This is a genomic window from Rhizorhabdus sp. GW822-FHT03C02, assembly GCF_058801765.1.
Genome location: NZ_JBXANN010000006.1, coordinates 56764 through 172106 on the forward strand (window position 1 = coordinate 56764; position 115343 = coordinate 172106).

The 115343-nt window shown below is 66.8% G+C and carries 88 protein-coding genes, 1 tRNA gene and 1 riboswitch (2 of these 90 only partly in view); of the genes, 53 read left to right on the top strand and 36 right to left on the bottom strand.

The window, feature by feature from the left end; genetic code table 11:
• From AC1RM6_RS16355 to galE, 7 genes are all read left to right on the top strand, one after another.
• On the top strand, nucleotides 1–274 hold the end of the coding sequence (locus AC1RM6_RS16355; protein WP_493103053.1) for a TonB-dependent receptor. 1709 nt of this gene lie to the left of the window's left edge; the window shows 274 of its 1983 coding nt (coding positions 1710–1983); the start codon falls outside the window, past its left edge; it ends in the stop codon at nucleotides 272–274.
• A gap of 84 nt (nucleotides 275–358) precedes the next feature.
• A complete protein-coding gene (locus tag AC1RM6_RS16360) occupies nucleotides 359–1639 on the top strand; it encodes a dicarboxylate/amino acid:cation symporter (protein ID WP_493103055.1) in 1281 nt (426 codons plus the stop codon).
• A 171-nt stretch (nucleotides 1640–1810) separates the two neighbouring features.
• Nucleotides 1811–2920 carry a sensor histidine kinase gene (locus tag AC1RM6_RS16365; RefSeq protein ID WP_493103057.1) on the top strand — a complete coding sequence of 370 codons (1110 nt, stop codon included), beginning with the start codon at nucleotides 1811–1813 and terminating at the stop codon, nucleotides 2918–2920.
• Nucleotides 2917–3717 carry a LytR/AlgR family response regulator transcription factor gene (locus AC1RM6_RS16370; protein WP_493103059.1) on the top strand — a complete coding sequence of 267 codons (801 nt, stop codon included), beginning with the start codon at nucleotides 2917–2919 and terminating at the stop codon, nucleotides 3715–3717. The genes AC1RM6_RS16365 and AC1RM6_RS16370 overlap by 4 nt, the downstream gene beginning before the upstream one ends.
• 179 nt (nucleotides 3718–3896) lie before the next feature.
• Nucleotides 3897–6965, top strand: a complete 3069-nt coding sequence (locus AC1RM6_RS16375) for a PAS domain-containing sensor histidine kinase (RefSeq protein ID WP_493103061.1) — start codon at nucleotides 3897–3899, stop codon at nucleotides 6963–6965.
• On the top strand, nucleotides 6962–7585 hold the full coding sequence (locus AC1RM6_RS16380; protein WP_493103063.1) for a response regulator transcription factor: 624 nt from the start codon (nucleotides 6962–6964) through the stop codon (nucleotides 7583–7585). Before AC1RM6_RS16375 ends, AC1RM6_RS16380 begins: the two co-directional genes overlap by 4 nt.
• Nucleotides 7586–7659: 74 nt before the next feature.
• Complete coding sequence (gene galE / locus AC1RM6_RS16385; RefSeq protein WP_493103065.1) at nucleotides 7660–8679, top strand: UDP-glucose 4-epimerase GalE; 1020 nt, start codon at nucleotides 7660–7662, stop codon at nucleotides 8677–8679.
• A 5-nt stretch (nucleotides 8680–8684) separates the two neighbouring features.
• Here galE and AC1RM6_RS16390 read toward each other — a convergent pair whose 3' ends face one another.
• A complete protein-coding gene (locus tag AC1RM6_RS16390) occupies nucleotides 8685–9341 on the bottom strand; it encodes a glutathione S-transferase (RefSeq protein ID WP_493103067.1) in 657 nt (218 codons plus the stop codon).
• A 251-nt stretch (nucleotides 9342–9592) separates the two neighbouring features.
• Here AC1RM6_RS16390 and AC1RM6_RS16395 point away from each other — a divergent pair, with 251 nt between their 5' ends.
• The 3 genes from AC1RM6_RS16395 (at nucleotide 9593) to modC (ending at nucleotide 13086) form a co-directional block, all read left to right on the top strand.
• Nucleotides 9593–10810: a polyhydroxyalkanoate depolymerase gene (locus tag AC1RM6_RS16395; protein ID WP_493103069.1), complete on the top strand. Its 1218-nt coding sequence runs from the start codon at nucleotides 9593–9595 to the stop codon at nucleotides 10808–10810.
• Nucleotides 10811–11308: 498 nt separating this feature from the next.
• Nucleotides 11309–11998 (top strand): molybdate ABC transporter permease subunit, encoded by a 690-nt coding sequence (modB, locus tag AC1RM6_RS16400; RefSeq protein ID WP_493103561.1) that lies wholly within the window; start codon nucleotides 11309–11311, stop codon nucleotides 11996–11998.
• Complete coding sequence (modC, locus tag AC1RM6_RS16405) at nucleotides 11995–13086, top strand: molybdenum ABC transporter ATP-binding protein (protein WP_493103070.1); 1092 nt, start codon at nucleotides 11995–11997, stop codon at nucleotides 13084–13086. The genes modB and modC overlap by 4 nt, the downstream gene beginning before the upstream one ends.
• 8 nt (nucleotides 13087–13094) lie before the next feature.
• Here the strand turns inward: modC and AC1RM6_RS16410 are convergent, their stop codons facing one another.
• Nucleotides 13095–13547, bottom strand: coding sequence for a helix-hairpin-helix domain-containing protein (locus AC1RM6_RS16410; protein WP_493103072.1), 453 nt, complete (start codon nucleotides 13545–13547; stop codon nucleotides 13095–13097).
• Nucleotides 13548–13593: 46 nt separating this feature from the next.
• The gene (purD, locus tag AC1RM6_RS16415) at nucleotides 13594–14874 is read right to left on the bottom strand and encodes a phosphoribosylamine--glycine ligase (protein ID WP_493103074.1); all 1281 of its coding nucleotides are present in this window, start codon (nucleotides 14872–14874) and stop codon (nucleotides 13594–13596) included.
• Between purD and xseA the strand changes: the two genes are divergently transcribed.
• Genes xseA through AC1RM6_RS16430 form a run of 3 tightly spaced genes read left to right on the top strand, consistent with a single transcriptional unit; the run spans nucleotide 14873 to nucleotide 17480 of the window.
• Nucleotides 14873–16336: an exodeoxyribonuclease VII large subunit gene (gene xseA, locus AC1RM6_RS16420; protein WP_493103076.1), complete on the top strand. Its 1464-nt coding sequence runs from the start codon at nucleotides 14873–14875 to the stop codon at nucleotides 16334–16336. The two genes, purD and xseA, sit on opposite strands and share 2 nt — an antisense overlap.
• Nucleotides 16337–16380: 44 nt before the next feature.
• Nucleotides 16381–16578, top strand: coding sequence for a DUF2093 domain-containing protein (locus AC1RM6_RS16425; RefSeq protein WP_493103078.1), 198 nt, complete (start codon nucleotides 16381–16383; stop codon nucleotides 16576–16578).
• Nucleotides 16575–17480, top strand: a complete 906-nt coding sequence (locus tag AC1RM6_RS16430) for a M23 family metallopeptidase (RefSeq protein ID WP_493103080.1) — start codon at nucleotides 16575–16577, stop codon at nucleotides 17478–17480. Before AC1RM6_RS16425 ends, AC1RM6_RS16430 begins: the two co-directional genes overlap by 4 nt.
• Nucleotides 17481–17486: 6 nt before the next feature.
• On the opposite strand, the gene AC1RM6_RS16435 is transcribed toward AC1RM6_RS16430, so the two are convergent.
• Nucleotides 17487–17987: a hypothetical protein gene (locus AC1RM6_RS16435; protein ID WP_493103081.1), complete on the bottom strand. Its 501-nt coding sequence runs from the start codon at nucleotides 17985–17987 to the stop codon at nucleotides 17487–17489.
• 289 nt (nucleotides 17988–18276) lie between these two features.
• On the opposite strand from AC1RM6_RS16435, the gene AC1RM6_RS16440 reads away from it, so the two are divergent.
• A complete protein-coding gene (locus AC1RM6_RS16440; protein WP_493103082.1) occupies nucleotides 18277–21285 on the top strand; it encodes a TonB-dependent receptor plug domain-containing protein in 3009 nt (1002 codons plus the stop codon).
• Nucleotides 21286–21422: 137 nt separating this feature from the next.
• On the opposite strand, the gene AC1RM6_RS16445 is transcribed toward AC1RM6_RS16440, so the two are convergent.
• The gene (locus tag AC1RM6_RS16445; protein ID WP_493103084.1) at nucleotides 21423–21956 is read right to left on the bottom strand and encodes a hypothetical protein; all 534 of its coding nucleotides are present in this window, start codon (nucleotides 21954–21956) and stop codon (nucleotides 21423–21425) included.
• A 261-nt stretch (nucleotides 21957–22217) separates the two neighbouring features.
• Here AC1RM6_RS16445 and AC1RM6_RS16450 point away from each other — a divergent pair, with 261 nt between their 5' ends.
• From AC1RM6_RS16450 to AC1RM6_RS16465, 4 genes are all read left to right on the top strand, one after another.
• The gene (locus AC1RM6_RS16450; RefSeq protein WP_493103086.1) at nucleotides 22218–25229 is read left to right on the top strand and encodes a TonB-dependent receptor domain-containing protein; all 3012 of its coding nucleotides are present in this window, start codon (nucleotides 22218–22220) and stop codon (nucleotides 25227–25229) included.
• Between the two features lie 83 nt (nucleotides 25230–25312).
• Complete coding sequence (locus tag AC1RM6_RS16455; protein ID WP_493103088.1) at nucleotides 25313–26485, top strand: aspartyl/asparaginyl beta-hydroxylase domain-containing protein; 1173 nt, start codon at nucleotides 25313–25315, stop codon at nucleotides 26483–26485.
• Entirely contained in the window at nucleotides 26482–27966 is a 1485-nt protein-coding gene (locus tag AC1RM6_RS16460; RefSeq protein WP_493103090.1) for a putative 2OG-Fe(II) oxygenase, read from the top strand. Before AC1RM6_RS16455 ends, AC1RM6_RS16460 begins: the two co-directional genes overlap by 4 nt.
• 88 nt (nucleotides 27967–28054) lie before the next feature.
• The gene (locus tag AC1RM6_RS16465) at nucleotides 28055–28294 is read left to right on the top strand and encodes a hypothetical protein (RefSeq protein WP_493103092.1); all 240 of its coding nucleotides are present in this window, start codon (nucleotides 28055–28057) and stop codon (nucleotides 28292–28294) included.
• 102 nt (nucleotides 28295–28396) lie between these two features.
• Here the strand turns inward: AC1RM6_RS16465 and AC1RM6_RS16470 are convergent, their stop codons facing one another.
• The gene (locus tag AC1RM6_RS16470) at nucleotides 28397–30400 is read right to left on the bottom strand and encodes a tetratricopeptide repeat-containing sulfotransferase family protein (protein WP_493103094.1); all 2004 of its coding nucleotides are present in this window, start codon (nucleotides 30398–30400) and stop codon (nucleotides 28397–28399) included.
• A gap of 203 nt (nucleotides 30401–30603) precedes the next feature.
• Between AC1RM6_RS16470 and AC1RM6_RS16475 the strand changes: the two genes are divergently transcribed.
• A complete protein-coding gene (locus AC1RM6_RS16475) occupies nucleotides 30604–31539 on the top strand; it encodes an aspartyl/asparaginyl beta-hydroxylase domain-containing protein (RefSeq protein WP_493103096.1) in 936 nt (311 codons plus the stop codon).
• A 28-nt stretch (nucleotides 31540–31567) separates the two neighbouring features.
• On the top strand, nucleotides 31568–32440 hold the full coding sequence (locus AC1RM6_RS16480; RefSeq protein ID WP_493103098.1) for a sulfotransferase family protein: 873 nt from the start codon (nucleotides 31568–31570) through the stop codon (nucleotides 32438–32440).
• Nucleotides 32441–32450: 10 nt separating this feature from the next.
• Here AC1RM6_RS16480 and clpB read toward each other — a convergent pair whose 3' ends face one another.
• Nucleotides 32451–35030, bottom strand: coding sequence for an ATP-dependent chaperone ClpB (clpB, locus tag AC1RM6_RS16485; protein WP_493103100.1), 2580 nt, complete (start codon nucleotides 35028–35030; stop codon nucleotides 32451–32453).
• A gap of 215 nt (nucleotides 35031–35245) precedes the next feature.
• Here clpB and AC1RM6_RS16490 point away from each other — a divergent pair, with 215 nt between their 5' ends.
• From AC1RM6_RS16490 to AC1RM6_RS16505, 4 genes are all read left to right on the top strand, one after another.
• Entirely contained in the window at nucleotides 35246–36715 is a 1470-nt protein-coding gene (locus AC1RM6_RS16490) for a tetratricopeptide repeat-containing sulfotransferase family protein (RefSeq protein WP_493103102.1), read from the top strand.
• Between the two features lie 79 nt (nucleotides 36716–36794).
• Nucleotides 36795–37112, top strand: coding sequence for a hypothetical protein (locus AC1RM6_RS16495; RefSeq protein ID WP_493103103.1), 318 nt, complete (start codon nucleotides 36795–36797; stop codon nucleotides 37110–37112).
• A 177-nt stretch (nucleotides 37113–37289) separates the two neighbouring features.
• The gene (locus AC1RM6_RS16500) at nucleotides 37290–40121 is read left to right on the top strand and encodes a M16 family metallopeptidase (RefSeq protein ID WP_493103105.1); all 2832 of its coding nucleotides are present in this window, start codon (nucleotides 37290–37292) and stop codon (nucleotides 40119–40121) included.
• A complete protein-coding gene (locus tag AC1RM6_RS16505) occupies nucleotides 40118–40444 on the top strand; it encodes a hypothetical protein (RefSeq protein WP_493103107.1) in 327 nt (108 codons plus the stop codon). Before AC1RM6_RS16500 ends, AC1RM6_RS16505 begins: the two co-directional genes overlap by 4 nt.
• A 123-nt stretch (nucleotides 40445–40567) precedes the next feature.
• Here the strand turns inward: AC1RM6_RS16505 and AC1RM6_RS16510 are convergent, their stop codons facing one another.
• The 3 genes from AC1RM6_RS16510 to gpmA are packed head-to-tail and all read right to left on the bottom strand — an operon-like array spanning nucleotide 40568 to nucleotide 42837.
• On the bottom strand, nucleotides 40568–41623 hold the full coding sequence (locus tag AC1RM6_RS16510; RefSeq protein WP_493103109.1) for a 5-(carboxyamino)imidazole ribonucleotide synthase: 1056 nt from the start codon (nucleotides 41621–41623) through the stop codon (nucleotides 40568–40570).
• Between the two features lie 10 nt (nucleotides 41624–41633).
• Complete coding sequence (gene purE / locus AC1RM6_RS16515; RefSeq protein ID WP_493103563.1) at nucleotides 41634–42092, bottom strand: 5-(carboxyamino)imidazole ribonucleotide mutase; 459 nt, start codon at nucleotides 42090–42092, stop codon at nucleotides 41634–41636.
• 58 nt (nucleotides 42093–42150) lie between these two features.
• A complete protein-coding gene (gene gpmA / locus AC1RM6_RS16520; protein ID WP_493103111.1) occupies nucleotides 42151–42837 on the bottom strand; it encodes a 2,3-diphosphoglycerate-dependent phosphoglycerate mutase in 687 nt (228 codons plus the stop codon).
• 125 nt (nucleotides 42838–42962) lie between these two features.
• Between gpmA and AC1RM6_RS16525 the strand changes: the two genes are divergently transcribed.
• The 4 genes from AC1RM6_RS16525 to trxA all read left to right on the top strand — a co-directional run bounded on the left by AC1RM6_RS16525 (nucleotide 42963) and on the right by trxA (nucleotide 50600).
• Nucleotides 42963–43667 carry a dienelactone hydrolase family protein gene (locus AC1RM6_RS16525; protein ID WP_493103113.1) on the top strand — a complete coding sequence of 235 codons (705 nt, stop codon included), beginning with the start codon at nucleotides 42963–42965 and terminating at the stop codon, nucleotides 43665–43667.
• Nucleotides 43668–43806: 139 nt separating this feature from the next.
• On the top strand, nucleotides 43807–46776 hold the full coding sequence (gene addB, locus AC1RM6_RS16530; RefSeq protein ID WP_493103115.1) for a double-strand break repair protein AddB: 2970 nt from the start codon (nucleotides 43807–43809) through the stop codon (nucleotides 46774–46776).
• 8 nt (nucleotides 46777–46784) lie between these two features.
• Nucleotides 46785–50231, top strand: a complete 3447-nt coding sequence (addA, locus tag AC1RM6_RS16535) for a double-strand break repair helicase AddA (protein ID WP_493103117.1) — start codon at nucleotides 46785–46787, stop codon at nucleotides 50229–50231.
• A gap of 48 nt (nucleotides 50232–50279) precedes the next feature.
• Complete coding sequence (gene trxA, locus AC1RM6_RS16540) at nucleotides 50280–50600, top strand: thioredoxin TrxA (RefSeq protein WP_493103119.1); 321 nt, start codon at nucleotides 50280–50282, stop codon at nucleotides 50598–50600.
• A gap of 56 nt (nucleotides 50601–50656) precedes the next feature.
• On the opposite strand, the gene AC1RM6_RS16545 is transcribed toward trxA, so the two are convergent.
• From AC1RM6_RS16545 to argJ, 3 genes are read right to left on the bottom strand one after another with little or no spacing between them, the layout of a single operon-like run.
• Nucleotides 50657–51451 (bottom strand): inositol monophosphatase family protein, encoded by a 795-nt coding sequence (locus AC1RM6_RS16545; protein WP_493103121.1) that lies wholly within the window; start codon nucleotides 51449–51451, stop codon nucleotides 50657–50659.
• Nucleotides 51451–52062, bottom strand: a complete 612-nt coding sequence (locus tag AC1RM6_RS16550) for a glutathione S-transferase family protein (RefSeq protein WP_493103123.1) — start codon at nucleotides 52060–52062, stop codon at nucleotides 51451–51453. Before AC1RM6_RS16550 ends, AC1RM6_RS16545 begins: the two co-directional genes overlap by 1 nt.
• 6 nt (nucleotides 52063–52068) lie before the next feature.
• Entirely contained in the window at nucleotides 52069–53292 is a 1224-nt protein-coding gene (gene argJ / locus AC1RM6_RS16555) for a bifunctional glutamate N-acetyltransferase/amino-acid acetyltransferase ArgJ (protein WP_493103125.1), read from the bottom strand.
• Between the two features lie 279 nt (nucleotides 53293–53571).
• Between argJ and secA the strand changes: the two genes are divergently transcribed.
• The 3 genes from secA (at nucleotide 53572) to AC1RM6_RS16570 (ending at nucleotide 58830) form a co-directional block, all read left to right on the top strand.
• Nucleotides 53572–56307: a preprotein translocase subunit SecA gene (gene secA / locus AC1RM6_RS16560; protein ID WP_493103127.1), complete on the top strand. Its 2736-nt coding sequence runs from the start codon at nucleotides 53572–53574 to the stop codon at nucleotides 56305–56307.
• Nucleotides 56308–56326: 19 nt separating this feature from the next.
• Entirely contained in the window at nucleotides 56327–56701 is a 375-nt protein-coding gene (locus tag AC1RM6_RS16565; protein ID WP_493103128.1) for a YbaN family protein, read from the top strand.
• Between the two features lie 158 nt (nucleotides 56702–56859).
• On the top strand, nucleotides 56860–58830 hold the full coding sequence (locus AC1RM6_RS16570) for a PAS domain-containing hybrid sensor histidine kinase/response regulator (RefSeq protein WP_493103130.1): 1971 nt from the start codon (nucleotides 56860–56862) through the stop codon (nucleotides 58828–58830).
• A 208-nt stretch (nucleotides 58831–59038) separates the two neighbouring features.
• On the opposite strand, the gene rnhA is transcribed toward AC1RM6_RS16570, so the two are convergent.
• Genes rnhA through ispH form a run of 3 tightly spaced genes read right to left on the bottom strand, consistent with a single transcriptional unit; the run spans nucleotide 59039 to nucleotide 61475 of the window.
• A complete protein-coding gene (gene rnhA, locus AC1RM6_RS16575) occupies nucleotides 59039–59509 on the bottom strand; it encodes a ribonuclease HI (protein ID WP_493103132.1) in 471 nt (156 codons plus the stop codon).
• 8 nt (nucleotides 59510–59517) lie between these two features.
• Entirely contained in the window at nucleotides 59518–60480 is a 963-nt protein-coding gene (thrB, locus tag AC1RM6_RS16580; RefSeq protein WP_493103134.1) for a homoserine kinase, read from the bottom strand.
• Complete coding sequence (ispH, locus tag AC1RM6_RS16585; protein WP_493103136.1) at nucleotides 60480–61475, bottom strand: 4-hydroxy-3-methylbut-2-enyl diphosphate reductase; 996 nt, start codon at nucleotides 61473–61475, stop codon at nucleotides 60480–60482. Before ispH ends, thrB begins: the two co-directional genes overlap by 1 nt.
• A gap of 98 nt (nucleotides 61476–61573) precedes the next feature.
• On the opposite strand from ispH, the gene AC1RM6_RS16590 reads away from it, so the two are divergent.
• From AC1RM6_RS16590 to gcvPB, 5 genes are all read left to right on the top strand, one after another.
• A complete protein-coding gene (locus tag AC1RM6_RS16590; protein ID WP_493103138.1) occupies nucleotides 61574–62224 on the top strand; it encodes a hypothetical protein in 651 nt (216 codons plus the stop codon).
• A gap of 379 nt (nucleotides 62225–62603) precedes the next feature.
• Nucleotides 62604–62701: riboswitch (glycine riboswitch) on the top strand.
• 174 nt (nucleotides 62702–62875) lie between these two features.
• Nucleotides 62876–64015: a glycine cleavage system aminomethyltransferase GcvT gene (gene gcvT, locus AC1RM6_RS16595; RefSeq protein WP_493103140.1), complete on the top strand. Its 1140-nt coding sequence runs from the start codon at nucleotides 62876–62878 to the stop codon at nucleotides 64013–64015.
• A gap of 4 nt (nucleotides 64016–64019) precedes the next feature.
• Nucleotides 64020–64391, top strand: coding sequence for a glycine cleavage system protein GcvH (gcvH, locus tag AC1RM6_RS16600; protein ID WP_493103142.1), 372 nt, complete (start codon nucleotides 64020–64022; stop codon nucleotides 64389–64391).
• Between the two features lie 158 nt (nucleotides 64392–64549).
• Nucleotides 64550–65920, top strand: coding sequence for an aminomethyl-transferring glycine dehydrogenase subunit GcvPA (gene gcvPA / locus AC1RM6_RS16605; RefSeq protein ID WP_493103143.1), 1371 nt, complete (start codon nucleotides 64550–64552; stop codon nucleotides 65918–65920).
• The gene (gene gcvPB, locus AC1RM6_RS16610; RefSeq protein WP_493103145.1) at nucleotides 65917–67488 is read left to right on the top strand and encodes an aminomethyl-transferring glycine dehydrogenase subunit GcvPB; all 1572 of its coding nucleotides are present in this window, start codon (nucleotides 65917–65919) and stop codon (nucleotides 67486–67488) included. Before gcvPA ends, gcvPB begins: the two co-directional genes overlap by 4 nt.
• A 104-nt stretch (nucleotides 67489–67592) precedes the next feature.
• On the opposite strand, the gene AC1RM6_RS16615 is transcribed toward gcvPB, so the two are convergent.
• From AC1RM6_RS16615 to AC1RM6_RS16630, 4 genes are all read right to left on the bottom strand, one after another.
• Entirely contained in the window at nucleotides 67593–69062 is a 1470-nt protein-coding gene (locus AC1RM6_RS16615; RefSeq protein WP_493103147.1) for a diguanylate cyclase domain-containing protein, read from the bottom strand.
• Nucleotides 69063–69162: 100 nt separating this feature from the next.
• Entirely contained in the window at nucleotides 69163–69684 is a 522-nt protein-coding gene (gene rsmD, locus AC1RM6_RS16620) for a 16S rRNA (guanine(966)-N(2))-methyltransferase RsmD (RefSeq protein WP_493103149.1), read from the bottom strand.
• A 4-nt stretch (nucleotides 69685–69688) separates the two neighbouring features.
• Nucleotides 69689–70594, bottom strand: coding sequence for a pseudouridine synthase (locus tag AC1RM6_RS16625; RefSeq protein WP_493103151.1), 906 nt, complete (start codon nucleotides 70592–70594; stop codon nucleotides 69689–69691).
• Nucleotides 70595–70648: 54 nt separating this feature from the next.
• On the bottom strand, nucleotides 70649–71674 hold the full coding sequence (locus tag AC1RM6_RS16630; protein WP_493103153.1) for a cache domain-containing protein: 1026 nt from the start codon (nucleotides 71672–71674) through the stop codon (nucleotides 70649–70651).
• Between the two features lie 171 nt (nucleotides 71675–71845).
• Here AC1RM6_RS16630 and pgi point away from each other — a divergent pair, with 171 nt between their 5' ends.
• Together pgi and gorA are read left to right on the top strand one after the other, a co-directional pair.
• Nucleotides 71846–73348, top strand: coding sequence for a glucose-6-phosphate isomerase (gene pgi / locus AC1RM6_RS16635; RefSeq protein WP_493103155.1), 1503 nt, complete (start codon nucleotides 71846–71848; stop codon nucleotides 73346–73348).
• Nucleotides 73349–73786: 438 nt separating this feature from the next.
• Nucleotides 73787–75136 carry a glutathione-disulfide reductase gene (gene gorA, locus AC1RM6_RS16640; RefSeq protein ID WP_493103156.1) on the top strand — a complete coding sequence of 450 codons (1350 nt, stop codon included), beginning with the start codon at nucleotides 73787–73789 and terminating at the stop codon, nucleotides 75134–75136.
• 335 nt (nucleotides 75137–75471) lie between these two features.
• On the opposite strand, the gene AC1RM6_RS16645 is transcribed toward gorA, so the two are convergent.
• On the bottom strand, nucleotides 75472–76722 hold the full coding sequence (locus tag AC1RM6_RS16645; RefSeq protein ID WP_493103158.1) for a phospholipase D-like domain-containing protein: 1251 nt from the start codon (nucleotides 76720–76722) through the stop codon (nucleotides 75472–75474).
• Nucleotides 76723–76758: 36 nt separating this feature from the next.
• Nucleotides 76759–77619 carry a hypothetical protein gene (locus AC1RM6_RS16650; RefSeq protein ID WP_493103160.1) on the bottom strand — a complete coding sequence of 287 codons (861 nt, stop codon included), beginning with the start codon at nucleotides 77617–77619 and terminating at the stop codon, nucleotides 76759–76761.
• A gap of 281 nt (nucleotides 77620–77900) precedes the next feature.
• Here AC1RM6_RS16650 and AC1RM6_RS16655 point away from each other — a divergent pair, with 281 nt between their 5' ends.
• Together AC1RM6_RS16655 and AC1RM6_RS16660 are read left to right on the top strand one after the other, a co-directional pair.
• Complete coding sequence (locus AC1RM6_RS16655) at nucleotides 77901–79184, top strand: hypothetical protein (RefSeq protein WP_493103162.1); 1284 nt, start codon at nucleotides 77901–77903, stop codon at nucleotides 79182–79184.
• Entirely contained in the window at nucleotides 79169–79984 is an 816-nt protein-coding gene (locus tag AC1RM6_RS16660; RefSeq protein ID WP_493103164.1) for a C1 family peptidase, read from the top strand. Before AC1RM6_RS16655 ends, AC1RM6_RS16660 begins: the two co-directional genes overlap by 16 nt.
• Before the next feature lie 35 nt (nucleotides 79985–80019).
• On the opposite strand, the gene AC1RM6_RS16665 is transcribed toward AC1RM6_RS16660, so the two are convergent.
• The 5 genes from AC1RM6_RS16665 to acs form a co-directional block, all read right to left on the bottom strand.
• Nucleotides 80020–81852, bottom strand: a complete 1833-nt coding sequence (locus AC1RM6_RS16665; protein WP_493103166.1) for a hypothetical protein — start codon at nucleotides 81850–81852, stop codon at nucleotides 80020–80022.
• 28 nt (nucleotides 81853–81880) lie between these two features.
• The gene (locus AC1RM6_RS16670; protein ID WP_493103168.1) at nucleotides 81881–82375 is read right to left on the bottom strand and encodes an ABC-three component system middle component 2; all 495 of its coding nucleotides are present in this window, start codon (nucleotides 82373–82375) and stop codon (nucleotides 81881–81883) included.
• Entirely contained in the window at nucleotides 82366–83379 is a 1014-nt protein-coding gene (locus tag AC1RM6_RS16675) for an ABC-three component system protein (RefSeq protein WP_493103170.1), read from the bottom strand. Before AC1RM6_RS16675 ends, AC1RM6_RS16670 begins: the two co-directional genes overlap by 10 nt.
• A gap of 284 nt (nucleotides 83380–83663) precedes the next feature.
• Nucleotides 83664–84197 (bottom strand): cytochrome b, encoded by a 534-nt coding sequence (locus AC1RM6_RS16680; protein ID WP_493103172.1) that lies wholly within the window; start codon nucleotides 84195–84197, stop codon nucleotides 83664–83666.
• Nucleotides 84198–84271: 74 nt separating this feature from the next.
• Complete coding sequence (gene acs / locus AC1RM6_RS16685) at nucleotides 84272–86212, bottom strand: acetate--CoA ligase (protein WP_493103174.1); 1941 nt, start codon at nucleotides 86210–86212, stop codon at nucleotides 84272–84274.
• 137 nt (nucleotides 86213–86349) lie between these two features.
• On the opposite strand from acs, the gene AC1RM6_RS16690 reads away from it, so the two are divergent.
• A complete protein-coding gene (locus AC1RM6_RS16690; protein ID WP_493103176.1) occupies nucleotides 86350–88215 on the top strand; it encodes an ABC-F family ATP-binding cassette domain-containing protein in 1866 nt (621 codons plus the stop codon).
• Nucleotides 88216–88387: 172 nt separating this feature from the next.
• Here AC1RM6_RS16690 and AC1RM6_RS16695 read toward each other — a convergent pair whose 3' ends face one another.
• Together AC1RM6_RS16695 and AC1RM6_RS16700 are read right to left on the bottom strand one after the other, a co-directional pair.
• Nucleotides 88388–88846 carry a YaiI/YqxD family protein gene (locus tag AC1RM6_RS16695; protein ID WP_493103178.1) on the bottom strand — a complete coding sequence of 153 codons (459 nt, stop codon included), beginning with the start codon at nucleotides 88844–88846 and terminating at the stop codon, nucleotides 88388–88390.
• A gap of 10 nt (nucleotides 88847–88856) precedes the next feature.
• Nucleotides 88857–90665: a DEAD/DEAH box helicase gene (locus AC1RM6_RS16700; RefSeq protein ID WP_493103180.1), complete on the bottom strand. Its 1809-nt coding sequence runs from the start codon at nucleotides 90663–90665 to the stop codon at nucleotides 88857–88859.
• Nucleotides 90666–90844: 179 nt separating this feature from the next.
• On the opposite strand from AC1RM6_RS16700, the gene AC1RM6_RS16705 reads away from it, so the two are divergent.
• Nucleotides 90845–92011: an acyltransferase family protein gene (locus AC1RM6_RS16705; protein WP_493103182.1), complete on the top strand. Its 1167-nt coding sequence runs from the start codon at nucleotides 90845–90847 to the stop codon at nucleotides 92009–92011.
• Here the strand turns inward: AC1RM6_RS16705 and AC1RM6_RS16710 are convergent.
• Nucleotides 91966–93144 (bottom strand): BaiN/RdsA family NAD(P)/FAD-dependent oxidoreductase, encoded by a 1179-nt coding sequence (locus AC1RM6_RS16710; protein WP_493103183.1) that lies wholly within the window; start codon nucleotides 93142–93144, stop codon nucleotides 91966–91968. The genes AC1RM6_RS16705 and AC1RM6_RS16710 overlap by 46 nt on opposite strands.
• A gap of 195 nt (nucleotides 93145–93339) precedes the next feature.
• On the opposite strand from AC1RM6_RS16710, the gene AC1RM6_RS16715 reads away from it, so the two are divergent.
• From AC1RM6_RS16715 to AC1RM6_RS16750, 8 genes are all read left to right on the top strand, one after another.
• Nucleotides 93340–94920 carry a peptide chain release factor 3 gene (locus tag AC1RM6_RS16715; RefSeq protein WP_493103184.1) on the top strand — a complete coding sequence of 527 codons (1581 nt, stop codon included), beginning with the start codon at nucleotides 93340–93342 and terminating at the stop codon, nucleotides 94918–94920.
• 123 nt (nucleotides 94921–95043) lie between these two features.
• A complete protein-coding gene (locus AC1RM6_RS16720; protein WP_493103565.1) occupies nucleotides 95044–95985 on the top strand; it encodes a L,D-transpeptidase family protein in 942 nt (313 codons plus the stop codon).
• Nucleotides 95986–95994: 9 nt separating this feature from the next.
• The gene (locus AC1RM6_RS16725) at nucleotides 95995–96615 is read left to right on the top strand and encodes a M23 family metallopeptidase (protein ID WP_493103186.1); all 621 of its coding nucleotides are present in this window, start codon (nucleotides 95995–95997) and stop codon (nucleotides 96613–96615) included.
• A gap of 48 nt (nucleotides 96616–96663) precedes the next feature.
• Nucleotides 96664–97296 (top strand): arylesterase, encoded by a 633-nt coding sequence (locus tag AC1RM6_RS16730; RefSeq protein ID WP_493103188.1) that lies wholly within the window; start codon nucleotides 96664–96666, stop codon nucleotides 97294–97296.
• Nucleotides 97297–97464: 168 nt separating this feature from the next.
• Nucleotides 97465–98640, top strand: a complete 1176-nt coding sequence (locus tag AC1RM6_RS16735; RefSeq protein ID WP_493103190.1) for an SGNH/GDSL hydrolase family protein — start codon at nucleotides 97465–97467, stop codon at nucleotides 98638–98640.
• A complete protein-coding gene (locus AC1RM6_RS16740; RefSeq protein ID WP_493103192.1) occupies nucleotides 98637–100079 on the top strand; it encodes an SGNH/GDSL hydrolase family protein in 1443 nt (480 codons plus the stop codon). Before AC1RM6_RS16735 ends, AC1RM6_RS16740 begins: the two co-directional genes overlap by 4 nt.
• A 35-nt stretch (nucleotides 100080–100114) precedes the next feature.
• Nucleotides 100115–101512, top strand: a complete 1398-nt coding sequence (locus AC1RM6_RS16745; RefSeq protein ID WP_493103194.1) for an MBOAT family O-acyltransferase — start codon at nucleotides 100115–100117, stop codon at nucleotides 101510–101512.
• A gap of 10 nt (nucleotides 101513–101522) precedes the next feature.
• The gene (locus AC1RM6_RS16750) at nucleotides 101523–101852 is read left to right on the top strand and encodes a hypothetical protein (protein ID WP_493103196.1); all 330 of its coding nucleotides are present in this window, start codon (nucleotides 101523–101525) and stop codon (nucleotides 101850–101852) included.
• Nucleotides 101853–101856: 4 nt separating this feature from the next.
• Here AC1RM6_RS16750 and ybaK read toward each other — a convergent pair whose 3' ends face one another.
• Together ybaK and AC1RM6_RS16760 are read right to left on the bottom strand one after the other, a co-directional pair.
• Nucleotides 101857–102330: a Cys-tRNA(Pro) deacylase gene (gene ybaK / locus AC1RM6_RS16755; protein WP_493103198.1), complete on the bottom strand. Its 474-nt coding sequence runs from the start codon at nucleotides 102328–102330 to the stop codon at nucleotides 101857–101859.
• A gap of 86 nt (nucleotides 102331–102416) precedes the next feature.
• Nucleotides 102417–103001, bottom strand: coding sequence for a cell wall hydrolase (locus tag AC1RM6_RS16760; RefSeq protein WP_493103200.1), 585 nt, complete (start codon nucleotides 102999–103001; stop codon nucleotides 102417–102419).
• A 402-nt stretch (nucleotides 103002–103403) separates the two neighbouring features.
• Here AC1RM6_RS16760 and AC1RM6_RS16765 point away from each other — a divergent pair, with 402 nt between their 5' ends.
• The 3 genes from AC1RM6_RS16765 to AC1RM6_RS16775 all read left to right on the top strand — a co-directional run bounded on the left by AC1RM6_RS16765 (nucleotide 103404) and on the right by AC1RM6_RS16775 (nucleotide 107010).
• Nucleotides 103404–104663, top strand: coding sequence for an AI-2E family transporter (locus AC1RM6_RS16765; RefSeq protein ID WP_493103202.1), 1260 nt, complete (start codon nucleotides 103404–103406; stop codon nucleotides 104661–104663).
• A gap of 216 nt (nucleotides 104664–104879) precedes the next feature.
• Nucleotides 104880–104956, top strand: a tRNA-Asp gene (locus AC1RM6_RS16770).
• Between the two features lie 332 nt (nucleotides 104957–105288).
• Nucleotides 105289–107010 carry a putative bifunctional diguanylate cyclase/phosphodiesterase gene (locus tag AC1RM6_RS16775; protein ID WP_493103204.1) on the top strand — a complete coding sequence of 574 codons (1722 nt, stop codon included), beginning with the start codon at nucleotides 105289–105291 and terminating at the stop codon, nucleotides 107008–107010.
• 9 nt (nucleotides 107011–107019) lie between these two features.
• On the opposite strand, the gene AC1RM6_RS16780 is transcribed toward AC1RM6_RS16775, so the two are convergent.
• The 4 genes from AC1RM6_RS16780 to rpoC all read right to left on the bottom strand — a co-directional run.
• Nucleotides 107020–108300, bottom strand: a complete 1281-nt coding sequence (locus tag AC1RM6_RS16780) for a glycoside hydrolase family 130 protein (RefSeq protein ID WP_493103206.1) — start codon at nucleotides 108298–108300, stop codon at nucleotides 107020–107022.
• 28 nt (nucleotides 108301–108328) lie between these two features.
• Nucleotides 108329–110602: a glycosyltransferase family 4 protein gene (locus AC1RM6_RS16785; RefSeq protein WP_493103208.1), complete on the bottom strand. Its 2274-nt coding sequence runs from the start codon at nucleotides 110600–110602 to the stop codon at nucleotides 108329–108331.
• 147 nt (nucleotides 110603–110749) lie between these two features.
• Entirely contained in the window at nucleotides 110750–113416 is a 2667-nt protein-coding gene (locus tag AC1RM6_RS16790) for a hybrid sensor histidine kinase/response regulator (RefSeq protein ID WP_493103210.1), read from the bottom strand.
• A 211-nt stretch (nucleotides 113417–113627) separates the two neighbouring features.
• Nucleotides 113628–115343, bottom strand: the final stretch of a protein-coding gene (gene rpoC / locus AC1RM6_RS16795) for a DNA-directed RNA polymerase subunit beta' (RefSeq protein WP_493103212.1). It continues 2562 nt past the right edge of the window; only the last 1716 of its 4278 coding nucleotides appear in the window; its start codon lies beyond the right edge, outside the window; it ends in the stop codon at nucleotides 113628–113630.

The window sequence follows — 115343 nt, forward strand, 5'->3', positions numbered from 1 at the left end:
GGTCGAGTGGGGCCGCCCGGGCCGGCTGCGGCTGGGAACGACATTGCGCTATGTCGGCCGCCAATATGAGGACGACCTCAACAGCCGTTCGCTCGACGATGCGCTGACCGTCGATGCGGTCGCGACGCTGCCGGTCGGCCATGGCGTGACCCTCGAACTGCGCGGCGAGAATATCGCCGATGCCGAGGTCCAGGCGACGGTCGGCGCCGACGGCGTGGTCGAACGCGCGACCCCGCGCACGGTCTGGATCGGTTTTCGCTATGCGCTGCATTGAGCCGCCATATCTACCGGGCAACCGGCGGCGCTTGCACGGCGCGACCCGCCGTCGCATCGTCGCGCGCATGTTCAAGGGGGTGTCATGATCGTCGAGCCAGCAACCGAGACCCAGGGCGCCCGTCCACCCTTCTGGCGTTCGCTCTACGCCCAGGTGCTGCTGGCGATCGCGCTCGGCATCCTGCTCGGCTGGGCCGCGCCCGACATCGGCGCCAGCCTCAAGCCGCTCGGCGATGCCTTCATCAAGCTGGTCAAGATGGTGATCGCGCCGGTGATCTTCCTGACGGTGGTGACCGGCATCGCCGGGCTCAGCCATCTCGGCGATCTCGGCCGGGTCGCGCTCAAGACCTTCGGCTATTTCCTGTTCTTCTCGACGCTGGCGCTGATCGTCGGGCTGATCGTCGCCAATGTTGTCCAGCCGGGCGCCGGGCTCCACATCGCGGTCGCGTCGCTCGATGCCAGCCATGTCGCCGAATATACCCAGAAGGCGCACGACCAGTCGCTGGTCGGCTTCCTGACCGCGATCATCCCGACCACCTTTCTGTCGGCGCTTGCCGATGGCGAGATATTGCAGGTGCTGTTCGTCGCGATCCTGTTCGGCATCGCGCTGTCGCTGACCGGCGAGCGCGCCGCGCCGGTGCTCGACCTGCTCGAGCGGGTGACCGCGATCGTCTTCCGTCTTGTCGCGATCCTGATGAAGGCGGCGCCGATCGGCGCGTTCGGGGCGATGGCGTTCACGATCGGCAAGTTCGGGGTGGGGACGCTCGCCAATCTCATCGGACTGGTCGCCTGTTTCTACCTGACCTCGATCCTGTTCGTGCTGGTGATCCTCGGCGCGGTCGCCTGGATGGCGGGGTTCTCGATCTTCCGGCTGATCGCCTATCTCAAGGACGAACTGCTGCTGGTGCTCGGCACCTCATCGTCCGAAAGCGCGCTGCCGCTGCTGATCGCCAAGATGGAGCGTGCGGGCGCCGACAAGCCGATCGTCGGGCTGGTGGTGCCGACCGGCTATTCGTTCAACCTCGACGGCACCAACATCTACATGACGCTGGCAGCTTTGTTCATCGCCCAGGCCTGCGACGTGCATCTGTCGCTCGGCGAACAGATCAGCCTGCTGCTGGTGGCGATGATCTCGTCGAAGGGCGCGGCGGGGGTGACCGGTGCGGGCTTCATCACCTTGGCGGCGACATTGTCGATCGTGCCGTCGGTGCCGGTCGCGGGCATGGCGCTGATCCTCGGCGTCGACCGCTTCATGTCCGAATGCCGCAGCCTGACCAATTTCGTCGGCAATGCGGTCGCGACGATCGTGATCGCGCGCTGGGAAGGCGCGCTCGACCGCGACAAGCTGAAAGCCGCGCTTGGTTGATGAGCCCTTAAACGCCGGGCGGCGGGCATCCGCCCGCCTTGGCTTCCTCGCAATAAGCTCGGGCGGCCGTTCGGCCTTGCGGACCCTATGGGGCCGTTGCCATTTGCTTGCGGAGCGCGTGAATGGCGTCGGGCTTTCCCCTTCGGGAATGAGCCTCTAGAGTCCGCGCCCATGGCATTGCTCAAGCTCGGCTCGCAGCCCTTTTTCGACGACAAGAACCGTGCGTTCTGGATCCTCCAGTCGGCCGGCTGGACCGGCTATTTCGTGCTGCGCTCGCTCGGCGGGCTCGCCAACAATATGGGCCTGCTGTTCGTGGTGCCGACCGCGCTCACCACCGCGACCGGCTATTCGCTGACCCTGCTGATGGCCTCGGCCTATCGCCGGCTGATCAAGCAGAAGCCGATCATCACCTGGACCGTGTCGATCATGATCCTCGCGGTCGCCGCCGCGAGCTTCTCGTCGATCGAAACCTGGGCGCACGCGACTTTCTACCGGCCGCGCGAAATGCCGGCGGGCATCCAGTATTTCGGGGCGATCCTGCTCGATTTCTCGCTGCTGTCGGCCTGGTCGGCGCTCTATTACGGCATCAATTTCTACCTGCTGCTCGAGGAGCAGAGCGACCGGGTGGTCCGCCTCGAAAGCCAGGCGTCGACCGCACAGCTGGCGATGCTGCGCTATCAGCTCAACCCGCATTTCCTGTTCAACACGCTCAATTCGATCTCGACGCTGGTGCTGCTCAAGGAAACCCAGCGCGCCAATGCGATGTTGTCGCGGCTGGCCTCGTTCCTGCGCTATACGCTGGCCAACGAACCCGAAGGCTCGGTCAGCCTCGCGCAGGAGGTCGAGACGCTCAAACTCTATCTCGATATCGAGAAGATGCGCTTCGAGGATCGGCTGCGCGCCAATTTCGAGGTCGATCCGGCGGCGTCGCAGGCGCGCCTGCCGTCGCTGCTGCTGCAGCCGCTGGTCGAGAATTCGATCAAATATGCGGTGACCCCGCTCGAAGAAGGCGCGGATATTACCGTCGAGGCGCGCGTTACGGGCCATGGCGATGACCGCCGTGTTCAGATTACAGTCAGCGATACGGGGCCAGGGTTGAACGAGGTCAATCCGCGACCCACCTATTCGACGGGCGTCGGCCTGGCGAATATTCGCGACAGACTGGCGCAGGCCTATGGCGCGGACCATCGATTTGAGGTCCAGACCGGGCGGGACGAAGGTTTCGGTGTCGTCATCGATATCCCGTTCCAGACGGAGAAACAGATCAAGGACGTTGCATGACGATCAGAACCATTCTCGTTGATGATGAGCCTTTGGCCATCCAGGGTCTCCAACTGAGGCTTGCCGCGCACGAGGATGTGGAAATCATCGAAACCTGCCTGAACGGACGCGAGGCGATCCGTGCGATCAAGACCCACAAGCCCGATCTCGTCTTCCTCGACATCCAGATGCCGGGTTTCGACGGCTTCTCGGTGATCCAGGGACTGATGGAGGTCGAACCCCCGCTGTTCGTGTTCGTCACCGCCTATCAGGACCATGCGATCCGCGCCTTCGAGGCGCAGGCGATGGACTATCTGATGAAGCCGGTCGACGAGCAGCGGCTCGCCGATACGCTCGACCGCGTTCGCCAGCGCCTCGCCGAGAAGCGCGGGCATGAGGAAGCGGGCCGGCTCAAGGAGGTGCTCGCCGAGGTCGCGCCCGAAGCCGCCGACCAGATGTCGGATGGCGACGATGCCCCCGCATCGAACCGTTTCGAGAAATTGATCAATATCAAGGATCGCGGCCAGATCTTCCGCGTCGACGTCGACAGCATCGAACGGATCGACGCTGCCGGCGACTATATGTGCATCTACACCGGCGACAACACGCTGATCCTGCGCGAAACGATGAAGGATCTCGAGAAACGCCTCGATCCGCGGCGTTTCCAGCGGGTGCATCGCTCGACGATCGTCAATCTCGACCTGGTCAAGCAGGTCAAGCCGCACACCAACGGCGAATGTTTCCTCGTTCTCGAATCGGGCGCGCAGGTGAAGGTCAGCCGTTCCTATCGCGAGGTCGTCGCGCGCTTCGTCCACTGAGCGCGGTCGGTACTATGGGGTAGCCGGATCGGCGCCCCATGGACTGAAATGGTTAACGACAACTCCTGCTTTCCCCTCGCTTTTCATCCTGTTACGCTGGCTTGCTGAGACGGCATCGGGTCGAAATCCGAGGGGGGAGCATCAACCAGCACGGACCCAGTCCGACCCTCGACAGGAGGGTGCTGCGGGTCGCCGCGGCGGGCAGCGGGACATGCCTCGCGCTGGCCAGCTTCGCGCTCGCGGGCTGGCTGGCGGGCATTCCGGCCTTCACCACGCTCGGCATCGGCACGCTGGCGAGCCAGCCGACCACGACCTTGTGCTTCCTGTCGGTCTCGGCCTCGCTGCTTGCCCGGCTGCTCGGTTTCGGCGTCACGGCGCGGGTCCTGCTGGGCATCGGTGCGCTCTTCACGCTGCTCGCGCCGATGCAATGGCTGATCGGCCACCCGCTGGGCTTCGAGCGCTGGCTGGCATCGGGACCGCTGCGCGCCTCGGCCGGGCTGCATATGCAGCCGACCCGGCCGGCGACCGTCTTGCAGCTCGTGCTGCTGTTCTGCGCGATGCTGCCCGCAACAGCCACCGGCCGCCCCGCCGCCAAGATCGGACTCGCGCTGGCGACCGCCGCCCTGCTGTATGCGACCTTCCTGCTGCTGCTCCATGTCAGCGGGATACCGCCGTCGGCTGCCGCCAATCCGCTGTTCATCATATCGGTGCCGGGTACGGCGATGTCGCTGACGCTGGCGATCGCGGTCGTCGCCTGGCGCTATCGCGATGGCTGGCCGTTTCAGATCGCGGTCGGCGCCGGCGAGAATGTCGCCGGCAGCCTCGGGCTGTCGGGGCTTCTGGCCGCGATCGTCATGTTGCAGCTGCTGATCAATACGTTGACGTCGGCGGCGCAGCTCGATCCGCGCGCCGGCGATGCGGTCGCGCTGCTGGTCGATCTCATGCTGATCGCGGTACTGGTCGGCCATGCCAGCTATCGTCTGGCCCAGAGTCGGGTCGAACGCGACGAACTCGCCGGCGCGGTGGAGCATGCGGCGGTGATCGTCGTCGATCGCGACAGCCGGATCCGCCACTGGTCGAAGGGGGCCGAGGAACTGTTCGGCTGGACCGCGGCGGAGGCGGTCGGGCAGTTGCGGACCGAGTTGCTCCAGAGCGAACTGCGTCGCGGACTTCCGGTCGACGAAGACGATTGCCAGCCGGACTGGCAGGGGGAACTGGTCGAACGGCATCGCGACGGGCATCTGGTCCATATCGACAATCGCGCCAAGCTGTTGCGGCATGGCGATGGCGACCTTAGCGGCGTCAACATTCTCACCGACATCTCCGCGCGCCGCCTCGCCGAAGGCGAAAGACTGCGCAACGAAGCCCGCCTGCGGGCGGTCATCGATCTTCACCGGCTCGTCGTGATGGAATGGAACATCGTCACCGGCGCGATCGAGTGGGCGATCAACACCGAATTGCTGTTCGGCGACATGATCGCGCAGGACGAAACCGCCATCCGGCATCATATCGGCGAAGTCGTCGATCCCGCGGTCGTGCAGACGATCAGGAAGGATGCGGCATCGGCGATCGCCTCCGGTAGCGATCGCTTCGTCCGCACGATCCGCATGACCCGGCCCGACGGTCGGGAGGCGATCGTCGAGACCGCAGGCCTCATCCTGCGCGATGGCCAAGGCACCCCGGTCAGCCTGATCGCGGCGAACAACGACGTCACCGACCATTATCGCCGCGAAGAAGCGATCCGGCTGAGCGAGGCGCGTCTCGCCGCCGCGGTCGCGGTCCAGGGCATCTTCGTCTACGAATATGACATCGTCGCGCGGCAGACGGTCTGGACGACCCCGGGTGAGATATTCTTCGGCGTCGACGACAGCGCGTCCGATCCGAACTGGCTGCTCGAGCGCTTTCCCGAACTGGCGAATCGGATCAGGACCGCGCTCGACGCCGCCGTCGCGCGCCACGACGACCGGCTTCAGTTCGCATTCGAATTCTGGCGTGCCGACGGGACGCGACGCCAGGCCGAAAGCTGGGCGCGGATCGTCTATGACGACAGCGGCAACGCCGTCCGTGCGGTCGGCACCCATCTCGACGTGACCGAACGGACCCGGCGCGAGACCGCGTTGCGCGCCAGCGTGGCCGAGATGCGCGCGGTGCTGGCGACGGTGCCCGACGCGATGATCGTCTGCGGCGCCGACGGAATCATCAGGTCGTGCAGTACGACCGCGGAAACCCTGTTCGGGTGCGAAAAGGGCGGGCTGATCGGCAGCCATATCCTCGACCTCACCAATGAGGACGGGGTCAGCCGCACCGCGCTGCGCCGGCGGCTGTCGCAGCTCTTCATCGGCAAGAGCCCGACCGCGCTGTCGGAGACGATCATCGTCCACAGCCGGCACGGCGAGTCGGTGCCGGTGTCGTTCATCGTCGGCGGCGCCACCGTCGAGGGGCAGCGGATGTTCGTCGTCTTCGCGCGCGACATGCGCGCCGACATCGATGCCGAGGAGAATTTCCACAAGCTTCAGGCCGACCTGGCCCAGGTCTCGCGGATCGGCATGATGGGCGAGATGGCCGGCGCGCTGGCGCACGAGCTCAGCCAGCCGTTGGCGGCGATCGTCAATTTCCTCGGCGCGGTCGAACTGATGATCGAGGCCGGCGCCGCGCCCGAGCGGATCGGCAGCGCTATCCATCGCGCCGGCGAACAGGCATCGCGTGCGGGCGAGATCGTCCGCCGGTTGCGCGCCTTCATCGAACGCGGCGAGGCCGATATGCGCGCCGAACCGATCACCGACGTCATCCGCGAGGCCGCGGCGCTGGCGCTGTTCAACATGTCGTCGCTCAATGTGAGGTTGAATTATGATTTCGAAAGTGAAACGAGAATGATATTGGCTGATCGTATCCAGATCCAGCAGGTGCTCGTCAATCTCATCCGCAATGGAGTCGATGCCATGACTGGTGGTGGCTGTTTACGGCGCGAGATGATAATCAGCACTGCCATGGGGCAGGACAATGATCTGATTGTCTCGGTGAAAGACAGCGGCCCCGGCATCGGGGCCGAAATACTTGACAGGCTCTTCAAGCCTTTCACGACGACGAAAAGCGAGGGATTGGGATTTGGTCTTTCGATCTCGCGGCGCATCGTCGAAGCGCATGGCGGTACGTTGACCGCGCAGACCGCCGAGGATGGCGGGGCGATCTTCAGCTTCAACCTGCCGTTGATGGACGTGCCGGCCGACGCCATGGCGGGACGGGCATGAGCGGTCGCGCAATCTATATCGTCGACGATGACGATGCCCTGCGTCAGTCGCTCGAACTGCTGCTCGACGTGGCCGGCGACTTCGACACGCGCTGTTTCGAATCGGGTGACGCGCTGCTGAGCGCGATCGCCGAATTGCCCCGCGGCTGCCTGCTGCTCGACCTGCACATGCCCGGGACCGGCGGTCTCGACGTGCTGCGGCAGGTGCGTTCGCACGATGGCCGGTTCGAGACGATCCTGCTCACCGGTCAGGGCGATGTCGGCCAGGCGGTCGAGGCGATGAAGGCGGGCGCCAGCGATTTCATCGAGAAGCCCTATGACAATCGCACGTTGCTCAAGGCGATCGAGATGGCGTTCGCGCGGATCGAGGATCGCGAAAAGGAGCAGGCGGCGATCCATTCGGCGCGCGAGCATATCGAGCGGCTGACCCCGCGCGAGCGCGACGTTCTGCTCGGGCTGATCGACGGCAAGGCAAACAAGATCATCGCCTATGAACTCGACATCAGCCCGCGCACGGTCGAGATCTATCGCGCCAATCTGATGGACAAGCTCGAGGTGCGCAGCGTCGCCGAGGCGGTGCGAATCGCCTTCGCCGCCGGGCTCGTGCCGATCCTGCCCTGATCGCGGTTTGACCGGCTTCGGGGCGGCCGCTAGCGTCCGACCGACTGGCCCACCTGTTCAGGGATGATGTGCGCGTGACCCAAGCCCCAGCCGAAAAACCCTTCGCCGTGCTCGTGACCGGGGGCGCCGGCTATATCGGTAGCCATGCGGTGCTGGCGCTGCTCGACGCCGGCTGGCGGGTCGCGGTGATCGACAATCTGGTGACCGGCTTCCGCTGGGCGGTGCCCGACCGGGTCGCCTTCTACCAGGGCGACATCGCCGACGAGGCGCTGGTCGCGAAGATCATCGCCGAGATGGGGATTGGCGCGATCATGCATTTCGCCGGATCGGTGGTGGTGCCCGAGTCGGTGAGCGATCCGCTCAAATATTATCGCAACAACACCGCCAACAGCCGCACCCTGATCGAATCGGCGGTGAAGGGTGGGGTGCGCCATTTCATCTTCTCCTCGACCGCCGCGACCTATGGCATCCCCGACGAGAGCCCGGTCAACGAGGCGACTCCGACCCGGCCGATCAATCCCTATGGCATGTCGAAGCTGATGACCGAGGCGATGCTCAAGGACGTCGCCGCCGCGCATCCGATGAACTATTGCGCGCTGCGCTATTTCAACGTCGCCGGTGCCGATCCCGAGGCACGCACCGGCCAGTCGACCGCCGGGGCCACCCATCTGATCAAGGTCGCGGTCGAGGCGGCGCTGGGGCGCCGGGCCGAGGTCGCGGTGTTCGGGACCGACTATGACACCCCCGACGGCACCGGGGTACGCGACTATATCCATGTCAGCGATCTCGCCGACGCGCATCTCCATGCGCTCGACACGCTGATCGCCGACCGGGCGGCCAGCCACATCATGAATTGCGGCTATGGGCGGGGTTTCTCGGTGCTCGAGGTGCTCGACGCGGTCGACCGGGTCACCAACAACAGCATCGTCCGGCGGATGGAGCCGCGCCGCGCCGGCGATCCCGACGCGCTGATCGCCGACAATCGCCGGATTCTCGAAACCACCCCCTGGCGCCCGCAACGCGCCGATCTCGACCTGATCGTCGCCCATGCCGTGGCGTGGGAGCGCAAGCTTGCCGAGCGCGATCAGGCCTGACGCGGTCAGAACTCGGCGTCGAGCTCTTCCATTTCCTCGGGCTCGGCGACGGCGTCGTGAGTCCATTCGACCATCGGCGCCCAGCTGGTGATCGTCGTGCAATAGCCGCGGCACGCGGCGTCGAGCGGGATGGCATAGGTGATGAAGCGGGTCGCGACCGGCGCGAACATCGCGTCGGCGACGGTCGGCGCGGCGCCGAACAGCCACGGCCCGCCATAGCGCGACAGGCAGTCGTTCCAGATCGCCTGCACCCGTTCGATATCGGGCTTGGCGCCAGCGAACAGTCGGAAGCTGTCGTTGCGCGCCTTGAGGTTCATCGGCAGCGCGGAGCGCAGATTGTGAAAGCCCGAATGGATTTCCCCCGACACGCTGCGGCAATGTGCGCGCTCGAGCGGATCGGACGGATACAGCCCGGCATCGGGGAATTTCTCGTTGAGATATTCGGCGATCGCCAGCGTGTCCCAGACGCTCGCCCCCTCATGGGTCAGTCGGGGGACCAGCACCGACGGCGACAGCAGCAGCAGCTCGGCGCGCTGGCCGGGATCGTCGATGCCGACGCGCTGCTCGACGATGTCGAGCTTCGCCATCCGGCACAGCAGCCAGCCGCGCAGCGACCAGGACGAGTAATTCTTGCTCGAGATCGACAGGACCGCTTCCGGCATTAGCCCACTCCCCACTCGTACACGCCCGTTTCGAGACAAGCATCCCGGGGCAACCGGTGTCAGCCCGTACCCCGTCCGGCCAGCCGCCTCGGCGGCTTTCCCGACGGGTTGGGCTTACGATAGCTGCCATGTACCGCAAGTGCAAAAATTTGTGGCGCACTGCAGCATGAAATGCACTAGACCCTTTTTGGGCCAACCCTTTTTGGGTGAAGTGCATGTCGCGTTGATTATGGGGGTCGGGGACGGTCTGAATGCTATATCAGCTTTTTCAGGGAATGAGCGACATCATGGAGCCGGTGCGCATGCTCGCCGCCGCGGGGCTCAAGATGAAGCCCCTGTGGGGCGAATATGCCGATGAGCCGCTGGCGAAGAGCTATTTCGCCGCGCTCGACATGACCGCCAACACCCGGATGACCCATGACCGGCCATCCTATCAGATCGATTCGGTGATGTCGGGCAACCAGCTCGTGTCGGTGACCGAGCAGATCGTGCACGAGAGCCCGTTCGGCAATCTGGTGCATTTCGTCAAAAGCGATCCGGGGCTCGACAAGCCCAAGGTGTTGATCGTCGCCGCGCTGTCGGGCCACTTCGCCACGCTGCTGCGCAACACCGTTCAGACGATGCTGCGCGATCATGACGTCTACATCACCGACTGGAAGAACGCCCGCGACGTGCCGCTGTCGGAGGGGGCCTTCGGCTTCGACGAATATGTCGACCATCTGATCATGTTCCTCGAACAGATCGGCCCGGGCGCGCATATGGTCGCGGTGTGCCAGCCCTGTGTGCAGGCGCTGGTCGCGACCGCGATCATGAACGAGGACAAGCATCCCGCGACCCCGCTCAGCATGACGCTGATGGGTGGGCCGGTCGATGTCCGGATCAATCCGACCGGCGTCAACGAACTCGCGACCAGCAAGCCCTACGAGTGGTTCGAGGATAATCTGATCACCACGGTGCCCTGGCGCTATCCGGGCGCGGGGCGGCGGGTCTATCCCGGCTTTCTGCAGCTTTCGGCGTTCATGTCGATGAACATGCAGCGGCACGGCGACCAGCACCGCGCGCTCTACCAATATCTGGCGGACGGCGACGAAGAGAATGCGCAGACGATCCGCGACTTCTACGACGAATATTTCGCGGTGCTCGACATGGACGCCAAATTCTATCTCGAGACGATCGACCGGGTGTTCCAGCGGGCGCTGCTCGCGACCGGCGAGCTCGACTATCGCGGGCGCCGGGTCGATCTCGGCAATATCCGCCGGACCGCGCTGCTGACCGTCGAAGGCGAGCGCGACGATATCTGCGCGGTCGGTCAGACCGCCGCCGCACATGATCTGTGCACCGGCCTGCGGCCGCACATGAAGCGCCATTATCTCCAGGCCGGGGTTGGCCATTACGGGGTCTTCTCGGGCAAGAAATGGGACACCCAGATCTACGCCCAGGTCCGCAGCTTCATCCTCGGCGCAGCCTAGAGCCATCGGCCGGCGCGGTCGTCCGGCTGAGCCACCCGCGAATATCGGCATATTCAGACATCGGGCAATCGCGTGTAGGGCAATCGTTTGCGGTTGACGCGCCGCGAAGCCGTCGCCGGTCGGCCGATGCTGCCGGGAAAAAGAACCAAAAAAAGGGGCCGATCCGCGAGGACCGACCCTTGAAAGTTTTAGGAGAGGATGCCTGAAAGGCCCATTCTTTGTGCACCTGCGAAGAGGAAAATTCAAGGTAAAAATGGCAATATGGTGAAAAGCATCTTATCTTATTGAAATAGCTTGTATTTGATACCTACACGACCGTCAGCAATGCCTCTCAAGTCCCCTCAGAACCCGACGCACCTGCGATAAATTTCGCGTGTTGACGATTGTTTACGATATTTGCGCTACGCGCGCCGCTATCGGCGGGCGGTTCCGGTCGATGGTGACAGGGCAAGGACCCCGCCGCATGATGCGGCGCATTGACGATCGAGGAAGACGGCGCTGCCCGACTGGCTTGGCTTTACCGACGAAGGCGTCACCGCGATCCTGCTGACCCTGAAGGTCGCGGTGGTCGGGGTGCTGGCCAGCGTGCCCATCGGGATCGGCCTTGCCTATCTGCTCGCGCGCGGTCGGTTTCGAGGCAAGGCGCTGCTCGACGGCATCGTCCATCTGCCGCTGGTGCTGCCGCCGGTGGTGACCGGCTATCTGCTGCTCGAGGCATTCATGCCGCACGGCCCGCTCGGATCGATCCTGATGGACTGGTTCGGGGTGAGCGTGCTGTTCCGCTGGACCGGTGCGGCGATCGCCGCGGCGATCATGGGGTTGCCGCTGATGGTCCGCACGATTCGCCTGTCGATCGAATCGCTCGACCCGCGACTCGAGATCGCGGCGCGCTCGCTCGGTGGATCGCGCTGGCATGTCTTCCGGACGATCACCCTGCCGCTGGTCTTCTCGGGAATCAGCGCCGGCACCGTGCTCGCCTTCGCGCGCTGCCTCGGCGAGTTCGGCGCGACGATCACCTTCGTGTCGAACATCCCCGGCGAGACCCAGACCCTGCCGATCGCGATCTACAGCCTGCTGCAGATCCCCGGCGCCGAGGATAGGGTGATGCACCTGTCGATCTTCGCGATCCTGTTGTCGCTGGGCGCGCTCTATCTGTCCGAATGGTTTGCCGGGCGTCGGGCGCTATGAGCTTCGACGTCGCGATCCGGCGCCGCATCGGCGGGCGCGATTTCGCCTTCGATTTCCGTACCGGCGACGGGCTGACCGCGGTGTTCGGCGCGTCGGGATCGGGCAAGACCAGCCTGATGTACATGATCGCCGGGGTCACCCGGCCCGATTCGGGCCGGATCGCGGTCGCCGGACGCACGCTCTACGACGGCGCCGCCGACATCAGCCTGCCGATCGAGGGGCGCCACAGCGGCTATATCTTCCAGGACGGGCGGCTGTTCCCGCATCTGACGGTCAAAGCGAACCTGCTCTACGGCGCGCGCCTCGGCCGCGACCGGCCGGCACTGATGGGCTTCGACGAGACGGTCGAGTTTCTCGGCATCGGCGCGCTGCTCGACCGGCGTCCGCGCACCTTGTCGGGCGGCGAGGCGCAGCGGGTCGCGATCGGCCGGGCGCTGCTCGCGGCACCTGCCTTCCTGCTGATGGACGAGCCGCTCTACGGGCTCGACATGGCGCGCAAGCTCGAAATCATCGCGGTGATCCGCCGGCTGCGCGACGCGGTCGGCCTGCCGATCATGTTCGTCAGCCATGATCTCGACGAGGTCGAGCGACTCGCCGACCATCTGGTGTTGCTCGACGGCGGCCAGGTGCGCGCGTCCGGCCCGGCGGTGCGGGTGATGACCGATCTCGCGCATCCGATCGCCCGCGCCAACGACGCCGCGGTCATCCTGCCGGCCGATACGGTCGACTATGATCCGGCCTATGACCTCACCCGCTGCCGGATCGGCGATGCGACCGTGCAGATCCCGGGGCGCTGGCGCGAAGGGCCGCTTTCGGTGCGTATCCGCGCGCTCGACGTCAGCCTGTCGCTCGATCCCAACCCGCGCACCAGCGTGCTCAACAGCCTGCCGGCGACGATCGTCGACGCGCAGCCGAACGACGCGCATGCGATGGGGGTGTCGCTCCGACTCACCGAAGGCGGCCCGGATGCGCTGATCCTGTCCACCCTCACCCGCAAGTCGTGGGACCGGCTGGGATTGGCGATCGGCGACAGCGTCACCGCCAACATCAAGGCGATGGCGCTGCTCGAGAAGCGGTCAGGGGTGTAATCCGAAGATCAGCCGATCTTGCCATATTTGGCTTCGAAACCGGCGATGTCGTCCTGTTCGAGCAGGCGTGCCTGTTCGATCCACTGGTCGCGCTGGATGCGGCCCTTGAAACTGCCCATCCGCGCATCGACTTCGGCCGCCTGCGCCGGATCGAGATCGGCAAGCTGGGCGTAGCGGTGGATGCCGACCGCGTTGAGCGCGGCGGACGCGCGCGGACCGAGGCCCTTGATGCGGGTGAGATCGTCCGACGGCAGGTCGGGATGGGCGTCGATGCCGATCACCGGCCCCGAGATGTCGAGGATCGCGGCGGCGGCGCTGTCGGCAACGCCATGGCCTTCGCTCGGGGCGGGCCTGGCCGGGGCGATCGGCTTCGGTGCGGCGGGCTTGCGCATCAGCAGCAGCGCGACCGCGATGACGATCAGCGCGACGACGCCGAGGATGATCAGGGTGGTGTTCGACATGCCTAGTCCTTCGTCTTTCTGTTTTCAGGGCTAATGCCGTAGCGGCTCAATCGTTCCGCTGGCGTGCCATTTCGCGCCAGCCGATATCGCGCCGGCAGAATCCGCTGGGGAAGTCGAGCGCGTCGACCGCGGCATAGGCGGTGTCGCGGGCGTGGCCGATATCGGCCTCGATCGCGGTGACGTTGAGCACCCGGCCGCCGCTGGCGACCAGACCGGCCGCGCCCTGGTAGGTCCCGGCATGGAAGACCTTGGCGCCTTTCGCCTCCGCCGCCGCGATATCGCGGATATGGCCGCCTTTCTCGGGCGTGCCGGGATAGCCTTTCGCCGCCATCACCACCGTCAGCGCGGTGTTCGGCGACAGGCTGGGCCGGGCGATCGCGCCGAGCCGGCCCTCGGCGCACGCCAGCAGCAGGCCGAGCAGATCGTCCTCGAGCCGCAGCATCAGCACCTGGCATTCGGGGTCGCCGAACCGGGCATTATATTCGATCAGCTTGGGGCCGTCGGCGGTGAGCATCAGCCCGGCATAGAGCACCCCCGAATAGGGCATGCCCGCCGCCGCCATCGCCCGCACCGTCGGTTCGACGATCTCGCGCATCGCTTGCGCCTCGAGTTCGGGGGTCAGGATCGGCGCGGGGCTGTAGGCGCCCATGCCGCCGGTATTGGGGCCGGTGTCGCCATCGCCGACCCGCTTGTGATCCTGGGCCGATCCGAACGGGACGACGGTTTCGCCGTCGGTGAGCGCGAAGAAGCTCGCTTCCTCGCCGGTGAGGAATTCCTCGATCACGACCTCGGCGCCGGCGCTGCCGAAGCCGCCATCGAACATGTCGGCGATCGCCGCCTCGGCCTCGGCGCGGGTTTCGGCGATCACCACCCCCTTGCCCGCGGCCAGCCCGTCGGCCTTGATCACCACCGGCACGCCGAACCGGTCGAGGGCCGCGGTCGCGGCGCCGGCATCGGTGAAACGGCCATAGTCGGCGGTCGGGATATTCTCCCGCGCACACAGATCCTTGGTAAAGCCCTTCGACCCTTCGAGCTGGGCCGCGGCCTGGCTGGGACCGAAGGTGAGGATGCCGTTGGCGCGCAGCAGATCGGCGAGGCCGGCGACCAGGGGCGCCTCGGGGCCGATCACCACCAGCCCGACATTCTCGTCGCGCGCGAAGGCCAGGACGGATTCTATATGGGTCGGGTCGAGGTCGACCAGCTCGGCGACCTGGGCTATTCCCGGATTGCCCGGCGCGGCATAGAGCTTGGTCAGCCGGTCCGATTGCGCGAGCTTCCACGCGAGCGCATGTTCACGCCCCCCCGATCCCAGCAGCAGGACGATCATGGACGATTTTCTCCCGGGTGCCCCATCAAACAGGCCCCGGCTGTTAGCCGAGGAGGTTCCCGGCGACAATGCGCCCGCGCAGACGGTGTCCGAATTGTCGGGGGCGCTCAAGCGCCGGGTCGAGGAATCCTTCGCGCATGTGCGGGTGCGCGGCGAGGTGTCGGGGTTCAAGCGGGTCAGCTCGGGCCACTGCTATCTGACCCTCAAGGACGAGAGTGCCTGTATCGACGCGGTGATCTGGAAGGGGCAGGCGGCGGCGATGCGCTTCCGGCCCGAGGACGGGATCGAGGTGATCGCGACCGGCCGGCTCACCACCTATCCGGGCCGTTCCAAATATCAGATCATCATCGACCGGCTCGAACTGGCGGGGCAGGGCGCGCTGATGGCGCTGCTCGACCAGCGCCGCCGCCAACTCGCCGCCGAGGGGCTGTTCGACCAGGAGCGCAAACGGCCGCTGCCGTTCATGCCGAAGGTGATCGGGGTGGTGACCTCGCCGACCGGCGCGGTGATCCGCGACATCCTCCACCGGCTCGAGGATCGCTGCCCGACCCATGTGATATTGTGGCCGGTGATCGTCCAGGGCGACGGGGCCGCCGCGCAGATCGCGCGGGCGATCCGCGGCTTCGGCGCGCTGGTGCATGGCGGCCCGGTCGCGCGGCCCGACCTGCTGATCGTCGGGCGCGGCGGCGGGTCGGTCGAGGATCTGTGGGCGTTCAACGAGGAAGAGGTGGTCCGCGCAGTCGCCGAATCGCCGATCCCGGTGATCTCGGCGGTCGGGCACGAGACCGACACCACCCTGTGCGACTTCGCCGCCGATCTGCGCGCGCCGACTCCGACCGCCGCCGCCGAGATCGCGGTGCCGGTGCGCGCCGATCTGATGGCGCATGTCCGCGAACTCGGGTTGCGTGCCGAGCGGCTGGCGCGGCGCTATCATGAGCGCGGCGACGAACGCTTCACCGCGATCGCCGATCGCTTCCCGCCGGCCGACCAGCTGTTCCAGCCCCAGCAGCAGCGGCTCGACGACAATGGCGACCGGTTGCCGCGGGCCCTCGCCAAGCGCCTAGCGATCGCGCGCGGCGATCTGGCGCATGCCTCGGGGGCGCTCCGGCCGGCGTTGCTGCGGCAGAAGCTCGTGCGCGCCGAGGAGCGTCTCGCATCGGTGCGGTTGCGGCCCGAACCGGTCAAGGCGCGGATCGCCGAGGGGCATGCGACGCTCGACCGGCTGTGGCGGATCGCGGCGCAGCTCCATCCCGACCGGCCGCTCGAGCGCGGCTATGTCCGGGTCGAGGCGCGGTCCGGCGGCGTGGTGACCCGGGCCGATGATGCCCGCACGGAGGGGTTGCTCACCCTCCATTTCGCCGACGGTATGGTCGATGTGACGACAGAAAAAACTGGCCAGCCCGCTCCGGCGAAGCCAAGGAAGCCGGGCACGTCAGGGGCCGGACAGGCCGAGCTCTTCTAAGCCGTGCCGCATTGCCCTATATGGAAGGCCAAGGAGCTGATCGCATGCTGATGTCGCAAGGCCGTTCGGCCAAACTCCATTATATGGCCAATGGCTTCCGCGTGCTCGTTCCCGGCGACCATGTGACCTGCGCGCGCAGCGGCGTGCAGATCCCGCTCGACAATCTGCGTTACTGGAGCGTCGCCCGGCAGGAGGCCTATGCCTCGGCGCAAGAGGCGACCGCCGCGGAACAAAAGGCTTGAGCGATCGCGGGCGCGGCGCGCTGCGCGCCGTCTGGTTCATTCTGCCGCTCGCGGGCTGCGTTCCCGCGCCCCGCGCCGTCCCGCCACTGCCGGCGTCGACACCCGCTCCGGCCGTCGGGGCCGTCATCGCGCCGGCGCCGGTGGCGAGCGATTTCGGACTGAGCGGGCGTTTTGAACAGGGCGGGATCGCCTTCGGTCAGATTCCGGCCGGCGCGACCGCGCTCAGCTTCGACGGCCAGGCGATCGGCTTCGACAGCGATGGCCGCTTCCTGATCGCCTTCGATCGCGACCATGGTCCGCAGGCGGTGCTGGTCGCCACGCGCCCGGACGGAACCCGTTTCACGCGCACGATCGCCGTGACCCCGCATGGCTGGCAGATCGAATCGCTGCCGACCCTGCCGCGCGGGACCACGCCGACCCCCGAATTCCTCGCACGGCGCAAGCTCGAGCTCGCACAGATCGCCGCCGCCCGGGCCGGCGACTCGCACAGCCAGGGCTGGCGCCAGCGCTTCGCCTGGCCGGTGACCGGCCGGATCAGCGGGGTGTTCGGTTCGCAGCGAATCTATGCGGGCGAACCCGGCGCCTATCATTCGGGGGTCGATGTCGCCCGGCCGACCGGCACGCCGGTGGCGGCGCCCGCCGATGGCGTGGTGATCCTCGCGGCGGCGTCGCCGTTCACGCTCGAGGGCAATCTGCTGATGATCGACCATGGGCAGGGGCTGAACAGCGCTTTCCTCCATCTGTCGCGCATCGACGTGAAGGTCGGCGATGTCGTCCGCAGGGGGCAGCCGGTCGGCCTGATCGGCATGACCGGCCGTGCGACCGGGCCGCATCTCCACTGGGCGATCAAATGGCGCGACGCCCGGATCGACCCCGCGCCGCTCGCGGGGCCGATGCCCTGACCGGGGTCAGCCGATCCGGCGCAGTCTGACGCCCCGGTTGTTGCCGATGCTCGCCAGATAGCTGCCCATCGAAGCCCGCTTGATCCGCGCCTTGACCCCGGCCTTGGGCTGGTCGCGCGTCAGTTCGTCGCTGGTCTGCCATGTGCCATTGTCGTCTGCCATGATCAGGATCCAGTCGTGACCGCTCTTGCGGGCGGATTGGATGCTCGTTTCGATCTCCGCGATTTCATCGGCCTCCTCGACCTTGTGACCGCCGAGCGTGAAACGGGGCAGGGTGAAACCGAACAGGGATCGCCGCGTCTCGCGAACCTGCTGGCGGTCCATCACCACCAGATCCTGTTTCTTTTCAGCGACATCCAGCGCGCCGACCTGGGCGTCGTAGCAGGCCAGCCGCTTGCCGGAATCGGTGATCGCCCGGCATTCGATCATCTTGCTGAACAGTTCGGGACGTGCGTTTTTCTCCTGTGCCGCCGCCGGTGCGGCGACCGTCGCGATCGTCGCCAGCAAGAGCCCTTTCCTCAACACGCGCATGCTCGTCTCCACCAAGGTTGAAACATTATGACCGAGCAATCGCTCGTTGAGCAAGGAGATGTCGTCACTGTGGTAAAAAGGTGACAACGCTTGTGTAACAATGGCTTAATATTAACCCCAGCTTTACAAACTGACAGGATGTCCGGCACACCCTGCGCATGCCTGATGGGGGTCGGGCATATGTCTTCGCACTTTTTCCGATTCCCATAGGCCTAAGCAAAGAAGGCCGGACCTCGTCCGCCTTCTCCAGAATGGGGACTGGAAAGTGGCTAATATCAATAAGTTCAGCCGTTATGGCTTGGGCACCAGCGCAGCCGCGCTCGTGCTCGGCATGGCATTCGCCGTCGCACCCGCGGCTGCGCAGACGACTCCGGCCGAGGCGACCGACGCCGCACCCGACGAAGCCATCGTCGTGACCGGATCGCGCATCGCCCGTCCCGACCTCGAGGTGGCCAGCCCGGTCAGCGTCATCGGCGCGCAGGAAATCCAGCTTCGTCAGGTCAACACCGCCGAGGAACTGATTCGCGACCTCCCGTCGGTGCGTCCGAATCTCGGGCCGGCGGTCAACAATGGCGGCGACGGTTCGTCGTCGGTCGATCTGCGCGGCATCGGCCCGAACCGCACCCTGGTGCTGCTCGACGGCCGCCGTATCGTGCCGTTCGGTCTCGACGGTCTGGTCGATCTCAACGTCATCCCGAGCTCGGTGGTCGAGCGGGTCGAGGTGCTGACCGGCGGCGCATCGACCGCCTATGGCGCCGACGCCGTCGCCGGCGTGGTCAACTTCATCACCAAGCGCAACTTCAACGGGTTCGAAGCTTCGGGCAACTATCGGATCTCCGAAAAGGGCGACGCGCGCGACTATCGCGCTAATGTCACGATGGGGGCGACCAGCGCCGACGATCGCGGCAACGTCATCCTCGACCTCGGCTATGCCAAGCGTTCGGCACTCGAAGTGACGAAGCGCAGCATCGCCGCCTTCCCGATCAGCTCGGCCAACGGCCTGTTCAACGGCTCGCAGGCGACCCTGCCGGTGCTGTTCACCTCGCCGTCGACGACGGCGCTGGGTCTGGGGGCCGGCAACGGCTTCGGCGCGGTATTCAATCCGGCAACCGGCGCGCTGCGCGCGGCGGTCCAGTCGGACCTGCTCAACACCAACACCAACACCTATTTCCAGACGCCGCTGTCGCGCTTCCAGGCCTATGCCGCGGCGCATTATGACGTCACCGATGGGGTCGAGGTCTATGGCAGCGGCATGTTCGTCCGCAACGAGGCGCGCATCCAGCTCGCATCGTCGGCGACCTTCACCAACATCTATCAGCTGCCGCTGTCGAACGCCTATCTGCCGGCGGCGACCCGCAACCAGCTCTGCACCGCGATCAGCTTCACCGCCGCGCAGTGCGCCGCGGCAGCCGCAGCGACCACGCCGACCTCCGCGGGCTATCGCGAAGTTCCGGTGATCGCGCAGCGCCGCTTCCTTGAATATGGACCGCGCGGCAACCCGGTCGTTTCGAACGTTTTCCAGCTCCAGCTCGGTGTCCGCGGCGACATCGTGCCGACCATCCATTACGACCTGTCGGGCCAATATGGCGAAACCCGCCAGAGCCAGACCCGCGAGAATTGGGGCTCGTTCAGCAAGGTTCAGCAGGCTCTGCGTTCGTACCGCAATGCGGCCGGATCGCTGGTCTGCTCCGACACGAGCAATGGCTGCGTTCCGCTCAACCTGTTCGGCACGCTCGGCAGCATCACCCAGGATCAGCTGAACTTCATCGATCTCGATGCGCTGATCAACCGCACGATCCGCCAGAAGGTCGTCACCGGCAGCATCAACGGCGATCTCTTCGGCCTGCAGAGCCCGTTCGCCTCCTCGGCGGTGGCCTTCGCCGTCGGCGGCGAATATCGCAAGATCAGCGCCCGCAGCCAGCCGGATGCCCCGTCGCAGATCCAGGGCGAAGTGCTCGGCACCGGCGCGCGGACCCCGCCTGATTTCGGCGTGTACGACGTCAAGGAAGCTTTCGGCGAACTGGTGGTTCCGCTCGTCGCCGACGTCCCCGGCTTCTATCGCCTCCAGGCCGAAGGCGGCATCCGCTATTCCGACTATTCGACGACGGGCAGCAGCACGACGTGGAAGGCCGGTGGTTCCTACGAGCCGATCAAGGGCGTGAAGTTCCGCGGCATGTATCAGGTGGCCGTCCGGTCGCCCAACATCCAGGAACTCTACCAATCGTCGGTGACCGGCTTGAGCAGCCTGTCGGTCGATCCGTGCCAGGGTGCGCTGGCCAATGCCAGCGCCGGCCTGCGGGCGCTCTGCATCGCCACCGGTGCGCCGGCCGGCGTGATCGGGACGATCCCGACGCCATCGTCGAACCAGATCAACGTGACGACCTCGGGCAACCGCAATCTCGATGTCGAGCGGGCCAACACCTACACCCTCGGCGTGATCCTCACCCCGACCTTCGTGCCCCGTTTCTCGGCGACGATCGATTATTTCAACATCAAGGTGAAGGACGCGATCACCAACCCGGCGGCCGCCGATATCCTCAACGGCTGCTACTCGACCGCGCTCAACCCGACCTTCAGCTACAACGCCTTCTGTCAGCTCATTCAGCGCAATCCGCTGAACGGCAGCCTGAACGGTGCGGGTGAAACCCCGGGCGTGATCCTGGCGGGTTCGAACCTGGGTCGGATCGCAACCGCGGGTGTCGATGTCGGCGTCAACTATCGGTTCGATTTTGCCGACTTCGGGATCGATCAGGACATCGGGTCGCTGACGTGGTCGTTCAACGGCACCTATCTGGACTATTACCACTTCCAGGCGACGCCGAACTCGATCAACCGCGACTGCACCGCGCGGTACAGCTCGACGGGCTGCACCAACCCGCGTCCGCAGTTCAAGTACAACTCGCGCTGGACCTATTCGAAGGGGCCGTTCGATATCTCGCTGCTGTGGAACCATATCGGTTCGGTCAGCCTCGAGCCGTTCCAGGCGACCGCGACCCAGCCGCTGTCGACCCCGCAGCCCGGCGGTCCGAACCCGACCACCGTGCTGGCCGACTATCGCAAGATCAAGGCGTACAACTATTTCGACCTTTCGATGAAGGCGAGCATCGGCGACAATCTCGAAATCGTGCTGACCGTCGACAATCTGTTCGACAAGAAGCCGCCGCTCGTCGGTTCGGGCGTCGGTGGTACCGCCTTCAACAACGGCAACACCTTCCCGACCATCTACGACGTGGTCGGCCGGGCGTTCACCATCGGCGGCAAGTTCAAGTTCTGATCTGCCACGAAGAACCAGGAAGGGCGGCGGGTTTTCCCGCCGCCCTTTTTTGTCGGTGTCAGCCCGTGCGACGCTTGATCAAATCGATCGAGAACGCATCAGCATCTTCGAGATCGCGTATGGCGAATCGCTCGGGTTCAGCCTACGCGGCGGAAGCGCACGATCCGGTTGGATCCGACACTGCCCTTGAAGCTGCCGAGTGCGGCCTTGGCGATCTTGACCTTGTCGCCACGGCGCGGTGCGACGGTGAGCGCGGTCATCGTTTCCCAGGTCCCGCCCTTTTCGAGCGCGAGCGACCAATTGCCGTTGGCCAGAGGCCTGGCGGAAGAAATCACACTCTCGATTGATTCGATTTCGTCGGCGGTATCAATCTTGTCGGCCTTGTCACCGAAAATGCCGCCGATCGACAGCGGAAATCCGAACAGCGATTTTTTCGTTTCCCGAACCTGGGCGCGATCGACGACAACAACATCATGCTGTTTCTCGGCGGTCTCCAGTGCCCCTACCCTTTCGTCATAGCAGGCAAGGCGTTGTACGTTATCACTGATCGTTCTGCACTGCAGCAACTTGCGGAACAGGTCGGGAGCATTTGTGGCTTGCTGAGCGACGGTTGCGCCAGCGATTATCGCCACGGCGGCGATCCCGCTCGTGATTCTTACCGTCATTCCCATCACATTCTCCTGCGTTGTAATAATATTACACTGACGTTGCTTCGTTCGTAATGACATTTCGCAACTGTTGCAAAAACGCGACAACTGCAGTGCAACACGGTCGAAAGCTTAACGGCCGCTTTACAGCCTGATCGAAATTCTTGCACACCCACCATATGCCTAAGGGGGAAGGGTAGGGTGTGCCAGCACCCGCCAGTCCGCCTTACGGTTGAGTCAGGGGCAACCCCACTGCCCCGCTCACTCCAGAAAAGGGACTGGAAAGTGACCAATAACTTGAAGAAATTCAGCCGCTTCGGGCTGGGTAGCAGCGCGGCGTCGATCGCTCTGAGCATCGCGTTCGGCGCGACGGCCGTGCAGGCGCAGAGCACGCCGGCGGATACGGCGTCGACCGATGAAAGCGTCATCGTCGTCACCGGCTCGCGCATTCCGCATCCGGAACTGCAGTCGGCCAGCCCGGTCACCGTGCTCGGCGCACCGGAAATCAAGCAGTCGGGCGTGACCCGCGTCGAGGATCTCCTCAACGCGCTGCCGCAGGTGTACGCTGGGCAAGGCGGCAGCATCTCGAACGGCTCGACCGGTACCGCCACCGTCGATCTCCGCAACCTCGGCTCGAGCCGCACCTTGGTGCTGATCAATGGCCGTCGTCTGATTCCGGGCGATCCGCGTTCGCCGGTCGCCGACATCAATATGGTGCCGTCTGCGCTGATCAAGCGCGTCGACGTGCTGACCGGTGGCGCATCGTCGGTCTATGGTGCCGATGCGGTCTCGGGTGTCGTCAACTTCGTGATGGACACCGAGTTCGACGGCTTCAAGATCGATGGCCAGTACAGCCTGTACAATCATAACAACCGTGCGGGCGGCGACGTCACCAACGCGCTGAACGCGCGTGGTTTCGGCTATCCCAACGGCATGGTCACCGACGGCGGCACGATCGATGCGACCGCGGTGATCGGCGCCGGCTTCGACGATGGCCGCGGCCATGTCACCGCCTATGCCGGCTATCGCAAGATCCGTCCGATCACCCAGGATCGTCGCGACTATTCGTCCTGCTCGCTCGGCGCCAACACCGACGCGCAGGTCAGCTCGCTCGGTCGTCTCTACAGCTGCGGCGGCTCGGCCACCTCGGCACCCGGCTCCTTCTATGCCGGCGGCCAATATTACCATGTCGAGGGCACGCAGTTCGTCCCGGGCCAGGTTCTCTACAACTTCGCCCCGACCAACTATTATCAGCGCCCCGACGAACGCTATACGGCGGGCTTCTTCGCGCATTATGACGTCGACGACGCCTTCAAGCCCTATATGGAGTTCATGTTCATGGACGACCGCACGGTCGCCCAGATCGCGCCGTCGGGTGACTTCTTCAACACCACCACGATCAACTGCGACAACCCGCTCCTGTCGGCCCAGCAGCGTGGCATCGTCTGCGCCGCCGGCAACACCTTCGTCGATGGTACGGGCGTGACCCGCGGCAACCTCTACATCGCTCGCCGCAACGTCGAGGGCGGTGGCCGTCGCGACGATCTCCAGCACACCAGCTATCGCGGCGTGCTCGGCGCCAAGGGCGATTTCGCCAAGGGCCTGAGCTACGAGGCTTATTATCAGTATAGCCGCGTGAACTTCGCGCAGACCTACCGCAACGACTTCGGCGTGACCCGCATCGGCCGCGCTCTCGACGTCGTCAACGTCAACGGTACGCCGACCTGCCGCTCGGTCGTCGACGGCACCGATCCGGCCTGCGTTCCCTGGAACATCTTCGCCACCGGCGGCGTGACCGACGCGGCGCTCAACTATCTGCAGATTCCGCTGTTCTCGCGCGGTCAGACGACCGAGCAGATCGCCAACGGATCGGTGACCTTCCTCGGTGGCGAATATGGCATCACCAGCCCGTGGGCGAGCGATGGCTTCGCACTGAACGTCGGTACCGAATATCGCAAGGAATCGCTGAACTTCGAGGTCGACTCGAACTTCCTGGCGGGCGAAGGCGCCGGTCAGGGCGGCCCGACCACCCCGGTCGCCGGCGTGATCAAGGTCAAGGAGTTCTTCGCGGAAGCCTCGCTGCCGCTGATCTCCGACAAGCCCTTCTTCGAGGAATTCACCCTCGGCGCGGGCTATCGCCGGTCGCACTACACCGTCGACGGTCTCGACCCCGCCACCAACACGGCGACGTCGAACTCGTTCAGCACCGACACCTACAAGTTCGAGGCGGCCTGGACCCCGGTCCGGGACATCAAGTTCCGCGCAACCTACAACCGCGCGGTGCGTGCTCCGAACGCGGTCGAACTGTTCGGTGCCCGCAGCTTCGGTCTCGACGGCTCGACCGATCCGTGCGCCGGTGCGGCGGTCAACGGGCTGGTCAACGGCAACACCTTCGCGCAGTGCGCGCTGACCGGTGTCACCGCGGCCCAGTTCGGTCGCATCGCGGCCAACCCGGCGGCGCAGTATAACGGCTATCTCGGTGGTTCGGCGCAGCTGACCCCCGAAGTCGCCGATTCGTACACCGCCGGCATCGTGCTGACGCCGACCTTCCTGCCGGGCTTCCAGGCGACCGTCGATTATTTCGACATCCGCCTGAAGAATCAGATCTCGACCTACGGGTCGGATTCGATCCTGTCGAACTGCCTCGCCGGCCAGTCCTTCTACTGCGGCCTGATCCATCGTAACGCGGCGGGCAACCTGTTCCGCGGTACGCCGAGCCTTGCCGACGGCGGCTATGTCGAGGACGTCAACGTCAACGCCGGCAAGCTGTCGACCAAGGGTATCGACGTCACCGTCGGTTACCAGCATGCGCTGGGCGACATCGGCAACCTCGCCTTCACGATCGCCGGCACCTATCTCGACAAGCTGATCATCGACTCCTTCGGGCCGTCGAAGTTCAACTGCGCGGGTTTCTACGGCGCGCAGTGCGGCACCCCGAGCCCGAAATGGCGTCACAAGGCGCGCGTGACCTACACGATCCCGCAGGGTTCGAGCGTCTCGCTGGCCTGGCGCTATTTCGCCAAGGTGAAGACCGACACGCTGAGCTCGGATCCGGATCTGGCCGGCGCCACCCGTCAGGGCAATGCCCGGATCAAGGCGCAGAGCTATTTCGATCTGGCCTTCACCGTGCCGCTCGAGGACAAGTTCACGCTGCATGCCGGCATGAACAACATGTTCGACAAGCAGCCGCCGATCAACGCGCAGCAGCTCGCGGTGTTCGAGAACGGCAATACCTTCCCGCAGGTGTACGACGCTCTGGGTCGCTACATGTATGTGGGCGTGACGCTCGATTTCTGATCGCAGCGGCATTGCAGACACAGGGACGGCGGGTCGAAAGGCCCGCCGTTTCCTTTTGTGGAACCCTCTGGCATGGGATTCGGATGATATCGACCGAACCGGATATCGATGCGCTCGAACGCGATGCAGACCGGGCGGCGGGGCGCGGCGATCTGGCCGCTGCGCAGGGCCTGTTGCAGCAGGTGGTACGGACCGCACCGGCCCGGATCGACAGCTGGCTCAAGCTCGCGGCAATCCGGCGGGCGGGCGGGGATCTCGACGGGGCGCTGGCGGCGGTGCGCAGCGCGCTCGAGGTCGATCCGCTGCATTTCATGGCGCTGATGAGCCGCGCCCGGCTGCTCGAGGCGGCGGGCGAGGGGCAGGAGGCCGCGCGAACCTATATCCGTGCGCTTGCGCAATGGGCGGATGAGGAGACGCCGCCGCCGCAACTGCGCGGGCTGATCGATCATGCGGTCCGTGCGAAGGAAGCCTATCAGCGCGAAGTCGCCGCCACCTGGGACCGGGCGATCGGGCGAGACGCCGGGCTTTCGGGATGCGAACGCGACAGGCTGGCCCGCTTCAAGTCGAACGCGCTGCGACAGACCCGGGTCTATCATTCGGAACCGACCCATTATCATTATCCCGGGCTGGTCGAGCGCGAATTCCATTGCCGCGACGCCTTCCCCTGGCTGGGCGATCTCGAGGCGGCGACCGCACTGATCTCGGGCGAGCTGGAGGCATTGCTGCGCGATGCGTCCGCCCGGGCCGAACCCTATATCCGCTATGCGACCGACGCGCCCGTCCGGCAGTGGGAGGCGCTCAACCATTCGCTCGACTGGACCGCCTTCCATCTGCTCCAGGGCGGTCGGGTCGTCCGCGAAAATGCCGACCGATGCCCTGGAACGATGGCGGTGCTTGCCGCGATCGGCCAGCCGCACATCGCCGGCCGATCGCCCAATGCGATGTTCTCGCTGCTGCGCCCGCATACCAAAATTCCGCCGCACACCGGGATCGCCAATACGAGGCTGGTCTGTCACCTGCCGCTCGTCGTTCCCGAGGGGTGCTGGTTCCGCGTCGGTGCCGAGCGGCGCGAATGGCGCGTCGGCGAGGCCTTCGTCTTCGACGACACGATCGAGCATGAAGCGGTCAACGACAGCGACCAGCCGCGGATCGTGATGATCATCGATCTGTGGCACCCCGGCCTCAGCGCGATGGAGCGCGGCGCGGTGGCGCGGATCATGGAGGCCGAGGACGCCTCGCAAGGGGCGCTGCTGTGAATGTCGCGCCGCGCCCGTCGTTCGAACAGCTGCTGCGGGCGGTGACGGGGACACCACGTGCAGACCGCGCGATCGAACTCGGGCTGCGGGCGATCGAGGAGCGGCGTGAGGAGGATGCGCTGGCGGCAGTCGCGGCGGTCGTCGATTCGCCGTCCTGCACGCCGCCGCTGCTCCATGTATCGGGCCTGCTGCATCGCGCGGCCGGCGATCATGCCGCGGCGCTGGCGGCGTTCGACCGTGCCTTCGCGATGACGCCGCAGAGCGCGCGGCTGGTCCATGCCCGGGCACGGACCGCTTATGAGGCGGGGGTGCCGAGTCTCGACTGGTTCGAGCGGGCACGCGCGCTGGCGCCACTCGACGGCGAGGTGATCCTCGGCCAGGCCGCGGCGCTGCTCGCCGAAGGCCAGGTGGCGAAGGCCGACGCGATCCTCGACGCGATGCTCGGCGAGCATCCGGGCTGGCTGCCGGGCCATGCCGCACTCATCCGGCTACGCCATATGGATGGCCGGCGCGAGGCAGGCCTCGCGGCGCTCGACAGGGCGATCGCCGGCGCACCGGCGGATATCCGGCTCCACCATATGCGGATCATGGCGTTGCACCGGGCCGGCGATGCCGACGCCGCGCGCGGGGCGCTCGCCGAGGCGCGTGCCAGGCTGGGTGAAGTGGCGCCGCTGGTTGCGGCGGCGGCGATCCTGTCGACCGAACAGGGGCGTCTCGACGAGGCCGACGCCGCCTTCGCGCGGATCGATCCGCTCGGCGATCCGGACAGCCTGGTTCATTGGCTGCGCCACCTGCTGCGGCGCGCGGAGCCGGCGCGAATCCTCGCGCTCGCCCCGAAGATCGCGGCGCCGCTGGCGGCCGACGCACAGCCTTATGTCACGCTTGCCCGGCGTCTCGCCGGCGAGCAGGTGCTCGAGGATTGCGTCGAGATCGTCGATTTCGGTGCCGACTGGCCGCTGCTCGCGCCGCTCGCCGAACGGTTGCGCGCGCTTCATGTCGCCCGGAGCCAGCCGCTCGATCAATCGGTCCGCGGCGGAACCCAGACCGACGGTCCGCTGCTCACCCGGATCGATCCGGTGATAAGGGAACTGCGCGGCCGGCTGATGGGCGCGGTGCGGGCCTATATCGATCGCCTTCCGCGATCGGCGGGGCGATTCGCGCAGGCGGCTCCGCGCCATCCGCGAATCGCGGGCTCCTGGTCGGTGCGGCTTGCCGAGGGCGGTTTCCATGTTCCGCATGTCCATAATGAGGGCTGGTTGAGCTCGGCCTTCTATGTCGCCTTGCCCGAACTGGGGGCGACGACGCAGGAGGGGTGGCTGACGATCGGCGAGCCGCAGCCCGGCCTGGGGCTGGATCTGCCGCCGGCACGGGCGATCGAGCCGCGGCCGGGGCGTCTCGTGCTGTTCCCGTCGACGACATGGCACGGTACCCGGCCATTCGCCGCCGGCGAGCGACTTACGGTGGCATTCGATATCGGATGACCGGCCGGGTTCGCCGATGCGGAATATTGCTAAGCGCACGTTTATCCGGCAGAATAGTTCCAACCTAACTCGAGTTGGACTTCCTCAAATGCACAAATTGCTTATCCTTTCCGTCGCCCTTGTCATGGCGGCCCCTGCGGTTGCGCGCGAAAAGTCGGAACAGGCCAAGGATCCGAACAAGCTGATCTGCCGCACGAGCGAAATCATCGGCAGCCGGCTGCAGAAGCAGCGGACCTGCCTGACCGCTGCGCAGTGGGAACAGCAGGAGCGCGACCAGCGTGCCACGGTCGATCGCGTTCAGTCCTACAAGCCCGTCAACGGCAACTGATCTTCCACCGGCCGCGGCGATGCACGCTGGCCGGTCTTGGAATCCGAAAGGCCCGGCTGCATCGCAGCCGGGCCTTTCTCTTGAGCCTATATTGTCGTCAATTCACAGCGGGTCGAGATCATAGCCGAGGCGTTCGACCCAGGGCGCCAGGATCGGAATGACGGCCTCCATATGCTCGCGATAGCGCAGCCACCGGCCTTTGGCCCGGGTGTAGAGCGGCTCGGCGACCTGGGCGTAGCTGGGCGAGCCGATATAGGAACGGGCGCTGGCGTTGGCCTGGTTCGCGAGCAGGCGCGGGGTCCATTCCAGCCCGGCAAATGCGGCGAGCGCGCGCAATTCCCGTTCGGGATGCGCGATCAGCGTTTCATAGCGTATCGTGTGGACGTCGATCGGCAGGACCTCGCGGCATCGCGTCCAGAAGGCGAGAACCCGGTCATAGAGCCGTGCCGTGCCGACGAAATCGTGGAAGCTCGCGACGTCGGAATCCATGCGCGCGCTGGTGATGAAACAGCTCAGCACGACGTCGCAGGGATGGCGCTCGACGAATATGAAACGGGCATCGGGGAACAGGCGGTGGAGCAGCGGCGTGCTGCCGAGCCCCAGCGGATTCTTGTCGACCAGCAGCTTGCCCGCGGCATCGGGGGCATATTTGTCGGCTTCGGTAAAATAGCGGGCGGACAACTGCCGGATTTCAGCGGGCGACAGGCGCGGTAGCCGCTCGACCGGGCCGAGCGCCTCGGCGACCTTGTCGATCGTGAGCTCCTCTTCCATCACCACCGCGTCGGGGTGGCCGCTCAGCATCGTGTCGATCAATGTCGTACCCGACCGCGGAAAGCCGAAAATGAACAGCGGCGCCGGTCGCTCGACGCCCGGCTGGGCTGCGGGCCAGAGCCGATAGCCATCCGGCGTGAGCAGGTCGCGAATGCGGGCGAAGCGATCGAGATAGGCCGCCGCCTTGGCGGCCGATCCGGCGGTGCGTGCGGCGAGCGCGGCATTGGCCCGGGCGAAGGCGGCAAAGGCGGTGTCGACGTCGCCGGTGCGGTCCGCGAGATCGCCGATAAGCTGTGCCCGTTCGACCTCGTCGCCTTCGTCCGGGGCGAGACGGGCGGCCACGAGCGCCTCGTCGAGCCGCTTGAGGCTGCGCAGCCCACGTGCGCGCAGCAGCGCGGTCGCGGCGGAGGCGACCCCCGTCGCCTCGGCCGCATCGAGCGTCGCCAGCAGATCCTCGGGCCGGTTGCAGCGTTCGAGCAGCTTGCCGAGATCGATCCAGGCGCGTTCGAGATCGGGCCGGAGCGCGAGCGCCGCGCGATAGCTCGCCTCGGCCTGTTCGGGGGCCCGGCAGAGCAGCTGGATCTCGCCCGCCTCGGTCAGCAGGTCTGCGCCGGCAGGGGCCGCGGCCAGCGCGGCATTGACCGCAGCCATCGCCTCGTCGACCCGCCGAAGGCCCGCCAGTGCCCGCGCGAGCACGATATGCGCGGCGGGATCGTTCGCGGCCAGCGCGACGGCACGGTTACCAGTCAGGCGTGCCGCCTCGAAGTCGTTCGCGGCGATATGGGCGCGCGCCAGATTGATCTGATAGCTGACCGCCGCCGGACGCAGTCCGGTTGCGCGCTGCAGGGCGTCGATCGCGCCCTTTATGTCGCCGGTCGCGAGCCTTGCCACGCCCAGGCCGTCCCAGCTTTCGAAATCGGCGCCGTCGGCGGTGACCAGCCGATCGTACAGCAGGCGGGCGTCCTCGGCCCGTCCGTCGGCCAACGTCGCGCGCGCCTCGATCCGCAGCATCTCGCGCCCGGCCGGCGTGGCCGGGTTGGCCAGCGGCGCCGCGATCGCCGCTGCGGCGCCATTGTCGCCCACCGCGATCAGCGCGCGCGCCAGCTCGACCTTGGCACCGATCGCCTGCGGCGCGAGCTCGGCGCCGCGTCGCAGATGCGGTATGCCGCGCTCGGGCTGGCCCTGGCGGCAGCACAACATGCCGACGAACGTCGCGAAGGCGCCGTCGACAAGACCGTCGGCCAGCAGCTTTTCTCCCGCCTCGATCGCGCCGCCGACGTCGCCCGACTTGGCGCGGGCAAGGATAGTCGCGGCCCGGGGATCGATTTGCGTCACGAAAAAACGCGTCCTTCCATTGAACTGGTTGCTGCTCCGGGAGCGCGGACGGCGATCGCACCAAATCGCCGCCGATGTCCAGATGCTCGGATTCGGACCGCTCCATCCCCGGTGGCGTCGGGGCAGGAGGCGAAGGGCGATGACAGCGCACCGGCCGGCCGATATGCTGCGGCGATAAGAACCTGATCTTCACGGGATTTCACATGCGTCTCGACGAACCGCTGCTGCGGCTCCCGCTCAATTTCGACGCCGCGCGGCTCGCGGCGGAGGTCGACGCGTTGCCGGCGCATGCCTGGGTCGCGCATCCCAACAACCTCCCCGGCAACGCCGCGGTGCGGCTGGTCACCACCCGGGGCGAGATGATCGACGATACCTCCGCGCCGATGGCGCCGACCGATCATCTGCGGGCCTGCCCCTATATCGGGCAGGTCATGGGCATGATCGGTGCGGTCTGGGGGCGCAGCCGGCTGATGCGGCTGGCGCCGGGGGCGACGGTGCCGCCGCATGTCGACGCCCATTATTACTGGCGAACCCATGTCCGCCTGCACATCCCGATCGTCACGACTCCCGAGGTGCTGTTCCGCTGTGACGGCCGGACGGTCCATATGGCGGCCGGCGAATGCTGGATCTTCGACACGTTCGCGCGCCACGACGTCGTCAACGGGGGAACGGCGGTGCGAACCCACCTTGTGCTCGACACCGTCGGCGGCGAGCGTCTGTGGGAACTCGTTCAGATCGCGCGCGCGGGTGGCGGGACGCGCGACATCACCGTCCCGCCGCTGCCGCTGACCTTCGAACGCTTCGACACCGCCACGGTCATGTCGCCCTGGGAGCTGCGTTACCATCTCGCCTTCATCGGCGAGCGGGCGGAGCCGGCGCCGCCGCTCGCCGCCATCCTTCATCGGCTCGAGCGCTTCGTCGAGGGATGGAACGCGATCTGGGTCCAGCATGGTCCGGCGTCGTCCGGCCTGCCCGATTATCGCCGCCTCGTCGCCGCGCTCGAACGCGACCTGCTGCAACTCGGCGGCGAGAATGTCCGCATGCGCAACGAGCTGCCGCTCTACCGGCAGCTCGCCGAGCTGATCTTCACCCTCAACGCTCCGCTGGCCGCGCCGCCGGTGGCGGCGATGCGCGCCTGATGCGCGAGCGCAGGGCGATGCTCGTTCGATGACCAGCCTGTCGATGCCAGCGGGCGCGGGGAGAGTAGCGGCGATCGACCGCCCGATATTCATCATCAGCCCGCCGCGATCGGGGTCGTCGCTGCTGTTCGAAACGATGGCGAAGGCGCGCGACGTCTGCACGGTCGGTGGCGAAAGCCACCGCCTGATCGAGGAGATACCCGGGCTGCATCCGATCCATCGGCAATGGCATTCGAACCGGCTCACCGGGGACGACGTCACCCCGGCGATAGCCGATGCGATTGCCGGACGATTCTATGCCGCGCTGCGCGACCGCGATGGGCGCCCGCCGCGGGGCCGCGCGCGGATGATCGAGAAGACCCCGAAGAACAGCCTGCGCATCGGCTTCCTCCGCCGGATCTTTCCCGATGCGCGCTTCGTCTTCCTCTACCGCGATCCGCGCGAAACCCTGTCGAGCATGATCGAAGCCTGGCAGGCCGGGAGCTTCTGCACCTATCCACGGCTGCCGGACTGGCCGGGCCTGCCCTGGTCGCTGCTGCTGGTGCCCGGATGGCGATCGCTGGCCGGGCGGTCACTGCCCGAAATCGTCGCCCATCAATGGGCGACGACGATGTCGCTGCTGCTCGACGATCTCGACCGCGTCGACGACACCGATGTGCGATCGATCGCCTATTCGGCGTTCCTCGCGGCCCCGCAGGACAGTCTCCAGCCGCTGTGCGCCGGTCTCGATCTGGTCTGGGACCGCACGATCCCGTCGGAGCTTCCGCTTTCGCCGACCGTGGTATCGCGCCCCCACCCCGATAAATGGCGCCGTCATGCCGATGCGATCGCACAGGTCTGGCCGATCGTCGCCGCCGCCGACGAACGGGCGCGCAACGCCCTGCAGCGTTACGCGCCCTGAAAGCCCGTCGTCAGGCGGCGGTCAGCACCAGCTTGCCGTCGCCCTCGTCGATCCGCAGCGTCGACCCGTCGGGCACGTCGCCGCGCAGGATCGCATCGGCGAGCGGGTCCTGCAGATATTTCTGCACCGCCCGCTTGAGCGGCCGCGCGCCGTAGACCGGATCATAGCCGACCCGCCCGAGCCAGGCGCGTGCGCCGTCGGTGAGATCGAGCCGGATCTTGCGATCCTTGAGCAGCTTCGCGACCCGGCCGACCTGGATGTCGACGATCGGCCCCATATGTTCGGCCGCCAGCCGGTGGAACAGGATGATCTCGTCGAGCCGGTTGAGGAATTCGGGTCGGAAATGGCCGCGGACGATCTCCATCACCTGATCCTCGACGCTGTCGACCGACTGGTCGTCCGACAGGTTCGACAGATATTGGCTGCCGAGGTTCGAGGTCAGGATGATGATCGTGTTCGCAAAATCCACGGTCCGGCCCTGGCCGTCGGTCAGCCGGCCGTCGTCGAGCACCTGGAGCAGGATGTTGAACACATCGGCATGCGCCTTCTCGACCTCGTCGAACAGCACGACCTGGTAGGGCCGGCGCCGCACCGCCTCGGTCAGAACGCCGCCTTCCTCATAGCCGACATAGCCCGGCGGGGCACCGATCAGCCGCGCGACCGAATGCTTCTCCATATACTCGCTCATGTCGATGCGGACCATCGCCGACGAATCGTCGAACAGGAATTCGGCGAGCGATTTGGTGAGTTCGGTCTTGCCGACCCCGGTCGGCCCGAGGAACAGGAAGCTGCCGAGCGGCCGGTTCGGGTCCTGCAGGCCGGCGCGCGAACGGCGCACCGCACGCGCGACCGCCTCGACCGCATCTTTCTGGCCGATCACCCGCTTGCCGAGCTCGGTCTCCATTGCCAGCAGCTTCTCGCGCTCGCCTTCGAGCATCCGCTCGACCGGGATGCCGGTCCAGCGGGCGACGACGCCGGCGATATCCTCGCCGGTGACCTCCTCGCGCAGCATCGCGCCGGCGGTCGCGCCCTGCGCCTCGGCCAATTCGCGCTCGAGCCCCGGGATCACCCCATAGGAGATCTCGCCCGCGCGACCGAGATCGCCGCGGCGCTGGGCCTGGTCGAGCTCGATGCGGGCGGCGTCGAGCTGCTCCTTGAGCCTGGCTTCGGCGTTGATCTTGTCCTTCTCGCCCTGCCAGCGGCTGGTGAGCGCCGCCGACTGTTCCTCGAGTTCGACGAGATCGGCTTCGAGCGCATCGAGCCGGTCGCGCGACGCGGCGTCGGTCTCCTTCTTGAGCGCTTCGCGTTCGATCTTGAGCTGGATGATCCGCCGGTCGAGATTCTCGATCTCCTCGGGCTTCGATTCGACCTCCATCCGCAGCCGCGAGGCGGCCTCGTCCATCAGGTCGATCGCCTTGTCGGGCAGGAAGCGGTCGGTGATGTAGCGGTTCGACAGGGTCGCCGCCGCGACGATCGCGCCGTCGGTGATCCGCACGCCGTGGTGCAGCTCATATTTCTCCTTGAGCCCGCGCAGGATCGAGATCGTGTCCTCGACCGTCGGCTCGCCGACGAACACCGGCTGGAAGCGGCGCTGCAGCGCGGGGTCTTTCTCGACATATTTGCGATATTCGTCGAGCGTGGTGGCGCCGATGCAGTGCAGTTCGCCACGCGCCAGCGCGGGCTTGAGCAGGTTGCCGGCGTCCATCGCGCCTTCGGATTTGCCGGCGCCGATCAGCGTGTGCATCTCGTCGATGAACAGGATGATCTGGCCCTCGGCGCCCTTGACCTCGTCGAGCACGCCCTTGAGCCGTTCTTCGAACTCGCCGCGATATTTGGCGCCGGCGATCAGCGATCCCATGTCGAGCGCCATCACCTTGCGGTCCTTGAGGCCGTCGGGGACGTCGCCATTGGCGATGCGCAGCGCGAGGCCCTCGGCGATCGCGGTCTTGCCGACCCCGGGCTCGCCGATCAGCACCGGGTTGTTCTTGGTGCGGCGCGCGAGCACCTGGATCGTGCGGCGAATCTCCTCGTCGCGGCCGATCACCGGGTCGAGCTTGCCGTCGCGCGCGGCCTGGGTGAGGTCGCGCGCGAATTTCTTGAGTGCGTCGTAGCGGTCCTCGGCACCCGCGGTGTCGGCGGTGCGGCCGCCGCGCAGTTCGTTGATCGCGGCGTTGAGCGCCTCGGCGCGGACCCCGGCCTCGGCGAGCGCCTTGCCCGCGGTCGACGCCGTTGCCAGCGTCAGCGCGAGCAGCAGCCGTTCGACGGTGACATAGGAGTCGCCCGCCTTCTGGGCGATCTGTTCGGCCTGGTCGAGGATGCGGACCAGGTCGTTGTCGATGCCGGGCGACTGCTGGGCACCGCTGCCCGAAACCGCGGGCACCTTCGCCAGCGCCGCGTCGGTCGCGCGAAGCGCGGTGCCGGCGTCGCCACCGGCAGCCTTGATCAAGCCCGAGGCCATGCCCTGCTCGTCTTCGAGCAGGGCCTTCAGCAGATGTTCGGGCGAGATCCGCTGATGGTTCATGCGGATCGCGACGGTCTGCGCCGACTGGAGGAAGCCCTTGGCGCGGTCGGTGAATTTTTCGAGATTCATGACGGTCCCTGTTGTCCTATCCCCGGCGATATGGTGTTGCTTTTATGCAACACAAGACATGAGCCTTCGGTTTTCCGCTGATGCCACCCACTGTACGATGTCCTGTGAAGGCGGATAGACGGCATCAACGCGGATATAGGATGGTCCTGCCGCGGGACATCCCCGGCGAACGGCCAATCGCGCCGGGCGCAGCGAAAAAAGGTGAGCATCTGTCCATGTCGACCGCCGCGGAGCTGAGGATGCGCGACGCGATGCTGGCCGAGGCATCGGCGCTGCGCGAGGCGGGGCGCTATCCGGAAGCCGAAAACGCCTATCGGCGGCTTCTCGCGCGCTGGCCCGACCTGCCTGAGAGCTGGTACAATCTCGCCTGGCTGCAACGGCAGTCGGGGCGGCTGGCCGATGCGCTCGCCTCCTACCAGCAGGCGCTCGAACGCGGGGCGTCGGGGCCCGAGGAGATCCATCTCAACCGCGGTGTCATCCTCGCCGACGGCCTCAACCGGCCCGACCTTGCCCGCAAGGAACTCGAGGCGGCGCTGGCGCTCGTGCCCGACTATGGGCCGGCGCTGCTCAATCTCGGCAATCTCCACGAGGAGGCGGGCGCGCGCGCCCAGGCGCTGATCGCCTATCGGCGGCTGCTCGACGCCGAGCCTGGTCATGCACTGGCGCTGGCGCGGATGGCCGGGCTGACCCGCATCGCCGATGCCGGCGATCCGCTGGTCCATGCGGTGCGTACGCGGCTCGGCGAACCGGACATCGCCCCCGACGATCGGGCGCTGCTCGGCTTCGCCCTGGGCAAGCTGCTCGACGATGTCGGCCGCTATGACGAGGCGTTCGCGGCCTTCGCCGCCGCCAACCGGATCGCCGCGCCCCCCTATGATCGGGCAGGGTTCGAGGCGCTGGTCGATGCGCTGATCGCCGCTTTCCCGGCGCGCATGGCCGGCGGTGCCGACGAAGCCGCCGCGCCGCTGTTCATCTGCGGGATGTTCCGTTCGGGATCGACGCTGGTGGAGCAACTGCTTGCGAGCCATCCCGCGGTCACCGCCGGCGGCGAGCTGCCGCTGATCCCGGCGCTGGCGCGGGGGCTTACCCCCTATCCCGCGGCCATGGCCGGGCGCAGCCAGGCCGATTTCGCGCGGTTCGCCGATCAGTATCGCGCGATCGTCGCGCACCGCTTTCCGGGGGCGGGGCTGGTGACCGACAAGCGGCCCGACAATTTCCTGCATATCGGACTCATCAAGACGCTCTTTCCGCAGGCGCGGATCATCCACACCGTGCGCAATCCGCTCGACAACGGCCTGTCGCTCTTCTCGCTGCATCTCGACGGGTCGTTCGGCTATGCCGCGCGGCTCGACGATATCGGCCATCATTATCGCCACTATCTGCGACTGATGCGGCACTGGAAGGTGCTGTTCGGCGACGACATACTCGATCTCGATTATGATCGCCTCGTTCGCGATCCCGCGACGGCGCTTGCCAGGCTGTCGACGCATGTCGGGCTTGGCTTCGACGAGTCGAGCCTCGAATTCCATCGCCAGACGGGGCCGGTCCGCACCGCCAGCGTCTGGCAGGTCCGCGAGCCGCTGCACGGTCGGTCCTCGGGGCGCTGGCGCAACTATCGCGACCATCTCACCCCCCTGGTCGCCGCGCTGGGACCCGATCTCGGGCCGGCGATGTCTGGGGATTGATCCGAAACGGAGTCATCCGAACCTTCCGGCCGGGCGGGCGCCGCGATATGCTGCCCGTTCCAGCCACGGGAGAATATCGATGCGCATGCTCCTCGGTCTTGCCGTCCTCGCTTTCACGCCGCTTGCCACCGTGGTCCAGGCTAACCCCGCCGCATCGTCGAGCCCGGTTTTTCAGCCCGCGACCGGCACGAACAGCTTCGCCTATGTCGGGACGCCGGTAAATCCGCTCATCCTGGCAGCGCAGAAGCGGCATCGGGCGCTGTCCGCGATCCGCGAGGAGGCGCTCAGGCTGCAGGTTGCCGACGGTGGAACGCTCAACCCCGACCATCATGCGATGATCCAGCAGCGCATCGATCGGGTCGAAGCGCGGTTCGCGAGTTACCAGCCCGGACGTTGAACCCGTTGCCGGAACCGGATTCGGCGGTGGACTGATGTTTTCGCGACGCTGCGGGCCCGAGCCCGCGCATGTTCGAGCCCTCCGTCAATCCTAGGTACATCGGGAATAGTTCTGATAAGGATCGACTTTCTGTCGGCGTCCGATGGATGCCGGCGCCATGCGCGTGTGGAGATATAGTTGATCCAGGATCATAAAGGGCGCTCGGTGCTGATCGCCCTGGCAGTTGCGGCACTGGCCGTTTCCCCGCTTGGCGCCGCACCGGCTGCTCCGTCCGCCGTCGCCCCGGTCGCCGATCTCGTTGCCCGGGTGAAGATCCCTTTTGACAGCTTCACCCTGCCCAATGGCCTGAAGGTGATCGTCCACACCGACCGCAAGGCGCCGGTCGTCGCGGTGTCGGTCTGGTATCATATCGGGTCGAAGGACGAGCCCGCGGGCAAGACCGGTTTCGCGCATCTGTTCGAGCATCTGATGTTCAACGGTTCGGAGAATTCACCGGGCGATTTCTTCCAGCCGCTCCAGGTGATCGGCGCCACCGACATGAACGGCACCACCAGCTTCGACCGCACCAATTATTTCGAGACGGTGCCGACCGGCGGCCTCGCCCGCACGCTGTGGCTCGAAAGCGACCGGATGGGGCATCTGCTCGGTGCGATCGACCAGAAGATCCTCGATAACCAGCGCTCGGTGGTCCAGAACGAGAAGCGCGAGGGCGACAACAGCCCGTTCGGCATGGTCGAATATGCCAAGCTCGAAGGCCTGTTTCCCGAAGGCCATCCTTATCGCCACTCGACGATCGGATCGATGGCCGATCTGGATGCCGCCAGCCTCGACGATGTGAAGGGCTGGTTCCGCGCCAAATATGGCCCGAACAATGCCGTGCTGGTGCTCGCCGGCGACATCGACGTCGCCACCGCCAAGACGATGGTCGCGCATTATTTCGGCGACATCCCGCGCGGGCCCGAGGTCGTCCAGGCCGCGGCGACGGTCCCGACCCTCGCCAAGCCGGCGAGCATCACCCTGACCGACCAGGTCGCCACCACCCGGATCACCCGCAACTGGGCGGTGCCGGGCTATGCCGATCCCGAACTGGTGCCGCTCGACGTCGCCACCACCGTGCTCGGCGGTCTCGCCTCGTCGCGGCTCGACAATGCGCTGGTTCGCCAGGAGAAGGTCGCGGTCGGGGTCTCGGCGGGGATCGAGGCGATGGAGCGGGTCAGCATCCTGACCGTCAGCGCCGATGTCCGCCCCGGGGTCGATCCCAAGCTGGTCGGCGCGCGGCTCGACGCGGTGATCGCCGATCTGCTCGCCAAGGGGCCGACCGCCGACGAGGTACGGCGCGTCGCGACCGGCGAGGTCACCCGGCAGATCGCCGGGCTCGAAAGCGTCGGCGGCATGGGCGGCAAGGCCGCGACCCTGGCCGAGGGCGCGACCTATGCCGGCGATCCCGGCTATTATGCCAAGCAGCTCGCGGCCTATGCCCAGGTCGATCCGGCCGAAGTGCTGCGGGTCGCGCGCAAATGGCTGTCGCGTCCGGCCTTCACCCTGATCGTCAATCCGGGGCCCCGCGGCGCCTATGAGGAGGCGCAGGCCAAGCCGGCGGTCCCCGCGGTCGCCGAGGCGAAGCCCGCGCAGAAGCAGGAGAACAAGCCGCGCGAGGCGATGCCGGACGTCGGCGAGGATGTCGCGCTGAAATTCCCCAAGGTCGAACATGCCCGGCTGAAGAACGGGATCGAGCTGCTCTACGCGCATCGCGACGCGGTGCCGATGACCCGGGTGGCCCTGTCGTTCGACGCCGGCAACGCCGCCGATCCCAAGGCCAAGCTCGGCACCCAGTCGCTGATGCTCGCCTTGCTGGATGAGGGGACGAAGACGCTGAGTTCGGAGCAGATCGCGACCGAGGAGGAACGGCTCGGTGCGTCGATCGGCGCGGGGGCGGCGATGGACCGCACCAATGTCCAGCTCTCGACGCTCAGCCCCAATCTCGCGCCCGCGCTCGCCCTGTTCGCCGATGTCGTGCGCAATCCGGCGTTCGCGCCGGCCGAGGTCGACCGGCTCAGGAACCAGCAGCTCACCCGCATCAAGAGCGAGATGACCCAGCCGCAGGGGCTGGCGCTGCGCATCCTGCCGCCTTTGCTCTACGGCCCGGCGCATGGCTATGGCGTGCCGTTCACCGGCACCGGCGATCCGGCGATCGTCGCCAGCCTGACCCCGGCCGACATGACCGCGTTCCACCGCGCGTGGCTGCGCCCCGACAAGGCGACCGCCTTCGTCGTCAGCGATCTGCCGCTCGCGACGATCGTCGCGGCGCTCGACGCGCGTTTCGGCGACTGGAAGGGCGAAGCCGCGCCCGGTGCCAAGGCCGATGCCGCACCGGTGCCCGCGGCCAGCCCGAAGATCGTGTTGATCGACCGCCCCGGATCGCCCCAGTCGCTGATCCTCGGCGGAACCGTGCTCAAGGCGACCGGTCGGGACGAGCTTTCGACCCTGCTCGCGGCGAACGACGTGCTCGGCGGCGATTTCCTGTCGCGGCTCAACTCGGACCTGCGCGAGACCAAGGGCTGGGCCTATGGCGTGTCGTCCTTCCTGAGCCGGGTCGACGAGCGCATGCCCTATTTCGTCTATGCGCCGGTCCAGGCCGATCGCACCGGCGATTCGATCGCGGCGATGCGCAGCGACATGACCGCCTTCCTGACCACCAAGGGCGTGACCGGCGAGGAGCGCGACCGCACCATCGCCGGCAAGATCCGCGAGCTGCCGGGCAGTTTCGAGGGGGCGAGCGACGTGCTCGGCGGGATGCAGCGCAACTATTATGCGAAGCGGGCCGACGATTATTACGACCATCTCGCCGATCGCTATCGCGCGATGACCGCCGCCGACCTCGACGCCGCGGCACGGGCCGCGATCCATCCCGAGGATCTGCTCTGGGTGGTGGTCGGTGATGCCGCGAAGGTCGAGCCGCAGCTCAAGCAGCTCGGGCTGCCGGTCGAGAAGCGGACCGTCGGCAAATGAGCGTCGAGACCGAGGCCGATACGATCGCCGGCGTCTGGGACTGCGTGACCCGCGCCTCGTTCGGCGAACAGACGTCGGTATTCACGATCGTCCGTGACGGCGACCGCTTCACCGGCACCAACATCGCCGATGTCGGCGAACTCGAGGTCGTCGACGGCCGGATCGAGGGCAACCGGCTGACCTGGAAGATGCCGACCGAGAAGCCGATGCGGATGACGCTGGTCGGCAAGGCGACCGTCGAGGACGGCCGGTTCGAGGGCGTGGTGATCATGGGGGCGTTCGGCAAGGCGGCGATGGCGGGAACGAAGCGCAGCGACGTTTGACGTGCTTCTTGTGCCTACGTTGAGATCTGCGTCGGAGCCGTAAGGCTCCGCAAGGCCGAACGGCCGCCCGAGCTTATGCGAGGAAGCCAAGGCCAGCGGATGCTGGCCGCCCGGCGTTTGAGGTCAAAAAAACAATCTGGTCACATGGCCCATCTTGCGACCCGGCCTGGCCTTGCCCTTGCCGTAGAGGTGGAGATGCGCGGTCGGGTCGCCGAGGATCGCGGCCCAGTCGTCGGCCTGGGCGCCGATCAGATTGTGCATCTCGACCCGGGGGGCGGCGAGCGCGGTGCTGCCGAGCGGCAGGCCGCAGATCGCGCGGACGTGGTTTTCGAACTGCGAGGTCACCGCGCCCTCGATCGTCCAGTGGCCGCTGTTGTGGACGCGCGGCGCCATCTCGTTGAACACCGGGCCGTCGGCGGTTTCGAAAAATTCGATCGCGAGCACCCCGACATAGTCGAGCGCCTCGAGGATCCGCACTGCCAGCGCCTGCGCCTGGTCGATGGTCGCCCGGTCGAGCCCGGCCGGCACCGTCGACAGCGCGAGGATGCCGTCGTCATGCCGGTTGAGGACGGGATCCCAGAACAGGATCGTGCCGTCGATGCCGCGCACCGCCAGCAGCGAGAATTCGCGATCGAACGCGACCCAGCCTTCGAGCACCGCCGGCTGGCCGCCGATCGTCGCCCAGGCGGCGGCCGCGTCGTCGGCCGAGCGGAGGCGCGCCTGGCCCTTGCCGTCATAGCCGAAGCGGCGGGTCTTGAGGATCGCCGGCGCGCCGATCTCGCCGATCGCCGCGACCAGTTCTGCCTCGCTCGACACCGCGCGCCACGGGGCAGGGCGGCCGCCGAGCTGTTCGACGAACGCCTTTTCCTGGCCGCGATCCTGGGCGATCGCCAGCGCGCGCGGCAGCGGCCACAGCGGGACGCCCAAGTCTTCGAGCGGTGCGACCGGCACATTCTCGAACTCGTAGGTCGCGACCTGGACGCCCGCGGCGAAGGCGTCGAGCGCCTCGGCATCGTCATAGGCGCCCTGCATCCAGTCGGCGGCGACCTCGATCGCCGGACCGCTGGCCTCGGGCGCGTAGATCGTCGTGCGATAGCCCAGATTGGCGGCGGCGATCGCCAGCATCCGGCCGAGCTGGCCGCCGCCGAAGATGCCGATCGTCGATCCGGGCGTGATCATGCCGGCCAGATCAGTCGAACGGCTCGACCGCGACGTCGGCGGTCTGCTTCGCGCGCCAGGCGTCGAGCCGGTCGGCGAGCGCGGGGTCATTGTTGGCGAGCATCGCGGCGGCGAGCAGGGCGGCGTTGATCGCGCCGGGCTTGCCGATCGCGAGCGTGCCGACCGGGATGCCGCCGGGCATCTGGACGATCGACAACAGGCTGTCCATGCCCTTGAGCGCATGCGATTCGACCGGAACGCCGAGCACCGGCAGCCGGGTCATCGACGCGGTCATGCCCGGCAGGTGCGCGGCGCCGCCGGCACCGGCGATGATCGCCTTGAGCCCGCGGCCGACCGCGGTCTTGGCATAATCGACCAGCCGATCGGGGGTGCGGTGCGCCGAGACGACCTTCGTCTCGTGCGGCACGCCGAGCGCGGCGAGCGTCTCGGCGGCGTGGCGCATCGTTTCCCAGTCGGACCGGCTGCCCATGATGATGCCGATCAGCGGCGCTTCGGCCACGGCGTCCTCCCCTTATGCTTTTGCGGTCTCAGCGCTCGGACAGATAATAGCGGTCGGTGGCGTTGAGATCGTCGTCGAGTTCGTAGACGATCGGCTGGCCGGTCGGGATTTCGAGCCCGGTGATCTCGTCGTCCGAGATGTGAGACAGATGCTTGACAAGCGCGCGCAGCGAATTGCCGTGCGCCGAGATCAGCACCCGCTTGCCGGCCTTGAGATCGGGGGCGATCGTCGATTCCCAATAAGGCAGAACCCGGGCGATCGTGTCCTTGAGGCTTTCGGTCTGCGGAATCGCGATGCCGGCATAGCGGCGGTCCTGGCCGAGGTCGAATTCGCTGCCGACCTCGAGCACCGGCGGCGGGGTGTCGAAGCTGCGGCGCCAGATCTTGACCTGGTCGTCGCCATGCTTGGCGGCGGTCTCGGCCTTGTTGAGCCCGGTCAGCCCGCCATAATGGCGCTCGTTCAGCCGCCAGTCCTTTTCGACCGGCAGCCAGAGCCGGCCCATCGCCTCGAGCGCGAGGTTGAGCGTCTTGATCGCGCGGGTCTGGAAGCTGGTGTAGCAGATGTCGAAGTCGAAGCCCTTTTCGGTCATCAGCGCGCCGGCGGCCTTGGCCTCCTCGATGCCGAGATCGGTCAGGTTGACGTCCCACCAGCCGGTGAAGCGGTTCTCCAGATTCCAGGCGGACTGGCCGTGGCGGATGAGAACGAGCGTGGGCATGAAGTCTCCCTGTTTCGGATTCGCTGCGGCCCTTTAATCGGGCGGGGGGGCGTATGTCACCTTCGGATCGCTTGTACCCGTCATCGATCCTGGGGCAGATCGGCGAAAGACATGGAGAAACCGCGATGACGATCACCACCACGACCCTGCGCCACGACCATAAGGGCGTGCTGTTCGAAGCCTTGGCCGCCTGGGACGACGCGATTGCGGGGCCGCGGCCGCTGGTGCTGGTCGCCGGCACCTTCATGGGGCGCACGGCCTATGAGGATGAGCGGGCGAAGCTGCTGGCGGCGCTTGGCTATGTCGCGGTGGCGATCGACGTCTATGGGGCCGACAACACGCCGACCTCGTTCGATGAGGCCCGCGCGGCGATGCAACTGCTCAACGACGATCGCGCGCTGCTGCGCGAGCGGCTGGAGGCGTCGCTCGCTATCGCCCGCGGGCTGGAAGATGTCGTCGACCCCGCGAAGGCAGCGGCGATCGGCTATTGCTTCGGCGGCAAATGCGTCCTCGACCTGGCGCGGGCCGGGGCGGATGTGCTCGGCGTCGTCAGCTTCCACGGCGTCTACGACCGGCCGCCCTTCGCCAATGCTGCGATCACCGCCAAGGCGCTGGTGCTGCACGGCTGGGACGATCCGCTGGGGCCGCCCGACGCGGTGATCGGGCTCGCCGACGAGCTGACCGAAGCCAAGGCCGACTGGCAGCTCCATGCCTATGGCCACACCGTCCATGGTTTCACCAATCCGAAGCGCCCCGAAATGTTCAGCCCGGTCGCCGATGCGCGGTCATGGCAGGCGGCGACCAATTTCCTCGCGGAGATTTTCGCCTGAGGATTCCGGACGCGATGAAATCGCTTTAGAGTGTGTCCTGATGGGATTGATCAGAACACACTCTAAATTGTCTTTGTTTGCCGTGATTTCCGAGCCGGCAGATATTCTATCTGCCTCGAAATCACTTTAGAGTCATCGGGTGACATCCCCTCAGGTCTTCACCATCCCCCCGCACCGGGCGTTCGGCGACGCGCTCGCGGCCGGGCTGATCGCGACCCATGGCGGCGATCCGCTCGGCCTCGCCCGCGGCATCATCCTCGTTCCCAACAACCGGGCGGCGGGGGCGATCCGCGACGCGTTCGTGCGGCGCGCCGAGGGCGGGCTGCTGCTGCCGCGGCTGATCGCGGTCGGCGATCCCGATCTCGAGCAGAGGCTCGGCGGGCTGCTCGATCCGATCGAAGACGGCGAGAATGCGGATGACGCCGCGCCGATCCCGCCGATCGTCGATCCGCTCGACCGGCAGATGATTCTCGCCCGGCTGATCGGCGAGATGCGCGCGGCGGTCGGCGAGCCGGTCGATGCCGGCGAGGCGATCCGGCTGGCGAGCGACCTCGCCTCGACCCTCGACCAGCTGCTGGTCGAGGAACTCGATCCGACCCGGCTCTCGGACATCGTGTCGTCGCCCGAGCTGTCGCAGCACTGGCAGCATTCGCTCGACCTGCTCGAGGCGATCCTCAAACGCTGGCCCGCCGAACTGGCCGCCCGCGGCGCGATCGACATGGCCCAGCGGCGCAACCTGCTGCTCGACCGGGTCGCCAAGCGCTGGAAAGCGTCGCCGCCACCGGGCTTCGTGGTCGCCGCCGGCATCGCCACCAGCGCGCCCGCGGTCGCCCGGCTGATGGCGGTGGTGTGCCGCCTGCCCGACGGCATGGTCGTGCTCCCCGGCATCGACATCGCCTCGCCGCAGGACGAGTGGGATGCGCTCGGCAGCGACCGGCCCGCGGAAGAGGGCGAACGCAGAAGGCCGATCGAGGCGCATCCGCAATATCATCTCAAGCTGCTGCTCGACCGGCTCGGGGTCGGGCGTGAGGAAGTCCGCCGCTGGCGCTGGGGCGGCCGCCGCGATGCCCGCGCGGTGCGCAGCCTCGCGCTCGCCCATGCGATGAAGCCCGCCGAATTCACCCATTTGTGGCAGGGGCTCAAACCCTGGCAGCGGCGGCTGTCGGGTATCCGCGCGATCGAGCTCTCCAACCCCGCCGAGGAGGCGCAGACGATCGCGCTCGCGTTGCGCCAAGCGATCGAGACGCCGGGCCGGACCGCGGCGCTGGTCACCCCCGATCGGCCGCTCGCCCGCCGGGTCGCGGCGCATCTCGCGCGCTGGAGCATCGTCGCCGACGATTCGGCAGGCACCCCGCTGTCGCTGACCCCGGCGGGCACGCTGCTGCTTGCGGTCGCCGAGGCGGCGGCCGAGCGGTTCGCGCCGGTACCGCTGCTGGCGCTGCTCAAGCATCCGCTGGTGCGGCAGGGCGACAAACGCGGCGCTTGGCTCGACGGGGTACGCCGGCTCGACGCCGCGCTGCGTGGGCCGCGGCCGCCCGGCGGGCTCGGCGGCATCTCGGCCTATCTCGCCGATGGCGACCGCCATGCCCAGCGCGTCCGCGCGCCGGCGCAGAGCATGTGGAGCGCGGTGCGGGCGATGCTCGAACCGCTCGAGGCGGCGTTCGGCGCGGCGCAGGCGCTCGGCGATCATGTCGCGGCGATCCGCGAGGCGGCGACGCTGCTGGCCGACGATGCCGCCTGGTCGGGGCCCGACGGCCGCGCTGCCGCCGACCTTATCGCCGATCTCGAAGCCGCCGCCCCGCTCGGGCCGCCGCGCTGCGATCCGCCGAGCGTGGGGCCGATCCTGCGGCGGATGATGGATGAAGCGGCGGTGCGACCGCCGCAGGGCGGCCACCCGCGCATCTCGATCTGGGGGCTGCTTGAGGCGCGGCTTCAGCATGCCGACCTGATGATCCTCGGCGGGCTCAACGAAGGGGTGTGGCCGGCGATGCCGAGCCCCGATCCGTGGCTCGCGCCGCGGATCCGCGCCGAGCTCGGCCTGCCGGGGCTCGAACGGCGGATCGGGCTGTCGGCGCATGATTTCGCGATGGCGCTCGGCGCCCCGCAGGTGATCGTCACCCGCGCCCGAAGGGACGCGCGCGCGCCGACGATCGCGTCGCGCTTCTGGCTGCGGCTCGAGGCGATGACCGGCGGGCTGACCCGCGAGCATCGGCTGAAGAGCTGGGCCGGATCGCTCGACCGGCCGGAGGGCTATAGCCCGGCCAACCGGCCGGCGCCGGCGCCGCCGGTCGCCGATCGGCCGCGGGTGCTGGCGGTGACCAAGCTCGACCGGCTCAAGGCCGATCCCTTCGCCTTCTATGCCGACACGATGCTGCGCCTTTATCCGATGGACGCGGTCGATGCCGATCCGACCCCGGCCTGGCGCGGCAGCGCGGTGCACGCGGTGTTCGAGGCGTGGATGATCGAGGACCGCTGCGATCCCGCCAGGCTGCTGCCGCGCGCGCATGCGATGCTCGACGCGATGTCGGCGCATCCGGTGATGAAGGCGCTGTGGGAGCCCCGTCTGATCGAGGCGCTCGAGTGGGTCGCGCGGCGGATGACCGAATTGCAGGTCGAAGGGCGCGTGCCGGTCGCCGCCGAGGTCGAGGGGCGGATCCCCGTTGCCGGGATCGAGCTCAAGGGCAAGGTCGACCGGATCGACCGCAACGGCGACGGCAGCCTGGCAATCGTCGATTACAAGACCGGCGTCCCGCCGAGTCCGGCGCAGGTCGAGGCCGGCTATTCGATGCAGCTCGGCCTGCTCGGGCTGATCGCCGAGCGCGGCGGATTCAAGGAGGCCGAGGGCATTCCGTCGGCGTTCGAATATTGGTCGCTCGGCCGTTCGCAGGCGGGCACGCTCGGCTATGCTGCGAGCCCGGTCGGGCGCAAGGATGGCACCCCCGCGGCCGAGTTCACCGCGCTCGCCGCGCGGACGCTGACTGAGGCGGTCGAGAAATGGCTGGTCGGGGCCGAGCCGTTCACCGCCAAGCTGGTCGCCGATTATGCGCCTTATGCCGACTATGACCAGCTGATGCGGCTCGACGAATGGTATGGGCGCTCGGATGGCTGAGAAATATCATGGCTGAGCGCCTCAAGCCGTTGCTGGGGATGATGGAGGCGCAGTTGCGCGCTTCCGATCCGGCCGATCTCGTCTGGCTGTCGGCGTCGGCAGGAACCGGCAAGACCCATGTGCTGACCGCGCGGGTGCTGCGGTTGCTGCTGACCGATGTCCGGCCCGAGACGATCCTCTGCCTGACCTTCACCAAGGCGGGCGCCGCCGAAATGGCCGATCGCATCCATGCCCGGCTCGCCCATTGGGCGCGGCTCGGCGACGATGCGCTCGCTCATGACCTGCGCCAGCTCGGCGAGGATGACGACGCGGATGCGGTGATGGCGGCGCGGCGGCTGTTCGCGCGGGTGCTCGATGCGCCGGGCGGGGGTTTGCGCATCCAGACGATCCATGCCTTCTGCCAGACGCTGCTGGCGGGCTTTCCCGCCGAGGCCGGCCTCGCCCCGGGCTTCCGCCCGCTCGAAGGGCGCGAGGAGGCGGCGCTCGCCCGGCGCACGCTCGCCGAGATGCTCGGTGGAGCGACCGGCGGCGGCGACCCGCCGCTGATCCGCGACGTCCAGGCGCTCAGCAGTCGGCTCGGCGAGCAGCGCACCGAATCCTATCTGATGGCCTGCGCGCGCCAGCCCGATGCGATGGCGGCGCTGGACAGCCGCGAGGGCATCGAGCCGCGGCTCAAGCATGCGCTTGGGGTCCCGCTCGGCGATGTCGAGGAGGCGATCGTCGCCGCCTGCGCCGACGAGGCGCTGCCGCTCGCCTGCCTGCGCGCGATCGCCACCGCCAATGCCAATTGGGGCACCAAGACCGGGCTCGAGCATAGCGACATCGCGGTCGCCTTCCTGATCGCTTCGCCGGCGAAGCGCGCGACGATGCTCGACGAACTGATCGGCATCCCGCGGACCAAGGCGGGCGAGCCACGCAAATATTCGGCAAAGCTGATCGACGCCGAGCCGGACTATGTCGCGCATTGCGAGACGCTGACCGTGGCGATCCGCCGGCTGCTCGAACTGCGCACCAAGGCGGCGCTGGTGCGGATCGTCGCGGCGGGCCTGCGCGCGGGCCAGACCTATGCCGCTGCCTATGTCCAGGCGAAGCGCGCCACCGGGGTGGTCGATTTCGACGACCTGATCCGCACCGCGGTCCGCCTGCTCCAGACCCCGGGCATGGGCGACTGGGTCCGCTACAAGCTCGACCAGGCGACCGACCATATCCTGGTCGACGAGGCGCAGGACACCAACACCGCGCAATGGTCGATCGTCGCCGCGCTGGCGGGCGAATATTTCGCCGGCGAGGGCGCGCGCGCGCAGGGCCACCGCACGATCTTCACCGTCGGCGATTTCAAGCAGGCGATCTTCGGTTTCCAGGGCACCGATCCGATCGCCTTCCAGGCCGCGCGGCTGTCGTTCGATGCGCGCGCGAACGAGGCCGGGCGCGAGCTGCTCGACCTTTCGCTCGATCGCAGCTTCCGATCGACTCCGCCGATCCTCGAACTGGTCGACCGGATCATCGCCGATCTCGGCGAGGACGCGCTCGGCCTGACCGAACCCGCCGAACGCCACGAAAGCGCGCGCCACAAGCTGCCGGGCACCGTCACCCTGTGGAAGCCGCTATCGATCGACCTGTCGGCCGATGTCGAGGACGAAGGCGAGGAAGGCTGGATCGACGATGCCACCCGCGCCTTCGCGACCCGGCTGGCGAAGCAGATCCGCCGCTGGCTCGACGAGCCGCTGTGGCTCGCGGGCAAGGGGCGGCCGCTGCGCCCCGAGGACATATTGATCCTGTGCCGCCGCCGCGCCGGGCTCGCCTCGCTGATCGTCGCGCGGCTGCATGCCGAGGGGGTCGCGGTCGCCGGTGTCGACCGGCTGCGGCTGACCGCGCCGCTTGCGGTCAAGGATCTGCTCGCGGCGATCCGCTTCGCGGTCCAGCGCGACGACGATCTGAGCCTCGCCGCGCTGCTGGTCTCGCCGCTGCTCGGCTGGAGCCAGGACGAGCTCTATCGGGTCGGCCATGGCCGCCGCGGCGCGCTGATCGATGCGGTGCGCGCGAAGGGCGATGCCGAGACCAATGTCGCGCTGGACGACATTTTGGGACGCGCCGATTTCACCACGCCCTATCGCTTCCTCGAACATATCCTGACCGGGCCGATCGGCGGGCGGCGCAAGCTGCTCCAGCGGCTCGGGCACGAGGCGCGCGATCCGATCGAGGAACTGCTCAACGCCGCGCTCCAGTTCGAATCTGGGGCAACCGCCTCGCTCCAGCGCTTCCTCGACTGGTTCGACCGCGGCGAGGTCGAGATCACCCGCGACCCGTCGGCGCCGCTCGATGCGGTGCGGGTGATGACGGTGCACGGATCGAAGGGGCTGCAGGCGCCGCTGGTCATCCTCGCCGACGCGACCGGCAATCCCGAGGCCAATCCCGCCTCGACCCTCAAATGGCGGCTCGCTGCCGACGATCCCTATCCGGTCCCGGTGTTCCGCCCGAAAAAGGCCGAGCTGGTCGACGAGTTTCGCGGCGATCTGGAGATCCAGGCGGCGCGCGAGATGCAGGAGCATTGGCGGCTGCTCTATGTCGCGCTGACCCGCGCCGAGGAGCATCTGGTGATCGGCGGCGCGCTCGGGCCGCGCGCGAAGGGCGAGCCGCCGGCGTCGAGCTGGTACCAGGCGGTCGACGGCGCGCTGGCCGGGCTGGGCGCGTCCTGGGTCGAGGATTCGTTATGGGACGGTGCCCGCCATTATCATGGCGCCGGCCAGCCGGTACCGGCGGTCCGCGCCGCCGCTCGGCCGCGGGGCACGGCGCCGATCCTCGCCGAACCGGTCTGGCTGCGCGCGCCCGCGCCGCAGGAAGCGCGCCCGCCGCGGCCGCTCGCACCATCGGCGATCGGTACCGACCGGGTCGCCGATCCGCCGCCGACTCCGGCGCTGCGCGAGGCGGCGCGCCGCGGATCCCTGCTTCACGCGCTGTTCGAACGGCTGCCGCCGATCGCGCCCGATCGCCGTCGTGCCGCCGCCGAGCGCTGGCTGGCGGGATCGGCCGGCGTCGGCGATGCCGATCTGCGGCGCGCGCTCGCCGAGGATGCCATCGCGGTGATCGCCGATCCGCAATTCGCCGAGATTTTCGGCGCCGACGCGCTTGCCGAGGCGCCGATCGCGGCGGTGGTCGGCGGGCAGGTGATCGCGGGCACGGTCGACCGGCTGCTGGTCACCGCCGATCGGATCATGCTGGTCGATTTCAAGACCGGCCGCCGGGTGCCGGGGTCGATCGCGGCAGTGCCCGGGCATCATCTCGATCAGATGGGGGCCTATGCGGCGGCGCTGGCGACGATCTTCCCCGGCCGGCGGGTGGACGCGGCCTTGCTCTACACCGCGGGTCCGCGGCTCATCGCGCTGCCCGGCGAACTGCTCGCGGCGCACAAGCCCGGCTATGCCCCCGAGGAGCAAAAGCATCGCGCGGGCCGTTGAGCCCGCCGCGCCGCCATCCTACATCTCGGTCAACCAAGGAGTTCGTTCATGCCGACCAAAGCCATTACCGATTCGTCGTTCACCGATGACGTCATCAATGCCGAGGGCCCCGTCCTCGTCGATTTCTGGGCCGAATGGTGCGGCCCCTGTAAGATGATCGGGCCGTCGCTCGAAGAGATCGCCGACGAACTGGGCGAGAAGGTGACGATCGCCAAGATCAACATCGACGACAATCCCGACGCCCCGGGCCGGTACGGCGTGCGCGGCATCCCGACGATGATCCTGTTCAAGAACGGCCAGCCCGCGGCCACCAAGGTCGGCGCGGCGCCGAAGAGCCAGCTCAAGGGGTGGCTCGAGAGCGAACTCTGATCGGCTCGTGACGAGATGATGATGAGGCCCGTCGGGAAACCGGCGGGCCTTTTCGCTTATCCGAACAGGATCGCCTGCGCGCGGTCCCACAGTTCGGGACTCGACGCGGCGATCGCGCCGGTGCCCGGCACATCGACCCGGTAAGGTGCGCCGTCATTGCGGGCGATCCGGCCGCCGGCTTCCTCGAGCATCAGCGCGCCCGGCGCATGATCCCAGGGGTGGGTCCGCTCATAGAGCGCGATGTCGTTCTGGCCGAGGATCAGCCGCGGATATTGCTCGCCCGCGCAGCGCGGGATCGCGACGATCTCGAACTTGCCCTGCGCGCGCGCCATCACATCCTCTTGCCGGTCCTTCGGCATGAAATAGGTCGCGATCGCCGCCTTGGGCAGCGCGCTGCCCGATCCTTTGGCCACCACCCGCTCGCCGTCGATGAAGCAGCCCTGGCCGCGTGCGGCATGGCACATCCGGTCGGCGACCGGATCATAGATCCAGCCGGCCTCGCGGGTCCCGTCGATCGTCAGCCCGATCATGATCGCGAAGGGATGCTTGCCCTCGGTGAAATTGTTGGTGCCGTCGAGCGGATCGATGATCCAGGCGGGGCCGTCGCCGATCCGGTCGACGATCGTCGGATCCGCGGCATAGGCCTCTTCGCCGATCACCCGCGCCTCGGGCATCAGCCGCGCGAGAACCTCCGAAATCCGTGCCTCCGATTCCTGGTCGACGATCGTGACATAGTCGCCGGGGGTCTTCTCGCTGACCTGGTCGGTGGTGAGCTGGCGGAAACGCGGCATCATGATGTCGCGGGCGACCTCGCGCATGAGCTGGGCGACCGGCTGGTGGAGGCGGTGCATCAGGTCAGCGCGATCATGACGTGCGGTGCATAGCCGGGACGGGCCCGGAGCTTTTCATACCAGGCCGCGACATTGGGCAGGTCGGGCCGCGCGATGTCGAGCGTGAACCAGGTGTGCGCGTAGACGCCCATCGGGATGTCGGCGATCCCGAACCCGTCGCCCGACAGCCAGAGCTGGCGCCGCAGCGCCTCGTCGAGGATCGCCATCATCTGCCCGCATTGTTCGGCGGACCTGGCGATCGCCGCGGGATCGCGCCTTTCGGGGGCGAAGCGGACCAGGTTCAGGAAGGCGTCGCGCTGGGCGTCGGCGAAGGCGAACTGCCAGTCCATCCATTTGTCGCCGACCGCGCGCAGCCGCGGATCGGCGGGCCAAAGCGCCGGCGCATGGCGCGCGGCGAGATAGCGCAGGATCGCGTTCGATTCCCAGAGGATGAAGCCGTCCTCCTCCTCGATCGTCGGGATCAGCGCGTTGGGATTCTTCGCCAGATAGGCGGCATCCATCCCGAATTTTCCGCCGACGTCGCGGCGCTCATAGGAAAGTCCGATCTCCTCGGCGAGCCAGGCGACCTTCTTGACGTTGTGCGAATTGGGCCGGCCCCAGATCGTCAGCATGCCCCCTCAGCTCCGATAGTCGGCGTTGATCGCGATATAGCCATGGGTCAGATCGCAGGTCCAAACCGTCGCCCGGCCTTCGCCGAGCCCGAGCTCGACGCCGATATCGATGTCGCTGCCCTTGAGGTGAGCGGCGACCGGCGCCTCGTCATAGCCGTCGACCGCCAGGCCGTCGCGCGCGACCTCGGTGGCGCCGAAGCGGATCGACAGCCTGTCGCGCTCGGCGGGCTCGCCGGCCTTGCCGACCGCCATCACCACCCGGCCCCAATTGGCGTCCTCGCCCGCGATCGCGGTCTTCACCAGCGGCGAATTGGCGATCGACAGGGCGATGGTGCGCGCGCTGTCGTCGGAGACCGCGCCGGCAACCTCGATCGTCACGAATTTCGACGCGCCTTCGCCGTCGCGCACCACCAGATGCGCAAGCTGGATGCACAGATCGGTCAGCGCCGCTTGGAAGGCGTCGGCGCCGGCATCGTCGAGGCTGGCGACCGGGCTGTTGCCGGCCTTGCCGGTCGCGAAGGCGAGCACGGTGTCGCTAGTCGAGGTGTCGCCGTCGACGGTGATGCACGAATAGCTCTTGGCGTTCGCGGCCTCGAGCATGGTCTGGAGCAGCGCCGGATCGATCGCGGCGTCGGTGAAGATGAAGCCGAGCATCGTCGCCATGTCGGGGGCGATCATCCCCGATCCCTTGATGATCCCGACCAGGTTGACCGTCGTCCCGCCGATCACCGCGCGGGTGACCGCGCCCTTGGCGAAGGTGTCGGTGGTCATGATCGTCGCGGCGGCCTCTTCCCAGCTCGCTTGCGGAGCGGCGAGCACCGCGTCGAGCCCGGCCTCGGCCTTGTCGATCGGCAGCGGCACCCCGATCACCCCGGTCGAGGCGACGAAGATGTCCGACGGCTGGCAGCCGACCTGTCCTGCGACCTTGGCGGCGATCGCCTCGACCGCGGCGCGGCCGCGATGCCCGGTGAAGGCGTTCGAATTGCCGGCATTGACCACAAGCGCCCGCGCGCGGCCGAGCGGCAGCGCGGCGCGGCACCATTCGACCTCGGGGGAGGGGCATTTGCTCCTGGTGGTGACGCCGGCGACCGCGGTCCCCTCGTCGAGCGCGACGAAGGTCAGGTCGCAGCGATCCCATGTCTTGTAGTGCGCGCGGGCGATTGCGGCGCGCACCCCTTCGATCCTGGGCAGAGCGGGGAAGGCGGCGGGGGCGAGCGGCGACTTTTCCATGCGCGCCCGCATAAGCGGCCTCGCCGCGCAAAACCAGCCTTTCGCGCGGCTCAAGCGGAGAGAAGGGCGATATTCCCCCGATGCCATCGATCGATCATCGCGGTGCCACGGGGCCGTCATCGTTCCGCAGCATCGCGACGGCCGATCGTTCTTGCCGGACGGGAGCAGCGCAAATGCCCTCGCCGAATTGACGTAACCCCTGTCGCCACCTATCTGCCGACCATCTCCGTGCGGTGGCTCACCCGGCCGCCTGTGCGCCCATGTTTTCAAGGAATGCCCATGCTCGGCGGCCTCGCCAAAGCCATCTTCGGATCGTCGAACGACCGCTATGTGAAGTCGCTCCATCCGATCGTGACCCGGATCAACGGGTTCGAACCGACCATCGCGGCGATGACCGACGCCCAGCTCGCCGACCAGACCGGCGTCTTTCGCCAGCGGATCGAGGCGGGCGAGACCCTCGATTCGATCCTGCCCGAGGCGTTCGCGACGGTGCGCGAGGCGGCCAAGCGCGTGCTCGGCCAGCGTCATTACGACGTCCAGCTGATCGGCGGTATCGTCCTCCACCGCGGCGAGATCGCCGAGATGCGGACCGGCGAAGGCAAGACCCAGATGGCGACCCTCGCCGTCTATCTCAACGCGCTGGCGGGCAAGGGCGTCCATGTCGTCACCGTCAACGACTATCTCGCCAATCGCGACGCCGGCTGGATGGGCAAGATCTACAGCTTCCTCGGGTTGACCGTCGGGGTGATCATCCCCAACCTGTCCGATCACGAGCGGCGCGAGGCCTATGCCGCCGACATCACCTACGGTACCAACAACGAATTCGGTTTCGACTATCTGCGCGACAACATGAAATATGAGCGTACGCTGATGGTCCAGCGGCCGTTCAATTTCGCGGTCGTCGACGAGGTCGATTCGGTGCTGATCGACGAGGCGCGCACCCCGCTGATCATCTCGGGCCCGACCGACGACAAGTCCGAGCTCTACATGCGGATCGACGATATCGTGAAGCAGGTGGTCGCGTCGGACTATGAGCTCGACGAGAAGCAGCGTTCGGTGGTGCTCACCGAGGACGGCACCGAGCGGATCGAGCGGCTGCTCGAGGCGGCGGGCCTGCTCGAGGGCGGCAATCTCTACGATTTCGAGAATACCCAGGTCGTCCATCACCTCAACCAGGCGATGCGCGCGAACAAGGTGTTCAAGCTCGACACCGACTATATCGTCAAGGACGACAAGGTCATCATCATCGACGAGTTCACCGGCCGGATGATGGACGGCCGGCGCTGGTCGGATGGCCTGCACCAGGCGGTCGAGGCCAAGGAAGGGGTCAAGATCGAGCCCGAGAACCAGACCCTCGCCTCGGTCACCTTCCAGAATTATTTCCGCATGTACCCCAAGCTGGGCGGCATGACCGGCACCGCGGCGACCGAAGCGCCCGAATTCTTCCAGATCTACAAGATGAACGTCGTCACCATCCCGACCAACGTTCCGGTGCAGCGGATCGACGAGGACGACGAATTCTACAAGAATATCAACGACAAGTTTGCCGCGATCACCCAGGCGATCCGCGACGCCAAGGAACGCGGCCAGCCGGTGCTGGTCGGCACCGTGTCGATCGAGAAGTCCGAGCTTCTGTCCGAATTCCTGATCAAGGAAAATGTCGAGCACAAGGTGCTCAACGCCCGCTACCATGAGCAGGAAGCCCCGATCGTCGCCCAGGCAGGCCGTTTCGGTGCTGTAACGATCGCGACCAACATGGCCGGCCGCGGCACCGACATCCAGCTCGGCGGCAATCTCGAATTCCGGCTGCGCGACGAACATCCCGAACTCGAGGCCGGTACGCCGGAACATGACGCCGCCGCCGAGCGGATCAAGGGTGAGATCGTCGCCGAGAAGGCGCGCGTGCTCGCCGCCGGCGGCCTGTTCGTGCTCGGCACCGAACGGCATGAAAGCCGCCGCATCGACAATCAGCTGCGCGGCCGCTCGGGGCGCCAGGGCGATCCCGGCCTCAGCCGTTTCTATCTGTCGCTCGACGACGATCTGCTGCGCATCTTCGGCCCGCAGACGATGTTCGCGCGGATGATGAACAAGAATCTCGCCGATGGCGAGGCGATCGTGTCGCCGTGGATCTCCAAGGCGATCGAGACTGCCCAGAAGAAGGTCGAGGCGCGCAACTACGACATCCGCAAGCAGGTCGTCGAATATGACGACGTGATGAACGACCAGCGCAAGGTCATCTACGAGCAGCGCGCCGACATCATGGATGCCGACACCGTCGACGACGTCGTCACCGACATGCGTGCCGAGACCGCCAATGCCCTGGTCGGCGCGGCCTGCCCGCCCAACAGCTATGCCGAGCAGTGGGATATCGAGACCCTCAAGGCGACGGCGCTCGATACGCTCGGCTTCGAACTGCCGATCGAGGCGTGGATCGCCGAGGACGGGGTCGATCCCGAGGTCGTCGCCGAGCGCGTGCTCGAAAAGGCCGACGAGCATATCGCCGCCAAGCGCGCGATGATCGACGAGGCGAGCTGGCACGGCATCGAAAAGAGCGTGCTGCTGCAGAGCCTCGACCATCACTGGAAGGAGCATCTGTCGACCCTCGACGCGCTGCGCCAGGTCATCCATCTGCGCGCTTATGCGCAGAAGACCCCGATCAACGAATATAAGCAGGAAGCCTTCGCGCTGTTCGAGCGTATGCTGGTCGCGATCCGCGAGGAGGTGACCCGCATCCTCGCCAACGCCCAGTTCAGCCTGTCGCCCGAATTCGCCGAACTGCCGCCGATGCCCGATTTCATCACCAGCCATATCGATCCGCTGACCGGCGAGGACGATAGCCGCGATTTCGACGCCGGCACGCTCGGCCACATCACCACCCGGGTGCCGCAGGCGGCGCTGGCGCCGGCCGGCGACGATTTCGTGCTGACCCCCGAGGTCGCGGCGGGATTGAGCCGCAACGCGACCTGCCCGTGCGGATCGGGCCGGAAGTTCAAGCACTGCCACGGCGCGCTCTGATCCGCCGCAGCCGACGCGGATGGACTCCAGCGCGATGACGCGCTGGGCCTGGTTCGCGCTCGGCTGGGTGCTGGTCGCGCTCGGCTTCATCGGTGCGCTGCTGCCGGTGATGCCGACGACGATCTTCCTGATCGGCGCTGCCGGCTGCTTCGCGCGTTCGTCGCCCCGGTTCGAGACCTGGTTGCTCGACCATAAATGGTTCGGACCATCGCTGCGCCGCTGGCGCGCGAACCGGGCGATCCCGCTCCCCGCCAAGATGATGGCGATCGGCAGCATGGCCGGCGGCTATGCGATCTTCCTCTACGGCGTGCGCCCGCCTTTGTGGGGCGGACTGGTCGTCGGCCTCGCGATCGCGGCCTGCGCGCTCTACGTCGGAACACGTCCGCAACAATGATTTGCAATTGTCAGTCTGGCGGCACCGGGCGAATCATCTTAATAGATGCGTGGGTTGCGTCGAATTCGGCAACGAACGGCGATCGCCGGGGGGCGATGCCGAGGTGCAGTCATCGAGTCGTGTAAGGGCCGATTTCCGAAGAGGGGGCAGGAGCGACAGTGACGCCGGACGATCAGATTTCGGAAACGAATCGGTTGCTCGTGCTGGCGGAATCGCTCGCCGGCTTCGGCTATTGGCGCCTCGATTTCACCGACGGCTCGCTGGTCTGGTCGCGCCAGATGCATCTCCTCACCGGCTTCCCCGAGGATCGGGTGCCGACTCAGGACTGGGTCGCCGAACGCTATCATCCCGATGATCGGGTCGGGGTGCTCAGTGCGCTCGACCATGCCCGCGAGACCGGCGATCTCGCCGAAATCCGTTTCCGCTGGCGGCTTCCCGACGACACCTACACCCATATCGCGATGTCGGGCCGGCGCGACGGCGCCGATGCGCTGCTCGGGGTCGCCCGCGATGTCGGCGCCGAGGTGACGCGCGAGCGCGAACTGATCGCGGCGCGCGACCATGCCCGCAGCGCCGAGCGCGCCAAGGCCGATTTCCTCGCGGTCATGACTCATGAGATCCGCACGCCGATGACCGGCATGCTCGGCACGATCGATCTGCTGCGCGACGATCCGGTCGACATGCAGCGGGTCCGGCTGCTCGAAAATCTGTCGCAGTCGACCTGCACGCTGATGAGCGTGCTCGACGACGTGCTCGATTATTCGCGGGTCGAGGCCGGGCGGATCGTCCTCGATGCGCGCGATTTCGATCTCAAGGGTCTCGTCCGCAACACGATCGACCTGTTCCAGTCGAGCGCGACGATGAAGGCGGTCCGCCTCGACGCCAACGGTCTCGACGGCGATCCGGCGACGGTGCGCGGCGATGCCTCGCGGGTCCAGCAGATCGTCTCGAACCTCGTCGGCAACGCGATCAAGACCACCGAAGGCGGGACGATCTCGATCACCCTGTCGCCGTCGCGCAGCACCAACGACGCCGATTACTGGATGGTGGTGGTGCGCGACACGGGCGCCGGCATCGGCCAGGACACGCTCGGCCGCATCTTCTCACGCTTCGAACAGGCCGATGCCTCGCTGGCGCGGGTGCAGGGCGGTTCGCCGTCGGGGCTCGGCCTCGGCCTCGCGATCAGCCGCCAGCTCGCCGAGGCGATGGGCGGATCGATCGCGGTCTCGAGCGAGGCCGGACAGGGATCGATCTGCAGCGTCGAACTGCCCTTCGCCCGGCAGGTCGCGCCGCAGGTGCCGGTAGCCGCCAATGGCGACGGCCGCCCGTCGGGGCCGCTCAGGATATTGCTGGCCGAGGATAATCCGATCAACCGCCGGCTGATGTCGGCGCTGCTCGTCCGCCAGGGCCATGACGTCGTCGCGGTCGAGGATGGCCGCAAGGCGATCAGCGCGATGACCTCGCAGCCCTTCGACCTCGTGCTGATGGACATGCAGATGCCCGAGCTCGACGGGCTCGGCGCGACCCGCGCGATCCGTGCGCTCGATCCGCCGGCGTCCGAAACCCCGATCCTCGCGATCAGCGCCGATGCGATGCCCGAGCGCCGCCGCCAATATTTCGAGGCGGGGATCGATAATTTCCTGCCCAAGCCGATCGTGTCGAGCCAGCTGATCGAGATGATCGACAAGATGCGGCGCAGCGCGGTGCTCCAGACCGAGTCGCTCGCCGACCGCTTCAACCGCGAGCGGCTGAGCTGGCTGGTCGAACAGGCCGGCTATGAGGATGCCGCGGTGCTGATGAAGATGCTGCTGTTCGACGTCGTCGATCGGCCGCAGCGCATCGCCGCCGCGATTCGCGCCACCGCCTGGGAACTCGCCTCGGCCGAAGCCGATGCGCTGCGCACCCTGCTCGACAGTTTCGGCCAGTTCGCGCTGTCGCGGCTGCTCGCCTCGATCGCCCGCCAGTGCGGCCAGCAGGCCTGTCCGTCGGCGATGGTCGACGAACTCCACGACCAGGCCGCCGCGCTCGCTATCTATCTGCGCACCGAACTGGGCGGCATTCCGACCCCGATCGCCAAGGCGATCGATAATGTCGTCGAACCGGAGTTCGTGGCAAAATCACTGGGGTGATTTTGTGGTTTTTTGTTTTGGTCCCTCAGACGCCGGGCGGGGCGCATCCGCGCCCCTTGGCTTCGCGCCAATAAGGCGCGGCGGCCGTTCGGCCTTGCGGACCCTGCGGGTCCGTTGGCGCTCTATCACCACCGCTTATTTTTAAACCGTTCGTGTCGAGCGCAGTCGAGACACCGCGCGCGACGCTGGCCGCGCGCAACGCCGCCTCTCAGGCCGATTCGACGACCCGTCCCAGCGCCGCGTCGCTCGCCAGCTTGTCGGCGCGTTCATTGTCGGGGTGGCCGGCATGGCCCTTCACCCACAGCCATTCGATCCGGTGCGGGGCGCTGGCGGCGAGCAGGCGCTGCCAGAGGTCGGCATTCTTGACCGGCTTCTTGTCGGCGGTCTTCCAGCCATTCTTGCGCCAGCCATGGATCCACTTGGTGAGGCCGTCCATCACATAGCGGCTGTCGGTCGACAGCTTGACCCGGCACGGCTTGGTGAGCGCCTCGAGCGCGCGGATCGCCGCCATCAGCTCCATGCGGTTGTTGGTGCTCGGATTCTCCGCGCCCGACATATCCTTCTCGCGCCCGCCGAAGCGCAGCACCGCGCCCCAGCCGCCGGGGCCGGGATTGCCCTTGCAGGCGCCGTCGGTCGCGATTTCGACCAGCGGCAATTCGGTTGCGGATTCGTTCGTCATCGCTTCGCTCACGCGCCCACCAGCATATCGGGATCCACTTCGGCATAGAAATCGAGCCGGCGACGATAAGCGAGCGGGTCCTTGCGGGTCACCATCGCGTCGGCAGGGGTGTTGAGCCAGTCCCAGGCACGGGTCAGCAGGAATCGCAGCGCCGATCCGCGCGCCAATATGGTGAAGGCGGCGCGCTCGAGCTCGCTCAGCCCGAAGCGCTGGTCGTAGCCCGCGATCAGCGCGCGACCGAGTTCGGGGTGGAAATGCCGGCCGTCGGCCGAGAAGCACCACGCCGAATGGGTGACCGCCACATCCCAGGCGCGGATGTCGGTGCAGGCGAAATAGAAATCGATCACCCCGCTCACCGCATCGCCGAGCATCAGCACATTGTCGGGGAACATGTCGGCGTGAACCACCGAGGTCGGCAGATGGTGCGGCCAGTTGGCGTCGAGAAAGGCGAGTTCGTCCGCGACCCGGTCGCGCAAACCGGCCTCGATCCGGTCGAGATCGTCGCCGCAGCGCGTAGCGAGTTCGTGCCAGCCGGCCAGGCCCAGACTGTTCGGGCGGCTCGGGCGGAAATCGGCGAGCGCCTTGTGCATGTCGCCGAGCGCGCCGCCGGCGGCGCGCGCCTGCGCCGGGGTCGGCGACGTCACCGAAACCCCGCTGAGGAACTCGATCAGGCAGGCTGGCCGCCCGGCCAACGTCTGGAGCTGTTGCCCGTCGCGGTCGCGCAACGCGCGCGGGATGTTCAGCCCCTTGTCGGCGAGATGGTCGAGCAGCGCGAAGAAGAAGGGCAGGTCGTCGACATTCACCCTCTTCTCGTAGAGCGTCAGGATGAAGCGGTTGCTGGTCGTCTCGATCAGGTAATTACTGTTCTCGACGCCCTCGGCGATGCCCTTGGCCGACAGCAGCGTGCCATGATCGTAGCGGTGGAGGAAGGCTGTCATCTCCTCCGGCGACACCTGGGTATAGACGGCCATCAGGCGACCAGGCTGCGTGGCAGCTTGAACAGCATGTCCTCGGTCACGGTCTCGACCTCGCGTTCGTCGATGGTGAAGCGGGTGGCGAGCGCGTCGACCAGTTCGCGGACCAGGATCTCGGGCGCGGAGGCGCCGGCGGTGATGCCGAGGGTGCGGACCCCCTCGAGCCAGTCGAAATCGATCTCGTCGGCGCGCTGGATCAGCCGCGCCTTGACGCCGACCCGCGACGCGACCTCGACCAGCCGGACCGAGTTCGAGCTGTTCGGCGCGCCGATCGCCAGCATCGCGTCGCACTGCGCGGCGATCGCCTTGACCGCCGCCTGGCGGTTCGACGTCGCGTAGCAGATATCTTCGCTCCGCGGTGCCGCGATCTCGGGAAAGCGGCGCATCAGCACCCCGATCATCTCGGCGGTGTCGTCGACCGACAGCGTGGTCTGGGTCAGGAAGGCGAGCTTGTCGGCCGGCCGCACCAGCCGTTCGGCGTCCTCGGCGGTTTCGACCAGCGTCATCAGCCCATCGGAGACTTGCCCGAAGGTACCGATCACCTCGGGGTGGCCCTTGTGACCGATGAACAGGATATGGTGGCCGTTGGCGACCAGCCGCTCGGCCTGGCGATGGACCTTCGACACCAGCGGGCAGGTCGCGTCGAGATAGTTGAGCCCGCGCTCGGCGGCCTTGGTCGGCACCGCCTTGGGCACGCCGTGCGCCGAGAACACCACCGGCACGTCGTCGGGCACCTCGTCGAGTTCCTCGACGAAGATCGCGCCCTTCGCCTTGAGGTCGTCGACGACATATTTGTTGTGGACGATCTCGTGGCGGACATAGACCGGCGCGCCATATTTCTCGATCGCCAGTTCGACGATCCGGATTGCGCGGTCGACCCCGGCGCAGAAACCGCGCGGCGCCGCGATCAGCAGCGTCAGCGGCGGGCGCGCCGAGGATGGAGCCGAGGGCTGGGACGGCGATGAGGGCGGGGGCGTTTCGAGGCCGGGCATGGCGCGCCTCTACGCGATTGCTTGCCTGCGCGGAAGGCGGTTCCTATGATCGCCGCCGACTTCCCCGGGCGACGCCCACGCGAACCGGCTTATCAAGGATGCTGCAATTGCCGAGCTTCAAGACCACAGCGATCATCCTCGCCTTCCTTCCGCTCATGGCGTGCAGATCGGGCATGGACTTCGACGAGACCGGCGGCGTGAAGATCGCGCGTTCGTCCTGCCCGGCGGTCGCGATCCCGACCTATACCGGTGACGTCACCCTGTTCAGCTCGGCCGCCGACCGCACCACCGGGGCGATCGACACCACCGCGACGATCACCAACCTGTCCACGACCTGCAGCGGCGACACCGATCCGATCCAGGTGACCGCCAGCTTCGACGTCGAGGCGCGCCGCACCGGCACCACGGGCGCGCGCACGGTGACCTTGCCTTATTTCGCGACGGTGCTGCGCGCCGGCACCGAAATCGAGTCGAAGCAGATCGGCCAGGTGACGATCAGCTTCGCCGACGGTGCCGAGCGCGCGACCGCGCATGCCAGCGCCACCGCCGCGGTGTCGAAGGCGGCGGCGACGCTGCCGCCCGAAATCCTCCAGCGCATCACCCGCAAGCGCAAGGTCGGCGACGCCGACGCCGCGCTCGATCCGATGACCGAGCCCGGCATCAAGGACGCGGTGAGCAAGGCCAATTTCGAGCTGCTGGTCGGCTTCCAGCTCAGCGAAAGCCAGCTCGCGTACAACGCGACGCGGTAGTTTGAAGGGGCCGACGATGTCGGCCCCGCCCTCAAACGCCGGGCGGCCGGCATCCGCCGTCCTTGGCTTCCTCGCAATAAGCTCGGGCGGCCGTTCGGCCTTGCGGAGGCTGCGCCTCCGTTGGTTCTTCTTCTCTCTGTCTTGCTCGGACGGTGAAAAGGAAAGGTGGAACGGGGCGCGCAACGGCCCGCAAGGCCGAACGGCCGCCGCGCCTTATTGGCGCGAAGCCAAGGGAGGCGGATGCCGACCGCCAGGCGTCAGAGGCGCCCAACATCGTTGGGCCGTCAAAAAACTCCGCTGGCCCGCCCTATCGACGTTGACACCATCTATCGCACAGGCCAAGCGTGCCTCTGCAAGCCGCCGCCGGGTCACACCAGCGGATGGCCGCGCGGGAGAGCGTCGGAGACCCCAGGGTCTGCGGCCGCCGAAGGAGCAACCGCCCCGGAATCTCTCAGGCCGAAGGACCGCGCGGACAGGTACGGCACTCTGGAAAGCGGGCGAGGCGGGTCATCCGCCGTCGCCCCACCGAAGGGGTAAGCCGGGTCGTCGAGGCCCGCGCGAAAGCTCTCAGGTTCCGTGACAGAGGGGGCAGTGGTTGGCGCCATCCTTCCGGGTGGTGCGGACTTCTGTCCCTAAAGTCCGGAGCGATCGATGAGCGAGCAGGAACCAGACGACATCATCCAGGAGCTGCCGCTCGACCAGTGGCACCGCAACCGCGGCGCGCGGATGGTGGCCTTCGCCGGCTATCAGATGCCGATCCAATATGACGGCATCATCGCCGAGCATCTGTGGACCCGCGAGCATGCCGGGCTGTTCGACGTCTCGCATATGGGTCAGTTGCTGGTCAGCGGCGAGGCGGTCGATGCCGAGCTCGAAAAGCTGTTGCCCGGCGACATCATCGGCCTCGGCACCGACAAGATGCGCTATTCGCTGTTGCTCGACGAGGATGGCGGCATCCTCGACGATCTGATGGTAACAAGGTTGCCGGGGGCAGGCTTGTTCGGCGCTGCCAATTTCTACCTCGTCGTCAACGGCGCGACCAAGGCCGACGATATCGGCCATCTCCACGAGATGCTGCCCGAGGAGATCACCCTCCATCATCTCGACGAACAGGCGCTGCTCGCGCTGCAGGGCCCCGAGGCGGTCGCCGCGCTGTCGCGGCTGGTGCCCGGGGTCGAAAAGCTCGTCTTCATGACCGCCGGCGCGTTCGAGATCGACGGCATTCCCGCCTGGATCAGCCGTTCGGGCTATACCGGCGAGGACGGCTTCGAAATCTCGATCCCCGCCGAGGCCGCCGATCGGATCGCGACCCTGCTCGCCGACCAGCCCGAGGTGAAGCCGATCGGGCTCGGCGCGCGCGACTCGCTGCGGCTCGAGGCCGGGCTGCCGCTCTACGGCCATGATCTCGATACGAGCAGCGACCCGGCGATGGCCGGGCTCGGCTTCGCGGTGCCCAAGCGCCGCCGCGCCGAAGGCGGCTTTCCGGGCGCCGATCGCATCATCCGCCATTTCGCCGACGGCCCGCCGTCGAAGCGGATCGGCCTCGCGGTCGAAGGCCGGCTGCCCGCGCGCGAGGGCGCGCAGGTTTTTGCCGGCGACACGCTGGTCGGGGTCGTGACCTCGGGCGGGTTCAGCCCGTCGCTGCAGGCGCCGATCGCGATGGGCTATGTGTCCGCCGCCCACGCCGCCACCGGCACTGCGCTGCAGATCGACGTCCGCGGCAAGCGGCTCGCGGCCACCGTCGCGCCGATGCCGTTCGTCCCCCATCGCTATGTCCGCAAGGGAGCCTGACCCGATGACGACCTATTACACCAAGGACCATGAGTGGATCGAAGTCGAGGGCGGCAGCGCCACCGTCGGCATCACCGATTTCGCGCAGGGCCAGCTCGGCGACATCGTGTTCGTCGAATTGCCGGCGGCCGGCAAGACCGTCGAGAAGGGCGCCGATGCCGCCGTCGTCGAATCGGTCAAGGCGGCCTCCGACGTCTATTCGCCGGTCACTGGCACCGTCACCGAATCGAATCCGGCGCTCGAGGAAGATCCTGCGCTGGTCAACTCGGCCCCCGAGGGCGCCGGCTGGTTCTTCAAGCTGACCCTCGCCGATCCGGCCGAGCTCGAAGGCCTGATGGACGCCGACGAGTACAAGGCGCTCTGCGCGACGCTTTGACGACTTAAGCCCCTCCCTCTTAGGGAGGGGTTTGGGGTGGGTGGCGAGCGTAGCGAGCCTTCCCAGTGCCCCGCAAAAGCTCCACCGGGGGCATCGAGCCCCCGGTTCCGCCACCCACCCCCTGCCCCTCCCGCAAGCGGGAGGGGGGAGATTTGGAAATGCGCTACCTTCCCCTCACCGATGCCGATCGCGGCGCGATGCTCCGGACGATCGGCGCGGCGTCGATCGACGATCTGTTCGTCGACGTGCCCGCTGTCGCCCAGCTCGACGGCCCGATCGCGGGGCTGCCCGCCCATGCGTCCGAGATCGCGGTCGAGCGGCATATGTCCGCGCTGGCGCGCCGGAATCTGGCGGCGGGCGAGGCGCCCTTCTTCCTCGGCTGCGGCGCCTACAAGCATCATGTCCCCGCCAGCGTCGATCATCTGATCCAGCGCGGCGAGTTCCTGACCAGCTACACCCCCTATCAGCCTGAGATCGCCCAAGGCACGCTCCAGGCGCTGTTCGAATTCCAGACCCAGGTCGCGCGGCTGTTCGGCTGCGACGTCGCCAACGCCTCGATGTATGACGGCTCGACCGCCTGCTGGGAGGCGATCGTGATGGCGCGCCGGGTGACCAAGCGCGGCAAGGCGATCCTCTCGGCCGGGCTCCACCCCCATTATGTCAGCCTGTCGAAGACGATGGCGCGCTTCACCGGCGACCTGCTCGACATCGCCACCCCCGATCTGACCCCGGGCGCGCCCGGTGACGACATGGCGCGGCTGCTCGCGGCGATCGACGGCGACACGAGCTGCGTCGTCGTCCAGAATCCCAACATCCTCGGCCATGTCGCCGATCTGTCCGAACTCGCCGCCGCCTGCCACGCCAAGGGCGCGCTGCTGATCGCGGTTGTGACCGAGCCGGTGTCGCTCGGCGCGATCACCTCGCCGGGCGAGATGGGCGCCGACATCGTCGTCGGCGAGGGCCAGTCGATCGGCGTCGGCCTCAACTTCGGCGGTCCCTATGTCGGGCTGTTCGCCTGCGCCGACAAATATGTCCGCCAGATGCCGGGCCGCCTCGCCGGGGTCACCCAGGATGCCGCCGGCAAGCGCGGCTTCGTGCTGACCCTGTCGACCCGCGAGCAGCATATCCGCCGCGAAAAGGCGACCTCGAACATCTGCACCAATGCCGGCCTGTGTGCGCTCGCCTTCTCGGCGCACATGACCCTGCTCGGCGAGACCGGGCTGCGGCAGCTCGCCATGCTCAACCATGCCGGCGCGGTCGCCGCGGCCGACCGGCTGGCGCAGGTGCCCGGCGTCGAACTGGTCAACGGCGCCTTCTTCAACGAATTCACCCTGAAACTGTCGAAGGAGGCGCGGCCGCTGGTCCGCGCGCTCGCCGAACAGGGCATTCTCGGCGGCGTCTCGCTCGGCCGGCTCTATCCCGACGCCCCCGACCTCGCCAACGGCCTCGTCGTCGCGGTCACCGAGACGACCAGCGCCGAGGACGTCGAAACCCTGGCCTCGGCCCTCGAAGCGGAGTTGGCGGCATGAGCATGAACAATGAAGGCCGGGTCACCCGTCCCGAAACCGGCATCGGCGGTGGCGAAGCGGTCGAGACCTTCACCGGCAACCGCGCGCTGATGCTCGAGGAGGCGCTGATCTTCGAGCAGGCCGATTATGGCCGCACCGGCGTCGATTTCGCCGAAGCGCCCAAGGTCGCCTCGCGGCTCGGCGGGCTCGAACGCAACCGGCCGATCGGCCTGCCGGGCCTGCCCGAACCCGAGGCGGTGCGCCATTATACCCGACTCAGCCGACAGAATTACGGGATCGACCTCGGCCTGTTCCCGCTCGGCTCGTGCACGATGAAGCATAATCCGCGCCTCAACGAGAAGGTGGCGCGGCTGCCCGGCTTCGCCGACATCCACCCGCTTGCCCCGGTCGACACCGTCCAGGGCGCCTTCGCGGTGATCCACCAGCTCGGCGAATGGCTCAAGACGCTGACCGGCATGCCGGCGGTGGCGATGGCGCCCAAGGCCGGCGCGCATGGCGAACTGTGCGGCCTGCTGGCGATCCGCGCCGCGCTCGAGGCGCGCGGCGACGCGCGTTCGGTGATCCTCGTCCCCGAATCGGCGCATGGCACGAACCCGGCGACCGCGGCCTTTTGCGGCTATGCGGTCGAGAATATCCCGGCGACCGCCGAGGGGCGGGTCGATCTCGCCGCGCTTCAGGCACGGCTCGGGTCCGACGTCGCGGCGGTGATGATCACGAATCCGAACACCTGCGGCCTGTTCGAGCGCGACATGCGGACGATCTCCGACGCGGTCCACGCTGCGGGCGCGCTGGTCTATTGCGACGGCGCCAATTTCAACGCGATCGTCGGCCGCGTCCGCCCGGGCGACCTCGGCATCGACGCGATGCACATCAACCTCCACAAGACCTTCTCGACCCCGCATGGCGGCGGCGGCCCGGGCTCGGGCCCGGTGGTCTTCTCGAAGGCGCTGGCGCCGTTCGCGCCTTTGCCCTTCGTCGAGAAGCAGGGCGACGACTATGCGCTGATCGAGGAAGAGACCGCCGGCGACCATCATGCGTCGAGCTTCGGCCGGATGGCGGCGTTCCATGGTCAGATGGGGATGTTCACCCGCGCGCTCACTTACATCCTCAGCCACGGCGCCGACGGCCTGCGCCAGGTCGCCGAGGATGCGGTGCTCAACGCCAACTATATCCTGCGCAGCCTCGACGACGTGCTCGACGCGCCGTTCGGCTTTTCGGGGCCGTGCATGCACGAGGCGCTGTTCAGCGACGACGGCCTCGCCGAGGGCTTCACCACCCTCGACATCGCCAAGGGGCTGATCGACGAGGGCTTCCACCCGATGACGATGTATTTCCCGCTCGTCGTCCATGGTGCGATGCTGGTCGAGCCGACCGAAACCGAGGGCAAGGCGACCCTCGATCAGTTCATCGGCGCGCTGCGCTCGATCGCCAACCGCGCCCGCCAGGGCGACCCGGCGCTCAAGGCCGCGCCCGCGCTCGCCCCGCGCCGCCGCCTCGACGAGACTGCCGCCGCACGCAAGCCGGTGCTGGTGTGGAAGGACGCGCCGCTGACGCAGGCGGCGGAGTGAACATGCGGGGCAGGCCATCCGATCGTATCGGACGGCCTGCTCTCGGTTTCTGATGTGCGGAAATATTCAGAATATCAGGCGTTCCACCTGATATTCTATGTCACTCAGGCGGCGCGCCTGGCCTCGCCGGGCGCGTCGATGCCGGTGGCACCGTCATGGATGCGCGCGGTGCCGCGCTTGGTGCGCTTCGCTTCGTAGAGCGCGATGTCGGCGCGGTGGAGCAGGTCGATGCGGCCGAGCACCGATCCGTCGAGCCAGGCCGCGCCGATCGTGCCCGATATCGGCATATAATGGCCGTCGCCGACATGGACATGGCGCAGCTCGACGAGCAGGCGGCGCAGCAGCCGATCGAGCGCGGCGGGGTCGCGGCCGGGCACCACCAGCACGAATTCGTCGCCGCCCAGCCGCGCCGGAAAACAGCCGGCGAGATGCGGCGCCTGGAGCCGCCGCGCCATCAGCTGCAGCATCGCGTCGCCCGCGGCATGGCCGCAATTGTCGTTGAGCGCCTTGAACCCGTCGAGATCGATCATCAGCAGCGCGAGCGGACTGTCGATCTCGCGCGCGTCGGCGATCGCCGCGTCGAGCACCTGGTGGAGCCGCCCGCGATTGGCGAGGCCGGTCAGGTCGTCGGTGCTCGCCGTCCGCCGGAGCGCCTGTTCGATCTCATAATCGGCGGTGACGTCCTGAAAGACGCCGATCACCGCATAGGGCAGGCCGTTGCGGGTCTCGAGCTCGCCCATGCTGCGCACCCGCCGCCGGGTGCCGCGCGCGGTGACGAAATCGCTTTCGACGTCGAACGGCACGCCGGTGGCGACGGTGCGTTCGAGCGCGGCGGTGATCCGGTCGCGGGCGTCGGGCGGGTAGAAGTCGAGCGCGGCGTCGACCGCGGGCGGCTCGCCGATCGGTATCTCATGGATCGCGAAGGTCTGGTCGGACCAGGTCAGCGCGCCATCGGCCAGGGTCATGTGCCACGAACCGATGTCGGCGATCCGTTCGGCCTGGCGGAACTGCCGGTCCTGCCGCGCCATCTTCTCGAGATGGAGGCGGCGTTCCTCGGCCAGCTGGGCGGCGCGAATGGCGAGGGTGCGTGCCTCGATCAGCGCCTCGGCCAGCCGGGCGAGATTGGTCAGCGCTTCGGCCCGCGCGGCGTCGAAGGCGTGCGGCCGGTCGTCGATCACGCACAGCGTGCCGAGCGCCACCCGTTCCCCGCCGGGCAGGCCGCCGAACAGCGGGACCCCGGCATAGAAGCGGACATGCGGCGCGCCGGTCACCAGCGGATTGTCGGCGAAGCGCGGATCGAGCGTCGCGTCGGGCACCACCATCATCTCGCTGCGCTGGATCGCATGCGCGCAGAAAGCCTGTTCGCGCGGGGTGCCGGCGGCGTCGATTCCGCAACGCGCCTTGAACCACTGGCGATCGGCGTCGATCAGCGAGATGACCGCCATCGGACAGCCGCTGGTCGCACGGGCGAGGCCGACGATTCGGTCGAAATCGGGTTCGGGATCGGTATCGAGCAGATCGAGGGCGGCGAGGGTGGCCAGGCGCTGCCGTTCGTTTAAGCCATGTTCAACCATCAAGCACACCAGCACACACCGTCATCGAAGGTCTGTGAACTAACATGATCTTGGTTAATGAAGCCTGTCGTAATCCGTAACGAATTGTATCGTCGATAGCTCAGATTGCGGCGCGCAGCAGGGTGATCCTGGCCTTGCCGTGGACGCGCTCGGCCTCGACCGTGAAGCCGGGCACCTCGACGGTTTCGGCCTTGGCGGTCTCCAGGCTCGCCCAGCCGCCGGCGGCGAGGCCGATCTTCGGCAGGATCTTCTGGCCGAGGCCCGTGCCATAAGGCGGGTCGATCAGCACCAGGTCGAACGGCCCGCCCGAAAAGCCCTCGGCGGCCATCGCCCGCACCTCGCCCGCGGCGCCCAGCTTGGCGATATTGGCCTTGAGCGCCTCGATCGCGGTGCGGTCGCGCTCGACGAAGCTGCAATGCGCCGCCCCGCGCGACAGCGCCTCGAGCCCGAGCGCGCCGGTGCCCGCGCAGATGTCGGCGACCCGCAGCCCCTCGAAACTGCCGAGCCGGCTGGCGAGCATCGAGAACAGCGCCTCGCGGGTGCGGTCGCTGGTCGGGCGGGTGGCGAGGCCGTCAGGCGCGATCAGGCTGCGCCCTCGCCATTGGCCGGCAATGATGCGCATGCGGCTATTCCTGCGGGATCTTCGGGCCCTTGGTCTTGGGCATCGATTTGCGGAAGGCGACCAGCTGGTTCTGCAGGATCTCGCCGACTTCGCCGGGGGCGAGGTCGCCGAGTTCGAACGCGCCATAGGCGATGCGGATCAGCCGCGAGACCCGCAGGCCGAGATGTTCGAGGACGTTGCGGACCTCGCGATTCTTGCCCTCTTTCAGCTTCATCTCGATCCAGACATTGGCGCCGGTCCGCCGTTCGAGATTGGCGTCGATCGATCCGTAGCGGATCCCCTCGATCTCGATCCCCTCGATCAGGTCCTCGAGCTGCTCCTGGCTGATATTGCCATAGGCGCGGGCGCGGTAGGTGCGCTCGATCCCGGTCGAGGGCAGTTCGAGCTGGCGCTTGAACTCGCCGTCGGTGGTCAGCAGCAGCAGCCCTTCGGTGTTGAGATCGAGCCGTCCGACCGGCATCACCCGCGGCAGCCCGGCGGGCAGCTTGTCGTAGATGGTCGGCCGGCCCTTGGGGTCGCGCTCGGTGGTCAGCAGCCCGGCGGGCTTGTGGTAGAGGAACAGCCGGGTCGGCTCGGGGGCCGCGACCGGCTTGCCGTCGACGGTGACCTTGTCGAGCGAGGTCAGCAGCGTCGCCGGCGTGTCGATCGCGGTGCCGTCGATCGCGACCCGGCCTTCCTCGATCATCCGTTCGATCTCGCGGCGCGAGGCGATGCCGGCGCGCGCCAGCAGCTTGGCGATCCGCTGCGGTTCCTTGCCGGCGCGCGCGGCGGCGCGGGCGGGGTGCGGATTGGCGCCGACCGGCTTGGCGCCGGTGCCCGCGGGGCGGGCCCGCGCCTGGCGGCGGCCGAGCTTGGGCGGAAATTTCGAGCCGGCGGCGGGGCGGTCGGACGGGGATTTGGGGGGGCGCATGGCTGCGCTCTCTATAGATAGATGGCGTTTTGCGCCAGCGGGCGCCGTTGTTGGTTATTCGTCGTCCTGCAGGCTCTCGATGCAGCCATACCAGCCGAGCCCGCGATAGGTTTCATAGCCGGGGGTTTCGGCGAACGCGATCAGCGCGCCGTCCTTCAGATAATAGCCGCTGGCGCGGGCGTCCCGGACCAGGGGGAAAGACTGGCCGAAGGCGCCTTCGCCGTCGGACGAGGCGATCACCCGATGCCCGGCGTCGAGCAGCATCAGCCGGGCATGCGCGCGTTCGGCGGGCGACAGGCCGATGCCGTCGAGCACGGCGCTGGCCTGCGGCTGCCAGTCGAAGAAGATGCCGAGCGCGCCGATCGGCGCGCCGCCGGTGCGGCCGGCGGCGCGGACCGCGGTCGAATAGGTGGCGACCTGGGCATTGCCGAGCACCGGATGGCGGCTGATGTCACAGACCGTGAAATCGTCGCCGCTCGTCGTCGCCATCGCCTTGCCGAACCAGGGCTCGCGCGAGACGTCGAGGCCCTGCGCCTGGGGGTAGCGGTCGGGCCGGCCGGTGGCGACCACGGTCCCGCTGCGGTCGGCGACCCACAGGTCGAGATAGACGGTGTAGGAGCGCAGGATCGTCGCCAGCCGTTCGCGGGCATGATCGACGCTGGCGTCGCCCGGCCGTTCGAGCACGTCGATCACCGAACTGTCGGTCGCCCACCAGCGCACGTCGCACGATCGTTCGTAGAGATTGCGGTCGATGATCTCGACCGCCGATCGCGCGAGGTCGGTATAGCGGGTGCCCTTGAAATCGACGAGCATCTGGCTGCCCGCGTTGCGCAGCGACGATATGTTCGCGGTGATCGCGGCGCGCAGTTCGTGGCTGATTCCCGAGATCGAGGTGGCGAGCACGCCCAGTTCCTGCGCGACCACCGAGAAGGCGCGGCCGGCATCGCCCGCGCGCGCGGCTTCGAGCCGGGCGTTGATCGCCAGCATGCCGGTCTGCTTCATCACCCGGTCGATCCGGTCGATCTTCTCGCCGGTGATCCGGGAGACCTCATAGGCCAGCCGCAATATGTCGTCCTGCACGCACGGTCTCCCAATCCGGCCTCATTTGGGGCACCTCTCGCCGTCGAGCTGTCATCTTGCCGCGCTCTTGGCGTGCAAGAAGCTGGCAAACGGGTAAACAAAGCGTAAGTTTTTGCACGAGACACACGGATTTCCGCGATTTTTGGCCATATGGGCCCAACAGGAGCGATCATGACCGCCACTTCCGACATCTGGACGCGAATCACCGATCTACCGACCGCGACGCTGGCCGATCTGTTCAAGGGTGAGCCCGACCGGCTGTCGCGCCTCGCGATCGAGGAGGCAGGCATCGTCTTCGATTTCTCGAAGACCCATCTGAGCGCCGAACTGGTCGCGGCGTTCGGCGAACTGGCGGCGGCCCAGGGCTTCACCGAAAAGCGCGACGCGCTGTTCGCGGGCGCGATCGTCAACGTCACCGAGGGGCGCGCCGCCGAACATCCCGCCGAACGCGGCCAGGGCACGCCCGAAAGCGTCGCCCGTGCCAAAGGTTTCCAGGGCCGGATGCGGTCGATCATCGATGCGATCGAGGCCGAGGCGCTCGGCCCGATCCGCCATGTCCTGCACATCGGCATCGGCGGATCGGCGCTCGGCCCCGACCTGCTGGTCGATGCGCTCGGCCGCGACAGCGACCGTTATGACGTCGCGGTGGTCTCCAATGTCGACGGCGCCGCGCTCGAGGAGGTGTTCCAGAGCTTCGATCCCGACGCGACCCTGCTGGTGGTCGCGTCGAAGACTTTCACCACCACCGAGACGATGATGAACGCCGCCAGCGCGCTCGCCTGGATGGAGGAAGCCGGGGTCGACGATCCTTATGGCCGGGTGATCGCGCTCACCGCCTCGCCCGACAAGGCCGTCGAATGGGGCGTCGACGAGACCCGCATCCTGCCGTTCGCCGAAAGCGTCGGCGGGCGTTACTCGCTGTGGTCGTCGATCGGTTTCCCGGCGGCGCTCGGCTTGGGCTGGGACGCGTTCGAGAATCTGCTCGAGGGCGCCGCGGCGATGGACCGGCATTTCCGGCTGGCGCCGCCCGAGGCGAACCTTCCTTTGCTCGCCGCCTTCGTCGACCAATATTATTCGACGGTCCGCAAGGCCGAGACCCGCGCGATCTTCGCCTATGACGAGCGGCTGCGGCTGTTGCCCTTCTACCTCCAGCAGCTCGAGATGGAATCGAACGGCAAGAGCGTGAAGGCCGACGGTTCGCCGGTCGACGGCCCGACCGCGGCGATCACCTGGGGCGGGGTCGGCACCGACGCCCAGCATGCGGTGTTCCAGCTGCTCCACCAGGGCACCCGTCTGGTCCCGGTCGAATTCATCGCCGCGATCGAACCCGGCCACGGCCTCGACGACGGCCATCACCGCGCGCTGCTCGTCAACTGCTTCGCGCAGGGCGCCGCGCTGATGGCGGGCAAGCCCAATGACGATCCGGCGCGCGCTTATGCCGGCGACCGCCCCTCGACGACGATCCTGCTCGACCATCTCGACCCCGCCCGGCTCGGCGCGCTGCTCGCCTTCTACGAGCATCGCACCTTCGCCAATGCGGTGCTGATGGGGATCAACCCGTTCGACCAGTTCGGGGTGGAACTCGGCAAGGAGATCGCCCGCTCGATCGAAAGCGAAGGCACCGACCGCTTCGACGCCTCGACCCGCGCGTTGATCCAGCGCGCCTTCGGCTGAGCGGGTTCAGTCGCGCCATCCCACGTCATCCCGGCGAAGGCCGGGATCTCAGTCGGCTCGCACGCAACGTCGCCGATCGGGCCATGCTGTTGCCTAGATCCTCCCTGCGCGAAGCGTGGGGAGGGGGACCATCCGCAGGATAGTGGAGGGGCGCAGTGCGTCGCGATGCCGGGGCATGGCGAAAGCGCGAAGCTGGCTGCGGAGCAGCCGCGGCGGAACCTCAACACGTGCGGTCGCTAAGCCGTTGAAAACCCCTCCACCAGCTTCGCTGGTCCCCCTCCCCAAAGCTGCGCTTTAGGGAGGATCAGAAGAGCGCCACCGCTCACACCCCGCCCACTCGATCAGTCTGATCGCTATCATCGGTTTGCACGATCAGCCCGTCGTCGCCATATCGGCACCCTGTCCAGACCAACCCTCCCCAGGAAAGTGTGACCCCCGATGGCCGATTTCGATTATGACCTGTTCGTCATTGGCGCCGGGTCGGGCGGCGTGCGCGCGGCGCGGGTGTCCGCGGCCTATGGCGCGCGGGTCGCGGTGGCCGAGGATCACCGCATCGGCGGCACCTGCGTGATCCGCGGCTGCGTGCCCAAGAAGATGCTCGTCTATGGCGCCCATTTCGCCGAGGATCTGCACGACGCCGCGCGCTACGGCTGGACGCTCGGCGAGGCGAAATTCGACTGGACGGTGCTGCGCGACAATGTCCTCAAGGACGTCGAGCGGATCGAGGGGCTCTATACGAACACCCTCGGCAACAACAAGGTCGAGATCTTCCGCGAGCGCGCCGCGATCAGCGGCCCGAACGAGATCACCCTGGCCGGCGGCCGCAAGGTCACCGCGCGCTACATCCTGATCGCGACCGGCGCCTGGCCGGTGGTGCCGAGCCATGTCCCCGGCGTCGAGCATGGCATCACCTCGAACGAGGTCTTCCACCTCGACGCGCTGCCCAAGCGGGTGGTGATCGCGGGCGCGGGCTATATCGCCAACGAGTTCGCCGGCATCTTCCACGCGCTGGGGTCCAAGGTGACCGTGGTCAACCGCTCGGACCAGATCCTGCGCAGCTATGACGAGCAGATCCGCGACCGGCTGTTCCAGATCTCGACCCAGAAGGGGATCGAGTTCCTGTTCAACGTCAGCTTCAAGACGATCGACAAGCAGGATGACGGGTCGCTGTGCATCAACTTCGACGACCATCCGTCGCTCGACGCCGACCTGCTGCTGTTCGCGATCGGCCGTTCGCCCAACACCTACAAGCTCGGCCTCGACGCGGTCGGGGTCGCGACCGACGACAAGGGCGCGGTGCTGGTCGACGAGGACAACCGCACCAATGTGCCCAGCATCTATGCGGTCGGCGACGTCACCAACCGCGTCCAGCTGACCCCGGTCGCGATCCGCGAGGGCCAGGCCTTCGCCGACTCGGTGTTCGGCAACAAGCCGCACCGCGTCGACTACAGCGCGATCCCCTCGGCGGTCTTCTCGAGCCCGCCGATGGCCGGCGTCGGCCTGACCGAGCGCGAGGCGCGCGAGCAATATGGCCAGGTGAAGACCTACACCTCGGATTTCCGCCCGATGCGCAACGTGCTCGCCGGCAACAGCGAACGCTCGCTCTACAAGCTCGTCGTCCACCCCGACACCGACGTCGTCCTCGGCATCCACATGATCAGCCCCGACGCCCCCGAAATCCTCCAGGCGGCGGCGATCGCGGTCAAGGCGAAGCTGACCAAGGCCCAGTTCGACGACACGATCGCGCTGCATCCGTCGATGGCCGAGGAACTGGTGTTGATGAAGTAGCGGGGCGGGGGCAGCTCCTGTTCTCGGGTCAGAGTTGGGCGTAGGCGAAACAGCGACAGCGGTTGTCACCGTCCGGGCGCACCGGCGAGAAGGAGCTAGGCGGCTTGTGCCTGCTCACAGCAAAGCGGATCCATCCGGAGTCCGAACGGAGCTGGTCGCTCAGGTTATCACCCGTAAACGTCAGGTCTAGCCGAAAGCGGTCGATAGCGGATGGCGAACCGGACGGTCAGCAATGCGCCCCAATTCCGGTCGTCTAGGTCTATTGAAGCGGCATACCGAAAGCCGACATTAGATCGTGTGGCGTCCGCGCGGGTCGTCTCTACCCATGGCCGTTCCTATTCATCATCGCCGTTCTCGTCGTGGTCTTCGTCTTTTTTCCAATAGGCGAAGTTGAAGAGCGCATCGAGTTCGCTCAAGTCGGCCAGCCCGAGGCTTAGCCGCAAGCGCTCGGCGTCGGCCGCGAAACGCGCGTAGCGCGCCCCGTCGACCGAGGTCTTGTTCGGTTCGCGGGGATAGCCGGTAATGTTGGCGAGAGCCATTCCAGCCACCGAGTTCTGGTTCATGACGGGGAAGCGGTTGGGATCGCGGGCGTGCAGGATCTCGGTCAACACGTTGGTGCCGGCGCGCGGAATCTCAGCAAAATGCTCTTGGAGAAGGTCGAACAGAGTCGCGGGGTCGTCCGATGGCTCGGCGGCCAACGCGCGCAGCGCGCCTTGGAGCCGTGCCGACTTCTTTGCGACCGTCGTCTTGCCCCGCGCGATGCCGCCTGAGCGCCACAATCCAATCAGCTTCTCGTACGCCTCCAGAAACTCGCTCCGCTTGAGGTCGGGCGCCTGGGCAAGAACGGCGATCTGTGCGCGGGCCCTGGGCAGGTTCTGCCGGCGGCGCGTCATCGACTGATCTAATCCGTCGGGTCCATCGTCGGCTCGCATCTCAACGAGAAGCGCTTCTAGCGTAATGGTGTGGCCCGCATCCGCCTCCATCGAACGCGCTGCTTGGCGCTCGGCATTCTTCATCGCGGCTTGGTAGATGTTGCGGCGCTTCTCGTAGCGCTTGATCAGGTCCTCGCTCGCCTCAACGATGTCCTTCGCCTTGATACGCGCGGCAATCCAGCGCTCGAGCCATGCTTGGTGTTTGGCGGCCGATCCGGAGAGCTGTGCCGAAAGCTCGTAGTTGCTGGAGAGGCCACCCGAGGTCATGTTTGCCGAGCCGACGATCAGCGCCTGGCCGCCCGGCCCCCTGAACCAGTAGACTTTGGGGTGAAGCGTATCCCGCTTGGGACCGCCGCCGAGATAGAGGCTGATTTCGCCGCCGCTGGCAGCGGCTTTCGACTGCAACAGCCGGATCGCCCGAAGCACTCTCGGTTCGGTTTGATAGAAGTCGAGACCGACGACGAAGGTCGCCTTCAGGCCCTTCGACGCCCGCTCGGCCAAGGCGTCCCTGATGAGCGTCCAGCCCGAGGATTTGGCGAAGGCGACGATGCAGATGAAATGCGTCGCGCGCCCAAGATGACGACGGATTTCATCGCCGTGACCCTCGTCGGAATTTTCCAGGAGCGACACAAAGCCCTTGGGTGCAGCCCCCATCTTCCTCCCTTTCGATGTGACCGCAATTCGGTTCGATCAGCCGCGGGCACTATTGCCCCATCGCTGCAATTCGCCGGTCTGATATTTGGTGTGGATCGACTTGTTCAGCCTGGCGAGATCGTCGTTGGTCAGGCCGATGGTTTGATAAATGCTGCGGTTTACGGTCATCGACCGAGGGGACACGTTGAAAAAACACTGCTTGCGGCCCCGCATCCAGCACTTTCTGGGGGCGAAATCGGAGAGCCCGCGCTCGTTAAGCTTCACATAGATGATGAAGCCGCCGACGCTGAACCATGTCATTCGGTGCGAAGTCTTGTTGCCCTGCAGGCCGGTCGACGGCGTGCAGTAATAATAGACTTCGTTCGGGTCCTTGAAGGCCGCGAAGGAGAGAAGGTCGCGCTCGATGAAGGCGTCGACGCCCTCGGGAATATCGGCCCCGCGAAAGCAGATGTCCTCGAATAGCACTCTCGCATCACCGATATCGATATGGGCCGCATCGTCCGGGGGGATCGATGCGTATTTCCACAGGACCCCGCAAGCAAAGCGAATGAACTCGTTCACGACGGTGACGCGGAACGGGTACGTTCCCGAATTCACCACGCAGTCCGTCTCCTGCTTCGTGCCCACTTTCATGGCGCGGAGCCGCTTGATCAGCAGGAAGGCGGATTCCTCATACCGGCCGAGGATATTGTCGCAGGCCGAACACAGGATGCCCTTGTCGAAGCGACCGGTGTTCGACTGGTATTTTTGACCGGTTTCCGGATGGTGGATCACGTGCTTTTCGTCGGCCTTCGACTCGTGAAAGATCTCACGGACGAAACACTCGGGCAAAAGATGCGCCCGGATTGCCGGCTCTTTCTGGCAGATGAGACAGGTCGGCGCAGATGCCTTGGTCATAATTTTCGACATTGGGCAAAGATATGATCGCAGCCGCGGATTTGTCCGGTTTCCCAAGAAGTCAGCGGGGGAGCAAATAGGCGACACGTTTGATTTCCGAGAAATATAAAATCCATCCGCTTTGGTGCTTCCTCTCTATTCGCGTCACGTGAAATCCAAGCTATCCTCACGAACGAGTAGTTCGGTGCGTCACGAGTCGCAACTGGCAAAATCGACGATCCTGGGGTGGATATCGACGAGTTCAGTCTGAAATCATCGAGATTAGTTTGCCAGACAGCCGCATGGCGAAGGGCCAATCGGGGGACGAGCACATGAAACTATTGTTTGCGGCATTGTCTCTACTGGCGCTGGGCGCCTGCACAACGACGCGGCCGTTCGAGGCCGCATCGATCAATTATCGACTGCCGAAAACAACGGCGAGGGTAACGCTCACGGTCGATGTCACCGTCTGCGATCCGGCAGGCGCGCAGACGAAGGCGGCGCTGAAGCTCGACACCGTCGCTGCCAGCGGCGACACGCTATACCGGTTGGAAGGCAACGATCTGGCCTCTGGGTCGATCAAGCGCGCGATCACGGTCGGCACTGACGACAATGGCGTGATAACGTCGGTCAATTCGGCTGCGACCGATCAAACGTCGGTCATCCTCGGCGACGTGATCAAGATCGCGGCCACTGCCGCGGCGTTTGCGGCGAACGGCGACTACACGCCCGTCCTCCTTTGCAACAGCAAGGCGAGAGCTAACTTGATTGCGGCTGATGCCTTGGATGCGCAAATCACGGCGCTGCGTGCTTCGATGGCGTCGGCGGCGGACCCTGCGGCAGTCGAAGACAAGATCCAGAAGACTCTGCCCAATCTGGTCGCTTTGCGGTCTAGCCTGCATCGTGAGGTGACGGCGGACGTGACGATCGACCGAGCCAACCTGAATCAGGATGTCGCGCTGAACTTCGACTTCAAGGCGTTCGAAGACTTGTTCGAAACGGCTTGGGTCGGGCCACCCCCGGCGCCCCCGACGGTTCCCGGAATTGCCGACAAGACAGCACCGTTCGCGGTGTTCGCGAACCTCACCGAAGTGGCCACGGCGCCTGCAGTTACGCGCGCGCCCGACAAGGCGGACGCCAATCTCAATGACTGCAGCGTCTGGATGTACGTTCCCCAAGCGACCCCGCTGAGTGTCGCGCTGAAGCCCAATGGGCCGATGTTCGATAAGAAGAACCTGAAACCCGATGCGCTGACATTCTCGCTCGTCGCAGCGCAGCTCAAGGGGCCGGCGAAGCTCTGCCTGTCGGTGGGCTTTGGAGAGAACCGCACGATCGCGCTCAAGTTCGACAAGTTCGGGCGTACGACGGAGTTCACCTGGAACTCCGACGCGCGCGCCGCGAATGTCGCAAACGCGCTCGCCGGGGCTGCACCCGACATCAAGTCGACCGTTTCGACGATCCAGGGCGCGAGCCTGGCGTCGGATAAGGTCGCGCTCGACAAGCTCAACACGGCCGAGGCGCTTCGCAAGGCACGGGCTTGCGCGGCCCTGATCGAACAAGGGGCTGCGTCTTGCCCGAAGGAATGACGAACGAGGCGGACCAGACAGCGCCATCCTTCGATCAGGAGTGGCGGTCGGGATGGCGACCGCCGTCGAAACGGCTGCTCGCCCGCGTCGCGAAGCTCCAGGATCGCAACTTTGCAGTACCATTCACGCTGCAGAACTCGGTAGACCTGCGCGGTGCGATGCCGCCGATCTACGATCAACTCGACAGCGCGACGTGCTGCGGCAACGCGGTCGGTGCGCTGGTTCAGTATCTGTGGATGCAAAAGGGCATCAACCCGAACGATGCCTCGCGCCTGTTCCTGTACTGGAATGCGCGGGTCATCGATCACTCCACGGCCGTCGATCAGGGGACTTCGATCGCTGCGACCATGCTTGGCGCGTACCAGCATGGCTGCTGTCGAGAAGGTTACTGGAATTACGCTCAGGCAAATGTGCTCCGGCAGCCGTCGGGCCAAGCGGTCGCCGATGCCGCACAGCATCGCTTCGCGGCGCCGGTGCAAGTGAACGGGCTGGATGCCATCCGCGCGCAAATCGCCGGGGGCCGACCGGTGGCGTTCGGCATCAACATTCAGATGTCATTCTATCTGGGCGACTCGCACCATGGCGTGGTGCCAGTCCCCAACCCCAATGATCCTGCAAAGAGGCACGCCGCGCTGCTTGTCGGGTACGATAACGGATCACAGCTTCTCATCATGCGAAACTCGTGGGGTTTGCAGCATTCGAACGGGCAGCCGTGCGGTGACGGCGGCTATTACTATCTGCCCTATGCCTATATCGACCCTCGCTTCACGACCGACTTTTGGACGCTTGCTGCGATTTAGGTGCGACCCGGGGATGCCCGCCCCGCAACACGACGTCAGACGAACAGGCCAGCGCGGCCGATGCTCGGGTTCTTCGTGAACTGATAGTTCACATAGGGTGTAACGACGTCCTGATCGGACTTGTGATTCTCGATCACGATGAACTGGGCGTGGTCGGCCATACCCTGCAGATACCGGTAAAAGTGCGTTGCCACATCGGCTTTGCGCAATTCCAACTCGTCGGCGGCGAGACCCTCGAAACGCTCCTCTTCTGCGGGGCGATAAGCAAAAAGCGGCGAATCCAGGATGACGAAGCCCGGATGAGGCCGGCCTTTCTCGATGCAATAGACGAACACGCCGACCTTGAAGGCGGCATGCAGAAGCGCTCGAACCCCGGCGCCATTGTCGCGTCGGCGTTTCCCATCGACGATGATGTCCTGGTCGCTCTTCTCGAAATGTACCGCGTCGGCACCGGGGTAATTCCACGCCTTCAAGACCTGCTTCACCACGGTCGACAGCTCGTGCGCTTCGCTGTTCGAGAGATCGAGATTTACATCGATGCCATCGGCGCGTTGTCGCGACTGCACGGCCGTGGCCTTGATACGCGCGATCCGCGTCTCAAGCTCGGCAACTCGGCGCCGGTTGTCGAGGTCGGACTCGAGCTTCTCACATCGAGCGCTTGCGCTGAGGAAGATGGATCGCGCCGATATTTCACTCTGCGCAGCCTCGACGCGGGCAAGGTGCGCTTCGCTTAGACTCCCAACTGCCACGACGATGAGCCGCTCGACCTCAAGGATTTCAGCGTCGGCGTCGGCGAGCGCCGCAGCAAGATCTCGGGCTTCAGCTCGGATTTTCTCCATTTCCAGCTCTACAGCGTGCCGTTGCTCCTCGATGCCGCCAAGGCCATGGTCATGTTTTTGGTGGTTGGGAGAGGCTCCGCATAGGGGGCAATTGATCGTGGCGAAGCGCTGCAGGAGAAAGCCGCCCTCCTCCAGGCCTTCGAGGCGATCGATATCGGACGAGTAGACGCGCGCAAGTTCATCGAACCGCACCTTTAGGGCCTTCAGCTCCGCGGTCCGCGCTTGGTAGCTTTGAATGTCATCAGAAAGACCACGCTCCTTGAGCGCTAACGCATCTAGACTGTTCTGGCGCCCTTCCACTATGTCGAGAAGCTCCGCCCTTTCTCGCTCGGCGGTCGCCAGATCTGCAATAACCGAAGAAGTTTCGACGGTTTCGTCAATCAACTTTCGCAATTGCTCAGCCATCTGAGAGAGGAGCTCGATTTGCCCCTCCTTTGCAGCCTTGAGCTGATCGCCGGATCGCACCTGCGCGATCGATGAGCCATCTACGCCGGTTAGGAGGAACTTGAGCAGCCCCTTGTCTTCCGAAGTGACCGTGGTGTTGTGCGCGAGCAGCAAGCTCTTTTCGTCGATCATCCTCGTTTCGTCGATGAGGAGGTAGCGCATGACGACACGCAACGAGAACGGCGCCTTTTCCGCCCGTTCGTTCTTCAACAACTGCGCTTCACGATAGCCGACGCTCGAGAGCAGAAAGCGCGAAACGTTGGGCGAGCTGACGTGCTTTCGCGAAAACACCTCATATCCGGGCGAGCCCTCATCGACGCTTTGGAGATGCCCTTCGGCCTTGTAGATGTCGCCGCCCAATGCGGATGAGCGCAAGGTGACTTTCTGATTGTCGGGGAGAGTCAGCCACAGGAGATAGTTATCCATGCCCTTGCCTTCGGGGGGCAGGGTCGGAAGCTCTCCGCCAAGAAGGTAGTCAATCGACTTACGCACGAACGATTTGCCCGTGTTCGAAGCACCCCAGATGATGTTCACGCCCGAGTTGAATTGAACCGAAACCGGGGGCCGCTCGGGTCCGGTGAACATCAGCTGGTCGACGATGATCCTGCGCCGATTAGACATTGTCAGCGGCCGTGCCGACGATCTCGTGAGACCAGCGCTCCAAGCCTTCCTTCAGACCTTGGATGAAGGCATCGACACCTTGGGAGGTGGCTTCCCCAGCCAGCCATCGAGCCGCTTCGGCGAGGCGGCGATTATATGCGCTACCGAACAGATCGATCATCGCAGTTACCGCTTCGTGCGTCCGGAACGCGATGCCGCTGCCCGTAAACACCTGTTCGACGAGCGATGCGCGGGCCATCAGCAGCAGGCCCTCTTCGACCAGGTGGCGGCGCACGAAATACTCGCCGGCACGGGCGTTGATCTCGGGGTGAAGACTGGGTGGACCGCCAGCGTCGCCGGTATGGACGATGTAATAATCAAGTAGCGACATTGTAGCGAGGTCAAAGGCTTGGGGCGCGAAGGCGTCGAGAATGAGCAGGGCCCGCACGCCGGCTTCGAGCGGCGTGTTGAAGAGTTGCGGCTGGGCAATGGGCAGGGTCAGGCCCACGGCAGGCGTCCGACATTTGCGAAATGGTGGCATGCGCCCTGTTTGACGCTGGGGGTAACGCGATTGTGCCGCCCAAGCGCGCCTGTAACCTGCGCGGTGGAGGCGACCTCCATGATCTGCGTAAGCCTCTCGTAAAGTGGAGCCGTGCCCAGCGTGTGGTACCGATCGATTACGGTCTCGTGCACGTCCTCGTCGACATTGTCGATCTGGCTGGCCGGCAGGTTGTCGCGAAAATGGCGTCGAAACGCCTGACGCTCGAGGAACCGTCGACGGGCATTGACGATCTGAGGGCCGTAGGTCGCGTTCGCAACGACCTCCGCATAGGTGGCAAAAGCCGTGCCGCTGGCCGCGGCGAACACTGCCACAAGCTGGGTGACATATGCGGCCTCTTCGTCAGCAACATCCTCCGGCACGTCAGCGACCCGCACCCGCGGGGCTTCGCCCGGATCGATGTCGAGATGCTCGTGCAAAACGGCCCGCATCTGCGGCCTCTCCACCAGCTCGCTTGCCTTCCAGAGTTCGACATTCTCGAACGCATACGCGCGGATCGCCATTGTGAGCGTCGGGGTGAGCGGACATGGCGTCGTCGATATGCCGTTGAGGCAATAGGCGTCCCAACAGTTGATCAGAAAGTCCGCGATGAGCGACGGTCGGTCGATCACCCTCTTGACGTCCCGGACCGCGGAATTGGGGCAGACAAAAATGTATTTGGTGGGCAGCGTGAATTCGCCTTGGTCCGCGTAATAGAAGATCTTGCCGAGTTCAGTGACGAACTCGGCCTTGCCCAAAGGCGCCTTAAGATGCTTGCATTGATAGTTTTGCCAGCCGTCATCATACCGGCGAGCCGAGAGAAAGCCGACGGCATCGCGACCCATGTCCGCCGACGCGGTTGGACGCTCAAATCCGACGTAGCTGTCCGCGAGCTTCGCGAGCCACTTCTTGATCAGATCTTCAAGCTCGCTGTCCGTTAAATTTAGGATCTGGCGATCTTCGTTGAATGCCATCGTGCGCTATTTCCCCCTCCGCGCCAGTACGTCACTTGGCGGATATTCTCTCCCTTCTCAAGCGCTATTGGATCAGGTGTGGCGCGACCGCTGGGTTCGTCCGACGTCCGCTGTCTTGCGTGGGAAACCCAAACGCCGTCAGTCGACTAACGGCCCAACTTCCGTCGTCCAGCGATGCCGGTCTAGCAAAGGCTGGATGGCGGCTACTGATAGAAACCGCCGTTCGAAAGCTCGGTCTGGAACGACGGCATTGTTCCCAAAGGCAGTCGTAGGCCTAGCCAAATTCACCCCGCCGGCCACATCCGCCGCAACACCCCATCCTTCACCAAAAAATGATGCCGCAACGCCGCCGCGATATGCCCCACGACCAACGCCGCCATCGCATAACCCAGCACCACATGCCCCTGATGGGCGAGGCCGACGATCGGGTCGGCTTTGGTCAGCGCGAATTTCGGGACCTCGAACAGGCCGAAGAAGCCGAGCGGATATTTGCCGGCCGAACTGAAGATCCACCCCGACAGCGGCATGAAGATCATCAGCGCGTAGAGCAGCCAGTGCAGGCCATGTGCCAGCCCGACCTCCATCCGCATCATCGACGCGGGCAACGGCGGGGCGGGGTGGGTGAGGCGCCAGCCGAGGCGGATCAGGCTGAGCAGCAGCACCAGCAGGCCGATCGACTTGTGGATCGGCATCGCCGGAAACGCCTTGCCTAGCCCGTCATGGAAGATGCCGAGCACGAGGTTGGCGATGATCAGCGCCGCGATCGTCCAATGCAGCCAGCGCGCGACCCGGTTATAGTGCAGCACCTGTTCGGTCATCGCCAGCCTCCTCTATGATCGCGGCCTGTTGAACGTTCGCGACCCGGAACAGGCTATCTATGCAATCGGTTCCGTCAATGGACCCTATGGGCAACGAGGTCGTCGACCACCGCCGGATCGGCGAGGGTCGAGGTGTCGCCCAGCGACGATATGTCGCCCTCGGCGATCTTGCGCAGGATGCGACGCATGATCTTGCCCGAGCGGGTCTTGGGCAAGCCCGGCGCGAACTGGATCGCGTCGGGGGCGGCGATCGGGCCGATCTCGGTGCGGACCCAGGCGACCAGTTCCTTGCGCAGCGCCTCGCTCGCCTCGCCGCAATTGGCGTTGAGGGTGACATAGGCATAGATGCCCTGGCCCTTGATGTCGTGCGGGAAGCCGACCACCGCCGCCTCGGCGACCTTGGGGTGGAGCACCAGCGCGCTCTCGACCTCGGCGGTGCCCATGCGGTGGCCCGATACGTTGATCACGTCGTCGACCCGGCCGGTGATCCAGTAATAGCCGTCCTCGTCGCGGCGGCATCCGTCGCCGGTGAAATATTTGCCCGGATAGGCCGCGAAATAGGTCTGGAAGAAGCGGTCATGATCGCCCCACACGGTCCGCATCAGCCCCGGCCAGGCGCGCGCGATCAGCAGATTGCCTTCGGCGGCGCCTTCGAGAATCCGGCCCTCGGCGTCGACCAACTCGGGCACCACCCCGAACAGCGGCTTGGTCGCGCTGCCGGGCTTGAGCGGGGTCGCGCCCGGCAGCGGCGCGATCAGCGCGGCGCCGGTTTCGGTCTGCCACCAGGTGTCGACGATCGGGCAACGGCCTTCGCCGACCACCTCATGATACCAGCGCCACGCCTCGGGGTTGATCGGCTCGCCGACCGTGCCGAGCAGGCGCAGCGACGATCGTGAGGTCTTCGCGACGAAATCGTCGCCATCCTTCATCAGCGCGCGCAGCGCGGTCGGCGCGGTGAAGATGATCTCGACCTTGTGGCGGTCGACCACCTGCCAGATCCGGCTGGCGTCGGGCCAGTTGGGCACGCCCTCGTACATCAGCGTCGCCGCGCCGTTGGCGAGCGGGCCGTAGACGATATAGCTGTGCCCGGTGACCCAGCCGATATCGGCGGCGCACCAATAGACCTCGCCCGGCCGGTAATCGAACACGATGTCGTGGGTCAGCGCCGCCCACAGCAGATAGCCGCCGGTGGTGTGGAGCACCCCCTTGGGCTTGCCGGTCGATCCGCTGGTGTAGAGGATGAACAGCGGATCCTCGGCGTTCATCGGCTCGGGCGGGCAGTCGGCCGAGACCTCCGCGGCCAGCTCATCATACCAATGGTCGCGGTCCGCGGTCATCGCGACGTCGCCGCCGGTCGCGCGGATCACGATCACCGAGGCGAGGCTCGGGCAATGCTTCGCCGCGGCATCGACATTGACCTTGAGCGGCACCTTCTTGCCGCCGCGCCGGCCCTCGTCGGCGGTGATCACCACTGTCGAATCGCAATCCTCGATCCGGCCGGCGAGCGCCTCGGGCGAGAAGCCGCCGAACACCACCGAATGGATCGCGCCGATCCGCGCGCAGGCGAGCAGCGCGAACGCCGCCTCGGGGATCATCGGCAGATAGATGGTGACGCGGTCGCCCTTCCGGACGCCCCGGCCCTTGAGCACATTGGCGAAGCGGCAGACCTCCGCGTGGAGCTGGGCATAGGTGAAGCTGCGCGGCGCCTCGTCGGGCAGGTCGGGCTCCCACAGGATCGCGACATCGTCGGCGCGCGTCGGCAGATGCCGGTCGATGCAGTTGGCCGAGACGTTGAGCACGCCGTCGGCGAACCATTTCACCGCGAAATCCTGCTCGGCGAACGAGCTTTCGTCGCTGCGGGTAGGCTTGGCGATCCAGTCGAGCCGTTCGGCCTGTTCGATCCAGAAGGCGTGCGCGTCGGGCCCGGTCGATCGCGCGTAGAGCGCCTCATAGTCCGCGGCATCCACCTTCGCGCGCTCGGCCCAGATGGCGGGGACGGGGTAGATGTCGGACATGGATGGCCTCTCTTTATCGCGATTCGGCGCGACATTGGTTCAGGCCCGTTCCGGCTTCAAGGGACCTCGCTCGAAACGCGGTGTGTTTTGCAGTGCAGCACTGGCCGAATCCCGCAACTGCTGCTATCGGCGCGCGCATGCTCAATTTCTCGAACGTCACGATCCGCCTGGGCGGGCGCACGATCCTCGACCGCGCCTCGGCGGCGCTTCCGCCCAAATCGCGGGTCGGGCTGATCGGCCGCAACGGCGCCGGCAAGTCGACCCTGATGAAGGCGATGATCGGATCGATCGATCCCGACGACGGCGATATCGACATGCCGCGCGGCACCCGCATCGGCTATATCGCCCAGGAAGCGCCGAGCGGCACCACCACCCCGATCGAGGCGGTGCTCGCCGCCGACACCGAACGCGCCGCGCTGCTCATCGAGAGCGAGGAATGCCAGGATCACGACCGGCTCGGCGAGGTCTATGAGCGGCTGATCGCGATCGACGCCTATACCGCCCCCGCGCGCGCCGCCGGCATCCTCGTCGGCCTCGGCTTCGACGAGGAGATGCAGGGCCGTCCGCTCGACAGCTATTCGGGCGGCTGGAAGATGCGCGTCGCGCTCGCCTCGCTGCTGTTCTCCGAACCCGATCTGCTGCTGCTCGACGAGCCGTCGAACCATCTCGATCTCGAAGCGACCCTGTGGCTCGAGAATTTCCTGAAGTCCTATCCGGCGATGATGGTGGTCATCAGCCATGAGCGCGACCTGCTCAACAATGTCGTCGACAATATCCTCCACCTCGAAGGCGGCAAGACCACCCTCTACACCGGCGGCTATGACAGCTTCGAGCGCCAGCGCGCCGAACGCGCCGCCCAGCTCGCCGCCGCCAAGGCGTCGCAGGACGCGCAGCGCGCCAAGCTGCAGGACTATATCGCCCGCAACAGCGCGCGCGCCTCGACCGCCAAACAGGCGCAGTCGCGCCAGAAGATGCTGCAGAAGATGCAGCCGATCGCGGCGATGGCCGACGATCCGACCCTGTCCTTCGCTTTTCCGAGCCCCGACGAGTTGCGGCCGCCGCTGGTCACGCTCGACATGGCGAGCGTCGGCTATACCGAGGGCAAGCCGATCCTCCAGCGGCTCAACCTGCGGCTCGATCCCGACGACCGGGTCGCGCTGCTCGGCCGCAACGGCAACGGCAAGACCACGCTCGCCCGCCTGCTCGCCGCCCAGCTCGCGCCGATGGAAGGCTCGATCAGCGTCTCGGGCAAGATGCGGGTCGGCTATTTCACCCAGTATCAGGTCGAGGAACTCGACGGCGAGGATACCCCGCTCGAACATATGACCCGGCTGATGAAGGGCATGGCGCCGACCGCGGTGCGTGGCCAGCTCGGCCGTTTCGGCTTTTCGGGCGCCAAGGCGACCACCAAGGTCGGCAAGCTGTCGGGCGGCGAGCGTGCGCGGCTCGCGCTGGCGCTGATCACCCGCGACGCGCCGCACATGCTGATCCTCGACGAACCGACCAACCATCTCGACGTCGATGCGCGCGAGGCGCTGGTCCAGGCGCTCAACGCCTATGAGGGCGCGGTGGTGATCGTCAGCCATGACCGCCACATGATCGAACTCACCGCCGACCGGCTGGTGCTGGTCGACAACGGCGTCGCCCAGGAATTCAACGGCAGCCTCGAAGACTATACCGACTTCATCCTCGGCAAGAATCAGCCCAAGGGCAGCGAAGGCGCCAAGGGATCGAAGAAGGACAAGAAGGCCGCCGCCGCAGCGCGCGAAAAGGCGACCGAGCTGCGCAAGACCGTCAAGGCGATGGAGCAGAAGATCGCCACCCTGACCGCGCGCCGTTCCGAAATCGACCGGGCGCTGTTCGATCCGTCGAGCGCCGCGCCCGCCGATGCCAAGCGCTCGGCCGGCGAGCTGATGCGCCTGCGCGGCGAGGTCGAGCGCGAACTCGAGATCGTCGAGGCCGAGTGGCTCGAAGCGAACGAGGCGCTCGAAGAAGCGGCCTGACAGGGCCGTCGCCCCGGCGGAGGCCGGGGCCGCCCAAGCAGGTCGCTACGTTGCCGCGCACGGCAATCGGCCCTGCGCTTGCGCCACTGCTGATAAAATGGCGCGCTGACCGGGTCGATCTTGGCGCGAATCTTGGGCGGCCCCGGCCTCCGCCGGGGCGACGGTACGGGTTTTACCGCGCCGTCCGCTTCCCCCGCACCACCGCCTCGTCCAGCGCCTGCAGGAAGCGCGACCGGTCGGTCTTGGCGAACGGCGCCGGGCCGCCCGAGACGTCGCCCATCGCGCGCAGGTCGGCCATCAGCGCGCGGGTCGCGACCGCCTGGCCGATCGACTGGGCGGTGAACGGGCGGCCATTATGCGCGATCACCGTCGCGCCGGCCTTCACGCAGCGTTCGGCGAGCAGGATGTCGGCGGTGATCACGATCGACGCCGGCGTGGTGTTGTCGGCGATCCAGTCGTCGGCGGCATCGAAGCCGGTGCCGACGGTGATCCGGCGGAACAACGGGTGCTGGGGCACCCTTATGCCGCCGTTCGAGACGATCGCGACCGGCACCTGATGCCGCTCGGCGACCCGATAAACCTCGTCCTTCACCGGACAGGCATCGGCGTCGACGAGGATCTCAAACGGCATCGTTCAGGCCTTAGCGCGGGCCCTTGCCGAACGGCTTGGGCGCATAACGCTTGGGCGCACCGCCACGCGGGCCGTCGCCGCGGGGTGCGAAGCCGCGCGGGGGACCGTCGCCACGGGGCGCGCCGGCATTGGCCGCACGGTAGTTGCTCTTGCGCGGGCGCAGGGTCGCGACCGGCGGGGCGCCGTCGGCGGGCTCGATATTGACGCCGTCATCCTCGCCAGCCGATTTCTTGACCGCCTCGGCGAACTTCGCGGCCATCTCGCGCGGAATCTCGAAGCGGGTCTCGGTCGGGAAGATGCGGATCGCGCCGATCTCGCGCTTGGTGATGTGGCCGCGGCGGCAGACCAGAGGCAGCAGCCAGCGCGGGTCGGCATTGTCGTTGCGGCCGATGTCCATGCGGAACCAGACGGTGTCCTCGAAGCCCGGGCGCGGCGCCTGGTCGCGCGGACCCTGGTCGCGATCGCGGCCACCGGCATCGCGGCCCTGGTCGCGATCGTCGCGGCGCATCGGGCCGGCGTCGATCAGGTCCTCGGGGGCGGGCAGAGCCTGGCGCTGCGAGCGGACGAACGCCGCGGCGATCTCCTCGGCGCTGCGCGTCTCGAGCAGCTTGCGGGCGACCTCGAGATCCTCCTCGGCGACTTCGCCGACCGACAGATTCTCGATCAGCCGCTCCTGGTCGCGGGCATAGATCGCGTCGGGGGTGGGCACGCCCTCCCAGGTCGCGTTGACATTGGCGGCGCGCAGCAGGCGGTCGGCATGGCGGCGGCGCGGATAGGGGACGACGAGCACGCAGGTGCCCTTCTTGCCCGCGCGGCCGGTGCGGCCCGACCGGTGCTGCAGCGTCTCGGGATCGATCGGCAGCTCGGCATGGATCACCAGTTCGAGGCCCGGTAGATCGATGCCGCGCGCGGCGACGTCGGTCGCGACGCAGACCCGGGCGCGGCGATCGCGCAGCGCTTGGAGCGCATGGTTGCGTTCGTTCTGGCTGAGCTCGCCCGACAGCGTCACCGCCGAAAAGCCGCGCTCGGTCAGCGTCGCCGACAGCCGGCGGACATTCTCGCGGGTCGCGCAGAACACCATCGCGCCCTTGGCTTCGTGAAAGCGCAGGACGTTGACGACCGCATGCTGGATGTCGGCCGGGGCGACCGCCATCGCGCGATAATCGATATCGGCATGGCTCTCGCGGTCATTGGCGGTCTGGATGCGCAGCGCGTCGCGCTGGTAGCGCTTGGCGAGCAGCGCGATCGGCTTGGGCATCGTCGCCGAGAACAGCAAAGTGCGGCGCTCGGGCGGGGTCATGTCGAGGATTTCCTCGAGATCCTCGCGGAACCCCAGGTCGAGCATTTCGTCCGCTTCGTCGAGAATCACCGCGCGCAGGGAGCCCGGCTGCAGGTTCCCGCGTTCCAGATGATCCTTTAGGCGTCCCGGAGTGCCGACGACGATATGACAGCCATGCGCCAGCGCACGTTGTTCGACGCGGACATTCATGCCGCCGACGCAGCTCGTCACCCGTGCGCCGAGCTTGGCGTAGAGCCATTGCAGCTCGCGTTCGACCTGGAGCGCGAGCTCGCGGGTCGGGGCGATGATCAGCGCGAGCGGCTCGCCCGGCCGGGGCAGCGTCTCGGACTCGCCGAGCAGGGTCTCGGCGATCGCGAGGCCGTACGCCACGGTCTTGCCCGATCCGGTCTGCGCGGACACCAGCAGATCGCGCCCGCGGGCCTCCTCGGTGATGACCTGCGCCTGGACGGGGGTCGGGGCGGTATAGCCACGGGCGGCGATTGCCTCGGCGACGGGCCGCGGCAGGGAAGAAAAGGGCATCTGGTATCCGATAATATGGGGGCGGCGGCGCATCGGCGCGCTGGCGCGTTCCCGGTCCATATAGGCGCGGGACGCCGAAAAAGCCAGCGCGGGTTTGGCCGTGCCCGTTTGGCGGCGAACCGTTGCTCGGCCGTCACGAAGACAGCCGGCGTTCAGCTGCGGAAACTAGGGTGATGCGGATGGATGCGATCTCCTCCGCCAGCCCGCTGCACAATGCCGCCGCGCGAGTCGCGGGCGGTCCGCCGGTGTCGGCGGCGATCGGCCTCGCCCGGCTGATCTGCATCCTCGGTATCGTCTATGTCCATGCCTGGACCGGCCTCGGCGGCGACCGGATGGCGATGCAGGCGGGCTCGGGCCAAGACATATTGCGCTGGTCGCTGGTCGAGCTGTTCGGACGCAGCGCGGTGCCGCTGCTCAGCATCGTCTCGGGCTGGCTGGTCGCCCGATCGGTCGGCCGGCGCGGCTATGGCGAATTCGTGCGCGGCAAGGCGCGGGCGATCCTCGCGCCGATGGTCGTGTGGAACATCATCGCGATCGTGCTGGTGGTCGGTGCGGGTGCGCTCCACTGGGTGGTGGCGCCTTTGCTCGGCGACGGGCTGTGGCTCGCCGACAATATCCTCAACCTCACCCGCGCCGGCGACATCAACGTCCAGATGGCGTTCATGCGCGACCTGTTCCTGTGCATGCTCGCGGCGCCGCTGCTGGTGAAGGCCGATACGCGCTGGCTCGTGCTGCTCGTCGCTGTGGTCGCGGTCTGGGTGGTCGGCAACTGGCAGCTGCCGATCCTGCTGCGGCCGTCGATCCTGATGTTCTTCACCCTCGGCATCGTCGCCCGCCGCCAGGGCTGGGCCGAGCGGCTGGCGACGATCCCGCTGTGGCAGGCGGTGCTGCCGTTCGCGCTGATCGTGCCGTTCAAGATCTTGCTCTCGGTCCGTGCGGGTGAGGCCGGCGCTTACGAAGTGCATTTCGTCGCGCTGGTCGATCTGGCGACCCGCGGCGCGGCGGCGCTGGTCGCGTGGCGCGCGGCGATCGCGCTGGCCGGGACCGTGCTCGGCCGGCGCTTCGGCCGGCTCGAACCCTTCGCCTTCTTCCTGTTCTGCTCGCACCTGCTGTTCATGTGGCTGTTGGCGCCGGCGATCGGCGACCATCTGACCGGGGCGATGGGGCAGCCGCTCTGGCCGCTCTTCTTCCTGCTGCAGCCGGCGCTGGCGATGCTCTTCGCGATCGGGCTGGCCAAGGCGATCCAGCTGGTGTCCCCCGAGACGGCCGACCTGCTGAGCGGCGGCCGGCTGCGCCGTCCTCAGGCGGCTTCGCCCGCCGCGCGGCCGCTCGCCCACGCCCACTGAAAATTATAGCCGCCGAGCCAGCCGGTGACGTCGACCGCCTCGCCGACGAAATGCAGCCCCGGCACCTTCTTCGCGGCCAGGCTGCGCTGGTCGAGCCCGTCGGTCGACACCCCGCCAATCGTCACCTCGGCCTTGGCGAAGCCTTCCGAACCATTGGGAGTGAAGCTCCAGCCGTTGAGCCGCCGACCGGCTTGATCCAGCGCCTGGTCCTTCTGGGCGGCCAATAGGCCCGTCAGTCCAAGCCGGTCGGTCAGCGCATCGGCCAGCCGGTCGGCGAACAAAAAACGCAAATATGTGCGGAATTCCGCACGTGGCCGTTCGCGCTTCGCCTGGAGGAGCAGTTCGGCTGCGTTGCGATCGGGCAGCAGGTCGAGAGCGATCGCGCCGCCATGGCGCCAATAGCTGCTGATCTGGAGGATCGCCGGGCCCGACAGGCCGCGATGGGTAAACAAGGCCGCCTCGCGGAACGCGGTCTTGCCGCTGGTCGCGATCACGTCGAGCGAGACCCCCGACAGACTCTCGAACATCCGGTCGTCGGTGCCGAGCGTCAGCGGGACGAGCGCCGGGCGGGGCTCGACCACCTTGAGCCCGAACTGGCGGGCGACGTCATAAGCGAAGCCGGTCGCGCCCATTTTCGGGATCGACGGCCCGCCGGTCGCGATCACCAGCGACGGCGCGGTGAAGGTGCCGCCGGGAGTCTCGATATGGAAAAGATCGTCGGGTTTCGCCACCCCGGCGATCCGGGTGAGCAGCCGGGTCTCGACCCCGCCCTTGGTGCATTCGTCCTCGAGCATCGCGACGATCTGCTTGGCCGACCCGTCGCAGAACAGCTGGCCGAGGGTCTTCTCGTGCCAGGCGATGCCATGCGCGTCGACCAGCGCGATGAAGTCGGCCGGGCTGAAGCGGCCGAGCGCCGATTTGGCGAAATGCGGATTGGCCGAGATATAGCGGTCGGCCATGCCGCCATTCACATTGGTGAAGTTGCAGCGCCCGCCGCCCGAGATCAGTATCTTCGCGCCGGCGCGGTCGAGATGGTCGAGCAGCAACACCCGCCGCCCGCGCTGCCCCGCGGTCAGCGCGCACATCATGCCCGCCGCGCCGGCGCCGATGATGATGATGTCGTGGGTGGGCATCGACGAATCTCCCCCCTCCCTTTCAAGGGAGGGGCAGGGGGTGGGTGGCGGAGACGGAGGCTCGATGCCTCCGTCGTAGCTTTGCGGGGCGGCTGCGGGAGCTCGCGACCTTGTCGCTCGCACCCACCCCAACCCCTCCCTTGAAAGGGAGGGGCTTATAGAAGGACGCCAACGCTGCTATCGGCCGCCCCTATCATGAGCAAGCAGAACCGCCCCGACCGCCGCACCTTCGCGATCATCTCGCATCCCGATGCCGGCAAGACCACGCTGACCGAGAAGCTGCTCTATTTCGGCGGCGCGATCCATCTCGCCGGCGAGGTCAAGGCGCGCGGGCAGAACCGGCGCGCGCGGTCGGACTGGATGAAGATCGAGCAGCAGCGCGGCATCTCGGTCACCTCGTCGGTGATGACCTTCGAACGCGACGGCATCACCTTCAACCTGCTCGACACCCCGGGCCACGAGGATTTCTCGGAGGACACCTATCGCACGCTGACCGCGGTCGACTCGGCGGTGATGGTGATCGATGCCGCCAAGGGCATCGAGCCGCAGACCCGCAAGCTGTTCGAGGTGTGCCGGCTGCGCTCGGTGCCGATCATCACCTTCGTCAACAAGGTTGACCGCGAGGGCCGCGAACCTTTTCAGCTGATGGACGAGATCGCCGATGCGCTGGCGCTCGACGTCACCCCGATGAGCTGGCCGGTCGGCATGGGCGGCCAGTTCGAGGGGATCTACGATCTCGCCCGCGACCGGCTCTACCGGCCCGGTGGCGACAGCAACGCCTATGAGGGCGACGCCACCTCGGTCGCCGGCATGGGCGACTCGCAGCTGAACGACCTGCTGTCCGAACAGGGGCTGGCCCAGTTCCGCGAGGAGGCCGAGCTGGCGCAGGTCGGCTATCCGGCGTTCGACGAGACCGCCTATCTCAACGGCGATCTCACCCCGGTCTATTTCGGGTCGGCGCTCAAGGATTTCGGGGTCGAGCAGCTGATCGATGCGCTGGCGGAATTCGCGCCGTCGCCGCGCCCGCAGCCGGGCGATCCGCGCGCGGTCGACCCCAGCGAGCCCAACGTCGCCGGCTTCATCTTCAAGGTGCAGGCGAACATGAACCCGCAGCACCGCGACCGGGTCGCGTTCATGCGGCTGTGCTCGGGCAAGTTCCGCCGCGGCATGAAGCTCAACCAGGTCGGCACCGGCAAGTCGATCGCGATCCACAGCCCGATCCTGTTCTTCGCGCAGAATCGCGAACTCGCCGAGGAAGCCTTTCCCGGCGACATCATCGGCATCCCCAATCATGGCACGCTCAGGGTCGGCGACACGCTGACCGAGGGCGAGATGATCCGCTTCACCGGCCTGCCCAATTTCGCGCCCGAAATCCTGCGCCGGGTCAAGCTCGGCGACCCTACCAAGACCAAGCAGCTGCGCAACGCGCTCAACGACATGGCCGAGGAGGGGATCATGCAGGTCTTCCATCCGTCGATCGGCTCGCAGTGGATCGTCGGCGTGGTCGGTCAGCTCCAGCTCGACGTGCTGATCAGCCGGCTCCAGGCCGAGTATAAGGTCGATGCCAGCTTCGAAGCCTCGCCCTGGGACACCGCGCGCTGGATTTCGGCGGAGGACGACAAGACCATCGAGGAGTTCAAGGGACTCCATCGCTCGGCGATGGCCGAGGACCGCGACGGCCAGCCGGTGTTCATGGCCAAGGACGCGTGGGAGCTGAACTATATCGTCGGCCGTTTCCCGACGATCCGCTTCTCCGCCACCAAGGATCGGCGCTGATCGAAATCACCCGAGGATAGAAATCGGGGTCCGGACGTTCTGCCCTCGTTATGAAACGAGGAGAGTGATGTGCGAGTAGCTGTGAGCGCGATGATCCTGGCAGGATCCCTGGCAGGCGCGACGATGGCGGCGCCCCCGGCGAAGCCCGGGATCGACCAGGCGGTGCTCGGCGCGCAGGTGCTGCTCGACCGGCTGGGCTTTGGGCCCGGGGTGATCGACGGGCATAAGGGCATGTCGCTGGCCAAGGCGCTCAAGGGCTATCAGGAGGCGAAGGGGCTCAAGGTCACCGGCGAACTCGATGATGCGACCCTCAAGAGTTTCGATCCCTATCGCGAGATGCCGACCGTCATCGACGTCAAGCTGACCCCGCAAATCCTCGCCGGCCCGTTCGTCGGCAAGATTCCGGCCAAGGAATCCGATCAGGCGAAGCTGAAGGCGCTGGGCTATGCCGACGTCATCGAGAAGCTCGCCGAGCGCTACCACACCACCCCGGCGACGCTGATCGCGCTCAACGGCAAGGGCACGAAGCTGGCGGCCGGCGCGATGATCAAGGCGCCCAATGTGATGCCGCCGAAGCAGGACTATGCCGACGATCTCAAGCCCGAATGGCGCGATACGCTGTGGACGCTGAATATCGGCTCCGACCAGCCCGAGGCCGCCAAGGTGGTGGTCGACAAGTCCGACGGCGTGCTGCGCGCCTTCGACGGTGCCGGCAAGCTCATCGCCCAATTCCCGGCGACGATGGGCAGCGGTCACGATCCGCTGCCGATCGGCACCTGGAAGATCCAGGGCAAGTCGTACAACCCAACTTTCCACTATAATCCCAAGCTGTTCTGGGACGCGAGCAGCCAGGACAAGAAGGCGCTGCTGCCCGCGGGGCCGAACGGCCCGGTCGGGGTGGTGTGGATCGATCTCGACAAGCAGCATTATGGCATCCACGGTACGCCGCGGCCCGAGAATATCGGCCGTACCGAAAGCCATGGCTGTATCCGGCTGACCAACTGGGATGCGGCGCGGCTGGCGATGATGGTGAAGCCGGGCACGCCCGCGATCTTCCAGGAATAGGATGCCCAAATGATCCGCAAGATCGTCTTCGTCCTGCTGCTGTTGATCGTCGCCTATCTCGGCTGGGTGATCTACCTGAACCTGCCTGGCCAAGGCGGCGGCACCAACCCGGCGCCAAGCGCGAGCGCGGGGCCGGCGAAGACGATCGCACCCGCGGTGGCCCCCCCGCAGGTGGTGGTGCCGGCGGTGCCCCGCGACAGCGGGCTGGTGATCCCGGTCTCGGGGGTCGCCGCCGACCAGCTCCAGGACACGTTCGGCGATGCCCGCGGCGACGGCGCCCGCGCGCATGGCGCGCTCGACATCATGGCGCCGCGCGGCACCCCGGTGATCGCCGCGGCGGGCGGGACGGTCGAGAAGATCTTCGAAAGCAAGCTCGGCGGCCACACCGTCTACATCCGTCGCACCGGCGGCGCCTGGGTCGATTATTACGCCCATCTCGACGCCTATGCCGCGGGCCTCGCCGAGGGGCAGGCGGTGCGTCGCGGCCAGGTGATCGGCACGGTCGGATCGACCGGCGACGCCAGCCCCGACGGGCCGCATCTCCATTATGAGATCAAGGCGATGGCACCGGGCGAGAGCTGGTGGCAAGGCAAGGGGGTCAATCCCTATCCATTGCTCGGTGGCCGCTGATGCTATCCGAGGGATGACATCGGCGCGCTTCGTGCCAATATCGGCGGCATGACGATCTTTCGCCCGCGCCTCGCGCTTCTCGGTCTCGCCCTTTTCCTCACCGCCAGTGCCGCCCAGGCCGCCGACCGGCTGGTGGTCGCGTTCGGCGACAGCCTGATGGCGGGCTATCAGCTCCCGCCCGGCGACGGCTTCGTGCCGCAGCTCGAGGCGGCGCTGCGCCGTGACGGCCTGGCTGCCAAGGTGGTCAATGCCGGCGTGTCGGGCGATACCAGCGCGCAAGGCAAGGCACGGCTCAACTGGGTGCTCGCCGCCGCCAAACCCCGACCCGATCTGGTGATCGTCGAGCTCGGCGCCAACGACATGCTGCGCGGATTGGCACCCGCCCAGGCCGAGGCCAATCTCGACGCCATCCTCGCCGAGCTCAAGCGGCGGCGGATCCCGGTGCTGCTGGCCGGCATGGTCGCCGCCCCCAATCTCGGCCGCGGCTATGCCGACCGTTTCAACCCGATCTATCCGAAGCTCGCACGCAAATATGGCGTGCCGCTCTATCCCTTCTTCCTCAATGGTGTCGCGGGACAGCGGCCGTTGCAGATCGCCGACGGCATGCACCCCAACCGCAAAGGGGTGGCGGTGATCGTCAAGGGCATATTGCCGCAGGTGAAGACCGCGCTGCGGAGTTGATGCGGCGTTCGTCCCCGTCGAACCCCGGTCCGGCGTCCGGCGGAGCAATCGCGCTCGACAGGGTGCGCGGGCCCGCGATAAGGACCGTGCAAGCGATCCCGCCCGGAGCAAGCAGCGCCGCATCGGTTCGTGTCCAGGTGAGTGCGGGGTTTTTCGGGTGAGAGTTCGATGAGGGCGGTGCTGCTTCTGTTCGATCGGACGGCGGTATTGTTTCTGGGTGTCGCGGCAGGTGTCGCGATCGGCTATGCGTTCGGCGTCCGCCAGCAGGTCGAGGCGCCGATCGCGGCGGTCGCTCCCGCCGCACCGGATATCGAGATGGCGAACGGCACCGCGCCGCTGCCGGGCCCCGTGCCGGTGCCGGGTGCCCCCGACAAACCGGCGACCGCGCCGGGCACGCTCGCCGAGCAGCCGGTGGTCCAGGAGAACCGGCCGGTCACCGCAGGCATCGCCAATGCGGTTGCCGAGGGGCGGCCGGTGCGGATCGGGGTGTTCGGCGACAGTTTCGGCGATGGCATCTGGTCGGCGATGTACAACCAGCTCAGCCGCAAGAGCGGCTATCAGGTGATCAAGTACAGCCAGCAGGCGACCGGCTTCACCCGCTACAAGACGCTCAACCTCGAGGAGCATGACCGTGGCCGGCTGGCGAGCGGTCCGGTCGATATCGCCATCATCTCGTTCGGCGCCAACGACATGATGGGGGTCGCGTCGGGCGGGCATGTCTATGCGCTGCTCACCCCCAACTGGCAGGCCGAGATCGGCCGGCGGGTGACCGCCTATGTCGCGATGCTGCGCGCACAGGGTGCGATCGTCTATTGGGTCGGCCTGCCGAAGATGCGCGAAGCCGCCTATGACGCCGACGTCGTGCGGATGAACGCCTTCTATCGCGGGCTGATGGGCCAGCTCGGGGTGCCCTTCATCGAGACCGCGCCGTACAGCGTCGACGCCGATGGCCGCTACGCAGCCTATCTGCCCGATGCCAGCGGCAAGCCGGTGCTGATGCGCGCCAATGACGGCATCCACATGTCGGTGAACGGCTATATCCGGATCACCCGCGGGCTCGCGGGGCGCATTCGCGCTTATGTCGATCGCGCCAAGGGACAGGGCGGTGGAACCCCTGCGCCATCGCTGCCGGTCGTCGTGCCCGATCTGCCGGCACCGCCGCCCAGGGTCACGCCCCCCGCGGCAAAGCCGCCGCGTGCGACCCGGCTCGAGGATCCGCTCGCCGACCAGCCGGTGTCGCCACCGCCTCCGCCGGCGCGTCACACCCCCGCCGGCAAGGGAGCGCCGATCGACCTGCTGCCCCCCGACATCGGCGTGGCGCCCGCCGGGAACAGCAGCGAATGATCGGTCTGCTCGCGCTTGCCGCCGCTGTGGTGGCGCCGACCCCGCTCGTTACCGCGGACTGCGCCGGCGGGCTGTGCGACTATGCCGCGCTCAAACCCTATTTCGACAAGCTCGCTTCGGCGCGCGGCGGGGCGGGCAAGCCAGTCCATATCCTCCAGATCGGCGACAGCCACACCGCGGGCGACGCGATCACCGGCGCGTGGCGCGACCTGCTCCAGATGCGCTACGGCAGCGGCGGCCGCGGGGTGATGCCGCCGGGCAAGCCGTTCGCCGGCTATAACCCGCGCGGGGTGACCGTCGAGATGTCGTCGGGCTGGACGATATCGTCGATCTTCGGCCCGGGATCGCAGACTCCGCATCCGCCGGTCGGGATCGCCGGCTTCAGCATCACCTCGCAGGTCGCCGGCGCACGGATCGGCATGACCGCTTCGGCCAATGAATCGTTCAACCGCTTCGTGATCTGCGCGATGGCGCAGCCGGGGGCGGGAACGCTGGCGATCAGCATCGGCGGGGAGACCGAGCGGATGGAGCTCGACAGCTTCACCGCGCGCCCCGAATGCAAGGAGATGACGTTCGACGCCGCGCAGATGGCGGTGTCGGTCGTCACCGAAGGCGGGCCGGTGACGATCACCAGCTGGGCGAGCTTTCGCGCGCGCGGCGGGGTGGTGGTGTCGAATGTCGGCGTCGTCGGATCGCAGCTAGTCCATTTCTCGCGCAACGACGAATCGGTGATCGCCGAGGAGCTGCGCAGCTACGACCCCGACCTGATCGTGCTCGCTTATGGCACCAACGAAGGTTTTTCGCCGCGGATCGCGCCGCAGGAATATGAGATTACGCTGCGCACCCAGATCGGCCGGATCCGCCGCCTCGCCGGGCGGGTGCCGATCCTGCTGCTCGGCGCGCCCGATGCGCTGACCCGCCGCTCCGAACTGCTCAGCAACGCGCCGACCGTCACCCCGGCGCCGTGCCTCGAACCGGTACCGCTGCCGCCGCCCTCGGCGCCGGCGCCGGTCGTCGCGCAGACCGCGCCCGACCAGCCGTCCAACGGCATCGAGGATGTGCTCGATGCGCTCGACGACAGCGCGACCCGGATCGAGGCGGGGCAACGAGTTGCCAGTTCGCCGCCGGTCGCGCCGATCGTGACGCCGCCGCCGTTGGGCACGCCGATCGGCTGGTCGATCACCGCGCGGCCGTTGTTTCCGCCCGCGGGGCTGAAGATGGTGCGCGATGTCCAGCGTCGGGTCGCGCATCAGCTGCGCGTCGCCTTCTGGGACTGGGAAGCCCGGATGGGTGGGCGCTGCACCGCGGTGAGCTGGGTCAAGCTGCAGCCGGTGCGGATGCGCGGCGACTATGTCCATTTCAACACGCTCGGCGGGCAGGAGATCGGCAGCCGGCTGCAGGCCGATCTCGAGGCGGCGGCAAGGGCGGGCCAATGGTGAGCGGGCCCGTGGTGAGCGAAGGGCGGCGCGCCTAGATGCTGTTTCCGACGCTCGAATTCGGGCTGTTCTTCTTCGTCGCCTTCGCGCTGGTGTGGGCGGTGTCGGCGTCGAACGAATGGCGCAAGATCATCCTGCTGCTCGCCAGCTGGGTGTTCTACGGCGCGTGGGACTGGCGCTTCGTCGCGCTGCTGATCGCGTCGGCGCTCCTCAACTGGGGAGCGGCTCGGATCATCTATGCGGCCGAGACCCGCGGCACCCAGAAGGCGGTGGTGACGATCGGGGTGATCGCCAATCTCGGCATCCTCGGCTTCTTCAAATATTACGACTTCTTCCTCGAACAGCTCGGCGCGCTGCTCGCAGGCTGGGGGATGGCGCGCGATCTGCCGCTGCTGCAGATCGTGCTGCCGGTCGGCGTGTCCTTCTTCACCTTCCAGGGCATGTCCTATCTGATCGACGTCTATCGCGGCCGGGTGCGCGCGGGATCGCTGCTCGACATCACCCTGCTGATGTCGTTCTTCCCGCATCTGGTCGCCGGGCCGATCGTGCGCGCGTCGGACCTGCTGCCCCAATTCGCCAAGAGCCCGAAGCTCAACCGCGACATGGTGGCGATGGCGCTGCTGCTGATCGTCTGGGGGCTGTTCAAGAAGGCGGTGGTCGCCTCCGAACTGTCGGTGAACCTGGTCGACCCGGTGTTCTTCGACCCGGCGAGCCATTCGAGCCTCGACCTCGTCATGGCCGCCTATGGCTATGCGGTGCAGATCTACTGCGATTTCTCGGCCTATAGCGACATGGCGATCGGGATCGCGGCGCTGTTCGGCTATCGTTTCCCGCGCAACTTCAACCAGCCCTATCGCGCGCAGTCGCTCCAGGACTTCTGGCGGCGCTGGCATATCAGCCTGTCGAGCTGGCTGCGCGACTATCTCTATATCGGGCTTGGCGGCAATCGCGGCGGGCTGGCGGCGCAATGCCGCAACGTCATGATCACGATGCTGCTCGGCGGCTTCTGGCATGGCGCCAAATGGACTTTCCTGATATGGGGTGGTCTCCATGGCGGCGTCCAGGTGGTCGAGACGCTGTGGCGCAAGGCCGGCCTGCCGGGGCTGCCGAAGCTGCTGGCGATCCTCGTCACCTTCCACATCGTCACGCTCGGCTGGATCTTCTTCCGCGCCGAAAGCTTCGATGCGGCGATCGCCTTCCTCGGCGGCATGGCGCAGGGCGACTGGCGCAACACGATGACGACCCCGCTGCTCGCCGGACTGATGCTGCTGGGGATGCTCTTCCACTTCACCCCGCCGCTGATGGCACAGGGGATTGCACTGCGCCTGCGGTTGCTGCCGGCACCGCTGCTCGGGCTGTTGGTGGCCGCAGCGATCCTGCTGATCGATGCGATGCGCTTCGAAGGGGTCGCGCCCTTCATCTATTATCAGTTCTGAGGGGCGGAGGATGGCGCGCGAACCCAAGGACCATGAACTGCACTCGCCGGTCGATATCAGCGATGCGCCGATCGAGGCGCATTGGCCGCTGGCCTGGACGAGCGTCACCATCCTGGTCGCAGGGATCGTGCTGCTGTTCGCCAATGCCGGCAGCCTGTCGGCCTGGGTCGACGAGCGCCCGCCGTCGGATGTCCAGCTGCAGGCCTCCGACCTGTCCAATCGCTGGACGGCGACGATGGATGCGCTCGGCGTCACGACGCCGCGGCACGAGCTCCATGCGGTCTGGAAAAAGGCGCAGGCGGCGCGATTCGGCGGCGAGGCCCCGACCGCGACGCAATAGCCTCTCAGGCCACCAGCGGCGCCACGATCGCGTCGATCGCCCTGGCGGCGTCGCCGGGGGCGATCCGGACCTGCAGCCCGCGCTGGCCGCCATTGATGAAGACATAGGGTTCGTCGATCGCCGCCGCCTCGATCGCAGTCGGCACGCGCCTCTTCTGACCGAAGGGGCTGATTCCGCCGACGACATAGCCGGTCAGCCGTTCGGCCGACACGGGCTTCATCATCTGCGCCGACTTGGCGCCGAATGCCGCGGCGACCTTCTTCATCGCCAGTTCGCGATCGGACGGGATGATCGCGCAGGCCGGCTTGCCGTCGATCTCGATCATCAGCGTCTTGAGAACGCGCGACGGCGATTCGCCGAGCGCCTCGGCCGCCTGCATCCCGACCTTCTCGGCATCGGGGTCATAGGCATAGCCATGGACCTCGTGCGCGACCCGCGCCTGGGCCAGGAATCGGGTTGCTTGCGTGGCCTTGGACATGAGGCCGTGTAGCGCCGCGCAAGGGTCTCGAAAAGCACGAAGCCCCGGCGGTGAGGCCAGGGCTCGTCAAGCGAATCGCGATGCGATCAGCGGTAGAAAGTGTGGTCGCCGACCGTCGAGAGGCGGGTGCGGGTGCGGAAGAAGGCGTTCGGCGCGCGATAGGCGGCGTGGTAGAACATTGCGCCAGGCACGACCTCGTTGGCGCCGCCGGCCATCGCTTCGCGCGAGACCTCGACGGCATTCGCCCAGCGCTCGGTGTCGCGGTGCGGGTTGTAGGATGCGGTGCGGAAGAACTGGCCGGGCTGGTTGACCACGCCGCAGACATCCTCGGCGAAGCGCGACTTGCCGACGCGGTTCATGATCAGCTGCGCAACCGCAAGCTGACCGCTGCGCGGCTGGTTGCCGGCTTCGTGATGGACGACCTTGGCCATGCATTCGAGCTCGGCGTCGAGCCGGCCGTCGGCCTTGGCGAGGGAAGAGGAGGTTTCCTTGAAGATGACCTCATCGATGCCGTCGTCGGCGACACTGGTGTCGGCCGTGATCTGGCTGGTCATTTCATAGGCAAGCGTCGGTTCGGACGTCGGAATGGCCGCAAAGCCCATCGCTCCCGTCGCCGCGGCAATGAGCATCGCAGCCAGCATGAGCGGATGTTGAGCCAGTTTTGCGGACATTCAGTACTCCATCAGATGCGCGAAAGCGCACACCCGCCCGGAACCCAAACATAAGGGCGGGGTGTTCATTCACGACTTGCCGCGGAGAGGCTGGAGAACCTCGTTGCCCCCGTACGACCGGATAAGTGAGAGGGCATTGGCGGCCAAAAGTTAAAAAGACAATGATTGCACGACGAGTCGTTTCGTCGCCGCGACAGCCCGAGGAACCATGTGTGACGGGCCATTTCCGCCAAAACCGGTAAATCGGCCATAAACTCGACATGAAGTTGTTGTGATACTGCAACAATCGCGGCGCGCTTCGTCGCTAAGCCGGGCCTTTGCGAATCGGTCGTGCTGGCGCGACTCGACGCGGGGCGGCATGAAGGATTGAAGCCGCCGAATTGCGCGGCGTGAAGGCGGATGATGGACGATCTGATGACGGCCGAAACCCAGTCCGACAGGGCCGAGCGAGACGATCCTCGCAGCGGCGAGCCGCCGCGCGAGGTCGCCGCCCAGGCCAAGATCGCGGCTGCCATCGACGCCTCCGCCGCGGGCCAGGTCGAGATGGCCTATCGCCGCGACCGGCTGCTTGCCTGGCTGGCGCTGACCGCAGGGGCCGGCATCGTGCTGGCCTTTCCATTCGCGCTCCATTCGGGCGCCGAATTCTTCCTGCCGGTTACCTCGGCGCTGGTGATTGCGGTCGCGATGGTGCCGCTGCTCGAATGGCTCGAGCGGCGCGGCCTGCCTTCGGGGCTGGCGGCGCTGGGCTGCGTGCTGCTGTTCCTCGGTCTCGCCAATGGCGCGATCGCGTCGGTGATCGTGCCGGCGACCGACTGGTTCGCGCTGCTGCCTTCGCGAATCGCCCAGATCCGGCGCAACCTGTCGCCGCTGATCGACATATATTCGTCGTTCGAGCGCTTCATCGACCAGACGATGCACAGTTTCGCGGCGCGGTCGGCCCCGAGCGCGCGCACGGTGACGATCCAGTCGCCCAATTCGCTGTTCGACTATGTCGCGACCTCGGCGCCGCATGCGGTCGTCCAGATGCTGTTCGCGACGCTGGTGGTCTATTTCTTCCTGAGCGGCTGGACCCGGATGCGCCGCCGCACGATCACCAGCCGTGGCAGCTTCTCCAGCGCGATGACGACCGCGCGGGTGATCCAGGAGATGGTCGACCGCACCTCGGCCTATCTGGCGACGATCACCACGGTGAACATGGGCATGGGAGTGCTGGTGTCGGTCGTGCTCTATTTCGTCGGCATGCCGACGCCGATGATGTGGGGCGGCCTGGTCGCGATCCTCAATTACATTCCCTATTTCGGACCGGTGATCGCGGTTGGGCTGCTCGCGGTCGGCGGGCTGATGACCTTTGCCGATCTCGGCTATGCGCTGGTGCCGGCGGCGATCTTCATCGCGATCCATCTGGTCGAGGCCAATGTGCTGACGCCACTGCTGGTCGGACGGCGGCTGACGATCAACCCGCTGCTGATCCTGGTCGCACTGAGCTTCTGGAGCTGGGTCTGGGGCACCGCGGGCGCGCTTCTTGCGGTTCCGCTGCTGATCATCGGCAAGACGATCCTCGATGCGGCGGGTTGGCCCGATATCGCCGGCTTCCTGTTCGCCGAAGGGACCTTCACCAACACCCATGGCGAAGACGAGCCGATCATCCCGACCCGGCGATGAGATTGCGACGGGCCGATTTTGGTCCATCGCCGCGTCCGTCGTCGGTCAATATGGCCCCACATTGCCCCCTTCTCCATCCTCGCGCTGGACCAAAATCGACTCCGTCACGGTGGATCAGATTGAAGGCTTGCCGCTCTCGTTCAAAATTCCGTCGGCGAGGCTGTTGACAGGTCCCGGGGGGTCCACTAGGTGCCCCCTCCACGACGCGCAGTCACTGCGGGTGTAGCTCAGTTGGTTAGAGCGCCGGCCTGTCACGCCGGAGGTCGCGGGTTCGAGCCCCGTCACTCGCGCCACCTTCCCCAAGGGGGGAAGGGGCGCTCCTCCCTGATCCGATCGAAAAGCCATCCGCGCCCCGGATGTTTTTGAAACTACGGGTTTATACGGAGCGGCGAGCCCGACCCGGCCGGCCTATTCCCGCAAGCGTCCCCTTGTGCGATGCTGTTCGGCGAGGGGGCAGGTAAGTGACGCTTCAGAGTCGATCGGCCGATATGGCATTGCTTCTCTTCCCCCACGGGCGTTCGGTTGCCGGCTGTCGGGCCTCTTTGGCGATCGGGCATCTGGAGCACGGCGAAAGGTGACCGCGCACGGGACCTTTCCCGGACTGGGCCCGCCGCAGAGCGCGGCCATGCCCTCACGCAGCTACCGCCTGATCGTGATGACCAGGGATCCCGCCGAACTCACCCAGATTCGCATGAAGCTCGCCGGCCGCCCCGAGGCACGCTTCGAGTGCCGGCGGCTCGACGGCATGGATGCGCTCGAGAAGGCGGTGTCGGGCCGTCCGAGCAATGCCGACGCGATCCTGGTGTGGATCGACGCGCCGTCGGAAGAGGAGGAGATCATCCTGCGCAGGATCGCGGGATCGTCGCTCCACCCCGTCATCCTCGGTTCGGATGTCGGCGATGCCGCAGCGGTGATTCGCTGGGCGGCCGCCGGAATCGACTTCTGCCTGCCCCGCACGGGGCTGACGCCCGAAATGCTGTCCAATGCGCTGCTGATCGGGATCGCCCGGTCGCACCGGGCCGCGCGGATCGGCTATGACGAACTGACCGGCCTGCCGACCCGCGCGCTGTGGCAGGACCGGCTGGCGCATGCCCTGCGGCGCTGCGCGCGCAATCATACGCTCGGCGCGATGATGCTGATCGACATCGACGACTTCAAGCAGGTCAACGACATGATGGGCCATGATGTCGGCGACGCGCTGCTCGTCGAGATCGCCCAGCGGCTGCGCTCGGTGGTCCGCTCGCGCGACACCGTGGCGCGATTCGGGGGGGACGAGTTCGCGGTCCTGCTCGAGGATCTGACCTATCCCGAAGCCGCGCTCAGGGTCGCCCGCAAAATATTGCGCGCGATCGCCGACCCGATCGCCCTGCCGCGGGCGACGCTCAAATCCTCGGTCAGCATCGGCATCGCGATCCTCAGCGCCGACCAGCCCGACATCGACAGCGAATGGGCGCACCAGGCGTCGGATATCGCGCTCTACGACGCCAAGCAGCAGGGCAAGAACCGCTTCAGCCTGTTCACCGCCGATATGGACCGGGCGCTGCTCCACAGCCTCGAACTCGACAGCAATCTGGTCGAGGCGGTCGAGACCGACGAGTTCGTGCTGCATTATCAACCACTCGTCGACGTCGAGAGCGGCCGGCTCGATGGTTTCGAGGCATTGCTGCGGTGGCAACGGCCGAGCGGCGAGATCGTGCTGCCGGCGAGCTTCCTGCCGGCGCTCGAGCGGCTGGGAATGATGGACCGGGTCGGCCGGCTGCTGTTCGCGGCCGCGATCCGGCAGATCGGCCTGTGGCGCGACCGCACGGGCATGAATCTGACGATGCACGTCAATCTCGCCGCCACCCAGATCATCGACCAGCAATTTTCGAACATGGTGCTGGCCGAGATCGAATCGGCACGGATTCCGGGGGCGGCGATCATCATCGAGCTGACCGAAACCGTGGCCTTTCGCTACGGGGTGCTGATCGAGCGCGAATTTGCGCGGCTGCGCCGCCACGGCGTCCGCTTCGCGATCGACGATTTCGGCACCGGCTATAATTCGATGACCTATCTCAAGCAGTTTCGGCCCGACATGGTGAAGATCGATCGCAGCTTCATCGCGACGATGGACCGCTCGCCGGTCGATGCCGCGATCGTACGCGCGCAATCGGTGCTGGCGGCGTCGCTCGACATCAGGGTGGTCGCAGAAGGGGTGGAGACCCCGGCCCAGCTCGCCGCGCTGCGGGCGATGGGCGACGTCCACATGATCCAGGGCTTCCTGACCGGGCGGCCGATGGCTGCCGGGGATCTCGAGCGCGATTATGCGCCACTGCACGACCGGCTGGACATGGCCAGGCCGGTCTGAGGCGCACGATCAGCCGGTAAGATCGGCCATCAGCTGCTTGATGTCGATGAAGGCGAAGGCGACCGAGCTGTCGGCGACGCCGTACGGAATGAACAGCCATTCGCCATATTTGAGCGCGCCGCAGGTGTAGACGACGTTGGGCACATAGCCCTCGCGGTCCTCGTCGGCGGCGGCGAGCAATGGCCATGCGCTGCGCCCGATCACCTTCGACGGATCCTGCTTGTCGAGCAGCACCGCGCCGATCGAATATTTGCGCATCGCTCCGACGCCATGGGTGAGCAGCAGCCAACCCTCGTCGACCTCGATCGGCGATCCGCAATTGCCCATCTGCACCTGTTCCCAGGAAAATTTGGGGGTGAGCAGCAATTCACCCTCGCCCCAATGGTCGATGCGGTCCGAGGTGATTAGGAAGATATTCTCGCCGTCCTGGCGGCCGATCATCATATATTTGCCGCCGACCTTGCGCGGGAACAGCGCCATGCCCTTGTTGCGCGCGGCGGGACCCGCCATCGGCGCCAGCACGAAGGTGCGGAAGTCGGCGGTGCGCAACAGTTCGGAGCGGATCGCGGTGCCGTTATAGGCGGTGTAGGTGCCGAGCCATTCGACTGCGCCGTCGTCATGGGTGAACTGGACGAGCCGCAAATCCTCGAGCCCGTTGCGCTGGGCTTCGGTCATCGGGAACAGCACGGTGCCCGACAGCGAGCTGTCGCGGTGGCGGTGGATCTCGACCGCGCCGCCGCCCAGTTCGATCGCGCTGTCGGCGGCGGTAGCGAAGGGTGGTTCGGGCATCAGCTCGAAGGATGCGCCGGGGCCCAATATCCCCTCACGGAACGCGACTGAGCTGATATGGCCCTCGCCGACCGACCTGAGCGACATGATGATCCGCACCGCGCCATGGCTCATCCCCGACTGATCGGGATGCGGCACGATGCTCGGGTTCATCAGCGCGGCGGCAGCATAGCTATATTCGTGGCAGAAGAAGGCGCCGATCAGCTGCTTCTTCGTCTCGCTGAGCGCATTGCCATCGAGCCCCAGGCCCGCCTCGATCTGCGCATAACGCGACATGAAGACGTTGCGGGTCTGCCAGTGACGCATGTCGAAATCGCGTAGCACGAGTTCGAGCTCGTCCGCGGCAGCGCCCTCGTCGAGATGGACGACCCATTCGGCGATGCGCCGCACGCGACCGGGACCGCCATTGGGTCCGGCCTCGATCGGGATATGGAAAGGCCGCACCACCACCCGCGTGGGATCGGCCTTCAACCTCAGCGCACAGTGGACCAGATCAAACAAATGCTGCCACCCGATGCTGCCTTCTCATTCAGGATGCGATTCTGTCGTGATCGCATGTATCATGTCGATCCTCCCCTTTTTGCCCGGCGTTGCGCGCGATCGCGCAGGCGGCAAATTGAAAGGCAAGGATCGATTCCGCTCCCTGATTAAGGTTGACGCGGTCGCTCATCAATCCGTCATAGCAGCCGCCGATATCGGGCAGGCCCATTGGCAGGCCGATATCATTGTCACCGAGATACCAGCGCCAGGCTCGTTCGGCGGCCTCGTGCCAGCGTAATTCCCCGGTCAGCCTGGCCGCGAAGACCATGGCATCGATCGTCGCCCAGGCTTCGAGCGGCTGCTGATCGAAGGGCTGGGGCGGTAGATATTCGCGGTGGAAGCTGTCGGTGCCGACCGCGCGATATTGCCCGTCGGCGTTGGTCTGGACGTCATCGAGCCAGGCGAGCGCCGCCAGCCCGTCCGCGACCATGTCCTGGTCGCCGAGCCGGCGTCCCGCACGAATCAAAGCTTCGGGCAGGCGGGCATTGTCATAGCCGAGCACCGGTTCGAACCAGACCCAGCCATCGCGCCGATAGGTGGCGAGATGGCGCTGTAGCGAAGGTCCGAAGTCGGCGATGATCGCGGTCGCGACATGATGCCCACCATGCGCGTCGAGCATCGCGTCCGCGGCGAGGATCGAAAAGGCCTGGGTTCGTGGCGAGGTCAGGCGACGGGCGTGGGGTGCGACCTGATCGAACAGATGGACGGCCCAGCGGCGAAGTTCGGTCGAGCGCGCCTCGGCGGCGGTCACGCCCAGCGACCAGAGCGAACGGCCGAAACTGTCTTCGGAGCCGACCGTCTCGAGCCATTGCCGATCATAGCCCATGAAGTTGCGGAACCGGCCCTCGCCGGGGTTCCAGGCGTGCTGGACGAAAGCGGCATAGGTTTCGGCCAACTGGTCGGCCCGCGGCGCGAGGTCGCCATCGATCCGGTGCATCAGCATCAACGCGCGGCAATTATCGTCGACGCAATAGCCATGGTTGCGATCGGGAATCGCGAAGATCGAATGCTGCATCATGCCGACCCCGTCGGTCATCCGCTCGACGGCCCCCAGCGCGGCCTTCGCCTCGACGATCTGCAGCGGCGGGCGCGGCAGGCGCACGGGGGCGCGATGCTGTGCACCACGACAGATCGAGACATAGCTTTCGGCGAGCCGCGGCCAGAGCATCGTCCGGCCGATCTCCCAGGCGCGGCGGCGGATGCCGACCATGCCGTCGGGTGCGTCGAGCAGTTCGGCGACCGCGCCGCCCAGTGCCGGGCTGTCGCCGAACGGCACCAGCTTGCCGACGCCGTCGGCCAGCAGCTCGGCGGCGTGCCAATAGGGGGTCGACACCACCGGCTTGCCCAGCGCGACCGCATAGGACAGCGTTCCCGAGGTCACCTGCGCTTCGTTGAGGTAGGGCGTGACATAGATGTCGGCGGCCTGGATATAGTCGAGAAGCGTCTCCTGCTCGACGAAGCCGTTGCGGAAATCGACATGGTCGGCGACCCCGCATGTCTCGGCCAGCGCCATCAGCGTCTCGCGATAAAGCTCGCCTTCATGCGCGATCAGATGCGGATGGGTCGCGCCGAGGACGATGTAGAGCAGATCGGGATGGCGATCGACGAGATCGGGAAGCGCCCGGATCATATGCTCGATGCCCTTGCCGGGCGACAGTAACCCCATCGTCAGCAGGGTGGTGCGCCCCTCCAGCCCGAAACGCGCCTTGAAGGCGTCGGTGTCGGCGAAGGGACGGTCGGGAACGCCGTGCGGCACGATCGCGATGCGATCGCGCGCGACGCCGTGCACGCTTTCGAGCAGCGCGCGGCCCTTTTCGGTCATCACGATCAGCTTGGACGAGCGGCGGATGATCGCCTCGAGCACCGAGCGCTGGTCGGTATCGGGATGGGCGAGCACGGTGTGGAGCACGACCACCACCGGCGCGTCGACCCGGTCGAGCAGCCGCATCAGGTTCGCGCCGGCCGGTCCGCCGAAAATGCCATATTCATGCTGGACCAGCACGACATCGGCGCCGCTGGCGTTGATCCGCCGCGCAGCCTCGGCATAGTCGGCCAATTCGTTCTGGCGGATGTCGCAGACGACCGCAGCGGGATAATCGTAGGATTGGCCCGGATCGGTCATCGCATAGGCATCGACGCCGATTTCGGGAAAGGTCGATCGCAGCGCCTCGTAGACGTCTCTTGTGAAGGTGGCGATGCCGCAAAGCCGGGGCGGGAAATTTCCGATCAGCGCGATATGTCCCAGACCCTTGTTCTCCACCATCGCGCGTCCTCGCCTCAAGTCCGGATGATCCGGTCGGATCGTCTTGGTTGGTAAACCGCCGAACCCAGCGAAAGTTGCGCCGTCTCAGTCATTTGTCATTGCGCTGCAACATCCAGAATCGGGACGGTGTCGCTGGGGGAAAGAGGGTTAGGCGAGGGCAGGGGCGGTGATCATCGCGCGGATGCGGGTGGCGAGCGCTTCGACCGCGAACGGCTTGGTGATCAATTCCATCCCCGGCCCCAGGAAGTCCTCGCGCGTGACTGCGCTGTGCGCATAGCCGGTGACGAACAATATCCGCAGTGCCGGCCGCAGGATGCGGGCGGCGTCGGCAAGCTGGCGGCCGTTGAGTCCGGGCAGGCCGACATCGGTCACCATCAGGTCGATCGTCGCCGGCGATCTGATGATCTCGAGCCCCGAGGGGCCATCGACCGCCTCGATCGGCCGATAGCCGAGATCGGTCAGCACATCGAGGATCAGGCTGCGCACCGCATCCTCGTCCTCGACCACCAGCACGGTCTCGGCACCCGGCGCGTGATGCGCCTCGCCGAGCACCGCGATCGCCTCCGGTGGCGGGCCTTCGGGCTGTCCGGCGTGGCGGGGCAGGTAGAGGCGCACGGTGGTGCCCTCGCCGACCAGGCTGTCGATGGTCACGGCACCGTTCGACTGGCGCACGAAGCCGTAGATCATCGACAGGCCGAGGCCGGTGCCTTGGCCGATCGGCTTGGTGGTGAAGAAGGGTTCGAACGCGCGTTCGATCACGTCCGGGGACATGCCGGTGCCGCTGTCGGTGACGGTGATGCAGACATGGTCGCCGACCGGGATGCCGCGATCCTGCGTCGCAGTGACGGCCTGTGCCCGATAGTTGGCGGCGGAGATACGCAATGTCCCGCCTTCGGGCATCGCGTCGCGGGCATTGATCGCGAGATTGAGGATGGCGTTTTCGAGCTGGCTCGGATCGCAGCGCGTCGGCCACAGCCCCGGGCTCGCGACATGATCGAGCCGGATCGCTTCGCCGATCGAGCGGCGCAGAAGGTCGGTCATGCCGTCGATCAGCGCGTCGACATCGACCGCACGCGGCGCCAGCGACTGGCGGCGCGAGAAAGCGAGCAGCCGCTGGGTGAGCGCGGCGGCGCGGTTCGCCGAATCCATCGCGATGCCGGTATAGCGGCCGAGTTCGGCGACGCGCCCTTGGGCGACCCGCCGCTCGATCATTTCGAGCGAGCCGACGATGCCGGTCAGCAGATTGTTGAAGTCGTGGGCGATGCCGCCGGTGAGCTGGCCGACCGCTTCCATCTTCTGGCTCTGCCGCAACCGGTCCTCGAGGTCGCGGCTTTCGGTGGTGTCGCGGCCGACCGCATGGATTCGGCCGGCATCGGGCACCGCGGTCCAGCTGATATAGCGATGACCGCCGTCGCGCTGGCGCATCCGGATCTCGAGTCCGCCGGTCGGCTGGCCGGCATAGAGCGGGCCGAGCTCCTCGCGGGCGCGGGCATGGTCGTCGGGGTGGATCAGCGTGATCAATCCGACCCCGACGATCTCGGCCTCGGCCCAGCCGAGAATGCGGGTCCAGGCCGGATTGACCGCCTCGATCAGCCCGTTGATGCCCATCACGATCAATATGTCGGTCGCGAAATGCCAGAGCCGGTCGCGATCGGCGCTGCTCGCCGCCATCCGCCGTTCGAGTTCGCGGTTGAGGTTGGCGAGCGCCTCGCGGGCCATGCGCTGATCCTCGATATCGACGCAGGTCCCGATCCAGCGCAGCACCGTGCCTGCCGCATCGCGCAGCGCCACCGCGCGGACCAGATGCCAGCGATAGACGCCGTCATGGCGGCGCATGCGGACCTCGATCTCGTAATTGCCGCCGGTCGCCATCGCCTCCAGCCAATGCGGATGGGCATGGTCATGATCGTCGGGGTGGACGCAGCTTTCCCAGCCTTGCTCGACCAGCGCGCGCTCGGCGATGCCACAATAGGTCAGGAAGCGGTCATTGACCCATTGCATCGCGCCGTCGGCATGCGCGGTCCAGATCTGGCTCGGCATCGCCTGGGCGAGGGCCGCGAACTGCGCAGCGCTTTCCTGGGTGGCGATCTGGGCGAGCCGCTGTTCGGTCACGTCCTGGACGATCCCGACGAAGCGGACCGGCTGGCCGCTCGCGTCGCGCTCGATGTCGCCGCGCCGCGCGATCCAGCGTATCTCGCCATTGTCAGGACGGCGGATACGATATTCGGTGTCGACCGCTGCGCTGCCGTCGACGCGGTTGTCGCGGTGCGAGATCCGCTCGCGATCCTCGGGAACGACCAGCGATTCGGGGAGCGAGGCGGGCAGCTCGGCTTCTTCGGGCACCCCGAAGATGCGGCAGAATTCGGTGGTCGCGGCGATGGTGTCGGCGGCGATCGCGATCGAGAACATGCCGACCTTGCCCGCGCGCTGGGCGCGCGACAGCCGTTCTTCGGTTTCGCGGAGCGCCTCGACCGCATGGCGTTCGGCGGTACGGTCGCCGAGCACCAGGACGAAAGCGGCGCCGTCGCCGGCTGCATCTTGGAGCGTGGCGATCTCGTCGCTGGCCGGGAAGACCTCCCCCGATCGCCGCCGGTAATGACGGGCGCCGCGCGATCCGCCCTGTGCGAGCGCGGCGGCGAGTCCGTCGGCGATCGGCGCGGATCCCGCGGGCTGCAGCCCGGCGATGTCGCCGCCGAGCATCTCGGCTTCGGTCCAGCCGAACATCCTGCGGGCGCCCTCGCTCCAGCGGGTGATGCGGCCTTCGCGATCGAGGGTGATGATCGCGGTATCGGACGGCGCCGCGGTGTCGTCCACGCCGCCGGGAGCAGAAGGTGGCCGCGTCATATCAGCGCCCGTGTCCGGAATCGCCCTGCGGCGAACCGGGCAGGCGATCCGACGAGGCGTTCGCGCAGGCCATGCCGCACGAATGCCACGCAGCATCCCCGGCGTCAAAGCCTCGGAGACGAAACGAAAAACCCCGCCGGATCGCTCCGGCGGGGTTTCGCGTCATTCGATGCTCAGCGGGTCATTCCTTGTTGAGGTAATCGCCCGCATCGGCATCAGTGCCATGGCCCGAGGTGACGACCTCGCCCAGCGGATCGTCGCCGGTGCCGGTCGAATCGCGCGGGGTGCGCGCGAGTTCGGCGGCATGTTCCTCGGCGGCCGAAGCCGGAGCGATCAGCGACTGCTGCCAGTTGCGCTGCTGCACGCGGAGTGCTGCGTCGCGGCTGGAAGCGGTCACCCGCAGGCGACCCATGCCGGCGCCGGTGCCCGCCGGGATCAGCCGGCCGACGATGACATTCTCCTTGAGGCCGTTGAGCGTGTCGATCTTGCCCTGGACCGAGGCTTCGGTGAGCACCCGGGTGGTCTCCTGGAAGGAGGCCGCCGAGATGAACGACCGCGTCTGCAGCGACGCCTTGGTGATGCCGAGCAGGATCGGCTTGCCCTGGGCGATCTCGCGGCCTTCGGCGGCAGCCTTGGCGTTGATCTCGTCCATTTCCTCGCGATCGACCTGCTCGCCGGGGAGCAGGGTGGTGTCGCCGGCGAAGGTGATCTCGACCTTCTGCAGCATCTGACGAACGATCGTCTCGATGTGCTTGTCGTTGATCTTCACGCCTTGGAGTCGATAGACTTCCTGGATTTCCGACACGAGATATTCGGCGAGTGGCTCGATGCCGAGCACCTCGAGAATATCGTGCGGATCGGGCGAGCCGCCGATCAGATTGTCGCCGCGCTTGACGTAATCGCCTTCCTGGACGTCGATGACCTTCGACTTCGGCACCAGATATTCGACCGCATCGCCACCATCGTCCGGACGGATGATGATCTTGCGCTTGGCCTTGTAGTCCTTGCCGAATTCGACGCGGCCCGAGACCTTGGCGATGATCGCGTTCTCCTTCGGCTTGCGGGCCTCGAAGAGCTCGGCGACGCGCGGCAGACCGCCGGTGATGTCGCGGGTCTTGGCGGACTCGCGGCTGACACGGGCGAGAACCTCACCCGCATGCACCGTCTGGCCGTCCTCGACCGAGAGCATCGCACCTGGCGCGAGCATGTAGCGTGCGCTTTCGCCCGACCCGTCGTCGAGCAGGGTCAGGCGCGGACGCAGATCCTCCTTACGACTGGTCGCGCGATACTCGATCACGACCTTCTGGCTGATGCCGGTCGCTTCGTCGGTCTGCTCGGTGAGCGTCTGGTTGTCGATCAGGTCCTGGTACTTCACGATACCGCCGGTCTCGGTGATCACCGGCATGGTGAACGGATCCCATTCGGCGACGCGATCGCCCTTGGCGACGATCGCACCATCGTCGAGCAGCAGATGCGCACCATAAGGCAGACGATGAACCGCACGCTCGCGGCCCTCATTGTCCATGATCGCGACTTCGCCCGAGCGGCTGAGCGAAACCCGACGGCCGCGCTGATCGGTGATCGTGCGCAGTTCGCGATATTCGATCTTGCCGTCCGACACCGCTTCGAGGTTCGACTGCTCGTTGAGCTGGGCCGCGCCGCCGATGTGGAAGGTCCGCATCGTCAGCTGGGTGCCCGGCTCGCCGATCGACTGCGCCGCGATGACGCCCACCGCTTCGCCGATGTTGACCGGGGTGCCGCGTGCGAGGTCACGGCCGTAGCAGGCCGCGCACACGCCACCCTTCGATTCGCAGACCAGCGGGCTGCGGATCTTGACGCTGAGGACGCCGATGCCCTCGATCTGGGTGATGTGCGCCTCGTCGAGCAGCGTGCCTTC

Bases quoted from the DNA above. Each gene is read 5' to 3' on its own strand.
- AC1RM6_RS16360 (WP_493103055.1), top strand. From the start codon at position 359: ATGATCGTCGAGCCAGCAACCGAGACCCAGGGCGCCCGTCCACCCTTC.
- AC1RM6_RS16365 (WP_493103057.1), top strand. From the start codon at position 1,811: ATGGCATTGCTCAAGCTCGGCTCGCAGCCCTTTTTCGACGACAAGAAC.
- AC1RM6_RS16370 (WP_493103059.1), top strand. From the start codon at position 2,917: ATGACGATCAGAACCATTCTCGTTGATGATGAGCCTTTGGCCATCCAG.
- AC1RM6_RS16380 (WP_493103063.1), top strand. From the start codon at position 6,962: ATGAGCGGTCGCGCAATCTATATCGTCGACGATGACGATGCCCTGCGT.
- AC1RM6_RS16390 (WP_493103067.1), bottom strand. From the start codon at position 9,341: ATGCCGGAAGCGGTCCTGTCGATCTCGAGCAAGAATTACTCGTCCTGG.
- AC1RM6_RS16395 (WP_493103069.1), top strand. From the start codon at position 9,593: ATGCTATATCAGCTTTTTCAGGGAATGAGCGACATCATGGAGCCGGTG.
- modC (WP_493103070.1), top strand. From the start codon at position 11,995: ATGAGCTTCGACGTCGCGATCCGGCGCCGCATCGGCGGGCGCGATTTC.
- AC1RM6_RS16410 (WP_493103072.1), bottom strand. From the start codon at position 13,547: ATGTCGAACACCACCCTGATCATCCTCGGCGTCGTCGCGCTGATCGTC.
- xseA (WP_493103076.1), top strand. From the start codon at position 14,873: ATGGACGATTTTCTCCCGGGTGCCCCATCAAACAGGCCCCGGCTGTTA.
- purD (WP_493103074.1), bottom strand. From the start codon at position 14,874: ATGATCGTCCTGCTGCTGGGATCGGGGGGGCGTGAACATGCGCTCGCG.
- AC1RM6_RS16425 (WP_493103078.1), top strand. From the start codon at position 16,381: ATGCTGATGTCGCAAGGCCGTTCGGCCAAACTCCATTATATGGCCAAT.
- AC1RM6_RS16445 (WP_493103084.1), bottom strand. From the start codon at position 21,956: ATGGGAATGACGGTAAGAATCACGAGCGGGATCGCCGCCGTGGCGATA.
- AC1RM6_RS16455 (WP_493103088.1), top strand. From the start codon at position 25,313: ATGATATCGACCGAACCGGATATCGATGCGCTCGAACGCGATGCAGAC.
- AC1RM6_RS16465 (WP_493103092.1), top strand. From the start codon at position 28,055: ATGCACAAATTGCTTATCCTTTCCGTCGCCCTTGTCATGGCGGCCCCT.
- AC1RM6_RS16475 (WP_493103096.1), top strand. From the start codon at position 30,604: ATGCGTCTCGACGAACCGCTGCTGCGGCTCCCGCTCAATTTCGACGCC.
- AC1RM6_RS16480 (WP_493103098.1), top strand. From the start codon at position 31,568: ATGACCAGCCTGTCGATGCCAGCGGGCGCGGGGAGAGTAGCGGCGATC.
- clpB (WP_493103100.1), bottom strand. From the start codon at position 35,030: ATGAATCTCGAAAAATTCACCGACCGCGCCAAGGGCTTCCTCCAGTCG.
- AC1RM6_RS16490 (WP_493103102.1), top strand. From the start codon at position 35,246: ATGTCGACCGCCGCGGAGCTGAGGATGCGCGACGCGATGCTGGCCGAG.
- AC1RM6_RS16495 (WP_493103103.1), top strand. From the start codon at position 36,795: ATGCGCATGCTCCTCGGTCTTGCCGTCCTCGCTTTCACGCCGCTTGCC.
- AC1RM6_RS16505 (WP_493103107.1), top strand. From the start codon at position 40,118: ATGAGCGTCGAGACCGAGGCCGATACGATCGCCGGCGTCTGGGACTGC.
- AC1RM6_RS16510 (WP_493103109.1), bottom strand. From the start codon at position 41,623: ATGATCACGCCCGGATCGACGATCGGCATCTTCGGCGGCGGCCAGCTC.
- purE (WP_493103563.1), bottom strand. From the start codon at position 42,092: ATGGGCAGCCGGTCCGACTGGGAAACGATGCGCCACGCCGCCGAGACG.
- gpmA (WP_493103111.1), bottom strand. From the start codon at position 42,837: ATGCCCACGCTCGTTCTCATCCGCCACGGCCAGTCCGCCTGGAATCTG.
- AC1RM6_RS16525 (WP_493103113.1), top strand. From the start codon at position 42,963: ATGACGATCACCACCACGACCCTGCGCCACGACCATAAGGGCGTGCTG.
- addA (WP_493103117.1), top strand. From the start codon at position 46,785: ATGGCTGAGCGCCTCAAGCCGTTGCTGGGGATGATGGAGGCGCAGTTG.
- trxA (WP_493103119.1), top strand. From the start codon at position 50,280: ATGCCGACCAAAGCCATTACCGATTCGTCGTTCACCGATGACGTCATC.
- AC1RM6_RS16545 (WP_493103121.1), bottom strand. From the start codon at position 51,451: ATGCACCGCCTCCACCAGCCGGTCGCCCAGCTCATGCGCGAGGTCGCC.
- AC1RM6_RS16550 (WP_493103123.1), bottom strand. From the start codon at position 52,062: ATGCTGACGATCTGGGGCCGGCCCAATTCGCACAACGTCAAGAAGGTC.
- argJ (WP_493103125.1), bottom strand. From the start codon at position 53,292: ATGGAAAAGTCGCCGCTCGCCCCCGCCGCCTTCCCCGCTCTGCCCAGG.
- secA (WP_493103127.1), top strand. From the start codon at position 53,572: ATGCTCGGCGGCCTCGCCAAAGCCATCTTCGGATCGTCGAACGACCGC.
- AC1RM6_RS16565 (WP_493103128.1), top strand. From the start codon at position 56,327: ATGGACTCCAGCGCGATGACGCGCTGGGCCTGGTTCGCGCTCGGCTGG.
- rnhA (WP_493103132.1), bottom strand. From the start codon at position 59,509: ATGACGAACGAATCCGCAACCGAATTGCCGCTGGTCGAAATCGCGACC.
- thrB (WP_493103134.1), bottom strand. From the start codon at position 60,480: ATGGCCGTCTATACCCAGGTGTCGCCGGAGGAGATGACAGCCTTCCTC.
- ispH (WP_493103136.1), bottom strand. From the start codon at position 61,475: ATGCCCGGCCTCGAAACGCCCCCGCCCTCATCGCCGTCCCAGCCCTCG.
- AC1RM6_RS16590 (WP_493103138.1), top strand. From the start codon at position 61,574: ATGCTGCAATTGCCGAGCTTCAAGACCACAGCGATCATCCTCGCCTTC.
- gcvT (WP_493103140.1), top strand. From the start codon at position 62,876: ATGAGCGAGCAGGAACCAGACGACATCATCCAGGAGCTGCCGCTCGAC.
- gcvH (WP_493103142.1), top strand. From the start codon at position 64,020: ATGACGACCTATTACACCAAGGACCATGAGTGGATCGAAGTCGAGGGC.
- gcvPA (WP_493103143.1), top strand. From the start codon at position 64,550: ATGCGCTACCTTCCCCTCACCGATGCCGATCGCGGCGCGATGCTCCGG.
- gcvPB (WP_493103145.1), top strand. From the start codon at position 65,917: ATGAGCATGAACAATGAAGGCCGGGTCACCCGTCCCGAAACCGGCATC.
- AC1RM6_RS16615 (WP_493103147.1), bottom strand. From the start codon at position 69,062: ATGGTTGAACATGGCTTAAACGAACGGCAGCGCCTGGCCACCCTCGCC.
- rsmD (WP_493103149.1), bottom strand. From the start codon at position 69,684: ATGCGCATCATTGCCGGCCAATGGCGAGGGCGCAGCCTGATCGCGCCT.
- AC1RM6_RS16625 (WP_493103151.1), bottom strand. From the start codon at position 70,594: ATGCGCCCCCCCAAATCCCCGTCCGACCGCCCCGCCGCCGGCTCGAAA.
- pgi (WP_493103155.1), top strand. From the start codon at position 71,846: ATGACCGCCACTTCCGACATCTGGACGCGAATCACCGATCTACCGACC.
- gorA (WP_493103156.1), top strand. From the start codon at position 73,787: ATGGCCGATTTCGATTATGACCTGTTCGTCATTGGCGCCGGGTCGGGC.
- AC1RM6_RS16645 (WP_493103158.1), bottom strand. From the start codon at position 76,722: ATGGGGGCTGCACCCAAGGGCTTTGTGTCGCTCCTGGAAAATTCCGAC.
- AC1RM6_RS16650 (WP_493103160.1), bottom strand. From the start codon at position 77,619: ATGACCAAGGCATCTGCGCCGACCTGTCTCATCTGCCAGAAAGAGCCG.
- AC1RM6_RS16655 (WP_493103162.1), top strand. From the start codon at position 77,901: ATGGCGAAGGGCCAATCGGGGGACGAGCACATGAAACTATTGTTTGCG.
- AC1RM6_RS16665 (WP_493103166.1), bottom strand. From the start codon at position 81,852: ATGTTCACCGGACCCGAGCGGCCCCCGGTTTCGGTTCAATTCAACTCG.
- AC1RM6_RS16675 (WP_493103170.1), bottom strand. From the start codon at position 83,379: ATGGCATTCAACGAAGATCGCCAGATCCTAAATTTAACGGACAGCGAG.
- AC1RM6_RS16680 (WP_493103172.1), bottom strand. From the start codon at position 84,197: ATGACCGAACAGGTGCTGCACTATAACCGGGTCGCGCGCTGGCTGCAT.
- acs (WP_493103174.1), bottom strand. From the start codon at position 86,212: ATGTCCGACATCTACCCCGTCCCCGCCATCTGGGCCGAGCGCGCGAAG.
- AC1RM6_RS16690 (WP_493103176.1), top strand. From the start codon at position 86,350: ATGCTCAATTTCTCGAACGTCACGATCCGCCTGGGCGGGCGCACGATC.
- AC1RM6_RS16695 (WP_493103178.1), bottom strand. From the start codon at position 88,846: ATGCCGTTTGAGATCCTCGTCGACGCCGATGCCTGTCCGGTGAAGGAC.
- AC1RM6_RS16700 (WP_493103180.1), bottom strand. From the start codon at position 90,665: ATGCCCTTTTCTTCCCTGCCGCGGCCCGTCGCCGAGGCAATCGCCGCC.
- AC1RM6_RS16705 (WP_493103182.1), top strand. From the start codon at position 90,845: ATGGATGCGATCTCCTCCGCCAGCCCGCTGCACAATGCCGCCGCGCGA.
- AC1RM6_RS16710 (WP_493103183.1), bottom strand. From the start codon at position 93,144: ATGCCCACCCACGACATCATCATCATCGGCGCCGGCGCGGCGGGCATG.
- AC1RM6_RS16715 (WP_493103184.1), top strand. From the start codon at position 93,340: ATGAGCAAGCAGAACCGCCCCGACCGCCGCACCTTCGCGATCATCTCG.
- AC1RM6_RS16720 (WP_493103565.1), top strand. From the start codon at position 95,044: ATGGCGGCGCCCCCGGCGAAGCCCGGGATCGACCAGGCGGTGCTCGGC.
- AC1RM6_RS16725 (WP_493103186.1), top strand. From the start codon at position 95,995: ATGATCCGCAAGATCGTCTTCGTCCTGCTGCTGTTGATCGTCGCCTAT.
- AC1RM6_RS16730 (WP_493103188.1), top strand. From the start codon at position 96,664: ATGACGATCTTTCGCCCGCGCCTCGCGCTTCTCGGTCTCGCCCTTTTC.
- AC1RM6_RS16735 (WP_493103190.1), top strand. From the start codon at position 97,465: ATGAGGGCGGTGCTGCTTCTGTTCGATCGGACGGCGGTATTGTTTCTG.
- AC1RM6_RS16740 (WP_493103192.1), top strand. From the start codon at position 98,637: ATGATCGGTCTGCTCGCGCTTGCCGCCGCTGTGGTGGCGCCGACCCCG.
- AC1RM6_RS16745 (WP_493103194.1), top strand. From the start codon at position 100,115: ATGCTGTTTCCGACGCTCGAATTCGGGCTGTTCTTCTTCGTCGCCTTC.
- AC1RM6_RS16750 (WP_493103196.1), top strand. From the start codon at position 101,523: ATGGCGCGCGAACCCAAGGACCATGAACTGCACTCGCCGGTCGATATC.
- ybaK (WP_493103198.1), bottom strand. From the start codon at position 102,330: ATGTCCAAGGCCACGCAAGCAACCCGATTCCTGGCCCAGGCGCGGGTC.
- AC1RM6_RS16760 (WP_493103200.1), bottom strand. From the start codon at position 103,001: ATGTCCGCAAAACTGGCTCAACATCCGCTCATGCTGGCTGCGATGCTC.
- AC1RM6_RS16765 (WP_493103202.1), top strand. From the start codon at position 103,404: ATGGACGATCTGATGACGGCCGAAACCCAGTCCGACAGGGCCGAGCGA.
- AC1RM6_RS16775 (WP_493103204.1), top strand. From the start codon at position 105,289: ATGCCCTCACGCAGCTACCGCCTGATCGTGATGACCAGGGATCCCGCC.
- AC1RM6_RS16785 (WP_493103208.1), bottom strand. From the start codon at position 110,602: ATGGTGGAGAACAAGGGTCTGGGACATATCGCGCTGATCGGAAATTTC.